At 67.2% G+C, this 111682-nt stretch carries 111 protein-coding genes, 3 tRNA genes and 1 riboswitch (2 of these 115 running past the window's edge); of the genes, 49 read left to right on the top strand and 65 right to left on the bottom strand.

Annotated features, from left to right (window positions below; genetic code table 11):
• From O5K39_RS07125 to ppk2, 9 genes are all read right to left on the bottom strand, one after another.
• Window positions 1-1571, bottom strand: partial view of a TonB-dependent receptor gene (locus tag O5K39_RS07125; protein ID WP_271146580.1) — the beginning only. The gene continues 1783 nt to the left of window position 1, outside the view; only the first 1571 of its 3354 coding nucleotides appear in the window; the start codon lies at window positions 1569-1571; the stop codon falls past the left edge of the window.
• Between the two features lie 187 nt (window positions 1572-1758).
• Window positions 1759-3081, bottom strand: coding sequence for a cell division protein FtsA (ftsA, locus tag O5K39_RS07120; RefSeq protein ID WP_271146579.1), 1323 nt, complete (start codon window positions 3079-3081; stop codon window positions 1759-1761).
• Window positions 3082-3106: 25 nt separating this feature from the next.
• On the bottom strand, window positions 3107-4012 hold the full coding sequence (locus tag O5K39_RS07115; RefSeq protein WP_271146578.1) for a cell division protein FtsQ/DivIB: 906 nt from the start codon (window positions 4010-4012) through the stop codon (window positions 3107-3109).
• Window positions 4000-4938 (bottom strand): D-alanine--D-alanine ligase, encoded by a 939-nt coding sequence (locus O5K39_RS07110; protein ID WP_271146577.1) that lies wholly within the window; start codon window positions 4936-4938, stop codon window positions 4000-4002. The genes O5K39_RS07115 and O5K39_RS07110 overlap by 13 nt, the downstream gene beginning before the upstream one ends.
• A gap of 130 nt (window positions 4939-5068) precedes the next feature.
• A complete protein-coding gene (locus O5K39_RS07105; RefSeq protein ID WP_271146576.1) occupies window positions 5069-6379 on the bottom strand; it encodes a cytochrome b/b6 domain-containing protein in 1311 nt (436 codons plus the stop codon).
• Between the two features lie 92 nt (window positions 6380-6471).
• A complete protein-coding gene (gene murB, locus O5K39_RS07100; RefSeq protein ID WP_271146575.1) occupies window positions 6472-7371 on the bottom strand; it encodes a UDP-N-acetylmuramate dehydrogenase in 900 nt (299 codons plus the stop codon).
• Entirely contained in the window at window positions 7368-7739 is a 372-nt protein-coding gene (locus O5K39_RS07095) for a glyoxalase superfamily protein (protein ID WP_271146574.1), read from the bottom strand. Before O5K39_RS07095 ends, murB begins: the two co-directional genes overlap by 4 nt.
• Complete coding sequence (murC, locus tag O5K39_RS07090; RefSeq protein WP_271146573.1) at window positions 7732-9159, bottom strand: UDP-N-acetylmuramate--L-alanine ligase; 1428 nt, start codon at window positions 9157-9159, stop codon at window positions 7732-7734. Before murC ends, O5K39_RS07095 begins: the two co-directional genes overlap by 8 nt.
• 73 nt (window positions 9160-9232) lie before the next feature.
• Window positions 9233-9982: a polyphosphate kinase 2 gene (ppk2, locus tag O5K39_RS07085; protein ID WP_271146572.1), complete on the bottom strand. Its 750-nt coding sequence runs from the start codon at window positions 9980-9982 to the stop codon at window positions 9233-9235.
• 97 nt (window positions 9983-10079) lie between these two features.
• On the opposite strand from ppk2, the gene O5K39_RS07080 reads away from it, so the two are divergent.
• The 3 genes from O5K39_RS07080 (at window position 10080) to O5K39_RS07070 (ending at window position 12486) form a co-directional block, all read left to right on the top strand.
• Complete coding sequence (locus O5K39_RS07080) at window positions 10080-11210, top strand: serine hydrolase domain-containing protein (protein WP_271146571.1); 1131 nt, start codon at window positions 10080-10082, stop codon at window positions 11208-11210.
• A gap of 47 nt (window positions 11211-11257) precedes the next feature.
• On the top strand, window positions 11258-12070 hold the full coding sequence (locus O5K39_RS07075; protein ID WP_271146570.1) for an extensin family protein: 813 nt from the start codon (window positions 11258-11260) through the stop codon (window positions 12068-12070).
• Between the two features lie 212 nt (window positions 12071-12282).
• Entirely contained in the window at window positions 12283-12486 is a 204-nt protein-coding gene (locus O5K39_RS07070) for a cold-shock protein (RefSeq protein ID WP_056099723.1), read from the top strand.
• A 63-nt stretch (window positions 12487-12549) separates the two neighbouring features.
• Here O5K39_RS07070 and O5K39_RS07065 read toward each other — a convergent pair whose 3' ends face one another.
• The 5 genes from O5K39_RS07065 to O5K39_RS07045 form a co-directional block, all read right to left on the bottom strand.
• Complete coding sequence (locus O5K39_RS07065; protein WP_271146569.1) at window positions 12550-13467, bottom strand: DMT family transporter; 918 nt, start codon at window positions 13465-13467, stop codon at window positions 12550-12552.
• 91 nt (window positions 13468-13558) lie between these two features.
• Window positions 13559-14431, bottom strand: a complete 873-nt coding sequence (gluQRS, locus tag O5K39_RS07060) for a tRNA glutamyl-Q(34) synthetase GluQRS (protein WP_271146568.1) — start codon at window positions 14429-14431, stop codon at window positions 13559-13561.
• Window positions 14432-14438: 7 nt separating this feature from the next.
• On the bottom strand, window positions 14439-15572 hold the full coding sequence (locus O5K39_RS07055; RefSeq protein WP_271146567.1) for a cupin domain-containing protein: 1134 nt from the start codon (window positions 15570-15572) through the stop codon (window positions 14439-14441).
• Window positions 15573-15595: 23 nt separating this feature from the next.
• Window positions 15596-15880, bottom strand: a complete 285-nt coding sequence (locus O5K39_RS07050) for a type II toxin-antitoxin system RelE/ParE family toxin (protein WP_271146566.1) — start codon at window positions 15878-15880, stop codon at window positions 15596-15598.
• Window positions 15877-16125: a type II toxin-antitoxin system ParD family antitoxin gene (locus O5K39_RS07045; RefSeq protein WP_271146565.1), complete on the bottom strand. Its 249-nt coding sequence runs from the start codon at window positions 16123-16125 to the stop codon at window positions 15877-15879. The genes O5K39_RS07050 and O5K39_RS07045 overlap by 4 nt, the downstream gene beginning before the upstream one ends.
• A 117-nt stretch (window positions 16126-16242) precedes the next feature.
• Here O5K39_RS07045 and O5K39_RS07040 point away from each other — a divergent pair, with 117 nt between their 5' ends.
• The 3 genes from O5K39_RS07040 to O5K39_RS07030 all read left to right on the top strand — a co-directional run bounded on the left by O5K39_RS07040 (window position 16243) and on the right by O5K39_RS07030 (window position 18304).
• On the top strand, window positions 16243-16911 hold the full coding sequence (locus tag O5K39_RS07040) for a DNA-3-methyladenine glycosylase 2 family protein (protein WP_271146564.1): 669 nt from the start codon (window positions 16243-16245) through the stop codon (window positions 16909-16911).
• A complete protein-coding gene (locus O5K39_RS07035) occupies window positions 16908-17567 on the top strand; it encodes a trimeric intracellular cation channel family protein (RefSeq protein WP_271146563.1) in 660 nt (219 codons plus the stop codon). The genes O5K39_RS07040 and O5K39_RS07035 overlap by 4 nt, the downstream gene beginning before the upstream one ends.
• Window positions 17568-17689: 122 nt before the next feature.
• Window positions 17690-18304, top strand: a complete 615-nt coding sequence (locus O5K39_RS07030; RefSeq protein ID WP_271146562.1) for an HNH endonuclease — start codon at window positions 17690-17692, stop codon at window positions 18302-18304.
• Between the two features lies 1 nt (window position 18305).
• Here O5K39_RS07030 and O5K39_RS07025 read toward each other — a convergent pair whose 3' ends face one another.
• Together O5K39_RS07025 and O5K39_RS07020 are read right to left on the bottom strand one after the other, a co-directional pair.
• A complete protein-coding gene (locus O5K39_RS07025; RefSeq protein WP_271146561.1) occupies window positions 18306-18626 on the bottom strand; it encodes a hypothetical protein in 321 nt (106 codons plus the stop codon).
• Between the two features lie 50 nt (window positions 18627-18676).
• A complete protein-coding gene (locus tag O5K39_RS07020) occupies window positions 18677-18847 on the bottom strand; it encodes a hypothetical protein (protein ID WP_271146560.1) in 171 nt (56 codons plus the stop codon).
• A gap of 187 nt (window positions 18848-19034) precedes the next feature.
• Between O5K39_RS07020 and O5K39_RS07015 the strand changes: the two genes are divergently transcribed.
• A complete protein-coding gene (locus tag O5K39_RS07015) occupies window positions 19035-19799 on the top strand; it encodes a transglutaminase family protein (protein WP_271146559.1) in 765 nt (254 codons plus the stop codon).
• A 3-nt stretch (window positions 19800-19802) separates the two neighbouring features.
• Here O5K39_RS07015 and O5K39_RS07010 read toward each other — a convergent pair whose 3' ends face one another.
• The 8 genes from O5K39_RS07010 to O5K39_RS06975 all read right to left on the bottom strand — a co-directional run bounded on the left by O5K39_RS07010 (window position 19803) and on the right by O5K39_RS06975 (window position 27709).
• Window positions 19803-20126, bottom strand: a complete 324-nt coding sequence (locus O5K39_RS07010) for a hypothetical protein (protein ID WP_271146558.1) — start codon at window positions 20124-20126, stop codon at window positions 19803-19805.
• 326 nt (window positions 20127-20452) lie between these two features.
• Entirely contained in the window at window positions 20453-21178 is a 726-nt protein-coding gene (locus O5K39_RS07005; RefSeq protein ID WP_271146557.1) for an energy transducer TonB, read from the bottom strand.
• Complete coding sequence (locus O5K39_RS07000; protein ID WP_271146556.1) at window positions 21175-22878, bottom strand: M1 family metallopeptidase; 1704 nt, start codon at window positions 22876-22878, stop codon at window positions 21175-21177. Before O5K39_RS07000 ends, O5K39_RS07005 begins: the two co-directional genes overlap by 4 nt.
• A gap of 5 nt (window positions 22879-22883) precedes the next feature.
• Window positions 22884-23435 (bottom strand): glutathione peroxidase, encoded by a 552-nt coding sequence (locus O5K39_RS06995; RefSeq protein WP_271146555.1) that lies wholly within the window; start codon window positions 23433-23435, stop codon window positions 22884-22886.
• Between the two features lie 506 nt (window positions 23436-23941).
• Complete coding sequence (locus O5K39_RS06990) at window positions 23942-25075, bottom strand: PHB depolymerase family esterase (RefSeq protein WP_271146554.1); 1134 nt, start codon at window positions 25073-25075, stop codon at window positions 23942-23944.
• A gap of 362 nt (window positions 25076-25437) precedes the next feature.
• Window positions 25438-25514 (bottom strand) — tRNA-Arg (locus O5K39_RS06985).
• 258 nt (window positions 25515-25772) lie between these two features.
• Complete coding sequence (carA, locus tag O5K39_RS06980; protein WP_271146553.1) at window positions 25773-26930, bottom strand: glutamine-hydrolyzing carbamoyl-phosphate synthase small subunit; 1158 nt, start codon at window positions 26928-26930, stop codon at window positions 25773-25775.
• 80 nt (window positions 26931-27010) lie between these two features.
• A complete protein-coding gene (locus O5K39_RS06975) occupies window positions 27011-27709 on the bottom strand; it encodes an SDR family NAD(P)-dependent oxidoreductase (RefSeq protein ID WP_271146552.1) in 699 nt (232 codons plus the stop codon).
• A gap of 77 nt (window positions 27710-27786) precedes the next feature.
• Between O5K39_RS06975 and O5K39_RS06970 the strand changes: the two genes are divergently transcribed.
• Window positions 27787-28509 carry an HAD family hydrolase gene (locus O5K39_RS06970; protein WP_271146551.1) on the top strand — a complete coding sequence of 241 codons (723 nt, stop codon included), beginning with the start codon at window positions 27787-27789 and terminating at the stop codon, window positions 28507-28509.
• Here the strand turns inward: O5K39_RS06970 and O5K39_RS06965 are convergent.
• Window positions 28475-29449 carry an aspartyl protease family protein gene (locus O5K39_RS06965; RefSeq protein WP_271146550.1) on the bottom strand — a complete coding sequence of 325 codons (975 nt, stop codon included), beginning with the start codon at window positions 29447-29449 and terminating at the stop codon, window positions 28475-28477. The genes O5K39_RS06970 and O5K39_RS06965 overlap by 35 nt on opposite strands.
• A gap of 127 nt (window positions 29450-29576) precedes the next feature.
• On the opposite strand from O5K39_RS06965, the gene thrC reads away from it, so the two are divergent.
• Entirely contained in the window at window positions 29577-30980 is a 1404-nt protein-coding gene (gene thrC, locus O5K39_RS06960) for a threonine synthase (RefSeq protein ID WP_271146549.1), read from the top strand.
• Here thrC and O5K39_RS06955 read toward each other — a convergent pair.
• From O5K39_RS06955 to O5K39_RS06940, 4 genes are all read right to left on the bottom strand, one after another.
• Window positions 30977-31564 (bottom strand): hypothetical protein, encoded by a 588-nt coding sequence (locus O5K39_RS06955; protein ID WP_271146548.1) that lies wholly within the window; start codon window positions 31562-31564, stop codon window positions 30977-30979. The genes thrC and O5K39_RS06955 overlap by 4 nt on opposite strands.
• A gap of 55 nt (window positions 31565-31619) precedes the next feature.
• A complete protein-coding gene (gene thrB / locus O5K39_RS06950; protein WP_271146547.1) occupies window positions 31620-32579 on the bottom strand; it encodes a homoserine kinase in 960 nt (319 codons plus the stop codon).
• Window positions 32580-32582: 3 nt separating this feature from the next.
• Window positions 32583-34346, bottom strand: a complete 1764-nt coding sequence (locus tag O5K39_RS06945; RefSeq protein WP_271146546.1) for a homoserine dehydrogenase — start codon at window positions 34344-34346, stop codon at window positions 32583-32585.
• A 110-nt stretch (window positions 34347-34456) separates the two neighbouring features.
• Complete coding sequence (locus O5K39_RS06940) at window positions 34457-34588, bottom strand: hypothetical protein (protein WP_271146545.1); 132 nt, start codon at window positions 34586-34588, stop codon at window positions 34457-34459.
• Window positions 34589-34780: 192 nt separating this feature from the next.
• A riboswitch (SAM riboswitch) is annotated at window positions 34781-34898 on the top strand.
• Window positions 34899-34974: 76 nt separating this feature from the next.
• Here O5K39_RS06940 and O5K39_RS06935 point away from each other — a divergent pair.
• Window positions 34975-36048, top strand: a complete 1074-nt coding sequence (locus tag O5K39_RS06935) for a homoserine O-succinyltransferase (protein WP_271146544.1) — start codon at window positions 34975-34977, stop codon at window positions 36046-36048.
• Window positions 36045-37235: a cystathionine gamma-synthase gene (metB, locus tag O5K39_RS06930; RefSeq protein WP_271146543.1), complete on the top strand. Its 1191-nt coding sequence runs from the start codon at window positions 36045-36047 to the stop codon at window positions 37233-37235. The genes O5K39_RS06935 and metB overlap by 4 nt, the downstream gene beginning before the upstream one ends.
• A 4-nt stretch (window positions 37236-37239) precedes the next feature.
• Here metB and O5K39_RS06925 read toward each other — a convergent pair whose 3' ends face one another.
• Window positions 37240-38349 (bottom strand): transcriptional regulator, encoded by a 1110-nt coding sequence (locus tag O5K39_RS06925; protein WP_271146542.1) that lies wholly within the window; start codon window positions 38347-38349, stop codon window positions 37240-37242.
• Window positions 38350-38437: 88 nt separating this feature from the next.
• Here O5K39_RS06925 and O5K39_RS06920 point away from each other — a divergent pair, with 88 nt between their 5' ends.
• Window positions 38438-39013 (top strand): hypothetical protein, encoded by a 576-nt coding sequence (locus O5K39_RS06920; protein WP_271146541.1) that lies wholly within the window; start codon window positions 38438-38440, stop codon window positions 39011-39013.
• Here O5K39_RS06920 and O5K39_RS06915 read toward each other — a convergent pair.
• Window positions 39010-39831 carry an ABC transporter permease gene (locus O5K39_RS06915; protein WP_271146540.1) on the bottom strand — a complete coding sequence of 274 codons (822 nt, stop codon included), beginning with the start codon at window positions 39829-39831 and terminating at the stop codon, window positions 39010-39012. The two genes, O5K39_RS06920 and O5K39_RS06915, sit on opposite strands and share 4 nt — an antisense overlap.
• Window positions 39832-39984: 153 nt before the next feature.
• Between O5K39_RS06915 and O5K39_RS06910 the strand changes: the two genes are divergently transcribed.
• Window positions 39985-40743: a DUF805 domain-containing protein gene (locus tag O5K39_RS06910; RefSeq protein WP_271146539.1), complete on the top strand. Its 759-nt coding sequence runs from the start codon at window positions 39985-39987 to the stop codon at window positions 40741-40743.
• Window positions 40744-40832: 89 nt separating this feature from the next.
• Window positions 40833-41618, top strand: coding sequence for a signal peptidase I (gene lepB / locus O5K39_RS06905; RefSeq protein ID WP_271146538.1), 786 nt, complete (start codon window positions 40833-40835; stop codon window positions 41616-41618).
• Here the strand turns inward: lepB and O5K39_RS06900 are convergent.
• From O5K39_RS06900 to O5K39_RS06875, 6 genes are all read right to left on the bottom strand, one after another.
• A complete protein-coding gene (locus O5K39_RS06900) occupies window positions 41615-41935 on the bottom strand; it encodes a hypothetical protein (protein ID WP_271146537.1) in 321 nt (106 codons plus the stop codon). The genes lepB and O5K39_RS06900 overlap by 4 nt on opposite strands.
• 84 nt (window positions 41936-42019) lie before the next feature.
• Window positions 42020-42808 (bottom strand): LPS export ABC transporter ATP-binding protein, encoded by a 789-nt coding sequence (gene lptB / locus O5K39_RS06895; RefSeq protein WP_271146536.1) that lies wholly within the window; start codon window positions 42806-42808, stop codon window positions 42020-42022.
• 24 nt (window positions 42809-42832) lie between these two features.
• Window positions 42833-43315, bottom strand: a complete 483-nt coding sequence (locus tag O5K39_RS06890) for an LptA/OstA family protein (RefSeq protein ID WP_271146535.1) — start codon at window positions 43313-43315, stop codon at window positions 42833-42835.
• 4 nt (window positions 43316-43319) lie between these two features.
• On the bottom strand, window positions 43320-44003 hold the full coding sequence (gene lptC, locus O5K39_RS06885; protein WP_271146534.1) for an LPS export ABC transporter periplasmic protein LptC: 684 nt from the start codon (window positions 44001-44003) through the stop codon (window positions 43320-43322).
• Window positions 44003-44617 (bottom strand): ribonuclease D, encoded by a 615-nt coding sequence (locus tag O5K39_RS06880; protein ID WP_271146533.1) that lies wholly within the window; start codon window positions 44615-44617, stop codon window positions 44003-44005. Before O5K39_RS06880 ends, lptC begins: the two co-directional genes overlap by 1 nt.
• Window positions 44618-44828: 211 nt before the next feature.
• Window positions 44829-44915: transfer RNA gene (locus O5K39_RS06875), tRNA-Leu, on the bottom strand.
• A 186-nt stretch (window positions 44916-45101) separates the two neighbouring features.
• On the opposite strand from O5K39_RS06875, the gene O5K39_RS06870 reads away from it, so the two are divergent.
• Window positions 45102-46091, top strand: coding sequence for a complex I NDUFA9 subunit family protein (locus O5K39_RS06870; protein WP_271146532.1), 990 nt, complete (start codon window positions 45102-45104; stop codon window positions 46089-46091).
• 55 nt (window positions 46092-46146) lie between these two features.
• Entirely contained in the window at window positions 46147-47844 is a 1698-nt protein-coding gene (locus O5K39_RS06865; RefSeq protein WP_271146531.1) for an SDR family oxidoreductase, read from the top strand.
• Here the strand turns inward: O5K39_RS06865 and O5K39_RS06860 are convergent.
• Window positions 47841-48197: a response regulator gene (locus tag O5K39_RS06860; protein ID WP_271146530.1), complete on the bottom strand. Its 357-nt coding sequence runs from the start codon at window positions 48195-48197 to the stop codon at window positions 47841-47843. The genes O5K39_RS06865 and O5K39_RS06860 overlap by 4 nt on opposite strands.
• 137 nt (window positions 48198-48334) lie before the next feature.
• On the opposite strand from O5K39_RS06860, the gene O5K39_RS06855 reads away from it, so the two are divergent.
• Window positions 48335-49207 (top strand): N-formylglutamate amidohydrolase, encoded by an 873-nt coding sequence (locus tag O5K39_RS06855; protein ID WP_271146529.1) that lies wholly within the window; start codon window positions 48335-48337, stop codon window positions 49205-49207.
• 383 nt (window positions 49208-49590) lie between these two features.
• Here the strand turns inward: O5K39_RS06855 and O5K39_RS06850 are convergent, their stop codons facing one another.
• Window positions 49591-50286 carry a DUF599 family protein gene (locus O5K39_RS06850; RefSeq protein WP_271146528.1) on the bottom strand — a complete coding sequence of 232 codons (696 nt, stop codon included), beginning with the start codon at window positions 50284-50286 and terminating at the stop codon, window positions 49591-49593.
• Window positions 50287-50449: 163 nt separating this feature from the next.
• On the opposite strand from O5K39_RS06850, the gene cobT reads away from it, so the two are divergent.
• Together cobT and O5K39_RS06840 are read left to right on the top strand one after the other, a co-directional pair.
• Window positions 50450-52354, top strand: coding sequence for a cobaltochelatase subunit CobT (cobT, locus tag O5K39_RS06845; protein WP_271146527.1), 1905 nt, complete (start codon window positions 50450-50452; stop codon window positions 52352-52354).
• Window positions 52351-53304, top strand: a complete 954-nt coding sequence (locus O5K39_RS06840) for an esterase-like activity of phytase family protein (protein ID WP_271146526.1) — start codon at window positions 52351-52353, stop codon at window positions 53302-53304. The genes cobT and O5K39_RS06840 overlap by 4 nt, the downstream gene beginning before the upstream one ends.
• Window positions 53305-53307: 3 nt before the next feature.
• On the opposite strand, the gene O5K39_RS06835 is transcribed toward O5K39_RS06840, so the two are convergent.
• The 5 genes from O5K39_RS06835 to O5K39_RS06815 all read right to left on the bottom strand — a co-directional run bounded on the left by O5K39_RS06835 (window position 53308) and on the right by O5K39_RS06815 (window position 55783).
• Complete coding sequence (locus O5K39_RS06835; protein ID WP_271146525.1) at window positions 53308-53616, bottom strand: hypothetical protein; 309 nt, start codon at window positions 53614-53616, stop codon at window positions 53308-53310.
• An 82-nt stretch (window positions 53617-53698) separates the two neighbouring features.
• Complete coding sequence (locus O5K39_RS06830; RefSeq protein WP_271146524.1) at window positions 53699-53956, bottom strand: hypothetical protein; 258 nt, start codon at window positions 53954-53956, stop codon at window positions 53699-53701.
• Window positions 53957-54050: 94 nt separating this feature from the next.
• Entirely contained in the window at window positions 54051-54569 is a 519-nt protein-coding gene (locus O5K39_RS06825) for a demethoxyubiquinone hydroxylase family protein (protein ID WP_271146523.1), read from the bottom strand.
• A gap of 46 nt (window positions 54570-54615) precedes the next feature.
• A complete protein-coding gene (locus O5K39_RS06820; protein WP_271146522.1) occupies window positions 54616-55149 on the bottom strand; it encodes a disulfide bond formation protein B in 534 nt (177 codons plus the stop codon).
• Between the two features lie 52 nt (window positions 55150-55201).
• Window positions 55202-55783 (bottom strand): YqaA family protein, encoded by a 582-nt coding sequence (locus tag O5K39_RS06815; RefSeq protein WP_271146521.1) that lies wholly within the window; start codon window positions 55781-55783, stop codon window positions 55202-55204.
• 163 nt (window positions 55784-55946) lie between these two features.
• Here O5K39_RS06815 and hppD point away from each other — a divergent pair, with 163 nt between their 5' ends.
• Together hppD and O5K39_RS06805 are read left to right on the top strand one after the other, a co-directional pair.
• A complete protein-coding gene (hppD, locus tag O5K39_RS06810) occupies window positions 55947-57032 on the top strand; it encodes a 4-hydroxyphenylpyruvate dioxygenase (protein ID WP_271146520.1) in 1086 nt (361 codons plus the stop codon).
• A gap of 2 nt (window positions 57033-57034) precedes the next feature.
• Window positions 57035-57229 (top strand): hypothetical protein, encoded by a 195-nt coding sequence (locus tag O5K39_RS06805; protein WP_271146519.1) that lies wholly within the window; start codon window positions 57035-57037, stop codon window positions 57227-57229.
• Between the two features lie 4 nt (window positions 57230-57233).
• Here the strand turns inward: O5K39_RS06805 and O5K39_RS06800 are convergent, their stop codons facing one another.
• The 3 genes from O5K39_RS06800 to O5K39_RS06790 all read right to left on the bottom strand — a co-directional run bounded on the left by O5K39_RS06800 (window position 57234) and on the right by O5K39_RS06790 (window position 58988).
• Window positions 57234-57545 (bottom strand): TonB family protein, encoded by a 312-nt coding sequence (locus O5K39_RS06800; protein ID WP_271146518.1) that lies wholly within the window; start codon window positions 57543-57545, stop codon window positions 57234-57236.
• Between the two features lie 123 nt (window positions 57546-57668).
• Entirely contained in the window at window positions 57669-58214 is a 546-nt protein-coding gene (locus O5K39_RS06795; protein ID WP_271146517.1) for a hypothetical protein, read from the bottom strand.
• A gap of 237 nt (window positions 58215-58451) precedes the next feature.
• Window positions 58452-58988 (bottom strand): hypothetical protein, encoded by a 537-nt coding sequence (locus tag O5K39_RS06790; protein ID WP_271146516.1) that lies wholly within the window; start codon window positions 58986-58988, stop codon window positions 58452-58454.
• Between the two features lie 187 nt (window positions 58989-59175).
• On the opposite strand from O5K39_RS06790, the gene O5K39_RS06785 reads away from it, so the two are divergent.
• The 4 genes from O5K39_RS06785 (at window position 59176) to O5K39_RS06770 (ending at window position 63488) form a co-directional block, all read left to right on the top strand.
• Entirely contained in the window at window positions 59176-60435 is a 1260-nt protein-coding gene (locus tag O5K39_RS06785; RefSeq protein ID WP_271146515.1) for an isoaspartyl peptidase/L-asparaginase, read from the top strand.
• The gene (locus O5K39_RS06780; protein ID WP_271146514.1) at window positions 60432-60707 is read left to right on the top strand and encodes a hypothetical protein; all 276 of its coding nucleotides are present in this window, start codon (window positions 60432-60434) and stop codon (window positions 60705-60707) included. The genes O5K39_RS06785 and O5K39_RS06780 overlap by 4 nt, the downstream gene beginning before the upstream one ends.
• Before the next feature lie 957 nt (window positions 60708-61664).
• A complete protein-coding gene (locus tag O5K39_RS06775) occupies window positions 61665-62420 on the top strand; it encodes a hypothetical protein (RefSeq protein WP_271146513.1) in 756 nt (251 codons plus the stop codon).
• A 60-nt stretch (window positions 62421-62480) separates the two neighbouring features.
• Window positions 62481-63488 (top strand): fumarylacetoacetate hydrolase family protein, encoded by a 1008-nt coding sequence (locus tag O5K39_RS06770; protein WP_271146512.1) that lies wholly within the window; start codon window positions 62481-62483, stop codon window positions 63486-63488.
• On the opposite strand, the gene O5K39_RS06765 is transcribed toward O5K39_RS06770, so the two are convergent.
• Window positions 63475-64518, bottom strand: coding sequence for an LLM class flavin-dependent oxidoreductase (locus O5K39_RS06765; protein WP_271146511.1), 1044 nt, complete (start codon window positions 64516-64518; stop codon window positions 63475-63477). The two genes, O5K39_RS06770 and O5K39_RS06765, sit on opposite strands and share 14 nt — an antisense overlap.
• A complete protein-coding gene (locus tag O5K39_RS06760) occupies window positions 64515-65480 on the bottom strand; it encodes an alpha-L-glutamate ligase (RefSeq protein WP_271146510.1) in 966 nt (321 codons plus the stop codon). Before O5K39_RS06760 ends, O5K39_RS06765 begins: the two co-directional genes overlap by 4 nt.
• Window positions 65481-65584: 104 nt before the next feature.
• Between O5K39_RS06760 and O5K39_RS06755 the strand changes: the two genes are divergently transcribed.
• Window positions 65585-65669 (top strand) — tRNA-Leu (locus tag O5K39_RS06755).
• A gap of 3 nt (window positions 65670-65672) precedes the next feature.
• Here the strand turns inward: O5K39_RS06755 and O5K39_RS06750 are convergent.
• The 4 genes from O5K39_RS06750 to leuA all read right to left on the bottom strand — a co-directional run bounded on the left by O5K39_RS06750 (window position 65673) and on the right by leuA (window position 71857).
• Window positions 65673-66788: a pectinesterase family protein gene (locus O5K39_RS06750; protein ID WP_271146509.1), complete on the bottom strand. Its 1116-nt coding sequence runs from the start codon at window positions 66786-66788 to the stop codon at window positions 65673-65675.
• A gap of 17 nt (window positions 66789-66805) precedes the next feature.
• Window positions 66806-68773: a M1 family metallopeptidase gene (locus O5K39_RS06745; protein ID WP_271146508.1), complete on the bottom strand. Its 1968-nt coding sequence runs from the start codon at window positions 68771-68773 to the stop codon at window positions 66806-66808.
• Window positions 68774-68826: 53 nt separating this feature from the next.
• A complete protein-coding gene (locus O5K39_RS06740) occupies window positions 68827-70101 on the bottom strand; it encodes a multidrug effflux MFS transporter (protein WP_271146507.1) in 1275 nt (424 codons plus the stop codon).
• Window positions 70102-70186: 85 nt separating this feature from the next.
• Window positions 70187-71857 carry a 2-isopropylmalate synthase gene (gene leuA / locus O5K39_RS06735; protein ID WP_271146506.1) on the bottom strand — a complete coding sequence of 557 codons (1671 nt, stop codon included), beginning with the start codon at window positions 71855-71857 and terminating at the stop codon, window positions 70187-70189.
• A 288-nt stretch (window positions 71858-72145) separates the two neighbouring features.
• Between leuA and O5K39_RS06730 the strand changes: the two genes are divergently transcribed.
• The 9 genes from O5K39_RS06730 (at window position 72146) to O5K39_RS06690 (ending at window position 82611) form a co-directional block, all read left to right on the top strand.
• Entirely contained in the window at window positions 72146-73801 is a 1656-nt protein-coding gene (locus O5K39_RS06730; protein ID WP_271146505.1) for an amidohydrolase, read from the top strand.
• A gap of 49 nt (window positions 73802-73850) precedes the next feature.
• Window positions 73851-74516 carry a hypothetical protein gene (locus O5K39_RS06725; protein ID WP_271146504.1) on the top strand — a complete coding sequence of 222 codons (666 nt, stop codon included), beginning with the start codon at window positions 73851-73853 and terminating at the stop codon, window positions 74514-74516.
• 9 nt (window positions 74517-74525) lie between these two features.
• Window positions 74526-75494: a cation diffusion facilitator family transporter gene (locus O5K39_RS06720; protein WP_271146503.1), complete on the top strand. Its 969-nt coding sequence runs from the start codon at window positions 74526-74528 to the stop codon at window positions 75492-75494.
• A 40-nt stretch (window positions 75495-75534) separates the two neighbouring features.
• The gene (locus O5K39_RS06715; protein WP_271146502.1) at window positions 75535-76626 is read left to right on the top strand and encodes a GTP-binding protein; all 1092 of its coding nucleotides are present in this window, start codon (window positions 75535-75537) and stop codon (window positions 76624-76626) included.
• Window positions 76623-77588, top strand: a complete 966-nt coding sequence (locus O5K39_RS06710; RefSeq protein ID WP_271146501.1) for a WD40 repeat domain-containing protein — start codon at window positions 76623-76625, stop codon at window positions 77586-77588. Before O5K39_RS06715 ends, O5K39_RS06710 begins: the two co-directional genes overlap by 4 nt.
• Before the next feature lie 44 nt (window positions 77589-77632).
• Window positions 77633-77758: a hypothetical protein gene (locus O5K39_RS06705; protein WP_271146500.1), complete on the top strand. Its 126-nt coding sequence runs from the start codon at window positions 77633-77635 to the stop codon at window positions 77756-77758.
• A gap of 42 nt (window positions 77759-77800) precedes the next feature.
• Entirely contained in the window at window positions 77801-78502 is a 702-nt protein-coding gene (mtgA, locus tag O5K39_RS06700) for a monofunctional biosynthetic peptidoglycan transglycosylase (protein ID WP_271146499.1), read from the top strand.
• A 66-nt stretch (window positions 78503-78568) separates the two neighbouring features.
• Window positions 78569-80551 (top strand): M2 family metallopeptidase, encoded by a 1983-nt coding sequence (locus O5K39_RS06695; protein WP_271146498.1) that lies wholly within the window; start codon window positions 78569-78571, stop codon window positions 80549-80551.
• Between the two features lie 131 nt (window positions 80552-80682).
• Window positions 80683-82611 (top strand): TadE/TadG family type IV pilus assembly protein, encoded by a 1929-nt coding sequence (locus O5K39_RS06690; RefSeq protein ID WP_271146497.1) that lies wholly within the window; start codon window positions 80683-80685, stop codon window positions 82609-82611.
• 157 nt (window positions 82612-82768) lie between these two features.
• On the opposite strand, the gene O5K39_RS06685 is transcribed toward O5K39_RS06690, so the two are convergent.
• A complete protein-coding gene (locus O5K39_RS06685; RefSeq protein ID WP_271147119.1) occupies window positions 82769-83680 on the bottom strand; it encodes a 2-oxoglutarate and iron-dependent oxygenase domain-containing protein in 912 nt (303 codons plus the stop codon).
• Between the two features lie 233 nt (window positions 83681-83913).
• On the opposite strand from O5K39_RS06685, the gene O5K39_RS06680 reads away from it, so the two are divergent.
• From O5K39_RS06680 to O5K39_RS06655, 6 genes are all read left to right on the top strand, one after another.
• The gene (locus O5K39_RS06680) at window positions 83914-84588 is read left to right on the top strand and encodes an OmpA family protein (RefSeq protein ID WP_271146496.1); all 675 of its coding nucleotides are present in this window, start codon (window positions 83914-83916) and stop codon (window positions 84586-84588) included.
• 118 nt (window positions 84589-84706) lie between these two features.
• Complete coding sequence (locus O5K39_RS06675; protein WP_271146495.1) at window positions 84707-84910, top strand: hypothetical protein; 204 nt, start codon at window positions 84707-84709, stop codon at window positions 84908-84910.
• 52 nt (window positions 84911-84962) lie between these two features.
• Window positions 84963-85589: a NeuD/PglB/VioB family sugar acetyltransferase gene (locus O5K39_RS06670; protein ID WP_271146494.1), complete on the top strand. Its 627-nt coding sequence runs from the start codon at window positions 84963-84965 to the stop codon at window positions 85587-85589.
• Window positions 85586-86713, top strand: coding sequence for a DegT/DnrJ/EryC1/StrS family aminotransferase (locus O5K39_RS06665; RefSeq protein ID WP_271146493.1), 1128 nt, complete (start codon window positions 85586-85588; stop codon window positions 86711-86713). Before O5K39_RS06670 ends, O5K39_RS06665 begins: the two co-directional genes overlap by 4 nt.
• A gap of 72 nt (window positions 86714-86785) precedes the next feature.
• Window positions 86786-87232: a hypothetical protein gene (locus O5K39_RS06660; RefSeq protein ID WP_271146492.1), complete on the top strand. Its 447-nt coding sequence runs from the start codon at window positions 86786-86788 to the stop codon at window positions 87230-87232.
• Window positions 87232-88413 carry a glycosyltransferase family 4 protein gene (locus O5K39_RS06655; protein ID WP_271146491.1) on the top strand — a complete coding sequence of 394 codons (1182 nt, stop codon included), beginning with the start codon at window positions 87232-87234 and terminating at the stop codon, window positions 88411-88413. The genes O5K39_RS06660 and O5K39_RS06655 overlap by 1 nt, the downstream gene beginning before the upstream one ends.
• Before the next feature lie 160 nt (window positions 88414-88573).
• Here the strand turns inward: O5K39_RS06655 and O5K39_RS06650 are convergent, their stop codons facing one another.
• A complete protein-coding gene (locus O5K39_RS06650) occupies window positions 88574-89749 on the bottom strand; it encodes an outer membrane beta-barrel protein (protein ID WP_348637128.1) in 1176 nt (391 codons plus the stop codon).
• Window positions 89750-89995: 246 nt separating this feature from the next.
• Here O5K39_RS06650 and O5K39_RS06645 point away from each other — a divergent pair, with 246 nt between their 5' ends.
• Both O5K39_RS06645 and neuC read left to right on the top strand, forming a co-directional pair.
• Window positions 89996-91078 carry an N-acetylneuraminate synthase family protein gene (locus tag O5K39_RS06645; RefSeq protein WP_271146490.1) on the top strand — a complete coding sequence of 361 codons (1083 nt, stop codon included), beginning with the start codon at window positions 89996-89998 and terminating at the stop codon, window positions 91076-91078.
• Window positions 91075-92238, top strand: coding sequence for a UDP-N-acetylglucosamine 2-epimerase (neuC, locus tag O5K39_RS06640; protein WP_271146489.1), 1164 nt, complete (start codon window positions 91075-91077; stop codon window positions 92236-92238). The genes O5K39_RS06645 and neuC overlap by 4 nt, the downstream gene beginning before the upstream one ends.
• A 296-nt stretch (window positions 92239-92534) precedes the next feature.
• Here neuC and O5K39_RS06635 read toward each other — a convergent pair whose 3' ends face one another.
• The gene (locus O5K39_RS06635; RefSeq protein WP_271146488.1) at window positions 92535-93224 is read right to left on the bottom strand and encodes an acylneuraminate cytidylyltransferase family protein; all 690 of its coding nucleotides are present in this window, start codon (window positions 93222-93224) and stop codon (window positions 92535-92537) included.
• A 62-nt stretch (window positions 93225-93286) separates the two neighbouring features.
• Here O5K39_RS06635 and O5K39_RS06630 point away from each other — a divergent pair, with 62 nt between their 5' ends.
• From O5K39_RS06630 to O5K39_RS06620, 3 genes are all read left to right on the top strand, one after another.
• Window positions 93287-94351: a GDP-mannose 4,6-dehydratase gene (locus O5K39_RS06630; RefSeq protein WP_271146487.1), complete on the top strand. Its 1065-nt coding sequence runs from the start codon at window positions 93287-93289 to the stop codon at window positions 94349-94351.
• On the top strand, window positions 94348-95415 hold the full coding sequence (locus O5K39_RS06625) for a nucleotidyltransferase family protein (RefSeq protein WP_271146486.1): 1068 nt from the start codon (window positions 94348-94350) through the stop codon (window positions 95413-95415). The genes O5K39_RS06630 and O5K39_RS06625 overlap by 4 nt, the downstream gene beginning before the upstream one ends.
• Before the next feature lie 103 nt (window positions 95416-95518).
• A complete protein-coding gene (locus O5K39_RS06620) occupies window positions 95519-97732 on the top strand; it encodes an AGE family epimerase/isomerase (protein WP_271146485.1) in 2214 nt (737 codons plus the stop codon).
• Here the strand turns inward: O5K39_RS06620 and O5K39_RS06615 are convergent.
• Window positions 97729-98844: a glycosyltransferase family 61 protein gene (locus O5K39_RS06615; protein WP_271146484.1), complete on the bottom strand. Its 1116-nt coding sequence runs from the start codon at window positions 98842-98844 to the stop codon at window positions 97729-97731. The genes O5K39_RS06620 and O5K39_RS06615 overlap by 4 nt on opposite strands.
• A gap of 117 nt (window positions 98845-98961) precedes the next feature.
• Here O5K39_RS06615 and rfbC point away from each other — a divergent pair, with 117 nt between their 5' ends.
• Window positions 98962-99516, top strand: coding sequence for a dTDP-4-dehydrorhamnose 3,5-epimerase (gene rfbC, locus O5K39_RS06610; protein ID WP_271146483.1), 555 nt, complete (start codon window positions 98962-98964; stop codon window positions 99514-99516).
• 62 nt (window positions 99517-99578) lie between these two features.
• Here rfbC and O5K39_RS06605 read toward each other — a convergent pair whose 3' ends face one another.
• The 6 genes from O5K39_RS06605 to O5K39_RS06580 form a co-directional block, all read right to left on the bottom strand.
• Complete coding sequence (locus O5K39_RS06605) at window positions 99579-101246, bottom strand: hypothetical protein (RefSeq protein WP_271146482.1); 1668 nt, start codon at window positions 101244-101246, stop codon at window positions 99579-99581.
• Window positions 101247-101393: 147 nt separating this feature from the next.
• Entirely contained in the window at window positions 101394-103112 is a 1719-nt protein-coding gene (locus O5K39_RS06600; protein WP_271146481.1) for a radical SAM protein, read from the bottom strand.
• 61 nt (window positions 103113-103173) lie between these two features.
• Window positions 103174-103893 (bottom strand): hypothetical protein, encoded by a 720-nt coding sequence (locus O5K39_RS06595; RefSeq protein WP_271146480.1) that lies wholly within the window; start codon window positions 103891-103893, stop codon window positions 103174-103176.
• A 131-nt stretch (window positions 103894-104024) separates the two neighbouring features.
• Window positions 104025-104696, bottom strand: coding sequence for an ABC transporter ATP-binding protein (locus tag O5K39_RS06590; protein ID WP_271146479.1), 672 nt, complete (start codon window positions 104694-104696; stop codon window positions 104025-104027).
• Entirely contained in the window at window positions 104696-105859 is a 1164-nt protein-coding gene (locus O5K39_RS06585; RefSeq protein ID WP_271146478.1) for a chain-length determining protein, read from the bottom strand. Before O5K39_RS06585 ends, O5K39_RS06590 begins: the two co-directional genes overlap by 1 nt.
• Window positions 105860-105903: 44 nt before the next feature.
• Window positions 105904-106683 (bottom strand): ABC transporter permease, encoded by a 780-nt coding sequence (locus tag O5K39_RS06580; protein WP_271146477.1) that lies wholly within the window; start codon window positions 106681-106683, stop codon window positions 105904-105906.
• A gap of 246 nt (window positions 106684-106929) precedes the next feature.
• Between O5K39_RS06580 and O5K39_RS06575 the strand changes: the two genes are divergently transcribed.
• Both O5K39_RS06575 and O5K39_RS06570 read left to right on the top strand, forming a co-directional pair.
• Window positions 106930-108786 carry a hypothetical protein gene (locus O5K39_RS06575; RefSeq protein WP_271146476.1) on the top strand — a complete coding sequence of 619 codons (1857 nt, stop codon included), beginning with the start codon at window positions 106930-106932 and terminating at the stop codon, window positions 108784-108786.
• A gap of 38 nt (window positions 108787-108824) precedes the next feature.
• Window positions 108825-110438 carry an alpha-L-fucosidase gene (locus O5K39_RS06570; protein WP_271146475.1) on the top strand — a complete coding sequence of 538 codons (1614 nt, stop codon included), beginning with the start codon at window positions 108825-108827 and terminating at the stop codon, window positions 110436-110438.
• 183 nt (window positions 110439-110621) lie between these two features.
• Here the strand turns inward: O5K39_RS06570 and O5K39_RS06565 are convergent, their stop codons facing one another.
• Window positions 110622-111176 carry an NUDIX hydrolase gene (locus O5K39_RS06565; protein ID WP_271146474.1) on the bottom strand — a complete coding sequence of 185 codons (555 nt, stop codon included), beginning with the start codon at window positions 111174-111176 and terminating at the stop codon, window positions 110622-110624.
• Between the two features lie 71 nt (window positions 111177-111247).
• Window positions 111248-111682, bottom strand: partial view of a glycosyltransferase gene (locus O5K39_RS06560; protein WP_271146473.1) — the final stretch only. 1023 nt of this gene lie beyond the right edge of the window; 435 of the gene's 1458 nt are visible here — the last part of the coding sequence; its start codon lies off the right edge, out of view; the stop codon is at window positions 111248-111250.

The following is a 111682-nucleotide window of genomic DNA, read 5'->3' as shown; positions in this document are numbered from 1 at the left end:
TTCTCGACCTTGCCGTAGGTGTAGGAGATGTCCCAGTCGAAGTTCTTGACGAACAGAACGCTGTCATAGGACCCGTTCATGGCGACGACGTAGCGTTGCAGGTCGCGCGTGTTGTCCTGGAAGCGCTGGGGCCCGAACAGGCGGTGGTCGGCCCACTGGCGGTTGGTGGTCGTCGCTTGCGCGGTACCGGCCGCCGTCACGGTCGGAGCGTTGTAGGTCACGACCTGGTTGGCCAGAATGGCGGCCTTGACGTTCGCCGGCAGGAAGGCGTTGTCCGAATAGCGCATCTGGAACGTGCCGGTGCCGAGCAGGGTGTTGACCCGGTTGGCGGCGGTCACGTCAGCCAGATAGACGTCGAAGAAGGTCGGCTGAGAGGCGTCGATCGTGCTCTCGGTGATGTACTTGGCTTCGGCGTACAGGTTGATGCTGTCGGTGACGGCGAAGGTGCCGCCGACCTGGTAGCGCTGCGATTCCGAAGACGGGATACGGTTCTCGGTCGCGAACAGGACGGGCGATTCGCCGTCGCCGCCGATGTTCAGCGGGCGGCTGGCACCGGTGTTGCCCAGGCGCTGGCCGAAGTTGGCCAGACGGGCGGTCGTGCCTTCATACCAGTAGGTCTTGGCCGGATCGACCGAATAGCAGGCCGCGGCGTTGTAGGCCGTGCAGGACGCGATCGGCACGTTCGGTTCATTCAGCGCGCTGGGCTGCTGGTTGTTGGCCAGGGTGGTCGAACCCCACCGCGGGCGATCCAGGCGGCGCATTTCGTTCGACATGATGATGATGTTGTCGAGCTTGCCGTCGTCGTTCGGGCCGTTGGCGGCCGCGGTCGGATCGGCGTCGATGCCGAAAAGGGTCGGCGAGCGGCGCAGCCAGTCGATGTCGGTCGACAGGACTTCATCGATCTTTTCGTATTCGGCGTGGGCGTACAGGTTCAGGCGGTCGTCGAAGAAGTTCTGGCCGATGACGGCCGAGACGCGCTTGGATTCCTGGCCGTCCTGGTTGATCCAGGCGTAGTTGGCGTCGACTTCGAGACCTTCGAAGTCCTTGCGCAGCACGAAGTTCAGCACGCCGGAAACGGCGTCAGCGCCGTAGACCGACGAGGCACCGCCGGTGACGATCTCGATGTTCTGGATCAGCAGGCGGGGAATGGTGTCGATGTCGACGGCCAGCGAGCCGGCCTGCGAACCCACGTGACGGCGACCGTCAACCAGGGTCAGGGTACGGCCGGTGCCCAGCGAGCGCAGGTTCGGCAGCGACAGACCACCGTCGTTCAGGCCCGAGCCCGTGGTGTCCGAAGGCACGACCGAGTTCGACAGGGCGGGGATGGTGGCCAGGTAGTCGATCACGGTCGACAGGCCGGTCTGCAGCAGTTGGTCCTGCGTGACCTGGATCAGCGGCGTCGGGGCCGTGGTCGGGTCGCGACGGATACGCGAACCGGTGACGACGACTTCTTCGACCTGGGTCTCGTCGTCCTGGGCGGCCGGGGCCGTCTGGGCGAAGGCCGGAGCCGAGGCGGCGATCATGCCCGCGATGATCGTCGTGCCGAAGAGATACTTGCGCTTCAAAAGCATTTTGGAGGCCCCAACGTTAAAAACAGAATCGTGGCCCCGGAGAGTTGGACCACGCGCTGCTGTCGGGATTAGAGGAAAATGGCGGGGTCGCAACCATTGCGACCGCTTTGCGGCCACACTTCGGTCTGGATGTTACAATCGGGTCACAGTCCGGACACGGTGCCGCGACGCTTATGCAACTGGGATATCAGAGGTTTTCGCGAAGCCAGCCTGCTGCCCGTGCGACAACGTTGCCACGATGCACCTTGGGGGCGTCGGCGGCCGAAATCTGGCGCGACATCAGCTTGCGGGCCGAGACCGCCTCGCGCGGACCATAGGCGGCGCGCAACAGCACGCCGGCCGAGGAACAGAAGGCCGGGCCCGATGCGGCGTCGGCCATGTGCGGCGCGCGCTGGGGCCGGCCCAGCCGCACCGGCCGGTCGAACACCCGCACGGCCAGTTCGCGCACCCCGTTGAGCTGGCTCGCGCCGCCGGTCAGGACCAGGCCCGCGCCCGGCTCCAGACCCACGCCCGCGTTCCGCAGCCGGTCGCGCAGCAGCTCCAGCGTCTCCTCGACGCGCGGAGCGATGACGGTCTTGAGCATGGCGCGGGGCACGATGACGGGGCCGGCGGACGGGTCCTCGCCACGGGGCGGGGCCTCCAGCATCTCGCGGTCCTCGTTGGCGCTGGCCATGGCCGAGCCGTGCAGGGTCTTGAGCCGTTCGGCCCCGGCCTTGGACGTCGAGAGGCCGCGCGCGATGTCGGCCGTGACATGGTCGCCACCGACGTTCAGCGACTCGATGTGCAGCAAACTGCGTCCGCCCCAGACGGCGGCCGAGGTCGAGCCTCCGCCCATGTCGATGCAGACACAGCCCAGGTCCATCTCGTCCTCTTCCAGCGCGGCGAGCGACGAGACGACGGGGGCGGCGGCCACACCCTGAAGGTCCAGGTGGGCCAGCTCCAGGCAATGGCTCAGCGAAGCAAACGCGCTCTCGGCCATGGACACGACCAGCAGATCGAGGCCCAGCGACGCGCCGCGCATGGCGCGCGGATCGTGGACGCCACGCGCGCCGTCCACCGACCAGCCGATCGGCAGGACGTGGATCGGGCGGCGATTGGGGTAGCGGATCTGGGCCAGGGCCATGGCGATGGCGCGGGCCAGGTCGCCGTCACCGACCGGATTGGCCCCCAGCGACACCCTGGCCTGGACCCGGTGGCTGGCCATCTGGCCGATGGCGGTTGAGACGATGACGCCCGACACGGGCGCGCCGGCCGAGCGTTCGGCGCGCTCGACGGCCTGGCCGATGGCCTGGGCCGCCTCGTCCATGTTGACGATGGCCCCGCCGCGCACGCCGCGCGACTGGACGTGACTGGCCCCCGCCACGCGGATGGTACGGTCGGCGTGACGCACGCCCTCGGGCTTCATGATGAAGCAGGCGACCTTGGACTGGCCCAGGTCGAGCGCGGCCACCACGGGCGCGCGGGCGGCCTTGGCGGCCTCGGTGGCGGGATCGCTTCTGCGTCCGGTCATCGGGAAAGCCTCACTTCAAACAGGGTCACGCGGGGGCCGCTCCAGCGCCGGGGCGCACGGCGATAGTGTCGGGGGTTCTGAGATCGACGCGGGCGAACCCGAGGTCGAGCAGCCGGTCGCGCTGATCCAGCGCATCCAGCCGGATCAGGGCCGAATCCTGATCGACGGCGGGCAGCTGGATCAGGCTGCCGTCCTTGAGTCGCAGGTCCCAGCGGCGCTCATCGACCCGCACCATGGCGTCGATCCGCCCGGCCAGGCGCGGACGCTGGGCCAGCAACGGCAAAAGGTCGGCGGCGGCGGTGTCGGCACCCTTGCCGACGACGAGAGGCAACTGGGGATAACGACCGGCGTCAGCGCCCGGGATGGCCTTGCCGTTGGCGTCGATGACGAAGGTCTTTCCGCCGGTCTGCCAGACGGCCAGACGGTCGTGTTCCGTGACTTCGACGATCAGGGTGTCGGGCAACAGACGCACCACCCTCGCCTCCTTGACCCAGCCCACCGACTGGACCCGGCCACGCAGGGCGTCGAGATCGAGACTGGTGATCGGCTGGCCGGCCTGAAGTTGCAGCGCCTGCTGGATCGCCGGTGTGGCTTCGGCCGAGGCTCCCGTGATGTGGACGCGACGCAGCGACAGGCCCATGCCAGCGGTCATGCTGTCCATGCCGTGGCTCAGGGACGCGCCGATCCGCTCGGCCCGTGCGCCCGTGGCCAGAACGGCCCCCAGAACGACGACACCGGCGAGAATGGAAATGACGACGGCGCGGGGTGACAGGTCGAGCTTGCCCACCGCCGCGAACTTGCCGCCGACGACCGGAGCGTTTCCGCCCCCGCGCGCGCCCTTGGCCTGACCGCCCCGCTTGGGGGAGGTCGCGCCGCGCTGGGGAGCCGATGCCGAACTCTGTCGCCGACCGCCGCGAACTACCGCGGGCATGAGGCGTCCTCCACGATCCACCGGACAAGGTCTTGATACGACATCCCGACATAGGCGGCCTGCTCTGGCACCAGAGAGGTCGGGGTCATGCCGGGCTGCGTGTTGACCTCCAGAAAGACCAATTCGTCCTTAACATCGTCATAACGGAAATCGCTTCGCGACACCCCGCGACAGCCCATGGCGGTGTGCGCCAGTTCCGCCTGACGCAGCGCCGCCTCGAACACGTGATCGGGCAGGACGGCCGGCAGCACATGGACAGAGCCACCGGGCGCGTATTTGGCCTCGTAGTCGTAGAAACCCTTGGTCGGGGTGATGTCGGTCACCGTCAGGGCGCGCGGCCCGGACGTATCCCCAACCACGGCGACGCACAGTTCCTTGCCGGGGATGAAGGGCTCGACCATGACCAGGTCGCCATAGGTCCAGCTGTCCTCGCCGACTTCCGTGACCGGGCCGTTGGCCCCCTCGCGCACCACATAGACCCCGACGGACGACCCCTCAGCATTGGGCTTGATCACATAGGGGGGTGGGATGACGTGGCCGCGCGCGACCTCGTGCCGGTCGAACAGCCCGCCGCCGGGCACGACGACCCCCGCGGCGCTCAGCACGGCCTTGCACTTGTCCTTGTCCATCGACAGGGCCGAGGCCAGGACGCCGGAGTGGGTGTAGGGGATGTCCAGCGTCTCGAGCACGCCCTGGACACACCCGTCTTCGCCCCAGTCGCCGTGCAGGGCGTTGAAGACAACGTCGGGTTTCAGATCGGCCAGCACCTGAGCCAGGTCGCGTCCCGCGTCGACGCGCGACACCCGGGCGACCTGCCCTTCCAGGGCATCGGCGCAGCCCTTGCCGGAGGTCAGCGAGACCTCGCGCTCCGAGGACAGGCCGCCCATCAGGACGGCGACGTGAAGCTCGGAAAGCGGACGGGACATCGTGTTCCGGGGACTGGAGGGAGCGGCCGATGCCCTTGATCCCCCCGCCATGGTTTACACCGCGTTTACTTTGACGCTCGAAGTCCGGGATATTCGCTCGCCCATGACGGCGGCAGCAGGGGGCGCAGGCTCATCGATCCGACCGCGCCGCGACGATCGTCACGTCCACGGCGACCTGGGCCGGGATGTCGTCCGTTCCCGCCCACTCGCCGGTCCCGACACCGAAGGCCGTGCGGTCCAGGGATGCGGTACCCGTCATCCGGGCCGTGTCGCCCTCGATGTTCAAGGTAAAGCGCACGACGGCCCCGCGCGTGACGCCCTTGAGCCGCAGCGACCCGCGCGCCTCGTAGCGGTCGCCGCCCAAGGCCCGGAACCGCTCGGCGGAGAAGACCGCCTCGGCATGGCTTGCCGTGTCGAACCACTGGGACCCGCCCAGCACCCCCTGGCTGTCGCTGTCCTCGGTGGCGAAACTGGCCATGGCGACCGTGACACGGACGCGCGAGGCGTCCAGCGCGTCCGGCGAGAACAGAATGTCGGCCGACCAGTCTGCGAACCGGCCCCGGATCGGCGATCCCGACTGGCTGGTCGAGAACGACAGCCGCGACTGCGCGCGGTTGACCGTCCAGCGGGACGGTACGGCGGGCGTCTCGACTGCATCGGCCTCGACCGGCGCAGACGGATCGGCGACGGCAGGGACAGTCACAGACGCGGCCTCGGCCTGGACCGTCGCGGCCGGTTCGGGCGCGGACGCGGGTACCGGCACCTTCGCCGTGATCCAGGGATAGAGGGCCGCCGCCGCCAGCGTCAACACGACCGCCACTGCGACCCCGACCAACCTTCGGCTGACCAGCCGAACCGCCGACGGCCCCGGCAGCATCCGGGACAGGCCCTGATCCCGATCGATCAGATGGTGCTTCAGAGCCCCCGCGACATGGAGCGCCAGAAGGCCGTACAGGGCCCAGCCCAGCAGCCTGTGAGCGCTCTCGGCGGCCTGCTCGACCGCCGCCTTGGTCGCGGGCTCCAGACCCGGGACGCCCGGCAGGTGCGGAAAGGGGATCAGGCCGAACAGGACGGTGCCGATCCCGGTTCGCGACGCCGACACGATCAGCCAGCCGCTCAACGGAATGGCCAGCAGCAGCAGATAGAAGCCCAGGTGGACCCACCCCGCCAGACGCCGCTCCCAGACATGGCCGCCGACCGACGCAGGCGGACGATGGCCGACCCGCCAGGCGATGCGCGCCAGGGTCAGGATCAGAATGCTGATCCCGATCGACTTGTGCAGTTGATAGACCGCAAAGGTCGTGGCCCCCGGCGGTCCGTCCATCCGCCAGCCCAGGCCGATCTCGAACACGATCAGAAGGGCGATCGCCCAGTGCAGTCCCATCGCCACGGCACCGTACCGGGCCGAGGGGGACGGGAGGTTGTCGTTCAACTGGCTCATGGCGTCCCGTCCGATCCGGCGGTGTCCGACAACCTAATCCGCCACAGTGATTGTTTCAATAAGGCAGTTTGATCGACCGCGAGGCCGCGCGATTAGCCTGCACGCCCGATCCGCTTGATCTCCCACTCCAGTTGCACGCCTGCCTTGGCCAGCACATCGGCGCGTACCGCCTCGCCCAGGCCCTCGATGTCGGCGGCGCTCGCGTCGTCGAAATTGATCATGAAGTTGGAGTGCAGCTCCGAGAATTTCGCGCCGCCATGAGGCTTGCCGCGCCAGCCCGCATCGTCGACCAGCTTCCAGGACGAGTGGCCGGGCGGGTTCTTGAAGGTCGAGCCGCCGGTCTTTTCGCGGATCGGCTGGGTGGTTTCGCGTCGGGCGGTGATCTCACTGATCCGGGCCGCGACCGCAGCCGGATCGTCGGGCGTGCCGCGATAGACGGCCTCGATCCAGAGGATGTCGGCGGGGGCCTGTGAGTGGCGGTAGGTATAGCCGAAGTCGGAGAGCGCATAATCGACCCGCTCCGCGGCCCGCGTCAGGCCCCAGGCCGAGACCAGGACGTCCTTGGTCTCCGCGCCATAGCAGCCGGCGTTCATCGTCAGGGCGCCGCCGATCGTGCCGGGAATGCCGGCATAGAACTCCAGACCTGCCAGCCCCGCCTTGGCCGAGGCCTTGGCGACCATGGCGTCGAGCGCGCCCGCCCCGGCAGTGATCCTGTCACCTTCGGTCGTTATGCCCGCGAAGGGACGGCCGGCCAGCCGGATCACGACCCCCTCTACCCCGCCGTCGCGGACGATGACGTTCGAGCCGACGCCCAGGACCGTCACAGGCACGGACGGATCCAGCGCCTTCAGGAAGTCAGCGAGGTCCTCCGGGTCAGCCGGAATGAACAGCGCCTCGGCCGTCCCCCCGACCCGGAACCAGGTGAAGGGCGCCAGCGGCTCGTCGCGCAGCAGCTTGCCGCGCACGGCAGGAAGAGTGTCACGCCAGGTCATGCCGGTTCCTCGGCGTCGTCGGAGGGGTAGGGAAAATACAATTCGTTGCCGTCGGGATCGGCGACGATCATCAGGGGGTAACCCCAGCGACCGTCCTTGACCTCGACGCCGCGTCGCTCGAACTCGGCACGGGTCGCGGTCACAAGATCGAGGTCGAGCGAGACGAAGATCAGGCCGCCGCCGACCTTGTCCGGCCATTGCGACGTCAGGATCAATTCGCAATCCTGACGGCTGACCTGAACGATCCGGCGATCGCCCTCCTCGTCGTAACGCCAGTCCTCACGAAACCCGAGCTGGCCACGGTAGAAGGCGAGCGACCGCTCGATGTCGGACACGAACAGGACCGGCCGGGAGTACCAGTCAGCCACCCAGCGCTTCCAGTTGCGCAGGCAGGGCATAGGCCCAGCTCGTGATATCGCCGGCGCCGAGCAGGACCACGACGTCGCCCGCCGTCGCCGCCTCGGCGATCACGCGGGGCAGGCTGGTGACGTTCTCGAGCGCCGACACATTGCGGTGGCCGTATCGGCGCACACCCTCGACCAGGGCCTGTTTGTCCACGCCCTCGATCGGGGCCTCGCCCGCCGGGTAGACGTCGGCGATGATGACCTGGTCGGCGTCGGAGAAGCTGGTCGAGAACTCTTCCATCAGATCGCGCAGGCGGGTGTAGCGGTGCGGCTGCATCACCGCGATGACCCGGCCTTCCGTCACCTGACGCGCGGCCTTCAGGACGGCAACGATCTCGACCGGGTGGTGGCCATAGTCGTCGACGATGCGGACGCCGTTCACGACGCCCGTGGTGGTGAAGCGCCGCTTGACGCCGCCGAAGCCCGCCAACCCCGCCTTGATCGCCTCGTCGGAGACGTCCAGCTCGCGCGCCACGGCGATGGCGGCCAGGGAGTTGGCCACATTGTGCCAGCCGGCCATGGGCAGGTGCAGACCGTCGATCCGCGTCAGTTCAAGCGCCGGATCGCCGGACTGGAAGACCACGTCGAAGCGGCATCCGTCGGCGCCCATCTCGACATTCTCGGCCCGGACCTGGGCCTGGGGGTTCATGCCGTAGGTGACCAGCCGTCGGTTATCGATCGAGGCCACCAGCCGCTGCACCTCGGGATGATCGAGACAGACGGCCGCGAAGCCGTAGAAAGGAATGTTCTCGACGAAGTCCACAAAGGCCTGACGCACCCTGTCGAAGTCGCCGTAGTGATCGAGGTGTTCGGGATCGATGTTGGTGACGATGGCGACCGTCGATTTCAGCCGCAGGAAGCTGCCGTCGCTCTCGTCCGCCTCGACCACGATCCAGTCGCCGTCGCCGACCTTGGCGTTGGTGCCGTAGGCGTTGATGATGCCGCCGTTGACCACCGTGGGGTCCAGCCCGGCCGCATCCAGCAGACAGGCCACCATCGACGTCGTCGTCGTCTTGCCGTGGGTGCCGCCCACCGCGATCGAGAACTGCAGCCGCATCAGTTCGGCCAGCATCTCGGCCCGGCGGACCAGGGGGATGCGGCGCTCGCGCGCGATCTTCAGCTCGGGGTTTTCCGCCTTCACCGCCGTCGAATAGACGACCGCAGAGACGCCCTCGCCGACATGGGCCGCGTCATGGCCGACGAAGATGCGCGCGCCCAGCTTTTCCAGCCGCTCGGTGTTGGCACTGGCCTTGGCGTCCGATCCCTGAACCGAATAGCCGATCTTGAGCATGATCTCGGCGATGCCGCTCATGCCGATGCCGCCGATACCGACGAAATGGACGGGACCGAGGTCGAACGGGACGGGGCGAAGGCGAGCGATCATTCAGGCCTCATAGCGATGGAAATCGCGGATTGCACCTGTCCGTTTCCGTCCGCCCACAGTGGCGATGACGATGTCAGGTCGCCAGCCGACCCTTGTCCTTGTCGGCAGTGAAGACGACGTCCTTGTCGGGCGTTTCGCAGTGGACACCGGGCGCGCCGATCCGGTGCAGGACATGGCGCAGGATGTTCAGCCGCGCGGTCTTCTTGTCGTCGGTCGCCACCACGATCCAGGGCGCATGGCCCGAATGGGTCTCGTCCAGCATCCGGTCGCGGGCTTGGGAATAGGCGTCCCAGCGGGTCTGGGCCTCCGCGTCCAGGGATGAGTTCTTGAACCGCTTGAGCGGCTCGGTCTTGCGGTCCTCGAGCCGCTGCGCCTGTTCGGCCTTGGAGATGTCGAGCCAGAATTTGATGATGATCACGCCGCTGTCGGCCAGCATCCGCTCGAAGCGCGGCGCGTCCTTCAGGAACTGGGTCGTCTGTTCGGGGGTGCAGAACCCCATCACCGGCTCGACCCCGCCACGATTGTACCAGGACCGGTTGAAGATCACGACCTCGCCGGCGCCGGGAATATGCGGCACGTAGCGCTGGAAATACCACTGGCCCAGTTCCCGCTCGGAGGGTTTGGGCAGGGCGACGACGCGGGTCTGGCGGGCCGACATATATTCGGTCATCCGCTTGATGGCCCCGTCCTTGCCGGCGCTGTCACGGCCCTCGAAGATGATCAGGATCTTCAGCCCCTGTTCGATGGCCCAGGCCTGGCTGTCGACCAGTTCGATCTGGAGCTGTTCCAGTGCGGCTTCGTAGGCGTCGGTCTTCTTGCTCATGGCGCGACTATCGGCCGGACCCGGCGGGGGAGCAAGGCGGGCGATCCTGACCGCGCTTTAATGTGACCCGGCCACAAAGCCCGTCTAGGTCTGGCGCATGATCCACACGCCATGTCCTCGACTGAGCCGCCGCCTGATGCTGTCCGGTATGGCAGGCGTCGCCGCCTCGGCCGCCCTGCCCGTCCAGGCGCGACAGGCCGCCCCGACGCGGGATGCCCTGCTCGACGCTGCCTTCGCCGCCTCTGCGCCGCCGGCCCTGATCGGCGGCGTGGTCACCCGCGAGGGACTGATCTGGTCCGGCGTCAGGGGCGTGCGCCGCGCAGGCGGGACCGAGGCCGCCACCATCGACGACCGTTGGCACCTGGGCTCCAACACCAAGGCCATGACCGCCGCCCTCTATGGCCGGCTGGTCGACAAGGGACAGGCGAAATGGGGGGCGACGGCGGCTGAGCTATTTCCCGACCTGACCCTCGATCCGGCCTGGGCCGCGACTCCGGTCGAGCGTTTCCTGAACCATACGGCGGGCCTGCGCGACATCGACATGCTGGGGTCGACCTGGCTGCTGACCGCACGCGCAGACACGACGAGCCTGACCAGCCAGCGTGCGCTCCTCGCCGAACGCGCGCTGTCGAAACCGCCCGGCGGCGTGGTCGGAAGCTTCGCCTATGCCAACGCCAACTACATCCTGGTCGGGGCCGCGATCGAGAGGATCACGGGCCTGCCCTGGGAAGAGGCCATGGCCGCCGAGGTTTTCGGGCCGCTGGGCCTGACCAGCGGCGGATCGGGTCCGCCCGTCGGCGACCAGCCCTGGGGCCATTCGGGACTGGGCGGACAGGCGACGCCGATGGACCCGACGAACCTGTTCTCGGACAATCCCCTGGCCATGGGTCCGGCCGGGACGGCGCATATGAGCCTGGCAGACTATGCGACCTTCGTCCGTGCCGTCCTGACCGGGGGCAGCGGCTGGCTGAAGCCCGAAACCATCACCCACCTGATCACGCCCCCGGTCGCCACGGGCCGCAGCTATGCCCTGGGATGGATCACGGTCGCGGGCCAGCCCTGGGCCCGGGGCACCGTCATCGCCCATGAGGGGACCAATACGATGTGGCATTCGATGGTCGTCGCCGATCCGGCAGGCGGCCGCGCCTTCATCGCCCTGTCCAACGACGAGGTCCGGGGCGGACCGGCCTGTCAGCAACTGGTCTCCAGCCTGATCCGGATGGGATAGCGGAAATCCCGCAAGACCTTTCTTCGGCTCGTGCGTTAAGCTGAGCAATGAAGAGAGACTTCGCCGACTTCTGGAACCTGTTGTGGGAGTTGGGGCTGGCGGCCTGCGCCATGTTCGCGCTCATAAACGCCTTCGTGCCGGACCAGGACCTGCCGTGGAAGCCGCTGGACCTGAACCGGCCTCTGGGTGCCGCGACCAGCGCCAAGGTCGCCGATTTCGAGGTCCCCTTCGCCGCCCCCGTCGAACAGGTCCAGGGCGCGACCGAGGCCTGTATGCAGACCCTGCGCGACGCCGGGGTTCAGGTCGAACGGGTCGAGGATCGATCCGACGGCGGCTTCTGCATCGCGCAAGGCCTGGTCCGGATCACCGGCGGCGACGTCACCCCCCTCGCCACGCGCGACCTGGTCATGCAGTGCCCGCTGGCCGTGCGCTATGTCATCTGGGACCGTCAGGTGATGCGTCCGGCGGCCCGATCGACCCTGGGATCGGAGGTCGCCCGCGTCGACGACATGGGGACCTATTCGTGTCGCCGCATCTATGGCTCCCAGTCCGCTTCCGACCGACCCAGCGAACATGCCCGCGCCAATGCGCTGGACATCGGCGGGGTTACGCTGAAGGACGGACGGCGCGTCTCGGTGCTGGAAGACTGGGGCGGACAGGGCCCGGCGGGCGTCCCCGGATCGGGCTTCCTGCGGCGTCTGCGCGACGGGGGTTGCCGCGTCTTCGCGACCGTCCTGACGCCCGACTACAACGCCGCCCACGCCAACCACCTGCATCTGGACGGTGCCCCGCGCTCGCTCTGCGCGCTCGGCCCCTCGCCGGAGACGCAGCGTGCGGCGCAAAAGGCCGCCCCGCCTTAACCGCGAGCCCGATCACTGTCGCGTGACAGGCGAATCGAATCCGGTTGACCGCTGTGGACAGGTGCGAGAGAACGGCTGTGCAGTCCGGATTTCGTGCGTGGGGTCCAAACCCATGTTCTGCTCCTTCGCCTGAACGAGCCGTCCAGATGGACTGTCGGGTCACTCCTCGTGAGGACCTGCCTGGAAAGCGCGTTTTATTGGAGAGCGCAGATATGGCGACCGGTACGGTCAAGTGGTTCAACCCCACGAAAGGCTTCGGCTTCATCCAGCCCGAAAGCGGCGGCGCAGATGTGTTCGTTCACATCACCGCCGTTCAGAAGGCTGGCCTGGCCGGCCTCGATGAGAACGCCAAGGTCGAATACGAGCTGGAATCCCAGCGCGGCAAGACCTCGGCCGTGAACCTCAAGGTTCTCTAAGCCGACGGGTCCATCCGGACCCAAGACTTCGGCCTCAAGTAGCCCGCAAGGGCGATAGGCCAATCAAGAAATGACGGGCGCAGGCTGCTTGCGGTCTGCGCCCGTTTTCGTGTCCGGTCCGGGTTTACGCGCGGACCATTGCGCCAGCAGGATCGCCCCCAGCACCAGGGCCCCGCCCAGGGCCTGAACCGGGGTCAGGGTCTCGCCGAAGATCCACCAGCTCAACAGGCCCGCCACGATCGGCTGGATCAGGATGATGACTGCCGCGATCGCGGGCGGCAGCTTGCCCAGGGACCAGGCCACGCCGCCCTGTCCCGCCACATGCATGACCCCCATGCCGACGCAGGCCGCCCAGCCCGCGATCGTCGCCGGGATCATGTCCTCGCCCAGCACCAAGGCCACAACGCCCAGCGGAAAAACCCCGACCAGCGTCGCCCACAGGGTGACCCGCATGGCCCCGGCCGTCGTCCGCGCCTGTTGCACCGCCAGGAAATAGCCCGCGTACCAGAGGGACACGATCAGGGAGAGGACGTCCCCCAGCACGGGGTCGGTACCCTGCCGGCCGTCCGCCCCCGCCGCCATCGCAAAGGCCCCGCCCATGGCCAGAGCCAGGGCGAGGATGAACAGCCTGGCCGGCGTCTGTCTGAACACGATCCAGCCGAACAGGGTCACCACCACCGGCGTCAGGTTGCACAGCACCGTCGCATTGGCGACCGAGGTCATCACGATCCCATAGTGCCAGAACGACAGGTCCAGCGCGAAGAAGACCCCCGCCAGAACCATCCATTTCGACGGCCGCCCGATCCCCTCCCCCTTCGGCAGACCACAGATGGCGAACAGCAGGGGCAGGGCGAATGCGAACCGCCAGAACGCCGCCGCCGCCGGCCCCGTCTCCGTCAACCGCACCAGGATCGGGGCCAGACCGAGAATGCAGGCGGAGATCAGCAGGACGGAAAAGGCGAACAGGCGCGACTGGGACATTCTCCTTCCCCTTTATGGGGAGGGACGGCGGAGCGCCAGCGACGCCAGGGTGGGGCCGTGTCGAACATCCCCACCCGGCTTCGGCTGCGCCTCAGCATCCCTCCCCATAAAGGGGAGGGAGAAACCCCAACTCCACCTTCAACGCTTCCGCCGTCATGTCGCTCGCCCGCAGCTCGGCCAGGGTCACCGACCGATCCCGTTTCGCATAGCGTTTGCCGTCCGGCCCCAGCAGCAGCCGGTGGTGGCGATACACCGGCGTCGGCAGCCCCAGCAGTGCCTGTAGAACCCGCTGGATCGATGTCGTGGCGATCAGATCCTCTCCCCGGATCACATGGGTCACCCCCTGGCGCGCATCGTCGATGACCGACGCGATCACATAGCCCGCGCCGATGTCCTTTCGCCCCATGACCATGTCGCCGAGCCGCTCCGGCGTCGCCCGATGCACGCCGGGATCGGCTGTTTCCTCGACCCAGGTCAGGTGCCCGAAGCCGCCCAGCCGTTCGCTCGCCGCCTTCAGCGACAACCGCCAGGCAAAGGCCTCGCCCCGCGCCAGCCGGTCCGCCTCTTCGGCAGCCGACAGCGCACCGCCTGTAAAGGCCGCCGCATCCGCCGGATCGTCCGCGTGCGCCGCGCCTCCCGCCAGGGCCAGGATCTCCTTGCGGGTGCGGAAACAGCGGTACAGCACCCCCATCCCGCGCAGTTGCTCCAGCGCCGCGTCATAGTCGGCGACGTGCTCCGACTGGCGCAGCACCGGCGCCTCCCAGTCGAGACCCAACCAGCTCAGATCCTCGACGATCGCCGCCTCGTAGTCGGGGCGACAGCGGGTGAAGTCGGTGTCCTCGATCCGCAGCACGAACCGCCCGCCCACATCCTTCGCCGCCGTCCAGGCCGTCAGGGCGGAAAAGGCATGCCCCCGGTGCAACAGCCCTGTCGGCGACGGCGCGAACCGGGTGACGAAGGTCACGGCGAACTCAGACCCGCGCCAGTGCGCCCGCCGCCAGCGCCCGCTCGACCGCCGCGCGGATGGCGTCGGGATCGACGAAGTCGAACTGGGCGCACAGGTCCTCGATCGCGAAATCCGGCTGGCCGAACGCCCAGTCCATGGCCACCGCGACCGGACCCGTGAACGCCGGCGAGGCCAGGCCTGTGCGACGATAGCCGGTCAGTGGTGCGCGGACGGGCAGTCCGTATTCGGCGGGCCTCTGCACCAGTTTCTGCTGGGCCATGGCGATCTCGTCGCGGAACTGTGGATGGGCCGCCAGATCGGCCAGCTTGCGGCCCAGCCTGGCCAGATGGGCCTGCAACGCCTTGCCGTCATCCAGCGAAGCCGACGGCAACCAGGCCCGGAAGGCCGGGTCCTGAAGGGCGGCCTTCTCCAGCAGCGAGAACAGGATGCGCCCATACAGCGGCGTCACCGAGAATGTCACATGCAGCGAGGCCCCCGGCTCGGCCAGGGCATCGTGATACCAGCCGCGCGGCAGGTACAGGACATCGCCCGGCCGCATCAGTACGTCCTGCATGGTCCGGCCCCGCGTCCGCTCGAACCAGCCGACCACCTGGTCATCACCAACCGGGAACTCGACCGGATCCTCGGCGCGGTTCTCGTACAGCCGCCAGGTCTTTTCGCCCTCGACCTGGACCGCGAACACCTCATGCAGGTCGAAATGGGTGGCGAAGGCACGCACGCCCCCGAACGAACAATAGACATTGGCCCCGACCAGTCCGGCAAACGCCTGGCCCAGCATCGCCGAGGTCTCGGCCAGGGCCGGCGTCAGGGTCTGGACGTCGTTGACGACCAGACTCGCGCCGGTGGACAGGAAGACATTGACCTTGGCCGGCGACGGTCTCAGCCGCTTGCCGCTCTGGGTGTCGGCCAGCTCGCAATAGAATTCGGGCGCGACCGGCCGGGTATTGAGCACCAGCTTCAGCGTCTCCGGCGTCCACAGCGCCGTCTGGCCCAGCAGTCCGTTGAACGTCGCCCAATCCAGCAGCGCCGCCTTCGGTCCCCCCTCGCCCGCCGGAATATGCAGGGGCTTGCGGCCCTGGTACTCGGCCCGGAACTGATCGGGGGTGATCGGGTGGAGAAGGTCTTCGAGACTGCGCATCGGGTGCGACGCTACCTACGCGGTCACGCCTCGTCCAGCAGGGAGACCCAGTCGCGGGCGGCGTGAATCACTCGCGCAACGGACACGACATCATCGACACGGTACAGCAGGACATAGTTCCCGACGGGTCGCTTTGGCAGGCCGCGATGCCCGATTTCGGGATAGCGGCGCGGGAAACGCGACAATGCGTTCGCCGCACCGATCAGCCGATCGACCATCCGTCCGGCGGCTCGCGGCTTGTCCTGCTCGATCCAGGTCGCGATCTCGACGATGTCGAGTTCGGCTCGACGCGAGATGACGACCTTCATTCCACTGCGACACCGAACCGGGCTTTCAGACGATCCCGCACCTCATCAATCGGCGACACGCGGCCCGCATCGATGTCAGCGATCCCCTCATCCAGCTTGGCGAGCAGGGCAGCCAGCGCTGCTTCCCGTTCCTGAACCAGACGCACCCCGGTACGCAGGACCTCACTCTTGGACCCGTACCGTCCGTCACGGACCAAGTCGGTCACCACCTGTTCCAGGGCACCCAGTTCAACGGTCATGGTCATGGCGTTCTCCAGCTTGACCAATAATAGTTATTACGACCCACGGTGACAACGTCCGCTTTCCGCCACCTGCCGGGCCGCCGCCATTTGCGATCCCGCCCTCCCGCTCTATCAAGACCCATGGCCCACACCCCGACCGCCGCAGAGATCGCCGCCGCGCGTCAGGCCCTGGCCCAGGCCGATCCTGCCCTGGCGCGCGCCCACGAACAGACGCCGGTCTTCGAGTGGCGACTGCGACCCGGCGGCTATGAGGGGCTGTTCCACATGATCGTGGATCAGCAGGTCTCAGTCGCCTCGGCCGCCGCCATCTGGGCCAGGGTCGTCGCGGGTCTGGGCGGGGTGGTGACCGCCGAAACGGCGCTCGCCCACGACATCGAACATTTGCGCACCTTCGGCCTGTCGATCCAGAAGGCCCGCTACGCCCACGAGATCGCCCGGGCCCAGGTCGAGGGGCGGGTCGACCTGGACCGGATGGACGGACTGAGCGACGCCGAGGCCACGGCCGCCCTGGTGTCCATAAAGGGCGTCGGCCGCTGGACGGCCGAGACCTATCTGATGTTCTGCGAGGGCCGAACCGACGTCTTTCCCGGCGGCGACATCGCGTTGCAGGAAGCCATGCGCTGGGCCGACGGCGCGGCCGATCGCCCGAACGAGAAACAGGCCTATGCCAGGGCCGAGGCCTGGCGTCCCCACCGCGGCGTCGCGGCCCATCTGCTGTGGGGCTGGTACGGCGGGGTCAAGCGCGGCGAGATCGCGCGCGAAGAGGTCATCATGGGTGCCGCCGCATGACACCGCTCGTGGATCCCGAAACCGCCCGCGCCCTGGCCGATCCGCAACAGGTCCTGGTCGCCCTGGACTTCGCCGGTGTCGCCGTCTTCGCCGCAACCGGGGCCCTGGCGGCGGCCCGGGAAAAGCATGACCTCGTCACCTTCGCCTTCTTCGCGGCCATCACCGGCGTGGGCGGCGGCACCTTGCGCGACCTTCTGATCGGCCAGCCGGTCTTCTGGGTCGAGGACTGGCGCTACATCGCCGTCTGTCTGCTGGCCGCCGTGACGATCTGGATGATCGGGCGGCGCGACTGGCGGTTCCGGGCCCTGCTGTGGCTCGATGCGGTCGGACTGGCGGCCTATGGCGTCATGGGCGCGGCCAAGGCGGAAGCCGTCGGTATGGCGCCCCTGATCTGCATCGTCATGGGGGCGCTGACGGCCTGTTTCGGCGGCATCGTGCGAGACCTGCTGGCCGGCCAGCCGTCGATCCTGTTGCGACGCGAGATCACCGTCTCGGCGGCCCTTCTGGCCGCGACCGCCTTCGTCGCCCTGCGCCTGCCCGAGATGCCGATCTGGCCCGCCGCCGTCGTCGCGGCCCTGCTGGGCTTCGCACTGCGCGCCGGTGCCCTCGTCTATGGCTGGAGCCTGCCGGCGTTTCCGGATCGGGCGCGTCGATAATGTCGCGAAACCTTGCTCTTTCCACCATGGCGGCCCCGACGAATCGCGCCTAGTCTGAAGGCCTGATCTGGAAGGAGACGCGTCTTCAGTCCTGTCGCTTCACACCGCACGGAGCGGACCTGATGCAGGTCCAGTCTCTCACACCGAACGCCTCGGTCGCCCGCCCCTTCGTGGCCCAACCTCATGTCGGTCAGTCGCCGGCGGGTTTCCCCGCCCTGGTGCTCAACGCCGACTTCCGGCCCCTGTCCTACTACCCGCTGTCGCTGTGGCCGTGGGAAGAGGCGGTCAAGGCGGTCTATCAGGACCGCGTTGACGTCGTCGCCCAGTACGACAAGGTCGTCCGCAGCCCCTCCATGGAGATGCAGCTGCCCAGCGTCATCGCGCTGAAATCCTACATCGACCAGGACCGCAGCCCGGCCTTCACCCGCTTCAACGTCTTCCTGCGCGACGGCTTCACCTGCCAGTATTGCGGCAATGCCGACCAGCTGACCTTCGACCACGTGGTCCCGCGCTCACAGGGCGGTCGCACGACCTGGGAGAACATCGTCGCCGCCTGTTCGCCGTGCAATCTGAAGAAGGGCGGCCGGACCCCGCGCCAGGCCCAGATGCCGATCCGCCGCGAGCCACACCGTCCCAACGCCTGGCAGCTTCAGGACGCGGGCCGGCGCTTTCCGCCGCACTACCTGCACCAGAGCTGGCTCGACTACCTGTACTGGGACATCGAGCTGGAGCCGTAGATTACAGCGGACCGTTCGATCCCAGTCCCTTGGGCGAGTTGGAACTGGCAGGAAGATCGGGAAGACCCTGCCAGTTCCTCAGCATTTCGCGCGTCTCGTCGCGGTCGGCCTGGGCCTGGCGCTCACTGCGACAAACGCGACGCGGAAACCGGCTGCCGGTCACCGGCACGTTGCGACACACCTGCTGGACCAGATCCGGATCGGCGGGTGAAGCCCCCTCAGTCGTCTGGGCCTGGCTGGGGCGTGCCTGTTGGGGCGGGGCGGCGGGCGTGAAGACCTGCACCTGAAGGGTCAGGGCGGCGGCGAGAGCGATGACGGACATGGGGAGCCTCCGATAGATTCAACCCACGATCCATCGACAGAATGCCGGTGTCAAATATCGGCTTTACGCAAAGCCTCTCGCCGTTCGGTCTCTGTCATGTCCGGGGCCCCGTCCGCGTCCTTGTCCGTGAACTGCGACATTCGGGCGTGCGGCGGACGCAGCGCCACGGCGACGATGGCCAACAACGCGAGGATTCCCAGGAAGATCAGCACGGTATTCATGACGGTTCTCCGGTCGGGGGGTCATCCATCCAATGATCGGCGACGCTGCGGAGTTCCGTCCCGATCTGGCGTCCGGCGACAAAACTGTTAAGGACGCCTCCCCGGTCGGGAACGCGCGTGCCGCCGCCGCGTTGGCGTCGGTCCCGCATTCAAACCCCTCGTCATCCGGATCGCCATGAAACTGCGCGTGCGCTCAGAGCTCGTCTATCGGTTCGATCCGCCGACCGACGCCATCTATCAGTTCCAGGTGGCGCACTGGCCGGGCCAGGACATCCTGGAAGAGACCCTGATCACCACGCCCCAGGTCACCTTCACCGAGGACAAGGACGCCGAGTTCGGCGCCCGGACCCTGCGTGCGCATCTGGAGGGCGAGGTCGCCCTGACCTATACCGCCGTGGTCGAGAACGGCGTGCTTCAGGGTCTGCCGCCGGTCGCCCTTCAGCATGACTGGAACGACCTGCCGGCCGAGGTCCTGGCCTATCGCCTGCCCAGCCGCTACTGCCCGTCGGACCAGTTCGGCCGGTTCGTGGAACGCCAGTTCGGCGACAGCACCGGCGGCGAGCGGGTGCTGGCGATCCTGGAATGGATCAAGGACAACATCGACTACGAGTTCGGCGTCTCGGATTCGGAGACGACGGCGGCCCGCACCTTCATCGACCGGGCGGGCGTTTGCCGCGACTTCACCCATCTGGGGATCACCCTGTGCCGGGCGTCGGGGATCCCGGCGCGGGCGGTCAGCGCCTATGCCCATCTGCTGGACCCGCCGGACTTCCACGCCATCTTCGAGGTGTGGCTGTCGAACGGCTGGTGGCTGGTCGATCCGACCGGTCTGGCCCCCATCGAGGGTCTGGTTCGCATCGCCTGCGGCCGCGACGCCGCCGACATCGCCTTCCTGAGCACCCAGGGTGTCTGCGAGATGGTCAGCCAGTCGGTGACGGTGGAACCGGCCTGAGGCTCAGTGTCGCTCGACCGGCATGGCGACCAGTCGCCACGGCGCGATACAGGTCCAGGACAGGCTGCCGGTCGTGCTCTGTTCACACTCGCAGGCCGAGACCTCGGCGGTGATGAAGATGCGCGCATCGACCGATCTCTGGGCATTGGTCGCCGCGACCCCGGCGTGAGACGACGACGCTGCGATGGCCCGGCGACAGGCCTCCAGTCGCGTCGAGCCATTCCCCTCGCCAACCCCGCTGACCTGGGCGAAGGCGGGGCCGGGCAGCCCCGTGACGGCGACGGCGAATGCGGCCAGGGCGAGCGCCGTCGTGCGTGTTCTGGTCATGGCGATCCTCCGAAGAAGACAGGCTGACCCGCCGTCGCCCTTTCCGCCACCGATCAAACCTGACAGGCCGGGCGCGCGTACCCTAAGGCCCCGGGTCCAAAGTCAGCCCCAGACTACGTCCGACGCAGTCAACCTTACGTCGGCCAGCTGGATCATCATGTCTGTGCCGCAGTCGCCCTTCAGATCGACCCAGACCAGACTGCCGGTGCCGGACTGGACGATCTCGAACCTGTCTGATGCCGAGCGTCGGATCGCCTTCCTGAGCGCCCAGGGCGTCCAAGAGATAGTCAGTCAGTCGGTAACGATGCAGCGCGCCTGAGGCTCGCTCAGCACTCGTACCGGGAACAGTACCTGTCTTTCAGATAGGCCCCGACATCGACGTCCCACATGAGGTAGTTTCCGAGGTCATAGACGTCTTGGCGCCCGCCGACCGCGACCGCGCCGCCCTCCAGGATTTCCGACATCTGTTCCTCGGTGAGAGCCAGAGCTACCATCCGGGTCACGGCTGCTTTCACTTGCCGATCGGATTGGACCATATCCCGCCGGGCCCAGTTCTGGACTTCCTCGTGCTTGGCGAGAGGGAGCCCGTCCACAGCAACCTCGATCATCGGGCCTGCGCCGTAGGCGTCCACCACACGCTCGGCGAGGCGAAGGGCTGACTCTGTGGGTGTGGGAACGTCGGGACGTTCTGGTCGGGGCTCGTCTTCGACATCGTCTTCCCACATCTGAAAGGGCACGCGCACCGAGAAGCGGGATTCATACGGCACGCCGCCGGCACTCGCCGGCCGGGTCAATCCGCGACTGACAATGGTGATGGCGGCGGTTTCAAATCCCAGGCCCGGCGGCGTCGCGCTGAGGACTTGGCAATCCCGTACGCGCCCGGAGACGGTCGACAGGCAGTTCACCGAAACCGACCCGCTGACACCAATCAGCGAGGCGAAACCTGGATAATCCTCTTCAGTCGGGGCCGGCGGCGTCACCCAACTCACCGGCGAATCTTGCTGCCGAGGCGGCGACATGAGGACGAGCGCGGCGAACAGAGCGACGCTCATTGGGAGGCCCCGGTCTCGGCCTGCCGCGCCTGATAGGCGTCGACGAAATCCAGCTGGCGCAGCACCCGGTTCTGCGGATCGATCAGGATGTGCGCACCCGGCCGGGCATTGAACACACCCGCCCCGCCGCGCATGGCGACCGTCTGCGACACCCCGTCCACCTCGACCTCGACCGGCATGGGAAACTCACCCGCCGTCCCGGTCCAGCGCAGGGTCACCCGGCCGCCGTCGCGCGTCATCTCCAGCTTCGGCAGGGTCGCCTGATACACATAGGTGGCGAAGAACCAGTCCAGGTCCCGCCGGCTCTCCTGTTCGGCGATGCGGATGAAGTCGGGCGTGGTGGCATAGCGGGGCTCGAAATTTCCCGGCCGGGGATCCGGCCGACCATAGACCAGCCGTGTCAGCGACCGGTTGAACGCCTCTTCCCCGATCAAGGCCCTCAGGGTGTGCGCGACCAGCGCCCCCTTGTAATAGAGGTCCAGCCCCGGCCCCGTCGCGTCCTCATAGACGGTCGCGGAATCCTGAACCCGGCCCGACACCAGCGGAAACCGGTTGCGCAGCGTCAGCCGCATCGTCGCCAGCTCCGCCTCCATATAGCGGTCGCCGTTCAGCCAGCGCGCATAGAGCGGCTGCATGTATGTGCCCAGCCCCTCGTGCAGCCACATGTCGTCCCAGGACCCATTGGTCATCTGGTTGCCGAACCATTCGTGGGCCAGTTCGTGCTGCAACAGCCAGTCGTAACCCTTGCCGTCCAGCTCGTACTTGTTGCCGTAGGCGTTGATGGTCTGATGCTCCATGCCCAGGTGCGGCGTCTCGACCACCCCCATCTTCTCGTCCCCGAACGGATAGGGCCCGACCGTCGCCTCATAGAAGTCGAGCATCTTCGGGAACTCTGCGAACAGGGCGGCGGCGCGTTCGGCCCTGTCGGTTCTCAGGTGCCAGAAATGCATCGGCACGGTGTTGCCGAACCGGCTCTCGTACGGCGCAGTCAGCTCGACATAGGGCCCGATGTTCAGGGCGATCGCATAGGTGTTGGGCCGGGTCGTCGTCCAGTTCCAGGTCGTCGTGCCGTCGTCATTGGCGGTCGAGCCCAGGAACCGGCCGTTCGAAGGGGCCGACAGACCGTTCGGCACGGTGATGTGCAGGTTGACCTTGGCCGGCTCGCCCTGCGGATGGTCGATACAGGGCCAGAACAGGTCGCACCCCTCGCCCTGCACCGCCGTGGCGATCCACGGCTGGCCGTCGGGCGTCCGCGACCAGACGAAGCCCCCGTCCCAGGGCGCATTGGTCGCCTGATGCGGCGATCCCGAATACTCGATCCGCACCGAGGTCCGGTCACCCGCCGCCTTGGTCTCGTACAGTGGAATGGTCAGACGGCCGTCGGCATTCTCCCAGCCGTCGTCGGCCTCGACCGGAACCCCGTCCACTGTGATCGCTTCGATGGTGAAGACGGTATCCAGTTCCAGAACCACCTGGCTGACCGGGGCGGTGAAGGACAGGGTCAGGGTCGCATCGCCCGCAATGGTCCGCGTCTGCGGCATCACCCGGATCGCCAGATCGGCCTCATCGACTACCGTGGCAACCTGTTCGGCCGTGCGCGGCGTGCCGGTGGTCAGGGTGAAGGGCGTCGATCGGACCTGGGCCTGGACCGGCACCACGACCAGCAGGGCCAGCACCCCTGCAACCAAAAGGAAACGCACGGCCTTCACGACGCCGGCTTGGCCAATTCACGCGTCACGGCCTCGACCAGACGAGGATCGTCCGGCGTCACATCGGGCGCGAACCGTTCGGCGACCTGCCCGTCTCGACCGATCAGGAATTTCTCGAAATTCCACACCACTTCGCCGGGCGCGGTGTCCACGCCGTATCCCTTGAGCTTCTCGCGCATCGGTCCGTCTCCGGTCGCGCCCGGCGCCGTTCCGGTCAGGGTCTGATACAGCGGATGCTTGTCGGCACCCGCCACGCTGATCTTGGCGAACATCGGAAAGGTGACGTCATATGTGATGGCGCAGAAGTCGGCGATCTCGGCCTCCGTCCCCGGCTCCTGACCCATGAAGTTGTTGGCCGGAAACCCCAGCACCTCCAAGCCCTCGCCGTGCCGTTCGCGATACAGCGCCTCGAGGCCGGCATATTGGGGGGTCAGGCCGCATTTCGAGGCGACGTTGACGACCAGCAGCACCTTGCCCGCATAGTCGCCGAGGCTGGCCGCTTCGCCGTCGATGCGCTTGACCGGGATTTCCATCAGGGCATCGGACATCGCAGCTTCCTTTCGCATCGCAGATCGCGCGACATGACCACACCCCGTCAACGCGGCGCAACCCGCCGGGCGAAGACCGATACCCTGAGGGATGAATTGCCGCCTGAACCGTCGCCTCCCCGGTGAATGCGGTTGGCGGGTTTCCTCACCGGGCGTCCAGTGTCGGCTTGGCTGAATCCGGGGGGACAAAATGCCGATCGAACTGCTCCAATCCGTTGTCGGACTCGCCCTGGTGGCGACTGTGTGGGGCGCGCAACGCCTGTTCGTTTCCGTGATCCGTCCGCGTGGCCGGATGCGATTCTAGGGATGCGGACTCCCGATATCCGTGCAATCTGAACACGGCTGAGGGGGCGACCTTGGTCAGGCGGTCCGGCGGGTTTCCAGTCACGAAGCCGGACCGCCTCCATACTTTGTTGGGGGCGCTAACGCTCGCGACGCGGTCGCTCGCTGCTTGAGCGCATCCCGACCTTGCACTGCCAACCGCTCGCGGCGGGATCGCTCGGAGCCTACCTCATCAGTCCGGCCGCTCTCAGAGCATTCTCAATCACGGATGTGACTGCGTTTGGGCGTTGCGGAGCGGTGCCGTCGGGGGCGGGTTGCGGCGATCGGCGATGCTTTCCTGCGGACCCATGCGCGGGCGCCACGTCTGAATCCGTGACCGACGCAGGCCGGGAGTTCGCTTCAGACTCCGCAATCCCCCACCCCATGGCGATCTCCAGACTGGACGATATCCCGACGTCGAGCAGGAAGGGGCCCGCCGTGCCGACGCCATCGGGGCCCTGGGTCTTCAGGGGCGTTCCGTGCGCCAGACCGGGGATGCGGTGGTTCTCGACCAGGGGCTCGCCGGACGGCGACATCCACACCTCGAAGACCCGCCCCTGCGGCGTTCGGGCCTTGTGTGGGGCGCCGGTCAGGCCATGGACGTCCGTCCACTGCTGAATCAGGGCGTCCGCCGACGCCGGTCGGACCGTCGCGTCGGCCGTCCCGTGCCAGATGGAAATCCGGGGCCACGGACCGGCATGGTCGGAGGCCGCCCTGACCTTCTCGCCCCATGCCGCACTGTCGCGCGCCCTGGGCTTCATCATCGCGCCGAATGCCTCCGACATGCTGGCGGCGGCTCCATGCGGCAGACCCGCCACGACCGCGCCGCCGGCGAAGAGTTCGGGATAGGTGGCCAGCAAGACCGCCGTCATCGCGCCGCCCGCCGACAGGCCGGTGACGAAGACCCGATCGGGGTCGATGGCGTGGTCGGCGATGGCCTTTCGCGTCATCGCCGCGATCGAGGCGGCCTCGCCGGCGTCGCGGGTGGTGTCGCCGGTCTGGAACCAGTTGAAACAGCGGTTTGGATTGTTGGCCGCCGTCTGTTCGGGGCTCAGCACCACGAACCCGAAACGATCCGCCAGGGTCAGCCACCCCGCCCCGTCTGCATAGGCCTCGCCCCTCTGGGTGCAGCCGTGCAGAACCACGACGAGCGGCGCGCCGGGCGCCAGACCAGCCGGGACGTGGATCAGCATCTTCAGCGCGCCCGGATTGGGCGCGAAATCACAGGCCAGCATCCGCGCGGGGCCACGGCCACCCGCCTGGACGGGATCAAGACGGCGACGGGCCAGGGTCGCGAGGGTTTGTCCGAGACCGGTCATGACGAAAGACTCTCCTGAAGTTCGAGAGGATCATATGATGTTGCGCCGCAACAATGTTTGTTCGCAACTGCACAAATTATCGTCATGTCTCCCAAGCCGGAGCGCGATCCGTGCGGGCTTCGACTGCAACACCTTCATTTTTAGAGGAATATTTTCCTTAGCATCCCTTGCGGCCGGCTTGAGTCGTCACCACCTCTTTCGTCAGGTCTTTGAAAGTTTCAGGCCATGAAGCGGAGGCGCATCTCGAACCTGGCGGCGCTTTCCGTCCCGACCACGCAAGCCACTGATTTGATTGAGCGGACCTGGCGGTGTGGCGGTTTGGCGGCCTGTTTTCGAGACCGCCACCGCCAGCAACAAAGGTGTGGCGATCCCGGAGGGACTCGAACCCCCGACCTCTGCTTTAGGAAAGCCTTGCTCTATCCGGCTGAGCTACGGGACCACGCGGTCGCCTGACTAGCGGGTCCGGCCGCCCGGCGAAAGGCGGTGCGGGACCGTCCCGGGCATTTTTCCGCACGCCCCCCGCCGACCGCCGGGACGATTGTGGTTAATCGACCTTAAGATACAATATCTTGTAGGGAACAAAGCCTGAATCGGGCCGTGTCGATGATTCGGTCCTGATTCGTTTCGCGCCTGTTCCGCAGCTCCGGTCGATGCCGTTAACGCGGTCCGGAGTGCCGAGCGTTAGCGCCCCTGGACGCTACGCGTCCATCAAGGCCGCGAACCGGTCGAACAGATACAGGCTGTCCGTCGGTCCGGGCGAGGCCTCGGGGTGGTGCTGGACGCTGAACACGGGCTTGTCCTTCAGCCGGATGCCGCAGTTGGTGCCGTCGAACAGCGACACGTGCGTCTCGACCACGGCGTCGGGCAGGCTGTCGCGATCGACGGCGAAACCGTGGTTCATCGACACGATCTCGACCTTTCCGGTGGTCAGGTCCTTGACCGGGTGGTTGGCCCCGTGATGCCCCTGATCCATCTTGATCGTCTGGGCACCCAGAGCCAGGGCCAGCATCTGGTGGCCCAGGCAGATACCGAAGATCGGCTTTCCGCTGTCGACCAGTTTGCGGATTTCCGGCACGGCGTATTCGCCCGTCGCCGCCGGATCGCCCGGCCCGTTGGACAGCACCACCCCGTCGGGGCTGCGCGCCAGGATCTCTTCCGCCGTCGTCGTCGCCGGCACCACGGTGATCTTCGCGCCCGTGGACGCCAACGCCCGCAGGATGTTGCGCTTCACCCCATAGTCGATGACGACCACCGACTTGCGGCCCACGGTTTTCGGATGCCCCTCGGGCCATTCCCACAGGCCTTCGTCCCACTGGAACGCCTGAAGCGTCGAGGCTGGTTTGGCCAGGTCCAGGCCCACCAGCCCGGTCCAGGCCTTCGCCTCGGCGACCAGAGCCTCCAGGTCGAACCGGCCGTCCGGATCATGAGCGATCACGGCATGGGGGGCTCCCTTGTCGCGGATGATCTTGGTCAGGGCCCGGGTGTCGACCCCGGCCAGCCCGACCACGCCGCGCCGCTTCATCCAGGCGTCGAAGGTCGAGTCCGCGCGCCAGTTGGCCGCATCGGTCGGCACGTCGCGGAAGATCGCACCCCGCGCCGAGGTATCGGACCCGCCGCCCATCTGCTCGATGTCGTCGGAGTTGGTCCCCACATTGCCGACGTGCGGAAAGGTGAAGGCCAGGATCTGGCTCATGTAGGACGGGTCGGTCAGGATTTCCTGATAGCCGGTCATGGCCGTGTTGAAGACGACCTCGCCGAGCGCCGTGCCGGTCGCGCCCACGCCGATGCCTTGCAGGATGGTGCCGTCGGCCAGGGCCAGCACGCCGGTGCAGCCGGGGAGAAGTTGAGTGGTCATGGCGCGTCCCTTAGCACCGAATCCCGGCGCGCAAACGGCGGCGTGACTACAGACCCCCGATCTTGGGGTCAACGCCCGCCCTACTCGGGCACCCGCGCCCCGTCCCAGGCGAAGACCCCGCCGCTGTCGGCGGGCATCAATCCGTCCAGGACCGACAGCAGCCGCTCCGCCGAATAGGTCGCGTCGAACAGCCTTCCCTCCGCCACCCCTTTCTGGAACGGGGCGCTGAGGTCGGTCGCCACCGTCCCGGGATGCAGGCCCGCCACCACGGCCTGCGGATGCGACCGCGCGATCTCGATCGACAGGTTTTTCAGGATCATGTTCAGCGCAGCCTTGGACGCGCGGTAGCTGTGCCAGCCGCCCAGCCGGTTGTCCCCGATCGACCCCACCCGCGCCGACAGGGCCGCGAACACCGCCCGCCGATCACGCGGCAACAGAGGCAGGAAATGCTTGGCCACCAGCGCCGGCCCGACGGTGTTCACCCGATAATCCCGCAACAGATGCGCAGGTGTCATCGCCCGATACGACCGCTCGGGCGCCTCGCCGTGATGCAGCACGCCGGTCGCAACAAACACCAGGGTCGGTGCCGGACCCTTCGCTACCTCGGCCGCCGCCGTCGCGATCGAGGCCTCGTCCTCCAGGTCGAATCCGGTCCCCGAGCGCGAAAGCCGGTGGACGACAGCGAACCGCCCGGACGCCCCGGCCGCATCTGCGACTGCCCGGCCGATCCCGCCCGAGGCCCCGATGATGATTGCCGATGGTGCCGCGTCTTCGCTCATCGGCGCACAGGGCTCCCGTCAGGCCAGCGCCGCAAGCGGTCTTGCGTCGGGTGCGTCTGCACGTCACAGCACCGATCATGACCAAGGCCCCGATCACCACCGTCGGTCTCGATGCCGATGATACCCTCTGGCACAACGAGACCATCTTTCGTCTGACCCACGCGCGGTTCATCGCCCTGCTGGGTGACCGCGCCGATGCCGAGGTCATGGAGGCCCGGCTGGCCGAGGTCGAGCGGCGGAACCTGCGGCTCTATGGCTACGGCGTGAAGGGCTTCACCCTGTCGATGATCGAGACGGCCATGGAGTTGTGCGACGGCGAGGCCCCGTCCCACGTGGTCCGCGAGATCATGGCCGCGGGCAGAGAGATGCTGGCCCATCCGGTCGAGACCCTGCCCGGCGTGGACGAGGCCCTGGCGCGGTTGTCCGAACGCTACCGCCTGGTCCTGATCACCAAGGGCGACCTGCTGGATCAGGAGCGCAAGCTAGCGGCGTCCGGCCTCGGCGACCTGTTCGCGGCGGTGGAGATCGTCTCGGAAAAGGATCGCGGCACCTATGACCGCATCTTCGCCCGCCACGGCACGGGCGCGGTCGAGGCCGTCATGGCCGGCAATTCGATGAAGTCTGACGTCCTGCCGGCGCTGGAGGCGGGGGCCTTTGCCGTCCACATCCCCTATCATGTCACCTGGGCCCACGAACTGGCCGACGCGCCGGAGGACCACCCTCGCTACGGTGCGCTCGACGCCATCGCGGACCTGCCCGACTGGATCAACGCGCGGGCTGAGCCGCTCGACGCCGCCTGACCGGACGCTCCACGGTCAGGTCCAGCGCCCGCGAGGCCAGCAGCCGCCCGCCGCCCATGTCCACGATCATCCGCTGGCCTGCGAACGCCTCCATCCCGATCAGGGCGGCGGGGTATCCGGGGGCCGCTACATCGGAATAGATCGCGGTCTGAACCCGCTCGTACAGCCGGTCGCCGAAAGTCACCGTCCGCGCCTCCACCAGGGTCGAGGCCACGGCCCCGCCCAGCACCAGGCTGGACCCGCGCGCCTGATCCCGCCCATCCAGCAGACCCGCGCCGTGGGCCGACTCGCGGCTCAGCGCCAGCAGGCCCGAGGCGCCCGTGTCGACGATCGCCTCGACCGTCGCCCCTTCGACCGTGATCGTGGTCCCCAGGGCCTTGCCCACCTTGCGCACCTCGATGGCGATGACATCGGCAGGCAGCGGCGTTTCCCGCGCCACGAACCGCATCCGCCGCCTTTCCACATCGATGTCCAGCAGGCCCTGCGACAGCAGGTCCTGACCCAGGATCAGCGGCGTCGACAGCCCGTCCGCCCGCGCCAGCGGCCCCAGATCGAGGATCGCCGCCCTCAGGTTCTCGACGCGTGTCGCCCCCAGTCCGACATCCAGCGTCACCCCCTTGCCGACCTGCGCCCCGCCCCCGACGCCGTAGGCCAGCAGCGGCATGTCGAAGGTCCGCGCCAAACCCAGATCGGCGAACAGGGCCCGGTCGATGACCGAGAACTGCGCCCCGGAATCGATCAGCGCCCGCACCGTCCGTCCCCCAACGGTGGCCTCCACCGTCGGCAGCAGGGTGCGCGGCGCATCGAAGGCCAGCCATTCGTCAGCCGGCCCGAACACGACGTCCGGCCTGCGCCAGATCACATGATCCTTCAGCCACCATCCGCCGCCCACCGCCGCGCCCATCAACCCGAGCCTGACCAGAAGCGTCCTGCGATTCATGGTCCACAGATGGTCCCTATTCGCCCCGCGCGCCACCGGCGAAAGCGTCGCGGGCCAGCGCGACTGCGAGCGGCAGCGGGCTTTTCTCGCGTGACGGCGCCGCTTCCACTGGGTACGGAACGCACCCATGACGCAGAGCCCCGACACCTATGTCTCCACGCGCGGAGACACGACCCCGACCGACTTCGCCGAGGCCCTGCTGCGCGGCATGGCGCCGGACGGCGGCCTCTATATGCCCACGGCCTGGCCGACGCTGAACCCGTCCGCCTGGGCTCCGGGCCAGACCTATGCGGCGATCGCGTCGGCGGCCATGGCCCCCTATGTCGGAAACGCCCTGCCAGACGGCGCACTCGACCGGGCGCTGGCCAAACTGGTCGCCGGGTTCGACCATCCTGACGTCACCCCCCTGGTCCAGCTCGAGGACGACCTGTGGCTGCTGGAGCTGTTCCATGGCCCGACCGCCGCCTTCAAGGACCTGGCCATGCAGCTGGCCGCCTCCCTGGCCGACGAGGCCCTGGCGGCGTCCGGCGAGCGGCTGACCCTGGTGACGGCGACCAGCGGCGATACGGGCGCCGCCGCCGTTAACGCCTTTGCCAACAAGGCCCGCATCGACCTGATCGTGCTGCATCCCCTGGACCGGGTCTCGCCCGTTCAGCGCCGCCAGATGACCACGGTTGATGCCGACAACGTCCTGAACCTGGCCGTCCACGGCGATTTCGACGACTGCCAGCGGCTGGTGAAGGGCCTGCTGTCCGAGGAATCCCTGCGCGAGCGCGGCCGGTTCTCCTCGGTCAACTCGATCAACTGGGCCCGTCTGGCAGGCCAGATCCCCTATTACGTCTCCGCCGTCGCCCAGATGGCGGCGCAGGGCGAGACACGGGCACCGACCTTCGTCGTCCCCACCGGCAATTTCGGCGACGCATTCGCCGGGATCGCCGCGCGCAAGATGGGTCTGCCGATCGCCGGCTTCGTCGCCGCCGTGAACCAGAACGACGCCCTCGCCCGCGCCATCAACGACGGCCTCTATGCCCGCAAGGCCGCCGTCGAGACCGCGTCGGTCTCCATGGACGTCCAGGCCCCGTCCAATTTCGAGCGGCTGGTCTATGAAGCCTCCGGCCGCGACGCGGGGACTACTCGCGCCGTGTTCGAAACCTTCGCCCGCGACGGTTCGGTCACCCTCTCGGCCGCCCTGCTGTCCGCCCTGCGCGCCGAGGTCTCGGCCGTCTCGGTCGATGAGGCGACCACCCGCACAGAGATCGCCCACGCCTACTCCGCCTACGGACGGGTCGTCTGCCCCCACACCGCCGTGGCCCTGCACGCGGCCCGCAGCCAGACTCGCGGCACCGGCCCCATCGTCGCCTTGTCCACCGCCCACGCGGCCAAGTTCGGCAAGGATGTCGCCCCCGTTCTCGGCTTCGACCCCGACCCGCCGCGCGTCATCCGCGAGTTGGGCGACCGCCCCGAACGCCTGACCATCATCGAGGGTACGCCCGAGGCCGCGCTGGCCGCCGTGCGGGGGTTCCGCGCCTAGCGTCCGGCCCGCTCGTACCACCATTTCCGGAAAGCCTGGACGGCAATCAGGACGAACAGGGCGACGCCCGCCACGATCCACAGCCGGCCCCAGCCGTGCAGGATGTCCCACGCGCGCGAGGCGTTCCACAGCATGAAGGGTACGGCCAACAGACCCATGGCCAGCACGCCGTAGTTGATGCGCGCAAGGGCCTGCCGCCTGCGCTCATCGCGCGACAGGCCGGGTGCCGTCGGCACCCTGTAGGCCAGTTGTCGCGCGGGGGCGTTCCAGAGCCACAGCACGATCAGGGCGAACGCCAGCAGCAGGACGCCGACCCCGAGCGGTGCCCAAGGCCGGACGTCGGTGCCCGCCCAGGCCGACCAGACCCCTGCCGTCAGACCGACGAAGACGGTTGTGCCGAAGACCGCCCATCCCGCCAGCCTCAACGACCGCGCGAAGCCAGAGACGAAGTCGGCGTGTTCCTCGGCGTTCAGCCGAACGGCAGGGCCGGTCCGGTTGCGACGATACAGGAAGCCCTGCCCATCCGGCTCGAACTGCGCCACGAACGCGGCCTTCAGCTTTGCGAAACTGCCTGTGTGGATCATGGCCGGAGCCTACGCCCCGGTCGGCGCAGGCGGAACCGACCGTATCTGACCGGACTCAGGCCGCCTCGGCCACCCGCCACCAGTCGACACGGCGGAAGAAGGCCTGCGGATCCTTGGGGGTCACCAGCTTGGTCGGGTCGTGGAAGATGCGGTCGTGCAGGCGGGTCAGGGTGAACCGCACCGCCGCCGCCTCGCCCAGCCCCGGCAGGGCCAGCGCCTCGGCCCGCGTCAGGGGCCGCACCGTCTCATATGCGCGCCGGAAGGCCTCCGCCGCGCCCGCGATCGGCCGGCCCTCGCCATCGAACGCCCAGGCGCTGAGCGCGATGGCCAGATCATAGGCCAGGGGGCCGGTGCAGCCGAAATAGAAGTCGATCACCCCGGACACCGCACCGTCCTCGAACAGCACATTGTCCGGAAAATAGTCGGCGTGGATCGCGCCGGTGGGCAGATCGTCCGTAAACGGATCGCCGATCCGCGCCAGCGCCGCCTCGACCCCGATCAGGATGGACAGGTCCTCGCCCCGGGGCCTTCCTTGCAGCCCCTTGGCGCACCGATCCGCCAGGGCGCGCCAGGCGGCCCGGCCCACCGGATTGACCCGCCGCCCCTCAAAGCTCGCTCCAGCCAGATGCAGCCGGGCCAGCATCGCCCCGGCCGCCGCCTGATCCTCCGACGACGGCGTCCTCAGCCAGGCGCCGGGCAGCCATTCGACGATCGCCGCCGGCCGGCCGTTCAGCACCCCGATCCATTCGCCGTCGCGATCCCTCAGCGGCCGCGCCGCCGGGAATCCCGCCTGTCCCAGATGGTCGGTGAACCCCAGGCAGAACGGCAGGGACGCGGCATCCGTCCGCCCCTCGAACAGGGTCAGCACGAACCGCCCGGCTGAGGTCTCGAGACGGAAATTGGTGTTCTCCACCCCTTCCGCGATGGCGTGCAGCGACCGGAATTCGCCGACGGCCGGATAGGCCGCCACGAAGGCCCGCGCCTGATCGTCCGAGACCGGAGTGAAGACCGCCATGGCCTAGTGGTATCCCAGTTCGGCGTGTTTGGCGCGGATGATGTCGGCGACGTCGGCCAGCACGCTCTCCGTCGTCGGCCAGCGCCCGGCCCCGCGACCCTTGCAGAGCCACACCCTGCCGTCCTCGCCATGGACCCGCAGCGCGTTGCGCTCGCCGCGCAGGTCCTCGAACATCGGATCGGGCAGGTCGTTCAGCAGCTTGACCGAGGCCTCCAGCTTGCCGTCCGACAGGCGACAGGCACCGATCTGGCGAACCGGCCCGCCCTCGGCGCGCGGCTTGAACGCGGCCGACAGCACGTCGCAGGTGATCGATCCGTCCGCCGGCGTCTCGCCGAACGCCTCGAAGGCCAGAAGCCGAACCTTTGCCGCCGCATCGCGTCCCTCCAGGTCCGAGGACGGATCTTCCTCTGCAAAGCCCGCCACCCGGGCGTCGGCCAGGGCATCGGAGAAATCGGCCCCCGCCCCGATGCGATCCAGCATGAAGTTGACCGTGCCGTTGAGCACCGCCTCGAAGCCCGCCACCGGCCCGGCCGCCCGCGCCGCCCGCAGTGTCTCGATCATCGGCACCCCGCCACCGACCGCGGCCGAATAGGCCAGGCGCGCGCCGTGTTTCTCGGCCAGGGCCTGCAAGCCCGCCGGGTCGCGGCTGATCGCCTGTTTGTTGGCGCTGGCCACGTCGATGCCGCGTTCCAGAGCGGCGCGGATCAGGGCATGCCCCGCCTCACCCTCGGACAGGGCTTCGACCAGCAGGTCGGGCTTGAGGTCCAGCAGCCCTTGCGCATCCGCGGTGAACAGATCGGCCGGAGCAGCCACGTCCCTAAGCTTCTTCGGATCGCGCACCAGCACGCCGACGACCTGATAACGGGTGTCGGGCAGCAGACGCGCCAGCAGCCCGCCCCCGACCACGCCGCAACCGGCGATCGCGACCCGCACCGGGGCATCGGGGATCGAGCGCCCGGGCGGTGCCGAATGCTCGCCCACCACCGTCGAATCGGCCCGGCCCAGCGCCGCCACCTCGATCTCCACGCCGCGTTCCTGTCCCAGGTCGATCGCGTCATGCTGGACCAGGGCCCCGCCGTGACGCCGCGCATCGTCCCACGACGCCCGGCGATAGCGCAGCGGCTTGCCCGAGGCGCTTGCCGGATCACGGTCGTACAGACCGTCGACATCCTTGACCAACCGCACCCGATCTAGACCCAGCTCGGCTGCCAGGAACACCGCCGTCAGGTCCGATCCACCCCGCCCCAGCAAGGCCACCCGCCCGTCGGGCCGCAGGGCACCGAAGCCCGGCACCACCACCACCTGATGCTCGGCCAGCGCCTTGTGCAGCGCTTCGCCGCGCAGGCCACAGGGGTGGGCGTGCTCCAGCTCGCCCTCAGCCACGATGCCCAGTTCCTTGACCGACAGCGACACCGCATCCAGCCCGATCCGGTCGCAGGCGATGGCCGTCAGAGCCGCCGCCTTCTCTTCGCCCAGGGCGACATAGCCGGGCAGAAGGTCGTTCTCGTGATCCAGCCCCAGTTCGCGGGCGTCGGCCAGAAGCCGGTCGGTATGGCCGCCGAAGGCCGAGACCACCGCCACGACCTTCCGGCCGGCCCGCACGTGGCCATAGACCTCCGACGCCACGGCCGGCGCATCCGCTTGGGTCCGCAGGATCGAGGATCCGAACTTCAGCACCACAACTTCGGCGGCGTCGGATTTCGGTTTGTCCACGAGGGCGAATACCGATTTGAGGGCGGGAGCGAGGACGGAAGATGAGCTGGACATCGGATTCTCTGGAATTCTGGAAAGGGTGCGAAATGTGAAATCGGGCAAGAAAAAACCCGCTCCGGGGGTCCGGGCGGGTTCGGGTTGGGCTGGTCGGGGTCCGACGCGCGCTAACCTGTTCCCGCCCGCGAGGGGCCGGTGATGGTCATACCGCCGGTGGTGGTGAGCGCAGTCATGCCCATCCGCACGCCCATTCCGGCGGCGGTGCTAATCGAGATGGCGATGCGGCCAAGTCGCGACAACGGGGCGTATCCTTGCGAAAATCCTGAGCCTCAGGGTGTCGAGGTCGGACGACCCCGTCAAGCCCGGATTGGAAGTTTTTTGCGCAAACTGGCAATTCGGCGAGTATAGGGCCGCAAGCCTGCCCACCCGTTTGGGCGTGTCGCGATCTTTTTCTCCTTGACGGAATGCGGCTTTTTCATCATCTGTGGTCGCACTCATCAAGACCGACCGAGGGATAGGCCCTTTGACGTCGGGGCAACCATCGGGTTCCACCCGAACGGTGCCAACTCCTGCGAGGGTCCGGGAAACCGGGCTCGCGAGAGATGGGTGGAGCGTCGAAGAGGCGACACTCCACGATCTGTCATCGCATCCGGAGCCTTGCTGGGCGGGACGATGCGGAACGACGATGCCTTTCGACACTCAGACGACGATTGAAAACCTGCGCAGGCCCGTCGGCCGCGACGGCGCCGTCCTGCCGGTGCCGTCCATGCCTGTGTTCGCCCGCCGCTCGCGCCAGGGCAACGCCGCCGACGTGACCATCGAGATCCCCGCCGATTTCCGCCTCCAGTCCGGCGAGAAACTCGGCCAGACCTTCCTGACCGGTCGCCTGCATGGCCGTGAAGGCGCGCCCGTCGTCGTGGTGGCCGGCGGCATTTCCTCGGGCCGGTTCGTTCACAGGACCGAGACCAACGGCCTGGGCTGGTGGTCCGACGCCGTGTCCATGGGCGGACCGATCGACCTGCGGCGATGTCAGGTCCTGGCCTTCGACTACGCCCCGACCGGCAAGACCGGCGAAGAGGCCCTGACCATCACCACCCACGATCAGGCCCGCCTGCTGGCCCTGCTGCTGGATCGACTGGGCATCGAGCGGGTCGCCGCCTTCGTCGGCTGTTCCTACGGCGGCATGATCGGCCTCAGCTTCGCCGAACTGTTCCCGCGCTGGATCGAGCAGTTGATCGTCGTCTCGGCCGCCCACCGCGCCCACCCCCAGGCCACGGCCTGGCGTGGCATCCAGCGCCGCATCCTGAAGTTGGCGGTCGACGCCGGCCGGCCCGAGGACGGCGTCGCCCTGGCCCGCGAACTGGCCATGACCACCTATCGCACCGCCGAGGAATTCGGCGACCGCTTCGCCAGCGACGCGCCCACGTTTGCCGGTCAATCCTATCCCGTGTGCGAATACCTGACCGCGCGGGGCAAGGCCTATCGCACCCACACCACGCCGTCGCGCTGGCTCAGCCTGTCGGACTCGATCGATCGCCATTCGGTCCTGCCGGAATCGATCACCACCCCCACCACCCTGGTCGGCTTCACCTCCGACCGGCTGGTGCCGATCGACGACATGCGCGAGCTCGCCGCCCGCCTGCCCACCCTCTGGCGTCTGGTGGAGGCTCCGTCCCTCTATGGCCACGACGCCTTTCTGAAGGAGGACGCCCTCGTCGGCGACATCCTCCGTACCGCTCTCAAGGACATCGACCAGTGACCCGCCCAACGCGTACGACGAAAGACATCCGCACCCTCTGTGCCCGCTCGGGCGTGGATCAGGACCCGGCCCACGGCGCGGTCATGCCGCCCCTGTATCTGTCGTCGAACTATTCCTTCGCCGGCTTCGACCAGAAGCGGAAATACGACTACTCTCGCTCGGGCAATCCCACGCGTGATGTACTCGCCGACACCCTGGCCGAGCTGGAGGGCGGTGCCGGCTGCGTGGTGACCTCGACCGGCATGGCGGCGGTCGATCTGCCGCTGAACCTGCTGTCGCCCGGCGACCTGCTGATCGCGCCCCACGACTGCTACGGCGGCACCCACCGCCTGTTGTGCGCCCATGCGAAGAAGGGCCATTTCGAGGTTCTGTGGGTCGATCAGGGTGATCCCGTCGCGCTCGCCGCCGCCTTCGCGCTGAACCCCAAACTGGTGCTGGTCGAGACCCCGTCCAACCCCCTGCTGCGCGTCGTCGACGTCGCCGACATCTGCGTTCGCGCCCATGCGGTCGGGGCCAAGGTCATCGCCGACAACACCTTCCTGTCGCCCGCCCTGCAACGCCCGATCGAACTGGGTGCCGACATCGTCGTCCACTCGACCACCAAATACATCAACGGTCACTCGGACGTCGTCGGTGGTGCCGTGATCTGCGCCGATCCGGCCGATCACACCGAACTGGCCTGGTGGGCCAACTGCAAGGGTGTCACCGGGGGGGCCTTCGACGCCTATCTGACCATGCGCGGCATCCGCACCCTGTTCACCCGCATCGAGCGGCAACAGGAGACGGCCGGCCACGTCGCCGCCCTGCTGGAGGCCCATCCTGCGGTCAAGGCGGTCCACTATCCCGGCCTGAAGTCCCACCCCAACCACGCCCTGGCCGCGCGCCAGCAACAGGGTCCGGGCGCCATGCTGTCGTTTGAACTGCACGGCGGCGTCGAGGCCGTCCGCACCCTGGTCGAGGATCTGGAGACCTTCACCCTGGCGGAATCACTGGGCGGGGTCGAAAGCCTGATCGCTCATCCGGCCACCATGACCCACGCCGCCATGACGCCCGAGGCCCGCGAGGTCGCCGGCATCACCGACGGCCTGCTGCGCCTGTCGGTCGGGCTCGAGCACCAGGACGACCTGATCGCCGACCTGGTTCGCGCCCTGGACGCCGTCTCGGTGGAGCGGGCCGAGGCGGCCTGATCGATTACCGTCCGCCGGTCCGCAGGGATCGGCGGACGACCATCAGGGCCGCGACCACGCAGGCCCCGAACAGCCCGCCTTCCAGCCCCGCCGTGACGGACTGACTGATCAGGCCGAACCCGCTTTCGCCGAACAGCCCACCGAGGTGATCCAGCGTCAGGCGCGACTGCGAAAACCGTTCGGCCAGCAGTTGAAGACTCCCGCCCATCAGCCGCCCGCCGAGCAGGACAATGGTCACCCCGGCCGCGGCCGCCAGCAGGCCCGCAACGGCGATCCTGACCGGCCGTAAAAACTTCGCCGCCGCGCCGTTCGCCAGGCTCGCGCCCAGTCCGACGGCTCCGCCCAGAAGGGCCCCTTCCGGCGCGCCCGTGATCCCTCCCGGCGACTGGCCGAACAACAGGGTGAAGGCGTCCAGCCCGACCAGCTTGACCACCGCCCCGACCACCAGACCGCCCACGGCCCCGCCGACCACGCCCCAGATCCCCCGGCGGCCCGGCGCGAACTCGGCGGCGGCGATGCCAAAGCCGACGCCCGCCCCGCCCATCAGCCCGACCGCCATGGTCAGGACCGCGACGACCAGCAGGGCCGAGGCCCCCCCACCCTCGGACCCGCCCGCCACGCCGGCGAACCCATAGACCAGCCCGCCCATCAGCCCGGCCGCGCCCCCGCCCAGCATCCCGCCGCGCCCGAGGCGAAAGACGGTATCCCAGACCCCGCGCGACGTCGGCTCCGTTGCGTCCGCCACGGCGGTACCCGCCGCTGCAATGGCCTGCACCGAGGCCGCAGCCGCGCCGTCCTCCCGCATTACCAGCGCGATAAAGCGATAGCCGTGTTTGGGAGCCGTCTCGATGAAGCGGGGGTTGGACACGTCGTCGCCCAGCACCCGACGCAGGGACCGAATGCACTGGGTCAGGGCCTCGTCGGTGACCGGCACGCCGCGCCAGACCTCATCCATGAACCGCGCCTTGGTCACCAGCCGCCCCGGCTCCGAAACCAGAAGCACCAGGGCGTCGAAATAGCGGCCGCTCAGCTCGACCATCTCCCCGTCGCGGGTCAGGCGGCGATCCTGGGGCTCCAGCACGAAGCGATCGAATCGATAGGTGCCGTCAGCCACTATTCAGAACGCCCTCAGGGTTTGCTCATGATTTTCACCAGCCGGACGGCGACGGTGCGGACCTTACCCATGCCACGGATCGACGACCATGACGAATGCCTCCACGCCCGGCGCGCGCCGACGCGATCTGATCCTCAGGGTCATCGGCTGGTCCACGATCGCGGTCCTTCTGCTGGCCCCGGCGATCGCCATGCAGATGGGCGCGGAGGGCGTGGTCTGGACCGCCGGCGACTTCGTCTTCGCCGGGATCATTCTGGGCGGGGCCGGCATCGTCTGCGAGCTGATCGCCTGGCGTTCGGGCGACATGTTCTATCGCTCCGGTGCCGTGCTGGGCCTGTTTGCCTGCGTCGCCCTGGTCTGGGTTAACGGCGCAGTGGGCATCATCGGCAGCGAGGACGAGGCGGCCAACCTGCTCTACCTCGGCGTCATGGGCATTGCCCTGATCGGCGCGGTGATGGCCCGGTTCGAGGCCAGGGGCATGGTCCTGGCCATGATCGCCGCCGCCCTGGCCCAGGTCGCCGTCGCAGTCACGGCCCTGATCGCCGGCTGGGGTTCGACCAGCGAAATCTATCCGCGCGACATCGTCGGAGCGACCGGCATCTTCGCTCTGATCTGGCTTCTGTCGGCCGCCCTGTTCCGACAGGCGGCTCGCAAGACCGCCTAGCTCTTCAGCCGCCAGCCCGAGCGGAACACCAGCCAGCAGGCGCAGGCCATGACCACCGTCAGCACCGCGCTCGCCGCCATCCCGATCCAGACCGACCCCTCCGCCTGGCCGATGAAGCCCGAACGGAAGCCGTCGATCAGATAGAAGAAGGGGTTGAAATGGCTGATGGTGGCGAAGGGCTCGGGCAGGTTCTCGACCAGGTAAAATGCGCCCGACAGGAAGGTCATCGGCATGACCACGAAATTCTGCACCGCCGCCAGCTGGTCGAACTTCTCGGCCCAGAGTCCTGCGAACACGCCGACCATCCCCATCAGCAGAGACGCCACCAGGGCGAAATAGACGATCAGCGCCACGTTGGTGACGCCCAGCTTCGCGAACGGCATGACGCAGATGGCGGTGACCAGCCCGACCGCGATCCCCCGCGTCGCCGCCCCCAGCGAAAACCCGATGGTCAGCTCCAGCGGGCTCAACGGCGGGGTCAGGAAATCGGTCGCCGTGCCCATGATCTTGGCCTGGATCAGGCTGGAGCTGGAGTTGGCGAAGGCGTTGTTCAGGATCGCCATCATGATCAGGCCGGGGGCCACGAACTCGGCGAAGGGCGTACCGTGCAACGGCGGCCGCGACCCCTTCAGCGCCACCACGAAGACCAGCATATACAGCAGGGTCGTCACCACCGGCGCCGCCACCGTCTGGGCCCCCACCTTCCAGAACCGGCGCACCTCGCGCAGATACAGGGTCTGCACCCCGATCCAGTTTATCCCGTCATAGCGACGCGGCGTGGGCAGGCCGGAGGGGCGAGTCGAGGCGAGATCGGTCATGCCAGCGCAAATGCGGCCGGACGGGCCCGGATGCAAGGGCCGAACACCGTCGCAACGCTCACGCAGGATGTGGACATTTACCACTCTCTTCAACCCGACGTTGACGGCGCGGAACCATGATGGCGACCTTACCCGAGCCGTACGAGCCCTCCGATGCTGCTTTTGCGCCCGCTGATCCGCTACGCCGACTTCAGAGGACGAGCCAGCCGGGGCGAGTACTGGCTGTTCATGCTCACTCAGGGCCTGATCTACATCGGCTGTGTCGTGTTGGCCGTCACCTCCCTGGCCAACGGTCCGCGTGGCGTCCTCGGCCTGGCCGGGTGGCTGGGTTTCGCCCTGCTGCTGGTGCTGGCCTTCGCCTTGCCCAACTATGCGGTGCTGGCCCGGCGACTGCATGACAGCGGTCGGTCGGCCTTCTGGATGGCGCTGCTGCTGCCGACCTTCGCCACCAACCTGGCCACCTTCCGCGCGATGGGGTCCCTGGCGACACAACCGCAGCTCGCCGGCCTGAACACTCAGGACGCCATGGCCCAGGCCCTGGCCGGACCCTTCGCCAGCGTCGGCGCCATCGCCATCGTCGCCTCGATCTGCAGCATGGCCCTGTTTGTCCTGACACTGATGCCGGGGACTCAAGGTCCGAACCGCTTCGGCCCTGACCCCCGCGATCCCGATGCGAAGGCCCCGGTGCGGTCGGCCGGCATCGACGACGACCGTCTGGAGGAGCTGTTCGCCCAGGCCAGGCGCGAGTCGCGCGCCGGCGAGGCCCCCTACAAACCCGTCTTCGACTTCGGACCCGGCCCGATCGCCGAGACCCCCGCCCCACCCGCACGCACCGTCGACTGGGGCCAGCCGACCCCGCCCGCCTGGGACCCCGGCGTCGCGCCGAGCCGCCCCTTCGGCCGCCGGACCTAGAGACGCGCAGGCGTTGTCCGGACAGGATTTGCGACTGTCCGGACACGGCCTTGATTGCACGATGCGGCCCTGCGGCGATCCTGTCGGCCATGACCGATCATCCTCACATCGCCGCCCCGTCCCCGCAGCCCCAGCGCCTGCCGCAAGACGTGTGGCGCGAGGCGTTCGAACTCGTCCGCACGATCGGACTGGCCCTGCTGGCCGCCGTCGCCATCCAGACCGTGCTGTTCCAGCCCTTCACCATTCCCTCGTCCTCGATGGAGCCGGGGCTGGTCACCGGCGACTACATCGTGGTGCGAAAGTTCGCCTATGGCTGGAGCCGCGCGTCCCTGCCCTTTCACCCGCCGGTGGGGTCGGGGCGGCTATTCGGTCGCTCGCCCGAACGCGGCGACGTCGTGATCTTCCGCCTGCCGCGCGACCCGCAACAGACCTGGGTCAAGCGCGTCATCGGACTGCCCGGCGACCGGATTCAGGTTCTCGGCGGGACCGTCCTCGTCAACGGCCGCGCCTTGCCTCAACGCGACGAGGGCCTGACCCAGGATCACGACTCGCCCGGGCGCACAGTCCTCCAGGTTCGCGAGACCCAGCCGGACGGCCGGACCTGGGTCACCTATGACGGCGGCTCGGCCCAGCCCGGCGACGACACCGGCGAATACGTCGTTCCCGACGGCCATTACTTCATGATGGGCGACAACCGCGACAATTCGCTCGACAGCCGCTGGCCCCGCGAACTCGGCGTCGGCCTGCTGCCCGCCGAGAACATCGTCGGCAAGGCGGAACTGGTCGTGGCCTCCTGGAAACCAGGCGCGGCCTTGTGGAAGCCCTGGACCTGGCTGAACCTTCAGCCGGGGCGGTTCTTTCAGCGGATCGGTTAGCGGTCGGCGTACTCAGCCGGGCTCAGCACGCCGTCATCGTTCCGGTCCAGCTGGGCGAAACTCGGGTGTGCGGCCGTCTGCGCCAGCGACGGTGCCGCGACCGCCCCGATGGCCAAACCGACCACCGCCGCCGCCACCGCCTGCCAGCCCCTCACCCGCGTCCGGCGAACGGGCGACAGCTCACGCTCGATGAACCCGCGCACCGCATCCGACGCCGTCCGGCCGTCGCGCTGGCATCGGGCCATGAAAGCGGTCTTGGTTTCGAAGGGCAGGCGGACCTCGAGGGTCTCTGACTTCTTGGGCGGGCGGGCGGTCATGGCGGCGTCCTGATGATCGGCCTCGCCATCAAGCCGCGTCCGTCGCCGGATCGCCAGTGAAAAATCGGACAGGCGAGGGCCGCCTCAGCCGTACAGGTCGCCCAGGTAAACCCGCCGCACCTCGGGATCGTGGACGATCTCGTCCGCCGTGCCCTCAAACAACACCGCTCCGCCCGACATGATCGAGGCGCGGTCGATGATATCGAGCGTTTCGCGGACATTGTGGTCGGTTATCAGGACGCCGATCCCCTCATTGGCCAGATAGCGGATCACCTGGCGGATGTCGGCGATGGCCAGGGGGTCGATGCCGGCGAAGGGCTCGTCCAGCAGCATGAAGGACGGCCGGCCTGCCAGCGACCGCGCGATCTCGACCCGGCGCCGCTCGCCGCCCGACAGGCCGGACGCCGGCGCGTGACGCAGGTGGTCGATATGCAGTTCTTCCAGCAACCGGGTCGTCTCGGTATCGATCCCCTTGCCGGTCTCGCGCAGTTCGACCACCGCCTTGACGTTCTGCTCGACCGTCATGCCGCGGAAGATCGAGGCCTCCTGCGCCAGATAGCCCAGGCCCATGCGGGCACGCTGGTACATCGGCTGGGCCGTGATGTCCTCGCCGTCCAGCCAGATCGAGCCCGAGTCCGCGGGGATCAGGCCGGTGATCATGTAGAAGCAGGTCGTCTTGCCCGCCCCGTTCGGCCCCAGCAGCCCCGCGACCTCGCCCCGCTGCACCGTCAGCGACACGTCGCGCACCACCTGCCGCGCGCCGAACGCTCGCGCGATGTTGCGCACCTGCAGACCGCGCGGCACCACGGCCGGCGCCGCGACGGGGGCGACCGGCTCGTTGACGTTGAGGGCGGAGAGTTCCTTACGGGCCAAGGGCGCTACCGGACCGAAACGGCCTCAGTTCCCCTGCGGATAGAAGACGCCCTGGATGCGGCTGTTCGTGCCGCCGGCCATGTTCGCAGCGCCGGTGTCGATATTGTAGGTCAGCCGCCCGCCGGTCAGGACGTTCTTGCCCTGGGTCAGGATCACGTCGCCGGTCACCACGATGGTGGCGTTCGAGATCGTGTAGACCGCCCGGTCACCCCGGATCGTCTCATTGGGCGTGACGTAATAGACATTGCCTGACGCGGTGACCGAGCTGATGTCGCCGCCCGCGGCGCTGGCACCCTCGATGGCGTCGGCCCGCAGGCGGTTGCCGCCCTGGGTTACTTCCGCCCGCCCCCGCAACGAGAACGAGGTATTGGTGCGCTCGCCCGCGTCGGCACCGATCATGATGGGCTGGTCGCTGGTCTGCGGGCGCACCTGGCCGACCGCCGCGCCGCCGATCAGGGCGACCGCCGCCAGCGTCAGCACGCCTGCGATACCGGAAAGCTTCATCATCGTCTTATCCACCGGAGCGCGTCGTGTTGAACACGCCGCGAATCTTGTTGTCGCCAGAGCCGGCGAAGGTGATCCGCTCGCCCTGATCATAGATGGCATAGGACGAAGCCGAAATCGATCCAAGGGGCCCCTGTCCCTGGATACCCTTCGATCCCGTGATGATCCCCGTCGCCGTATCCACCACCGCCTCGGGCGTCGTCAGGGTAAAGCCCGTGCCGCCGTCGGAAATCTTCACGTTCGGACCGATGGTCACGGTCCGCTTCGCCTCGTCATAGATGCCGGCGTCGGCCGTCATCTCGGTGACCTTGCGGCCGCCCAGGTTCAGCCTCAGCGCCGGGCCGTTCAGGCGGAAATGGCCGGTCGCCGGATCACGCACAGCCCCTTGCGCCCCGATCATGAAGGACCGCCCCGCCGCGTCCTGGCCATGGAACATGGGGTTGTCGAGCCGGACCTCACGGCTCTGGGCGGCCTTGCGCTCGACGCCGGACATCACCGTGCGGAACACCGTCCAGGTCAGCGCTCCACCGGCCAGGACCACGATCAGGATCGGCAGCAACCGCCGATACAGCTGCACCCGTTTCGACCGCACACGCCATTTCGCCGCCGCCTCGGCCAGGCGCTGTTCGTCGGCGAGGCGCCTCGCTTCGGCGGGATCGATCCCGGACTGTGGAGGCGGCGTGTCGGTCATTACAGGTGTGCGAAGATGTCCATTTCTTCCCAGCCTTCAAGGTCCAGACGCGACCGGGTCGGCAGGAAGTCGAAACAGGCGCGGGCCAGTTCGGTCCGCCCTTCGCGCGCCAGCATCATGTCCAGCTTGGCCTTCACCGCATGCAGATACAGGACGTCCGACGCCGCATAGTCCAGCTGCGCCTGGGTCAGGACGTCCGCGCCCCAGTCCGACGACTGCTGCGCCTTGGACAGGTCCACCCCGGCCAGTTCGCGCGTCACGTCCTTCAGCCCGTGCCGATCGGTATAGGTCCGCGCCAGCTTGGACGCGATCTTGGTGCAATAGACCGGCCCGGTCTCGACCCCGAGATAGAGCTGCATCATGGCGATATCGAACCGCCCGAAATGGAAGATCTTCAGCACCGCCCGGTCGGCCATCAGCGCCTTCAGGTTGGGACAGTCATAGGTCGGGCGACGCATTCGCACAACATGGGCATCTCCGTCCCCGGCCGACAGCTGGACCACGCACAGCGGGTCGCGATGGTAGCGCAACCCCATGGTCTCGGAATCGACGGCGACCTCGGGTCCGAGGTCCAGGCCGTCGGGCAGGTCGCCTTCGTGGAAATATACGGTCATGGGCTGCTTCTAAACCAGCGGGGGGCGGGACGCGAGGGCGGCGCGCGTGAGGTGATTGGTGGCTGGCGGTTTGTGGTTGCAGATCAACGAGGATCGATACCCACGACGCAACAGTGCTGGGCCCGGCGGCCACTAGTCACCAACCACCAATCACTCATCCAAGCGCCAGAATCAAAAAGGGACGCTGCGTCGCCGCAACGTCCCTTTGAAATGGTGCCCAGGAAAGGACTCGAACCTTCACGACCTTTCGATCACTGGCACCTGAAGCCAGCGCGTCTACCAATTCCGCCACCTGGGCCCCGACTGAAGCGCCCGCAAAGGCGTTTCGACCGGAAGGCGCGGACCCTTAAGGGACCGATCGCGGTCGGTCAACAGGGGTTTTCATCGACCCGTCACAACAAGCGTCGCGCGCTCCGCGCTTTGACGCGTTGCGAGCCGCCCGGCCGTCGTCTATCTGCGGTCTCGATCTTCCAAGGAGCGCTTCATGTCCCTGCCCGGCCCCGGTCTGGTCACCGTTTTCGGCGGTTCCGGCTTCATCGGATCGCAGGTGGTCCGCGCCCTGGCCAAGGCCGGCTGGCGCGTGCGCGTCGCGGTCCGGAAGCCCGCCCTCGCCGGCGACCTGCGGGTCCTTGGAGACGTGGGCCAGGTCCAGCCCGTCCGTTGCGACGTGACCAAGCCCGCCGAGGTCGCCGCCGCCCTGAAGGGCGCCTCCGCCGCCGTCAACCTGATCGGCATCCTGTACGAGAGCGGCAAGCGCACCTTCGACCTGATGCACGTCGAGGCGTCCCGGACGATCGCCGAGGGCTGCGCTGCCCACGGCATTGCCAGACTGGTCCAGGTCTCGACCCTCGGCGCCGACGTGAATGCGCGCTCCGACTACGCCCGCACCAAGGGCGAGGCCGAGGCGGCGGTACGCGCCGCGGTTCCGTCGGCCGTCATCGTGCGCCCTTCGATCGTGTTCGGGGCAGGCGACAATTTCTTCAACCAGTTCGCGGCGATGGCGACCATGGCCCCCGCCCTGCCCCTGATCGGCGGCGGCCAGACGAAGTTCCAGCCCGTCTATGTCGCCGACGTCGCCGAGGCCGTCGCCCGCGCCGTGGGTCGCGAGGACGCGGCCGGTCGCACGTTCGAACTGGGCGGCCCGGCGGTGTGGAGCTTCAAGGATATCCTGCAGTACGTGCTGCGCGAGACCGGCCGCGAGCGCCTGCTCGCCCCCCTGCCCTTCTTCGTCGCGAAGACCATCGGCGGCCTCGCCCAGATGACCACCCTGTTGGGTATCGCCCCGGCCCTGACCCGGGACCAGGTCGTCATGCTGGAGTCCGACAACGTCGTCACGCCGGGTGCCGAAGGGCTGGCCGCCCTGGGCATCGAGCCGACCGGCGTCGAGGCCATCGTTCCTTCTTACCTCTGGCGTTACCGTAAGGGTGGTCAGTTCGCCGAAGGTCCGAAGGGCGAGACGCTGGTCGCGATCTAACGCACGCCCGGCGCGGCCTTCTGCAGCGCGGAACGGTTGAAGGAGGACTTGCGTCGTGAAAGTCCTGATCATCGGTGGCTATGGCGTCTTCGGGGGCCGGCTGGCGCGTCTGCTGCGTGACGAGCGACGGATACGCCTGATTATCGCCGGCCGCTCGCTGAGCAAGGCGCAGGCCTTCTGCCTCGCCAGCCTGCCGGGGGCGTCATGCGAGGCGGCGGTCTTCGATCGCGACGGCGACCTGGACGCGCAGCTTCGCGCGATCGCTCCGGACATCGTGGTCGATGCCAGCGGCCCCTTCCAGGCCTATGGTCCGGACGGCCATCGCGTGGTTCGGGCGGCGATCGAACTCGGCATCAACTACCTCGATCTGGCCGACGGCGCCGATTTCGTGGACGAGGTCAGCCGCTTCGATATGGAAGCCAGGGCCGCCGGCGTGTTCGTGCTGTCCGGTGTCAGCAGCTTTCCCGTTCTCACCGCCGCGGTGGTTCGCGCCCTGTCCCGCGACATGGACGCCATCACTTCGATCGAAGGCGGCATCGCGCCGTCCCCCTATGCCGGCGTCGGCGAGAACGTGATCCGCGCCATCGCCGCCTATTCGGGCAAGGCCGTGAAGCTGCGACGGGCCGGCCGGGACACGACCGGCTTCGCCATGGCCGAAAGCCGTCGATACGTCATCCGCCCGCCCGGCGAGGTGCCCCTGCCGAGCCTGCGCTTCTCCCTGGTCGACGTGCCCGATCTGCGCATTCTTCCTAAACTCTGGCCGGGTCTTCAGGACGTCTGGATGGGAGCCGGCCCGGTGCCCGAGATCCTGCATCGCGCGCTGAACGGGCTGGCCCTGCTGGTACGATGGGGTGTCGTGCCCAGCCTGCGTCCGCTCAGCGGCCTGTTTCACAAGGCGATCAACATCCTGCGCTGGGGCGACCACCGGGGCGGCATGTATGTGTCGGCGGAGGGACTGCGGGGGACGTCGCCCGTGACCCAGTCCTGGCACATGATCGCCGAGGGCGACGACGGGCCGCTGATCCCGTCCATGGCGGCCGAGGCCCTCATTCGACGCGCCCTCGCCGGACATCCGCCGGCCCCGGGCGCACGCGCGGCGACGAACGAACTGGAACTCGCCGACTACGAGCGCCTGTTCGCGGGCCGGGCCATCGTCACGGGCCGTCGAGAGGACCGACCGGGCGAAGCGGCCGAGACCCCGGGGGCCCAGCCGCTATATCGCCATGTCCTGGGCGAGGCCTATGACCGACTGCCCGCCACAGTGCGGGCGCTGCATGACGCTCCGGTCTCTGTCGAGGGCATGGCCACGGTCGAACGGGGATCAAACCCGCTGGGCGGCTTGGTCGCCGATCTGTTCGGCTTCCCCAAGGCGGGTCGCGTTCCCGTGCGGGTGGATTTCGAGCGCACGTCGGACGGTGGCGAGATCTGGCGGCGCACCTTCGACGGACGCGCGTTCGAAAGCCGTCAATGCGAAGGGCGAGGGCGCTGGGAGGGTTTGATCCGGGAATCCTTCGGCCCGGTTACGGTCGGGCTGGCGCTTCTGGTGCGGGATGGTCGACTGGAACTCGTCGTCCGCCGATGGAGCGTCCTGGGCGTGGTGATGCCCCGACGCTGGGGTCCGCTCGGCCCCGCCTATGAAACCGACGAGGACGGTGTGTTCGCGTTCACGGTGACCATGGCGCACCCATGGCTCGGCGTTCTGGTGTCCTATCGCGGTCGGCTCGTCGCGGCGACCGGCACGCGAACCCTTTAGGCCGCGATCATCCGCTCCACCTCATTCACCAGATCGCGCAGGTGAACCGGCTTGGACAGGACCTTAGCTTGCGGCGAGGCCTGGGCGGCGGACAGGGCGACGGCGGCGAAGCCGGTGATGAACATGATGCGCAGGCCCGGCATGCGGGCGGCGGCGACGCGCGCGACCTCGATCCCGTCGGCGCCCGGCATGACGATGTCGGTCAGCAGCAGGTCATAGGGACCGTGTTCCAGGGCGTCGATGGCGTCGTCGCCGTTCTCGCAGTCAACGACCTGATGGCCGGCGCGTTCCAGCGCCCGCGTCAGGAACCCGCGCAGCGAGGCGTCGTCTTCGGCCAGCAGAATTCGCGCCATTTCGTGCTTGTCCCCACGGACCTGACAGGGTCCCGATCCGCCACGCTAGGCGCGGAACGGTAAACCGGCGATGAAAAACACCGTTTGAGCGAGAGCGGGGCTGTGGAGGATGCGGGAAAACCGGCTATGCGTCGGCCATGACGCCGCCCGAGCGCCCCACCCTCCATCCTGCGTTTGAGATCGTGCCCGCGACGTCGCCGGGGCCGCTGGTCTTCGCCTCGCCCCATTCCGGCGTGATCCGGCCCGACGACCTTTGCGCGCGGCCCGACCTGCCCGAAACCAGTCTGCGCAGTGCCGAGGATATCGGCGTCGACGCCCTGATCGCCTGTGGGCCCGCGCACGGGGTACCCCTGATCCTGGGCCGCATCACCCGCGCCTATGTCGATCTGAACCGCGACCCTGACGAACTCGACCCCGGCCTGATCGACGGGCTGGCGGGCACCGACGCGCTGTCGGCCAAGACGGCGGCGGGGTTCGGCGTCATTCCCCGGCGCTCCGGCGACGGCCTGGACCTCTATGAACGCCGCCTGACGATGGCCGAGGCGACCGCCCGGCTGGCAAACGTGCATCGTCCCTATCACACCGCCCTGGCCGACCTGATGAAGGCAGCGAGATCGCGCCACGGCACCGCCATCCTGATCGACTGGCATTCCATGCCCTCGCGCGCGACCGGTGGCGGCACCCGCAGCCGGCCCGGCCTAGACGTGGTGCTGGGCGACCGGCACGGCTCGTCCTGCACGGCGCGGCTGACGCGGCGTCTGAGGGCCCTGTTCGAGGGGCTGGGCTGGCGGGTCGGGCTGAACCAGCCCTATGCGGGGGGCTGGTCCACCCAGAGCTGGGGCCGGCCCACCGAGGGGTTTCACGCCGTCCAGATCGAGCTGAACCGCGCCCTCTATCTGGATGAGGACCGTCTGGAACCCAGCGCCGATTTCGATCGCTGCCGTCGCACCATCGAACGGGTGATCGCATCGCTCACTGCGGGCGACCTGGCTTGGGTCGACGGCGCATAACAAGAACGCCGCCCTCGACAAGGGCGGCGCGGAAGTTTGGGGGGATATTCTGCGCTAGCGCGCAGGCCCACCATCGCGACTTCAGCGCGCGCGCCGCGTTGACCTGGATCAAGGGGTCGTCGTCGCGGCAAAAAAAAAGCCGCGCCCAGAAGGCGCGGCATGAAAAGTTTATAGGGAGGAAACGCCCAGGAAGGGCAAGACGCCGCGAGGCGTCGAAGATCAATCTAGGTTGCGATGCACAATGCGTCAAGCGTCATGTAATCACCGTTCATCACGGCTTGTTACGGGGATTACGGCACTGGAAGGGCGTTTCCGGGGCATCGTGGACACGATTTATGCTTTGATCGCGGATGACCCGATGCTGCAACTGCGAAATGGCCGCTTCACAGCGAGGAGTTCGCGTCCAGCAGCCGCCGCGCAGTACGAATGGCCCGCGCCGCCGGCGATCCGGACTGGCGCCAAACCAGCAGGGTAAAGGCCGAGAGCACGCCCGCCGCCAGCCAGATCGGCCCGAACAGCCAGGCCGCCGCCGCCAGGGCGAAATAATAGCCCCGCACCCCTTGGCTGAAGGCCGCCAGCGCCGGGTTCAGCACCTGGGCCGTCGCCTCGCCGAAGGCCGCATGGGCCTCTTCGCCGTTGATCTCGGGCGCGGCGCCGATCAGGGCCAGGGTGTAGTTCATCTGGCGGATCGACCAGATGAAATCCAGCAGCCCCCGCGACAGACAGGCCAGCACCAGCGCCAGCTTGGCCTCCAGCAAGGGGATCGGCACAGCCTCGGCACCGACCGAGGCGAAGCTCTTCAGCGCGCTCTCGCCGCCGAACAATATGCCGCCCACGGCCGCGATCAGCAGCAGGTTGGACGAGGCGAAGAAGGATCCCGAATTGATCGAATGGCCCAGCAACTGGCTGTCCAGCAACCGGATCTCGCGCCGGGTCATCGCCGTCATCCAGGCGTGCCGGACGGTCAGCATGTCCTCGTTCAGCGCACCCGACCGCCGGGCGATCAACTTCAGCATCGGATCATAGCCGAGCCAGCACATGAAAAAGAGCGCCAGCGCGGACCAGTCGAAGGGGGTCATGTCGAAGTCCGAAGGGGAGGGATAAGGGACGAGGGATTAGGGATGAGGGATGACGTGAGCGCAAGATGCTCGGTCGCAGCCAGTCCCTCTGCGTCATCCGCTACGCCATTCCCTCGTCCCTGATCCCTAGTCCCTCGCCCCTCGACGCTGTAAGCGTCGCCCCATGTCCGCCCCCGAAACCCCGGCCGAAATCTTCAAGCGCGCGCTGGCCCATGCGGCCCGCGCCCTGGCCGAGCAATCCGAGCTTGAGGTCGCCTTCGGATCGGACGGGCCGAAACTGGCGAACGGCGTCCTGACCCTGCCCCATCCGTCGCGCGATCCGTCTGGACCCGAGAGCGCCGCCCTGCGGGGACAGGCCGACCGGCTGGCCCTGCGCCTCGCCAATCACGACGCGGCCGTTCACGCCCGCCTGCGGCCCCTCGACAGCCGCGCTGGCGAAGTGTTCGAGGCGGTCGAACAGGCCCGCGTCGAGGCGGTCGGATCGACGTCGCTCGCGGGGGTGCGCGCCAATATGAATGCGGCCCTGCTGACCCGGCTGGACCGGATGGGGGCCCTGCGCGCCGAGGCCGACCGCGTGCCGGTTGCCGAGACCCTGGCCCTGCTGGTCCGCGAACGGTTGACCGGCCAGCGTCCCCCCGACGGCGCCGGCGCCCTGCTCGACAAGGTCCGGCCCGAGCTGGAGGCCAAGGCCGGCGAGCAGATCGATCGTCTGGTCGCCATCGCCGACGACCAGGCCGCCTTCGGCCAGGCGATGAAGGACGTCCTGCGCGCCCTGGACCTCGATCCGGGCGACGGGCGCGGAGACGAGGCCAATGACGAACAGGGCGAGGACGAACCCGATCCCGCCGATCCCGATACCTCCGACGATCAGGAGGAGGAGGACGAAGGCGGCGGCGAGGGCGGCCAGTCGATGGAGGGTTCCTCCGACGATCAGACCGCCGAGGAGGAACGCGACAGTCGCCCCGACGGTGCCCCCGCCGAAATGGACGGCGATCAGACCGACGACGGGCCGGAGATGTCCGAAGGCGACCTGCCCAACCGGCAACAGACCGCCGACGACGGCAAGGCCATCGACGCCTACCGCGTCTTCACCCATCAGTTTGACGAGACCATCGACGCGTCGGACCTGTGCGACCCGAACGAGCTCGAACGGCTGCGGTCCCTGCTGGACCAGCAACTGACGGCCCTGTCCTCGATCGTGTCGCGCCTGGCCAACAAACTGCAGCGCCGCCTGATGGCCCAGCAGAACCGCACCTGGACCTTCGATCTCGAGGAGGGGATGCTGGACACCGCCCGCCTGACCCGGATCATCACCGACCCGACCGCCCCCCTGTCCTTCAAGGCCGAGAGCGAGAGCCCGTTCCGCGACACGGTCGTGACCCTGCTGCTCGACAACTCGGGCTCCATGCGTGGGCGGCCGATTATGGTCGCGGCCGTCTGCGCCGACATCCTGGCGCGGACGCTCGAACGTTGCGGCGTCAAGGTCGAGATCCTGGGCTTCACCACCCGCGCCTGGAAGGGCGGCCAGTCGCGCGAGGCCTGGATCACGGCGGGCAAGCCCGCCATGCCCGGCCGCCTGAACGACCTGCGCCACATCATCTACAAGTCCGCGGATGCGCCGTGGCGTCGGGCCAAGAAGAACCTCGGTCTGATGATGCGCGAGGGCTTGCTGAAAGAGAACATCGACGGCGAGGCCCTGACCTGGGCCCATGATCGTCTGGTGGCCCGCACCGAGGCACGGCGCATCCTGATGGTCATCTCCGACGGCTCGCCGGTCGACGATTCGACCCAGTCGGCCAATGCGGCCCTCTATCTGGACAAGCATCTGCGTCAGGTGATCGAGCGGATCGAGACCCAGTCGCCGGTCGAACTGCTCGCCATCGGCATCGGCCACGATGTCACCCGCTGGTACCGCCGCGCCGTCACCATCGTCGATGTCGAGCAACTGGCCGGGGTCATGGTCGAGAAGCTGGCCGAACTGTTCGAGGTCGAGCCCAAGGCCGTGACCCGCAAGGGCCGAGGGGCTGCCCGCGCGCCCGGTCAGACGCCGCAGCGCCGCGCCGCGTGACGACGGACAGTTTGAAGATGGGGTTCCGCAGCCTCGCCGCAGCCGGTCTGATCACCTTGGCCGCCTGTGCCGGGGTGGCCACCACCGTGCCGCGCGATCCGGGCGAGCACGGACATCCGATCCGGATGGAGGCCCGCCGCGTGCCGCTGGGCATCGGCGGGGCGGACCTCGCCCCCGGCGTGACCTGGGCCGGTGGCCTGTCCCTGCATGGCGTCAACCTTCACGGCCTGTCCGACCTCAAGCTGGACGGCGATCAGGCCTGGAGCGTCAGCGATTTCGGCAGCCTGGTCCGGTTCACCATCCGGCTCGACCGTGCGGGTCGTCTGGTCGGCGCGGGCGGGGCGACCACCCGTCGCCTGACCGGCCCGGACGGCACCCCGCTCCAGCCCAAGGCCGCCGCCGACGCGGAAGGCATCGTGCTTTTACCCTCCGGCGTCGCGATCAGCTTCGAGCGCGACCACCGCATCTGGTCCTACGGCCCGCGCGGGACCTCCCTGCCCGTTCCGCTGCGCCGCCCCGACGCCGCCTTCGGGGACAATGAGGGGATGGAAGGTCTGGCGGCCGCGCCCGGCGGCTGGCTGGCCATGGGTGAGGGCGGCGGGGCCTGGACCTGCGAGCCGACCGCCTGCACCGCCCTGCCCCACGCGCCCACCGCCTTCATCGACGGCTACAAGGTCACCGGTGCGGACGTCGATCCGAACGGCGGCTGGTTCGTGATCGAGCGCCTGTACACCCCGCCGCTGGACATGCGCGCCCGCGTCCGCCGCATGGCTCCGGACGGAACCCTGGGCCCCGTGCTGATCGCCCTGCGGCCTCCTGCCTCGGTCGACAATATGGAGGGGATCGCCGCCGTGCGGACCGCACGGGGAACGCGCCTCTATCTGCTCAGCGACGACAACGCCAACCCGCTGGAAAAGACCCTGCTGCTGGCCTTCGACATCGCCGACTGAGGATCAGCCCGCCGGCGGCGTCCGCGCGCCCTGCATCCGGCGCAGCATCTCGGCCGCCTCCCGCCGCTCGGCATCGGTCTGGACGGCGTTGCGGCAGCTGCGTACCGGGAAACGGGTCCCCGTTACCTGGATGTTCCGACATATCTGCCGCTGGCGGACCGGTTCCTCGGGCGGGGTCGCATCGACAGGAACCGGCGCGACCTGGACCGGCACCTCGGCGGGGACGGTCGTTTCGCGCGCGTCCGCCGATCCGGCGGGCGGGGTCTGCTGGCCGGACAGGCCGACGATGAGGGCAAGGGCGGTCAGAAGCACGCAACGACTCCGGCACAGACAGGATCAGGGGACAGGCATCCCCGCCACACCGCAGGCTGCAGGCGTGGCGGGGCTGAACGGATCAGTCCTCGGGATATATGGTCACCGTCCGGCAGCGCCGAACGGGGAACCGCGACCCGGAAACCTCGACATAGCGGCAGACCTGGCGCGTCGGCAGCGGAGCCTCCTCGACGAACTCGGGCTCGGCCACGGGATCTTCGACGACGACGGGTGCAGGCGCTGGGGCAGGCTGGGACACCGGGGCCGGGGCTGAGACCGGCTGCACGTCCGGCCCCTTGGCCTGAAGCGTCGCGACCAGGGCGATAAGGGCAAACATCATCGGAGATCACTCCAGCGAAGGTTGGAAAGACCTCATGATGCCTCAGACGTTCGCAACTGCAACAAAAATATTGCGGGCGCTCAGTGAACGATGGTTACACGCGTTCGCTGATCCGGATCGCCGCCCGGCACCCCGTGCGGATCACGGCGCTGAGCAGCCGGTATCCCGGTGCCTCGCGCGCGCCCTGTTCGACGGCATGGTCATGATGTTCGACCTCCTCGTCTCGAAAGGCGGTCAGTTCGGCGGCCAGCGCCGGGTCGCGACCTTCGACCTCGGCGATCTGGTCGGCATAGTGTTCGGCGATGACGCTTTCGACCGCCTCGGTGCAGGCGTGAGCCGCCTTTTCGCCCATCAGGGCCGTCCCGACGCCCAGAGCCTGGGCCGCCAGCCGCCAGGCCGGCAACAGCGCCGTCGGCCGCACCCGTTCGTCGTTCAACAGGGTCTCGAACCGCGCCAGATGCACCGCCTCCTGGCCCTGCATCCGCTCCATGTCGGTCGCCAGCTCGGTCCGACCGCCCGCGCGGAAAACCGCCGCCTGGGCGCGATAGATTTGCACCGCGCCATATTCCCCGGCGTGATCGACCCTCAGGATCTCGGCCGTCCGCGCGCGCATCGATCCTCGCCCGGGCCGGGGCAAAGGAATACGGCGGGCATCGGTCTCAGGGCTTGGGGGCACGCGCATCCTTGGGACGTTTGGCGGCCAGCAGGCTGAAGATGGCCAGGCCGGACGAAATCAGGAAATTCCAGCTTGCCATGCTCAACCCCAGGAAGCGCCACGTCACGGCGTCGCACATGACCACGCGCGGGGTCTCACCGCCGCCGAACGCCAGGGCGGTCAGCCCCTCCAGATCGACGTCCTTGGCCGCCATGCAGGTCGCCGGCAGGCTCCACCACTTCATCTCGCCGCCGGAATGGAAGCCGGCGGTGATCGCCCCCGTCGCGAACACGGCGAACAACAGGAAGGCCGCGATCCGGGGCGTCCCGCGCGACGCCCGGGTGATGACGGCCCACAGGGTGGCGATCAGCGAAATCGTCACAGCGCCCCAGAAGACCTCGCGCTGCTTGAGGCACAGGTTGCACGGCGACAGGCCCAGGAACCGCTCCGACGCATGAGCGGCCCCCAGCATGGCCAGCGAAATGGCCAGGGCAAAGGCGGTCCACCACCGCGTCAGAAGTCGATAGATCCCGATCATCACCGACAGTCCTACTGTACGCCGCCGCATCCGCCAATGCGCGGCGCGGGCCTCAATGCGGGATAAGCTTGACCGCTGCGAAGGCGGCAACCAGCACCGCGATCCCGATGACGGTGAACAGGGCCAGCCGCTTCTCGACCATCTCGAGCATGACGGGCCCCCAGGTCTTGAGCACGAAAGCCACCAGGAAGAACCGCGCGCCCCGCGTGATGACGCACAGGGCGATGAACAGCGGCAGGCTGAAGCTGAAGATGCCGGCGGCGATGGTGATCAGCTTGAACGGTATGGGGGTCAGCCCCTTGATCAGGATCACCCAGGCGCCGTGTTGCTGGAACAGGGCCTTGGACGCCTCGAAGGTGTCGGCCTTGCCCATGACGGTTAGCAGCCACATCCCGACCGGCTCGAGGAAGAACCCGATCGCATAGCCCAGCAGCCCCCCCAGGACCGACGCCGCCGTACAGACCGCCGCATACCGATAGGCCCGGTCCGGCCGCGACAGCACCATGGGAGCCAGCATCACGTCCGGCGGGATGGGGAAGAACGAGCTCTCGGCGAACGAGACGACGGCCAGCGCCTTTTCCGCATAGGGCTTGCGCGCCTGCTCGAAGACCCAGTCGTACAGTTTGCGCAGCATCGGCCATTCCCTGATCGAACCCTGCCCTACCTTCCCAGCCCTTAACGGTCCATTCGCCGCCGCGTCGCAGTCAGCCCAGCTTGGCGTCTCCCCTTCGAACCCTTAGGTTCCCCCCAACCGCAGGCGACCCGCCCGCACCCCCCCTTCGTGGAAAGCGCCCCCAATGACGCCAGACGCCACTATTGCCGCCGCCGAGAACCCCCTCGGCGTGGACGGTTTCGAATTCGTCGAGTTCACCGGCCCCGACCCGCAAGCCATGATCGCCCGGCTCGAAACCATGGGCTTCGTCCAGACCCATGTGAATCCGACGACCAATGTCGTTCGCCTGAAACAGGGCGACATCTCTTTCCTGGTCCACCGCACCCCGACCGGTCACGCCGGCGAGTTCGCGAAAGATCACGGTCCCTCGGCCAACGGCATGGCCTTCCGCGTCGCCGACGCCAAGGCCGCCTATGACAGCGCCGTCGCGCGCGGCGCCCATCCGGCCGACGGTCACGGCGGCGGCGCGCTCGGTGAGGGCGCCTATGTCCTGCGCGGCATCGGCGGCAGCTTGCTCTATCTGATCGACGCCTATGGCGAGACCGGGTCGCTGTACGACGGCTGGGACGAGATCGAGGGCTGGGAGGAGGACGAGCGCCGGAACAACGTCGGCCTGCACCTGCTCGACCACCTGACCCACAACGTCAGACGCGGCCAGATGCGCACCTGGTCCGGCTTCTACGGCGACGTCTTCGCCTTCGAGGAGCAGAAATATTTCGACATCAAGGGCAAGGCGACGGGCCTGTTCTCCCAGGCCATGATCGCGCCGGACCGCGCCATCCGCATCCCGCTGAACGAAAGCCAGGACGACACCTCCCAGATCGAGGAGTTCCTGAAACGCTACAACGGCGAGGGCATCCAGCACATCGCCCTGGCCACCGACGACATCTTCGAGACCGTCGAAAAGATGCGTGCGCGCGGCGTCGAGTTCCAGGACACCATCGAGACCTATTTCGAGTTGATCGACAAACGCCTGCCCAACCACGGCCATGACCTGGAGCGGATGCGCAAGAACCGCATCCTGATCGACGGGTCCGACGAAGAGGGCCTGCTGCTGCAGATCTTCACCACCGACACCTTCGGCCCGATCTTCTTCGAGATCATTCAGCGCAAGGGCAACGAAGGCTTTGGCAACGGCAATTTCCAGGCCCTGTTCGACTCAATTGAGCTCGATCAAATCCGTCGCGGCGTGATTGTGGTTGACGCCTGACCATGAAGCTCAAGCCGCCGTCCTGGCTGCCCTACCTCGGCCCGGTCCTCGCCGCCGTGGCCGGGGCCCTGGCCGGGCGGGTGTGGCTGGACGGAAGCTTCTGGACGGTGCTGATCGCCGGCATCGTCTGCGGCTTCCTGCCGATCGTCATCTACCGCGTCTGGAAATGGTCGCATCACCGGCGACCGCCGCAGTAGGCCTTTACGGCATGAACTGGATGGTGCGCGCGAACTGGACCTCGCGCGGGCCGGGAGCCACCTCGGCGTCCCGCATCAGGGCCAGCGCCGCCTCGCCGAAGCCCAGCCCCGGATGGGTCTCGCCCAGTACCCGGCATCCGGTCACACGGCCCGTGGCTCGCGCCGTGCATTCCAGCGTCACCGCCACGGCCGTCAGGGTCGGGCCGGTCTCGGCATCCTGCGTCCGCTCGACCGTGGCTTGCGGCGTCTTGAACGACACGTCCTTCTTGGGCGTGGGATCGATGAGCAGAGCGGCGGCGAGAACGAATGCGATCATGACGGAAACCCCTTCGATTTCTTAATGATCGACGCACAACTCCGTTCCCCGGCCCGGAAACTTCAAACGAAAACGGCGGCCCCCGTCCGGGAGCCGCCGCCTGATCGAAAACGGAGAAGCGGACTACTCCTCGTCTTCCTCGTCTTCGTCTTCCTCTTCCTCTTCCTCTTCCTCGTCTTCGTCCTCTTCCTCGTCGTCGTATTCCTCGTCCTCGTCCTCGTCGTCTTCTTCGTCTTCGTCTTCGTCTTCTTCTTCGTCTTCTTCGTCTTCCTCGTCCTCGTCCTCGTCTTCTTCCTCGTCCTCATCCTCGTCTTCTTCGTCCTCGTCTTCTTCCTCGTCCTCGTCGTCGTCCTCGATGGTCAGGTCATCGGCGGCGCACAGGTCGACGTTGAAGACCTCCTCGGTGTCGCCATCGTCATAGACGGCCTTGAGGTCGTACTCGCACTCGTCGAGCTCATCGATCGTCACATTGAGCGTGTCGCCCGGCTCGATGTTCGCCGGCAGGACGTCTTCGCCCCAGCTCGGGTCCGACGATCCGCTGAGGCGCAGATCGACCATCGTCGTATCGCCGTCATTCGTCAGCGAAAACGCGACGTCCTGAGCGATCGAACTGGTGCCGAACGCCAGCGCGATCACGGACACCGCCGCGAACAATCTTGTCTTCTTCATTGTGGGTTCCACCCTTGTTGACCGTATTGACGACCGCGATCCCCCTCGATGCGGACGGCGGGACCTGATCAAACGCGGGTCATCGAGTCAACGGCTAAGCTTGATGCAACCCCGGGGGCTGCATCGTCGCAGGACTTGTTTCGCCGTTTGAACTGGAAGCGGTCAGCGGCCGCGACAGACGGCATGGAGCACCGACCGCGCGCCCGCCACCACGCCCGTCCTTCCTCGGCCTGACCGTCAGATCGTGCCGCGCAGAACCATATCCAGACCCACCATAGCGGCGGCGATCACGCTCGACACGACATAGGCCAGGGCGTTCACCTTCCACGACAGCCTCAGCGTACGGCTGGCGATCACGGTCGGCACGAGCAGCACCAGGATCACCAGCGCCGGCAGGGTCCACGTCCCCCACCCCATCATGTCGCTGATCCTTGCCTCGTCGTTCAGGTTGAACAGGCTGACCCCCGCCGCCACCACCCGCATGAAGAGGGCGAAGTACAGCACCGCATAGGCTGTCAGGCTGTGCCGCCGCAGCACCACGACGAAGGCGGCCAGGGCGATCAGCACCGTCACCGCCGGTCCGGCCGCCGACATCAGGATATGATGGGTCTCGGTCATCGGCGCGCCGGGCACCACGCTGTTCACGCCATAGGACACCGGATAGCCGAGCGCCGCTCCGACCAGCCAGTGGGCCGCCTCATGCACCAGATAGGTCGCCACCGCGACGAGGGCTAAGACGCCGTAGAACGAAGGTTGGACCCGCCGATGGTTCACTGAAAAACTCCCTTGTAATCAACAGGGTCTGGCGTTCGCGCTTCCGGATGTCGAGTTACGGTTTGCTCACCTTTCACCGTCGGCACGGTCGCCGGCACGGACTGCGCACGACTTTTTTCGCCTTTCGACCCGTCGCTCTTTCCGGCCGTGTTAGACTGGGTCGCGCATCAACCTGGACGCCGTCGTCATGCCCCTCTCCCCCCAGTCCCGACTGGCGACCACTCCCGGATTTCAGACCTTTCAGACCCTGTTCCTGTCTCGCGTCGCCGCCCTGGCCCTCGCGGCAACCCTGACGATCGGCCCGACCCACGCCCTGGCCCAGACCCGGACTGTGCCCCAGCCGCCCGCATCGGAGGTCCCCCGCTGGTCCTTCGCCATCCACGGCGGGGCCGGCGTGATCGAGCGCGCCAGCCTCAGCCCCGAACAGGACGCCGCTTATCGCGCATCCCTGATCCGCGCGCTGGAGGCCGGCGGTGCGGTGCTGGAGCGCGGCGGCACGGCGCTCGACGCCATCCAGGCGGCGATCGAGCTCATGGAGGACGATCCCCTGTTCAACGCCGGACGGGGTGCGGTCTTCACCGCAGCGGGCAGGAACGAGCTCGACGCGGCCGTCATGAACGGTGCGGACCTGACCGCCGGTGCCGTCGCCGGCCTGACCACCACCCGCCACCCGATCGCGGCGGCGCGCGCGGTGATGGAACACAGCCCCCACGTCATGCTGATCGGCCCCGGCGCCGACAGTTTCGCGGCGTCGCAGAACCTGGAACAGGTCGACCCCGCCTTCTTCTTCTCCGAGCGGCGCTGGCAGGGTCTGGTCAAGGCCCTGACCGAGGCCGGCCAGCCCATTCCCGACCGCCCCGCCGGAGCCCCTCCTGCCCCTGTCGGCGGTATGGCCGACAACGACGCCTCGGCCCCGCCGCTCAATGAGCGCAAGTTCGGCACGGTCGGCGCAGTGGCGCTCGACACCCACGGCAACCTCGCGGCCGGCACCTCCACCGGCGGCACGACCGGCAAGCGCTGGGGCCGCGTCGGCGACGTCCCCGTCATCGGTGCCGGCACCTACGCCTCCAACGGCGACGGCTGCGCGGTCTCGGCGACGGGCGACGGCGAGTATTTCATCCGGGCGACGGTGGCGCGGGATATCTGTGCGCGGATTGCGCTGGCCCGAGACGAGCGGGCGCGAATTGAAGCGGCGGGAGACGGTTGCGAAGACGTCGCCGTTGGCGACATTTGCCTTGGTTGGCATTTTCCCCGGTCCGGCCAGATGGCCGCGCAGGCCGAAATCGATGATGCCGACGCGCTGGGCGGGAAAGGCGGCGTCATCGTTATGCAATCCGATGGGACGATCTCGTTCGCGATGAGCACGTCCGGAATGTACCGCGGCCTCGTCACATCCGATGAGCCTCGGCCAGAGGTCGCCATCTACGCCGACGAGACGCCGCAATGACCAAACCCCTCCCCACCCCCGACGAACTCGCCGACATGGCCGAGGAGGAACTGGCCGCGGCCTGTTCCCTGCTGTGGCCCGAGATCGTGCGGATCACCCCCTGGGGCGACAGTTTCGAGGGCTTCGCCCCGTCCGGCCGCACCGTCGAGGTCGAGCGCCGCTATTTGTGGGCCCATGAACCCGCAGGCGCCGTCGTCGTCGAAGTCGAGGTCCGCGACGCCTCCAACCGCACCGGCGCCGAAGCCCGTGCCGTCCTCGCCCCGCCGGCGTAACGGTCTCGGCCGATCAAGCGGGGCCTACCCTTCTTCCCCCGTACTTCACGGGGGAAAGCGGTCCGTCGTCGAGCGAAGCGAGACCAGGACCGATGGGGGAAGTCTTCTTTCTTCGCCCCCTTCACATGCCCCCCATCGTCGCTGCCTTCGCTGCGCTCAGGGACGCGACCGTCGTCGGCTCGCATGCGAGCCTTCCTCCACCCCCGCTGCGCGGGAGAAGAAGGAATCTCGGCTTGCCCGACGCCTCGAAGTTGCGAACTTCGAGCCTCCAATCCCTTGGCCCGCAACGGATTGCAGATTTCTGACCCTCCTCGAACGCGCCTAGGTACCGGCCGCGGCTATACTGCCCTTCGTCCCGTCGCGGGGAAGGGCGCAAGGCCTTGCGATCTTGTTGCGGCGGGGGTGTGTGGAGCGGGGCGGTCGAGGCCTCGTCTCCGGTCAGCCTTGGCGAGCTCCGAAGCCGGCGTCCCTCGGGAGGCTGGGCGCGGCACCCGGGGGATCGGGGGCGGTGTCGCCGGCCGTGCAAAGGGTCCGGCGCAGAGAGTCGGATCGTTCAGGGGATGACGTCGCAAGGGCGTCACCTTCCCGCCGGGGGCGCGGTAGCGGCAAGGGGTTAACACCCCCGCTGGTTCGAGCGATCGAGCCGTACAGCTCCTGCGAAAACCACGCACGCGGAGCGTTCGTCTTTCGCCGAAACGGTAATCACTACCCCTATTCCGGGCGAAGGCCCGGACGCTCCGCCGGCCTTTTCCACCTCCCGACGCTGCGCGGCGGGAGTCTGCCGAATCACGTCCTCTCCGGACGACGTGGCGAAGCCAAGGTCGATTCGGGAAGTGGCGGACGAACGCATCCTCGCGCCCCCGGCGTAAAAGCTTTCACCGAACCGCGTTAACCTTTTCATTGCCAAGCGCAGCCGTGGCGCCATGATGGCCCGGCCTGCGTGAGGGGATCGCCAGAGTGTCATTGCCCAGTCCGAGCGAGTTCCAGTCCGTCGACGGCTTCTATGAGCCCCAGGACGGCGGCGTCCTGTTCACCCTGTCGCCCCTGCTGCTGCTGGCCGTGGCCCTGCTGTTGGTCCTCGCCGGCCTGTTCGGCTGGTGGATCGGACGGCGCAAGAGCGACGGCGACGACCCCAGCCAGGCCATCTATGACGCGGTGAAGAAAGCCGTCACCGCTGCCGCCGGCGCACCGCGCGACTCGGTCATGATCACCGCCCGTCACCTGAACACCGTGCTCGAAGATCGGCTGGGGGCCGTCCTGCGCATCGGTCACGGTCTGGGTGGCCCGCACGAGGCCCTGACCCAGGCGCTCGACGGCCATGGCCCTGCCGACCACGAACCCGACAAGGACCACCCCGCCGACCCCCACACCGGCGTCAACAAGGTCACCATCAACGCCCGCAGCGTCGTCCTGAACACCCACGCCGCCCCCGCCGAAGGCGCTGCCCCCGATCCCCATGCGGACGCTCATCCGGCTCAGGGGCACGGCACGGGACACGGGGGCGGCCATGGCCACGCCCACACCAAACCCCTGGACGCCAAGGCCCAGCTGGCCGCCGTCCGCACCGCCGTCCACGACCTGTCCGACTACTGGAGCGACAAGCCCGCCCGCCTCAAGGATCTGCGCGAGGCCAGGAAACAGCTGACCACCGCCCCGCCGCCGTCGTCGTCGTCTGGCGAGCGGGTCTGGGAGCGGCCCCGGCCCGGCAAATGATCGTCGATCACCCGAACGGACCGGTTCCCCCGCCCCGAAAACGGGTCTAGCCTTCCGCCCATGAAACTCGCCTCGCTCAAGCACGGCCGTGACGGTCGCCTCGTCGTCGTCTCCAATGACCTGCACTGGTTCACCGACGCCTTCCTGATCGCGCCCAGTCTCCAGGCCGCGCTCGACGACTGGGAGCGGTGCGAGCCCCATCTGCGGGCCCTGGCCGAGAGCCTGGAGCACGGAGCCGTTCCGCGCGGCCGGTTCCACGAACACGACGCCGCCTCCCCCCTGCCCCGCGCCTATCAGTGGGCGGACGGTTCGGCCTATGTGAACCACGTGGAACTGGTGCGGAAAGCCCGCGGTGCCGAGATGCCCGACAGCTTCTGGACCGATCCCCTGATGTATCAGGGCGGCTCCGACGCCTTCCTCAGCCCCCGCGATCCCATCCCGCTCGCCGACGAAAGCTGGGGCTGCGACCTGGAGGCCGAGGTCGTCGTCGTCACCGGCGACGTGCCCCAAGGCGTCTCGGCGACCGAGGCGCTCGACCACATCCGTCTGGTCGGCCTGGTCAACGACGTCAGCTTGCGCAACCTGATCCCCGCCGAACTGGCCAAGGGCTTCGGCTTCGTCCAGTCCAAGCCCGCCTCCGCCCTGTCTCCCGTCTTCGTCACGCCCGACGCGCTCGGCGACCGCTGGAAGGACGGCAAGCTGCACGGCGAACTGACCGTCCAGCTGAACGGCCAGGACTTCGGCAAGGCCGACGCCGGCGTCGACATGACCTTCGACTTCGGCACCCTGATCGCCCACCTGGCCAAAACGCGCAGCCTGACCGCAGGCACCGTCATCGGCTCCGGCACCGTGTCGAACAAGGGCACCGACGGTGGCCCCGGCCGGCCGGTGTCCGCCGGCGGCCTCGGCTATTCCTGCATCGCCGAGGTCCGCACGGTCGAGACCATCCAGACCGGTGCGCCGAGCACCCCCTTCCTCAAACACGGCGACACCGTCCGCATCGAGATGCTGGACGACAAACACCACTCGATCTTCGGCGCCATCGAACAGACGGTCAGTTCGGCCTGATCACCTGCGCCGAAAACCGCTCCATCTCCTCGGCCTGAGGCGACATCTGAAGCAGGACCAGGTCGAGCCCCGCCGCCTCGAATTCGTCCATCCGCTCACGGACGGTCTCGGGCGTGCCGACGAAGCCGGGGCGAAGGCCTCGGTTCGACACCGAGTATTCGCGAATCTTCAGCTCCCGCTCCAGCTGGGTTCCCGACAGCCACTGGTCGAAGTTCGCGAACCCCGCCGGCGGCGACCCATTGGCCAGGCCAGGGATGGTCGTGATCCGTGCCAGTTCCGCCTCGGCCTCGGCCCGCGAGTCCCGAACGATCGAGTATCCCGCCATGCCGTATTGCATCGGCGGCAGGCCGAACGCCTCGCGCCGCCGCCTCATGTTGGCGATCTTGTCGGCGATCACGGCCGGTTCGTCGCCGTGCATGACATAGGCGTCGCAGTATCGGGCGATCAGCGTCTTGGCCGCCTCCGACTCGCCGCCGGCATAGATGACCGGACGCGGCCGCTCCGGCGTCGACACCGGCTTGGGCTCCACGATCGCGTCCTTCAACGTGTAGAAATCGCCCGCGAAATCCGTGGACGGATCGGTCCACAACCGGTCCAGCACCTGGAGCCACTCGGTCGTCCGGGCATAGCGGTCGTCGTGCTGATCGAACTGCAGGCCATAGCTCTCGGCCTCCTTGGCCCACCAGGACGAGACGACGTTCAGAGCCAGCCGACCGTTCGAGATCCGGTCGATGTTGGCCGCCTGTTTGGCGAACAGGGCCGGCTGGTGAAAGTTCGGCCGCACCGCCACCATCAGCTCGATCGTCGAGGTGATCGCCGCCAGCGCCGCCGCGCTCGACCAGGCGTCCAGCGCCGGCGCTTGAATCCCTTGGATGTCGTTCAGGTTCAGCTCGGCGATCAGGGTCAGGTCGTACCCCAGGTCCTCGGACCGGGTGACGATCCCCTTCAGATGCTCCCACGACGCCTGGGGCTCGTCGTTGGTGTTCCTCAGCCAGCCGCCGAAGACGGGAGCCCAGTATCCGTACTTCATGCCGCCGCCTTCCCGTTGACCGCGACCTTGGCCGCCTCTTCCGCCACGATGGCCATCAGCCAGTCGACCAGCACGTCATGAGGCTCGAACCCCAGAACCTCCAAGGGTTTGGCCACGAAGTTCGACAGGGCGTTGATGTCGTAGAACAACACCGACCCGTCGCGGTCGTCGATCAGATATTCGACCGACCCGATCTCCAGCCGCCCCTCCGCCGCGATCAACTCCGCCGCCGCGATGATCTCGTCCGGTGGCGTCACCCGCGTCATGGTCAAGGTCGGCGCGCCGGGCCGCACCAGACAGGCGTCGGCGGGGCACAGATCGAAGGCGTCGCCGGGGCTCTCGACATCCAGCGCATAGAGGAATCTGCCGCCGAGGGTCTCGACCCGCGTCACCTTGCCGTCCCGACGCGGGGCGTACTCCTGCACCAGAGAGATGCCGTTGACCCCGGCCGGACACCAGCCCTCGCCCGCCGCGACCGCAAGGTCCTCCGGCGTCTCATAGCGGACGATCCCGGTGCCCGCCCCGCCGATGTCGGCCTTGACCAGGACCGGAAACCGCAGACCCTCGGCGGCCTTGGGCAGGTCGGCCTGACGGTGCGCCGCCCGCGTCACCGGCCCCTTCAGCCCCAGCCGCGCGATCAGCGACAACTGCCGTGCCTTGGACGTATCGATCGGCAGGGCCGAAGCGTTGACCACCCGCGTCCCCTGCCCCCCCCAGTGCTCGAACAGGCTCTGGGCGTAGAAGATCGGATGTTCCGGGTCGCGCAGGAAGGACGACATCGCCACTCTGGAGAAGACCACTTTCGCCGGTGCCGGACTGGCCGCCGGATCGAAGGTGTGCTCCGCCAGCGGGACCTTCACATAGGAGACTCCGCGCCGGTCCAACGCCGCGAACAACGGCACGAACCATTCGGGATGCTCATAGACGATGGCGAGATCGGGCAGGCTGGACGCGTCGGACATAGGGGCCAGATGCGTTACACCCCAATGGAACGCAAGGGCTGCGCAAAAATTCCACGGCCTAAGTAGCGCAACACGCGCCAGCCCACTAAGAACACTTCACGCGGGCCCCGGTGGTGGAACTGGTAGACGCGCCGGACTCAAAATCCGGTTCCGAAAGGAGTGCCGGTTCGACCCCGGCCCGGGGCACCACTCTCAGAACAATGAGCCGACGACCGCCACGCGAGTGATCGCGGCGGCCTGCGCGCGAGTCAGCGCCGCCCCTCGCGGGAAGGCCCCTGCACCCGGCCCCAGCGAGCCGTGGGTCGCGAACCGCGCGTCCTCCGGCTGCAACATCGTGCGTGGATTGCCGTCACGGCCGGTGTGCCACATCTCGGTGAAGCCGTCCGGCGCGATGTGGTCGTCCATCCAGCAGTCGAGGAAGGTGGCGGCTCCGACCCGATCGGGATCGCCGTAGCGGCCGTCCGGAAACGTCTTCGTTGGTCGCCAGGGCCGACCGAGATAAACCGAATGCCGCGCCGTTCCGTGCTCCCGCGTCAGACGGCATCGGTGGAACACAAGGCCGAACGGCTGGTCCAGAGGCGTGCTGGGGGCGGTGACATAGCCATCCACTGGATCGACGGGCCGGGGTCGTGAGCGGATCTCGCAACCCTCGAACCAGATCCGGCCGGCCCCGAAGATGAAGTCATAACTGCCGCTGATCCGGCATCGGTCGAACAGGGCCGTCCCGGCGTCCGCGAACAGGGTGTCCTGATAGCCCAGGATGTCGCAGTCGCTGATCACGGCGCGGTCCGACCCTTCCGCCAGCATCAGGGCCACGGCCTGCGGTCCGGCCCCGTCGTGCGACCGCAGACCGCCGGGACGCGTCATCTCGGCCAAGCCGTCGAAGGCATTGGCGATCGTCAGCCGCTCGGCTCGAAATCCCGGTGCGCGAACCGTCAGGGTCGGCGTTCGCGTCGTGCCCCAGTTGCGCCCGTCGGGCGCCGTCAGACCCGATGCGGCCAGATGGCTGATGACGGTTCCTGCGCGGTCCTCCCCGACCAGATGGACGAAGGGCCTGTCGATCACGACCTGTTCGTTGATCACGCTGCGCCGGATCAGAATCCGGAACGGCGCGGTTCCGCTGACCGGCGCGGCGGCGACGGCGGCGGCGAGGGTCGCGTAGGTCGGTGCCCCCGAAACAGGCCGCACGCCCTCAGCCAGCACCTCGGCCTGATAGCCGGGCCCGACGTCGGCGACCGCCAGCCCAGGCGCTGCGGCCAGCGCCACCAGACCGGCCGACAGCCGACGACGGGTCAGGACCGGCGCCATCACCGCGAGGCCTCGCGTCAGGCCGCCGGCCGCCCCACCAGCGCATCGACCGATCCCGTGGTCACCGGGTGATACCCCGGCCGGGCCCGCGCATAGATCGACGTCGCCAAGGGGCGGCCCCAGTCGCCTTCGGCCCACAGGCTGGTGAACAGCGGCAGGACGAACTTTCGGCGGCCCATGGAGGTCAGGAACTGGGTCAGCTTGGGCACGGCGGCCTGGTAGCGGTGGGCGATGGCGATCTGGAGCCAGCCGAACAAGACTTCCGAATTGCCCTCGTTGGCCAGATTCAGAGTCTTCTCCAGGTCGGCCAGCTGCTGGTTTGTCAGCCAGTCCGCACCGTCGCGCAGGTTGGCCGGACGCCAGCCGAGGAAACGCTGCCGCTGCTGGGTGTTCCAGCCGCTCCAGGGGATGGCCGAGGCCGGGCCGCGATCGGCGAAGAAGGCCCTGGCCGCCGTGTCCACCGCCGTGAAGGCGTTCGAGGTCGGGGCCACGGCATTGTCGGGCAGGCCGGGCTGATAGACCCATTCGTCCAGCTTCAGCCGCGCATCCAGCGCCCCGTCCCCCTTCACCAGATGATCGCGGATGTCCTTGAGGAACAGGGCCGAGGTCATGGGGCGGAAGGCGTTGCGCTCGAAATAGCCCTTCAGCCAGGCGTCGAACCGCTCGCGCCCGACGATCCGTTCGATGGTCTCCAGGAAGGCCGCGCCCTTCTCATAGGCGATGTCGGTCATGCCCTCGTCGGGATCGCGCCCGGCCAGGTCGAGGTGAAGCCGGGTGTCCAGCTCGGGCAGGCTCTTCAGCTCGGCCTGGAGCGAATCCCAGCCCAGCACCCGCTCCTGCTGGGCGCGGTCGTTGCCATAGACCGCCTCCATGATCCGGTTCTGGAAATAGGTGGTGAAGCCCTCATTCAGCCAGAACTCGTTCCAGGTCGCATTGGTCACCAGATTGCCGGACCACGAATGCGCCAGTTCGTGCGCGACCAGACTGACCAGCGACTTGTCGCCCGCGATCACCGTCGGCGTCGCGAAGGTCAGGCGCGGGTTCTCCATCCCGCCGAACGGGAAGGACGGCGGCAGGATCAGCAGGTCGTAGCGACCCCAGGCATAGGGGCCGTAAAGCCCTTCCGCCGCCGTCACCATCTGGCCGACCTCGGCGAACTCGGCCTTGGCTGCAGCGAGACGGCTGGGCTCGGTCCAGACGCCGGTACGCCCGTCTTCCGACGCGAAGGCCAGGTCGCCGACCGCCAGCGCGATCAGATAGGGCGGCACCGGATTGGTCATGCGGAAGCGATAGGCATGCGTGCCGTCGGCCGCCTTCTCCCCGTCCGGCGTCAGCATCTCGGCGCTCATCACCGCCTTCAGCGCCTCGGGGACCGTGATCTTCGCGGAATAGGTCTGGCGGATGCCGGGGCTGTCCTGGGTCGGGACCCAGGTGCGGGTCAGGATGGCCTGGCCCTGGCTGAACAGGAAGGGCTGCTGGCCGCCCGCCGTCTGGGCCGGGGTCAGCCATTGCAGGGCCGCCGCGTCGGGCCGGGTAGCGTAATCGACGACGATCTTGATGACCTGTCCGGGCGTGAAGGTCGGCAGGGTGACGGTCAGGGGTTGGCCCAGGATCGGGTCGGCGGTGCCGAGCGCAAAGGCCAGCGGCTTGCCTTCGGCATCCTTGACCGATCGGATGTCCAGGTTGCGGGTGTCGAGGATGACCTGGGTCGCGCCTGGCTCGGCCGTGACGTCCAGGGTCGCCGTGCCCGACAGGGTCTTGGTGGCGAAGTCGGCGGTCAGATCCAGTGCGACATGCTTGACCCGCGCGACCTGAGGCTGGGCGTAGGAGTGAACATCCTTCGGATACACGACCGGGGCGGTCGCGGAGGCCGGCAGCGGCGGCATGTCGGACTTCACCTCCGGCTGCTGGCACGCGGCCAGGGAGACCGAAAGGGCGGCGGTCAGGGCGAGGGCAGAGACGAGGCCGGCGGCACGAGGCAACATGGAATGCTCCGATAAACTACGGCGCAGACCTCAGACCCGTTCGTCGTCAAAGATCAAGAGGCGGGCGACGGCCTCTCGCCGAGACCCGCAGCCGGCTTGGCATTGCGCGCCACGAACAATCGGCCGCGTTCGGCGAACAGGACGGCGCACAGGGCCAGCAGGCCGCAGGACGCAAACCCCAGCGTCATCGGAACGGTCGATCCGTTGAACGCCTGGCCGATGGCAAAGCCGGTCAGCGACCCGACGATGGTCGAGAAGAAGCCCTGGAGCGACGACGCCGTGCCGGCGATATGGCCCATCGGCTCCATCGCCATCGACCCGAAATTCCCGGCGATCAGGCCGAAGCAGAACATGGTCAGGGTCTGGAGCACGGCAAAGGTCCAGATCGTTTCATGCCCGGACAGGGCGACCAGGGCGTGGATCGCCGACATGGTGGTAAAGCCGATCAGGGCGGAATGGCCGATCAGACGCGACCCCAACCGCTCGACCAGCCGGGCGTTCAGGATGGCCGCCACGGCGATGCCGCCGGCGATGGCCGCGAAGATGGTGGTGAACAGGGCGGGTGCCTCGAACACATCAAAGAAGATCTGCTGCGCCGAGTTGATGAAGCCGAACAGGGCCCCCGTGATCGCGGTGATCGCCAGGGTGTAGCCCAGCGAGATGCGGTTGGTGATGACCTGGCCAAAGGCACCCGCCACCCGGCCGAACTGGATCGGCAGGCGATCCTCGGGCTTCAGGGTCTCTGGCAGGCGCAACGTCGCCCAGATGAGCAGGGCCACCCCGGCAAAGGCCAGGACGCCGAAGATGCCCTCCCACGGCGCGACCAGCAGGATCAGCTGGCCCAGCGACGGCGCGATGATCGGCACGCCGAGGAAGACCAGAAAGCTCAGCGACATGACCCGCGCCATGGTCCGTCCGCTGAACCGGTCGCGCACGATCGAAACCGCCAGCACCCGCGTCGCGGCCGACCCCATGCCCTGGCCGATCCGGGCCAGAATCAGGGTCTCGAACGTCGGGGCCAGCATGGCCACGACACTGAACAGCACATAGACGCCGACGCCCACCAGCAGGATGGGCTTTCGGCCGAACCGGTCGGAAAGCGGCCCATAGATCAGTTGCGCTCCGCCGAAGCCGAGCAGATAGGCGGTCACGACCCACTGCCGGCTGTTCGGATTCTCGACCCCCAAGGCCGCGCCGATGTCGGGCAGGGCCGGCAGCATGGCGTCGATAGCCAGCGCATTCAGCGCCATCATCAGGGCGATCAGGCAGACGAACTCGACGAACCCGGGCTTCTGAACAACGGGCGCTTCGATCGGGGCTGCGGTCATGGGGCGTCAATTGGACCCGACATCCGGCCTCTGCAACCTTGGCAGATCAGTTTTCTGCTGCATTGCAGCATCATGTGATCAACGATCAGTTGACGCGTGCCGTGATCGCTGCGGACAGCACCGCCTTGACCGAGGCCGTGGCCACGTCGGCATCGATCCCGACCCCGAACACGGTCCGCCCGTCGCCGGTGCGCGCCTCGACATAGGCCGCCGCCTTCACGTCAGAGCCCTGGCCGATGGCGTGCTCCTGATAGTCGGCGATGTCGAGATCCAGCCCTATCGCCTCCTTCAGGGCGTCCAGCACGCTGGACAACAAGCCGTTGCCGCGCCCCGACACATGACGTTCCTCGCCGTCCAGGGTGATCCGGCCGGAGAAGGTCCGCCCGCCGCCCGCCACCGCCGTCTCCTGATAGTCGATCAGGCGCAGGGGCCGATCGCCGGTCAGGTGATAGGCGCTCTGGAACGCCGCCCAGATGTCCGCCGCGTTCAGTTCGCGCCCCAGCGTGTCCGCCAGGGTCTGCACCGGCCGCGAGAAGTCGGCCTGCAGCCGCTTGGGCAGTTTCAGACCCTGATCCTGCTCCAGGATCCAGGCCACCCCGCCCTTCCCCGACTGGGAGTTGACCCGGATCACCGCCTCATAGGAACAGCCGATATCGGCCGGATCGATGGGCAGATAGGGTACGTCCCACATCTGGTCGTTGCGCGTCGCCTGCGCCGCGAACCCCTTCTTGATCGCGTCCTGATGACTGCCGGAAAAGGCTGTGAACACCAGCTCGCCCGCATAAGGATGCCGGGGATGGACCGGCAGCTGGTTGCAGTATTCGACCGTGCGCACGACCTCGCCGATGTCGGAAAAGTCCAGCTCCGGATCGACGCCCTGGGTGTAGAGATTGAGCGCCAGGGTCACCAGATCGACATTGCCGGTCCGCTCGCCATTGCCGAACAGACAGCCCTCGACCCGGTCGGCACCGGCCATGACCGACAGCTCGGCGGCTGCCACCCCCGTGCCCCGGTCGTTGTGCGGATGCACCGAGATGATGACGCTGTCGCGGCGCGAGACGTTGCGGCACATCCATTCGATCTGGTCGGCATAGACGTTGGGGCTGGCGCATTCGACCGTCGCCGGCAGGTTCAGGATCAGCGGCCGATCCGGCGTCGGCTGCAGCACGTCCATCACCGCCTCGCAGCACTCCAGCGAGAAATCCAGTTCGGCGGTCGAGAAGGTCTCGGGGCTGTATTCAAACCGCCAGTCCGTGTTCGGACGATCCGAAGCCTGATCCCTCAACCATTTGGCCGCCTGCACCGCGATGCCCTTGATGTCGGGCCGCTCCAGACCGAACACGATGCGCCGCCACGCCGGCGACACGGCGTTATAGACGTGGACCACGGCCTGCTTGGCACCGTCCAGGCTGTCGAAAGTGGTCTGGATCAGGTCGGCCCGCGCCTGGGTCAGGACCTGGGGCATGACGTCGTCGGGGATGGCTGCGCGATCGACCAGCCCGCGGATGAAATCGAACTCGGTCGCCCCGGCCGAGGGAAACCCGACCTCGATCTCCTTGATCCCGATCTTCACCAGCAGATCGAAGAAGCGCTGCTTCTTCTCGGCGTTCATCGGGTCGATCAGGGCCTGGTTGCCGTCACGCATGTCGGTCGACAGCCAGCGCGGCGCCTTGGTGATGGTCTTGGACGGCCAGGTTCGGTCGGGGATATCCACCTGCGGGAACGGGCGGTATTTTACGGATGGATCGCGCAGCATCGGCGCGGCTCCTTCATCTGGATGTTCGTGTGTGGAAAAGCGAAGTGGCTGAATGCCGCCGCCGGGTCGCCGTCAGCCCCGGAGGCCGTCCATAAGTCGCAGGTCCGCAAGTGCCGAAAGGCGTTGCGCAGGCGTCAGAACGGACGAAACGGAACGATCCATGCCCGCCACCTAGCGCGCTTTGGACCTCGGCGCATCAAAAATGCGCAACACGCTTCTTTCCTTCTCCCGCAAGGGGAGAAGGATCACGCTTGACCTCTTCTCGTCCACCGACCACCGATACCGGCCATGAAATCTCTCCTCATCCTCGCCGCCCTGCTCGCCGCCGGCCCGGCCGCCGCGCAGAACCTGATCATCCGGGGCGGCACGATCAACACCGGGGTCGCCAACGCCCCCAGCCCCGAGGTCGTCATCGTCCGTGGCGGCATCATCGACTATGTCGGCGAGGATCCCGGGGTGACCCGCGATGCGCTTCAGGAGATCGACCTGAAAGGTGCCACCCTGTTCCCCGGTTTCACCGACGGCCATGCTCATCTGGACGGCATCGGCTGGCGCGAACTGACCCTGAATCTCGAGGGCTCCGCTTCCCTCGCAGAGGCCATGGCGAAACTAACCGCATGGGCCCGGGCCCACCCGACCGGCCCCATCATCGGCCGCGGCTGGATCGAGACCCGCTGGCCTGAGAGTGCCAATGGCCCGCGCTTCCTGACCGCCGCCGACCTCGACGCCGCCGCTCCTGGCCGGGTCGTCCTGCTGGGCCGCGCCGACGGTCACGCCGTCACGGCTTCGTCTGCGGCGCTTGCCGCCGCCGGGATCGATGCGAGCACCCAGGCCCCCTCTGGCGGCGAGATCGCCCGGGATGCTTCTGGCAAGCCCACCGGCTTCCTGCTCGACGCCGCCATGGACCTCGTTGAGACCCTGCGGCCCCAGGCGGACCCCGAAGCCCTGCGCGACGCCTACCGCGCCGGGTTCCGGGTCGAGGCCGCCTATGGCTGGACCGGCGTCCATTTCATGAGCGCGCCCTGGAAGGACATCCCCCTGCTGGAGACGATGGCCGAAGCCGGCGAGGCCCCGATACGCGTCTACAACTCCGTCACCCCCGACGGGGCCCAGGCCCTGATCGCCTCCGGTCCCCGCAGCGTCGCCGACGGCCGCGTCATCACCCGCGCGATCAAATTCTACGTCGACGGTGCCCTCGGATCGCGCGGCGCGGCCCTGTTCGAGCCCTATTCCGACGATCCCCACACCTCGGGCCTGCTCCAGACCTCAGCGGCCGAGATCACCCCCCTGTACGAACAGGCTTTTCGCTCGGGGATCCAGGTCGCCACCCACGCCATCGGCGACCGGGGCAATTCGCTGGTGCTCGACTGGTATCTGGACGCCATGATGAATGTGAACGGCGAGACGCCCGCCATTCGCGATCACCGCTGGCGTATCGAGCACGCCCAGATCATGCGCCCCTCGGACGAGCGCCGCTTCGCCGCCCTGAACGTCATCGCCTCGATGCAGCCCAGCCACGCGATCGGCGACTTCCACTTCGCCCCGGCCCGGCTCGGCGACGCCCGACTGGACGGTGCCTATGCCTGGCGCAGCCTGCTGGACTGGAATGTCGTGGTGGTCGGCGGCTCGGACGCCCCGGTCGAACGCGGCGATCCCCTGATCGAGTTCTACGCCGCCGTGACCCGCCGAGACCTCGACGGCTTCCAGGGTCCCGACTGGCGACCGGCCGAGGCGGTGTCGCGCCAGCAGGCGCTGGCCATGTTCACCACCGCCCCCGCCTACGCCAGCTTCCGCGAAAAGGAACTGGGCACCATCGAGGTCGGCAAGCGCGCCGACTTCACCGCCTTCGACATCGACCTGATGACGGTCCCCGAAGCGGATATCCCCAAGGGCCACGCCGTCCTGACCATCGTGGACGGCAAGGTGGTGTACCGCCGACCGTGACCACAAAAACCACTCGACCGTTATAAAGTAACACGCTACAGGATCGGCGATGTCGTCGCCTGATCTTGAACTGGATGTGCTGCTGTCGCTGCTGGGCGGCGGTTTTGTGGCGGCGTTTCTGCACGCCGCGCTTCCGACCCACTGGCTGCCGTTCGTCCTGGTCGGCCGGGCACAGCGCTGGACCCTGACCCGGACCCTGGCCTCCGTCGGTGCCGCAGGGGTCGCCCACATCGCCTCCACCGCCGTCGTCGGCGGCCTGATCGTCGCGGCGGGCCTGGCCCTGGATCAGCTGGTCGCCGGCATACTGCCCAACCTGTCGGCCATTCTGTTGTTCGCCTTCGGGACCTTCTACCTGATCCGGGCGGTCGTGCGCCGCCCCGCGCCCCTCACCGCCGACGGCCCGACACTTGAGCTATCCGAACCCACCGTCTCCCACGCCGCAGCCTTCTGGGGACTGGTCGTCATGCTGGCGGTGTCGCCGGGCGAGGTGCTGCTGCCGATCTATATGTCCTCAGCGCAGGAGGGGATTTTCGCCCTGTCCCTGCTGACCCTGGCCTTTCTGGCGGGAACGCTGCTCGGCATGGGCCTGTTCACAACCCTGGCTCGCGCAGGGGCCTCGGTGCTGCGGCTTGAGCGATGGGTTCGCTACGAAGGTGCCATCCTGGGCCTCGCCCTGATCGGGATCGGCCTTCTCGTCGTGCTGCATCAGCACTAAGGGTCAGACATGGCCTCCCCCCATGACCACGCCCATCACGACCATGACCATGGACATCATGGTCACGACCACGGCCATTCCCACGCGGGCCACGGCCACCACGGCCACGCCCATGGGCCGGTCGATACCGGCGACTGGCGCTATGCCGTCGGGCTGATCGTCAACCTGGCCTTCGTGGCCTGTGAGTTCGGCGCGGGGATCTACAGCGGTTCGACCGCCTTGATGGCCGACGCGGGCCACAATCTGTCCGATGTGCTCGGTCTGGCCATGGCCGGGGGCGCCGCCGTCCTGGCCAGACGCGCGGCGGGCCAACAGCTCACCTACGGCTTCGGCAAGGCCACCGTCCTGGCCGCTCTGGCCAATGCCCTGCTGCTGATCTTCGCCTGTGGAGCCATCGCCTTTGAGGCTGTTCAGCGCCTGGCCGATCCCGCGCCTGTCCAGTCCGGCGTCGTCATGATCGTGGCCGGCATCGGCTTCGTCATCAACCTGGGCACGGCGCTACTGTTCATGCGGGATCAGCATTCGGACCTCAACGCGCGTGGGGCCTATCTGCACATGATGGCGGACGCCGCCGTCTCGATCGGCGTGGTGATCTCCGGGGCGATCATCCTTTTCAGCGGCTGGTCGATCCTCGATCCGCTGGTGTCGATCGTCATCGTCATCGTGATCCTGGTCGGGACCTGGGGACTGCTGAAGGATTCGGTCAACCTGGCCCTGGATGCCGCGCCGCGAGGGGTCGATGTCGCCGCCATCCGCGCCGCCTTCCTGGCCCTGCCCGGGGTGTCGGCGGTCCATGACCTGCACGTCTGGGGCTTGTCGACCACCGAGACCGCCCTGACCGCCCACCTGGTTCACGACCGGGCCGACACCGGCATCCTGCTGGCCGAGGCCCAAGCCATGGCCCGGAAGCGCTTCTCCATCGGCCACACCACGCTCCAGCTGGAAAACGAGCCGATGGCCGATTGCCCAGACTGCTGACCCCTTCCCAAATTGGGTCCAAGCCGCCATCTAGCGGCCCATGACCGACACCGTTGCCGCCAAGATCCCCGTCACCGTCCTCACCGGCTATCTCGGCGCAGGCAAGACCACCCTGCTGAACCGCATCCTGACCGAGGATCACGGCAAGCGTTACGCCGTCATCGTCAACGAGTTCGGCGAGATCGGCATCGACAACGACCTGGTCGTCGGGGCCGACGAGGACGTGTTCGAGATGAACAACGGCTGCGTCTGCTGCACGGTGCGCGGCGACCTGATCCGCGTCGTCGCCGGCCTGATGAAGCGCCAGCGCCCAGGTAAGCCCGCCTTCGACGCCATCATCGTCGAGACCACCGGCCTGGCCGATCCCGGCCCGGTCGCACAGACCTTCTTCGTCGACGAGGACGTCAAGGCCAAGACCCAGCTCGACAGCGTCACCGCCCTGGTCGACGCCAAACACGTCATGGCCCGGCTGGATGACTCGAAAGAGGCCCGCGAACAGGTCGCCTTCGCCGACCGGATCATCCTCAACAAGACCGACCTCGCCTCCGAGGCCGAACTGATCGCCGTCGAACAGCGCCTGCGCAAACTCAACCCCCTGGCCCCCATCACCCGCGCCGAACGTGCCAACGTGCCGCTGGACCAGGTCCTGGGTCTCGGCGGCTTCGACCTGGAGCGGATCCTCGACATCAACCCCGAGTTCGCCAACCCCGCCCACGGCGAGGTCGGCCACGTCCATGACGAACATTGCGGCCACGATCATCACGACCACGATCACGGGCATGACCATGGACACGATGGCGACCATCACCACGGGGCCAGGGGCCACGCCCACAACGACGACATCAAGGGCGTGTCCCTGTCGCTCGATCGCCCGCTGAACGGGGTCAAGTTCACCAACTGGCTCGACCGATTGCTGGGCGAGCAGGGTCAGAACATCCTGCGCGCCAAGGGGATCATCGATGTCCAGGGCGAGGACCGTCGCATGGTCTTCCAGGCCGTCCACATGATCCTGGAAGGCGACCTGCAGCGCGAATGGGGTGCCACCGAACGCCGCTGGTCCCGCGCCGTCTTCATCGGCCGCGACCTAGACGAAGCGGCACTGAAGGCCGGGTTCGAGGCCTGCGCGGCGTGAGCTTCACCTTCGACGCCCAGATCACCGCCGCCCTGTTCGACAACTCCGGTGCCATCTTCACGCTCGGCGACGGATCGGTGCGGTTCGAGGACGGCAGTTACAACGCTGTCCACGACGGTGCCATCCTGTGCGCTGCGGTCCACCCCTCGGGCGACGGCGTCGTCACGGGCGGCGACGACGGGCGGGTGATCTGGTCGCGAAAGACCGAGGCCGGCGTCCTGGCCACCTCGGTGAACGGCCAGTGGATCGATTCCATCGACGCCTCGCCTGAATCGAAGCTGATCGCCTTTTCCTCGGGCAAGACCCTGTCGGTCATCGATGCCACCGACGTCTACTTCCGCCGCGACTATGCGCATGAGCGCACCGTGTCCGGCGTGGCCTTCGACCCAAAGGGCCGGCGGATCGCCGCCTCGACCTACGGCGGTTGCGCCCTGTGGTACGCGCGGATCGAGAAGCAGAAGCCGACGATGCTGAAATGGGCCGGGTCCCACACCGGCGTGGCCTTCTCTCCGGATGGAAACTTCGTCGTCACCATGATGCAGGACGCCCAGCTGCACGGTTGGAGACTCAAGGATTCCAAGGACATGCGGATGGGCGGCTATCCGTCCAAGGTCCGCTCGGTCGCCTTCCTGTCGAACGGCCAGTTGATGGCCACCTCGGGGGCCCAGGGCGCCGTGCTCTGGCCCTTCATCGGCGCCAACGGACCCATGGGCCGGGAAGCCACCGAGATCGGCTATGACGAAGGCAGTCTGGTCACCCTCGTGGCGGCACGGCCGAAGCACGGCGTTCTCGCAGCGGGCCTGAGCGATGGCCGGGTCTGGTGGGCCGATCCGGCCGGCCAGGGGTTGAACTTCGTCAAGGCCGACAGGGGCGCACCGATCGCCGCCCTCGCCCTGTCCCCCGACGGCCGCCTCGTCGCATGGGCCGACGAGGACGGAAACGCCGGTGTCGTAGAGGCCTGATCGGGTCGAATCACCTCATCCTCGGCTCTGGCCGGGGAGGCGAGATGAACAGGAACGACAGCGGAGGCGGCACAATGGTCTGGGGCTGCCTGGCCGTGATCATCCTGATTGCCGTTCTCGGCGCAGGCCTGGCCGTCGTCTTTTTATGGGACGTCAACGCGGCATCCTGAGGCCGCTCTTGCCAGCCGCGCCGGGATGACGAACATGGACCCATGTTCGGGGTTCCAAAGCTCGGTCGGCGCAGCCGGCCCTTCCTCATCGCCTTTCTGGTGCTGTGCTTCCTGCCGATCGGCGGGGTCCTGGTCCACGCCCTGATCCCCCCGCCCGTCACCATCCTGATGGTGCAACAGGCCCTGGGCGGCAAAGGCCTCGACTATCGCTGGCGGGGCCTGAACGATATCTCGCCCAATCTGGTCTACTCGGCCATCGCCGCCGAGGACGCGCGGTTCTGTTCCCATCGCGGCTTCGACATCGAGGCGATCCAGAAGGCGCTGGCCCACAACGAGGATGGCGGAAGAGTCAGGGGCGGCTCGACCATCAGCCAGCAGACCGCCAAGAACGTCTTCCTCTGGCCCGGCCGCGACTGGATCCGCAAGGGGCTGGAGGCGGGCTATACCGTCCTGATCGAGACCATCTGGGGCAAGCGTCGCACTCTGGAGGTCTATCTGAACGTCGCCGAATGGGCGCCAGGGGTCTACGGCGCAGAGGCCGCCGCCCGTCACTGGTTCGGCAAGTCCGCGCGCGACCTGACACCGCAGCAGGCCGCCCGCTTGGCCGCAATCCTGCCCAGCCCCCGCCGCTACGACGCCGCCACGCCCGGTCCCTATGTTCGCAGGCGCGCCGCGCGAATCCAGGCGTCTGCCCGTGTGGTCAGGAATGAGGGGCTGGCCGCCTGCGTGATCCGGCCACGCTGATCTGCGGCGGCGCTTGACGCAAGCCACCGCTTCACCCTTGATCCTTCGCCTGTTCGGAGAATTCCCATGAAGCGTCATCTGCTGTCCGCCGTCGCCGCCTGCGCGCTTGGCCTGTCCCTGACCGGCTGCGTCGGAAACGGATACTTCGACACGCGCTCGACCGGTGTATCGCCGGACGCTCCAGCCGGGACCGCCTATGTCCCAACCGGCCAGACTCCTCCGGCACGCTTTCAGGCAGAACCCCTCACATCCGACTCGCTGAAGTCCGGCGCATCCGCCCCTTCAACCTCCGCCGTCACCGAACAGCCCGCCACGGCCGAAGGCGCCGCCGCCTTCGTGGCGGAGGCCGAGGCCAAGCTGGCGACGCTCAGCGAATATGCCCAGCGGGTGCAGTGGACCCGCGCCACCAACATCACCTTCGACACCATGTGGCTGGAGGCCAAGGTCAACGGCGAGATGACGGAGCTTCAGGTCCAGCTGGCCAACGCCGCCGCCCGCTTCAACGACGTCGAGACCGCTCCCGACGTGCGGCGCAAGCTGAACCTGATGCGCCAGGGCATTGTCCTGCCGGCCCCCAACCGCCCGGGCGCGGCCGCCGAACTGGCCGAGATCACCACGCGGCTGGACTCGACGTATTCCACCGGCAAGTTCGAGTTCGAGGGCAAGACCATCACCCTGGACGAGGCCAACATCCTGATCGCCGAGAGCCGCGATCCGGCCGAGACCAAGGCCCTGTACGAAGGCTGGCGCACCATTTCGCCAGTCATGCGCGAAGACTATGCGCGCCTCGTCGAGATCGCCAATGCAGGCTCGCAGGAGCTGGGCTTTGCCGACACCGGGGCCATGTGGCGGGCCGGTTACGACATGGCACCCGACGCCTTCGCCACCGAGACCGACCGGCTGTGGGGCCAGGTCCGGCCCTTCTACGAGAACCTGCACTGCTACGTGCGGGCCCGGCTGAACGCGAAATACGGCGATGCGGTCCAGCCCGCGACCGGCCCGATCCGGGCCGATCTGCTGGGCAATATGTGGTCGCAGCAGTGGGGCAATATCTATGACGTCGTGGCCCCGACCACCGGTGGCGCGTCCAGCTACGATCTGACCGAGCTGTTGACCTCAGCCCAGTACGACGCCACGAAAATGGTCAAGACGGGCGAGGGCTTCTACACCTCGCTGGGCATCGCACCCCTGCCCCAGACCTTCTGGGAACGCAGCCAGATCACCCGGCCACGCGACCGCGAAGTGGTCTGTCACGCTTCAGCCTGGGACATCGACAATCTCGAGGATGTGCGCATCAAGATGTGCACCCAGGTCAACGGCGACGACTTCTATACGGTCCACCATGAGCTGGGCCACAACGTCTATCAGCGGGCCTATTCGAGCCAACCCTTCTTGTTCAAGAACGGGGCAAACGACGGCTTCCACGAGGCCATCGGCGACTTCGTCGGTCTGTCTGCCCTGACCCCCACTTATCTGAACCAGATCGGCCTGTTGCAGACCGTGCCGGGCGAGGCCGAGGACATCCCCTTCCTGCTAAAGATGGCGCTCGACAAGATCGCCTTCCTGCCCTTCGGCCTGATGGTCGATCGCTGGCGCTGGGATGTGTTCGCTGGCCGGACGGCCCCGGACCAGTACAACGCCGCCTGGACCGCCGACATGCTGAAATACCAGGGTCTGGTCCCGCCCGGACCGCGTCCGGCCGACGCCTTCGATCCCGGCGCGAAATACCATGTGCCCGGCAACACGCCGTATACGCGGTACTTCCTGGCCCACATCTACCAGTTCCAGTTCCAGAGGGCGGCCTGCAAGCAGGTCGGCTGGACGGGGCCGCTGCACCGCTGTTCGATCTATGGCAACGAAGCCGTCGGCCAGCGTTTCAATGCGATGATGGAGATGGGCCAGTCGCGCCCGTGGCCCGAGGCCATGCAGGCCTTCACCGGCGAAACGGGCAACGACGCCTCAGCGATCCTCGACTATTTCGCCCCGCTGAACGCCTGGCTGACCGAGCAGAACCGCGGCAAGCCCTGCGGTTGGACTTCCCGGACCTGAACCGGCCGCAACTGGACCAGGGGCGGTGATCACGCTCGATTAACCGCGTTCCTTGGCGCTTGTCTTAACCGCGCCGAGCTAAACCGTATCGAATGCGGGGCTAGCGCCCTGCCTGATCGGTCGGGTGGACGATGACTGTCGGCAAGCGGATGAGTGGCATCTTGGCGGCGACGCGGTCGCTCGCCCGGCGTTTCGCCGCCTCGTCGCGCGGCAATGTGGCGATGATCTTCGCCCTGACCCTGCCGATCCTGGTCATGATCACCATGGGCGGCGTGGACATCAACCGCGCCGCTACGGTGAAGAGCAACCTTCAGGATGCGCTGGACGCCGCAGCCCTGGCCGCCGCGCGGTCGCCCGCCGTGAGTGACGCCGACCTGACCACCATCGGCACCAAGGCTCTACGCGCCAACCTGGCCAACTATCCCAACATCACCCTGGCCAGCGCGACGTTCACGCTGAACGCGGACCAGGTCGTGATCTCCAACGCCACGGTCAATGTGAAGACCCTGGTCGCCAACATTGTCCTGCCGCCCTACGGCCGTCTGCTGGACGACACCCTGCCGGTCGGGGCCCATTCCGAGGTCAACCGCTCGTCCAAGAACATCGAGGTCGGCCTGGTGCTCGACATCACCGGCTCGATGGCCGGCCAGCGGATCATCGACCTGCGCGCCGCCGCGACCCAGTTGGTCGATATCGTCGTCCAGAGTGTCCAGACCCCCTACTACACCCGCATGGCCATCATCCCTTACTCGATTGGGGTGAACATGGGGTCCTACGCCAACGGCGCGCGGGGCACGCCGACAGGCTCGAGGTCGATCACGGCCGCAGCCTGGACCACCGGATCATCGATCGGGATCAGCGGCATTACCCGCGCCAACCCCGGCATCGTCACCACGGCCTCGAACCACGGCCTGGTTACGGGCGACTACGTCTGGATCTCGGGCGTCGCCGGAATGGTGCAGGTCAACGACAAGGCCTATCGCGTTGTCCGCACCAGCAATACCAAGTTCTCGTTGCAATCCTGGAACGGGTCTTCCTGGGTCGCCGTCAACACCAGCTCGGGCCTCGGCTTTGTCGCCTATGCGACCAGCGCCTCGGACACTGTGCGCAAATGCCTTGTCTCGGACTGCACCGTCGTCATCACGGCAAACAACCACGGCATCCCGGCGACGACCACCGACACCGGTTCGACTATCCCAGGCACGGTCTACATCACCGGCGTCAACGGCATGACCCAGATTAACAATCTGCCGTTCGAGGTCGCCAACGTCACGACCAACACCTATTCGCTGGTCGGCGTGGTCGGCCCCTATGTGAGCGCCTATACCTCGGGCGGTGCCTCCTGGTGCGGCCAGGACGGGTGCCAGTACCGGGCCTTCCGTCGCGACTCCGATGACCTCCTCGTCGCGGTCCAGACCTCGACCTGCGTCAGCGAGCGGACAGGGACCAACGCCTACACCGATGTGTCGCCGGCGACTTCCAGGGTCGGCCGCAACTATGCCTCCACGGCAAACCCCTGCCCGACACCGACGATCCAGCCACTGACGTCCAGCATCTCTACCTTGAAGACAAAGATCAGCGGCCTGACAGAGACAGGGTCTACCGCAGGCCAGATCGGTCTGGCCTGGGGCTGGTACTCGGTCTCGCCCAATTTCAACACCCTGTGGTCGTCCAACCCGGCCGGTGCCTACGATCCCTCGGAGACGCTGAAGGCGGTCATCCTGATGACCGACGGCGACTTCAACAGCCCCTACTGCACCGGTGTGCTTGCAGCAGACTCAGGTTCAGGCTCGGGCTCGACCAACGACCACATCAACTGCAACGCCACCAACGGCAACCCCTTCGCCCAGGCGACCCAGCTGTGCGCCGCGATGAAGGCCCAGAACATCGTGGTCTATACGGTCGGCTTCCAGGTCACGCCGAACAGCAACGCGGCCAACATCCTGGCCAGCTGCGCCACCGGCCCCGACTACGCCTTCCTGCCGGCCAGCGGCTCGGACCTCTCTGACGACTTCGCCGCCATCGGCCGCGACATCACGAGGCTTCGCATTTCCAAATAGAGGCGAAGGGCCTCTACTTGGAGCGCTACGTTCGCGACGCGGTCGCTCTCTACTTGAGCGCATCTCGAGCATACTCATCGACGGGCGAGTACGTCGGCACCCCCTCGGCTCGCGCTCAAGCAGCGAGACGCCGCGCGGCGAGCGGTAGCGCCCAAATTTACAGCAGCCGGATTTCCTTGAGCCTCTCGGTCAGGAAGTCCTCGGCCATGATCGCCTTGCCGACATAGCGGTCGGGGTTCTCCGGCGTGATGGTCGAGGGCAGGGTCTCGATCAGGAAGTCCGGGTTGAAGTGGAGGAAGAAGGGCGTCGAATAGCGGGCGAAACCGCGCCGTTCGGGGGCCGGATTGACTACGCGGTGCGTCGTCGACGGCAGGACGTGGTTGGTCAACCGTTGCAGCATGTCGCCGATATTGACCACCAGTGCACCGGGCGGCGGGGCAATGTCGAGCCATTCGCCGTTCGCGTCCTTGAGCTGCAGCCCGGCCTCTTCGGCACCCAGCAACAGGGTGATGACGTTGATGTCCTCGTGCGCCCCGGCCCGGACGCCCGGCGCATCGGCCGGCACGGGCGGATAGTGCAGCATCCGCAGCACCGAATTGCCCAGTTCCACCTTGTCCTCGAAGAAGGCGTCGCCGAGCTTCAGATAGCGGGCGATGGCCCGCAGCAGCTTGCGGCCCAGGGCGTCCAGCGCCTCGAACATCCCGTACAGATGGTCGCGAAACCCCTCGACCTCGGTCGGCCACAGGTTCGCCCGCATGTATTTCGCATAGGCATGGCCGGACGGCAATTCGCGGCCGGTGTGCCAGAACTCCTTCAGATCGACGGTCTTGGCGTCCTTGGCCGCCTCGACGCCGAACGGGGTCAGGCCCCGGGCGCCGCCGGTTCCCGGCATGTGGTAGGCTCGCTTGACCTCCTCGGGCAGGGCGAAGAAGGCCTTGGCGTCGGCCAGAGCCGCCTCGATCACCGTCTCGTCCAGCCCATGATCGGCGACCACGGCAAAGCCATAGGTCCTGAAGGAGGCGCCCAGTTCGTCGCTGAATCCCTGGAAGTCAGTGTCATAGCGCGCCATCGACACCGGCCGTATCCCCTGCGGGCTCGTGGCGGCGGTCGTTTCGGCGGTCAGGGTCGTGGTCACAGGCGGGCCTTTGGTCGGGAATGCGGAGATTTGCATACGCCCTATCGCCGGAAATTGGCAGATCGGCGGCGCAGACTCCCTGCGGGCCTCAATCCAGCACCGGAACCTTCACCGTAAGGCCACGTTTGGTCGCCAAGGGATGGGCCAGACCACAAGGAGTGATCATCATGCGCACCAACTTCATCGTCGCGGGCGTCGGCGTCCTCGCCATGCTCGGGGCCACGGCCTGCACCACCACGGACCCCTACAGCTCTGCGCCACGCAGGAACAACACGGCGACGGGTGCCTTGGCCGGAGCCCTCGGCGGTGCCGTGCTCGGTTATCTGACCAACACCTCGAACGGCGAGGAAGGCCGCAAGAACGCCCTGATCGGCGCAGGCGTCGGCGCCCTGGGCGGTGCCGCCGTCGGCCAGTACATGGACCGCCAGCAGCGGGCACTGGAGGCCGAACTGTCCGGCACCGGCGTCGGGGTCGCGCGTCAGGGCGACAACCTGGTCCTGCGGATGCCGTCGGACGTGACCTTCGCCGTCAACCAGTCGAACATCGAGCCGCGCTTCGACGCCACCCTGGCGGACGTCGCCAATGTGCTGCGCCAGTATGATCAGTCGATGGTGGACATCATCGGCCACACCGATTCCAGCGGCGGCGACGCCATCAACCAGCCGCTGTCCGAGCGCCGCGCCGTCTCGGTCGCCGACGCCTTGATCCGCAACGGCGTCCAGCGCGAACGCCTTTACGTCGCCGGAAACAGCGCCCGCACGCCGGTGGCATCGAACGCCACGCCGGAAGGTCGCGCCCAGAACCGCCGCGTCGAGGTCCTGATCCGCCCCTTCACGGGCTGAGCGTCCAGCACTGCGACAGTCGTGAACGGTGTGCGGGCCATTCCGCACACCGTTCCGTGACTTGCGCCGTTCGCCGACCCGTGGTGACTAACCCGATCGATCGACTCGGGGGAGCGCGATGTATCCGGACGACGGCGAGGAACGTGTGGCATTGGCGGCCGGGTTGCGCCTGGCCGCGATCGCACTCGCCTCGGCCGTGGTCACTGCCACGGTCGTCATCGGGGCCGGCGGTGCATGGCTCGACCGCGTTCAGCCCGCGGCATCGTCCCATGTGGCGACCCAGATCGAACCGACGGCACAACTGATCCGCACCTCGGGCTGAGCCCGCCCTTGCGGTTCGGCGCGACGCAGGGCCAGATGCCCGCGTGATATCGATGCCCATCCCGTCCGAGAGCCGGCCCATTACCCTGATCGGCGCCGGCGGCCATGCCCGGGTCGCAGCCGCCTGTGCCCGACGCGCGCGTCTCGTCATCGGGACGGTGCTTGATACCGATCCCGACCGGATCGGCCAGGTCGTCGGCGGCGTCGAGGTGACGGCCGACGACCAGCGCGTCGACAGCCTCTTCCATCTGGCCATCGGCTCAAACCGGACGCGGCGCGACCTTGCCTTCGCCCGGCCCGGTGCCGATTGGGCCACCATCACCGACCCGGACGCCAGCCTGGCCGACGATGTCATCTGCGACGTCGGTATCCTGATCGGCATGGGTGCCCGGGTTCAGGCCGGAGCCCGGCTGGGCCGCCACGTCATCGTCAACACCGGGACCATCGTCGAGCATGACTGCGTGATCGGCGACTTCGCCCATATCGCCCCGGGAGCCGTCCTGACCGGAGCCGTGCAGGTCGGCGAGGGCGTTCTGGTTGGGGCGGGTGCCGTCGTCCTGCCGGGACTGACCGTCGGGGCCTGGGCCGTCGTCGGGGCCGGCGCAGTCGTCACCCGGTCGGTCGAGGCCGGCGCGACCGTCGTCGGCAATCCCGCCCGCCGGGTGGAGGCCCGCCGATGACATTGAGCCGCATCCCCCTGTCCGCGCCAGACCTGGGGCCTGCCGAGCGCGCCCTGCTGATCGAGACCTTCGACGCCGGCTGGGTCTCGTCGGTCGGACCGGTGGTCGAGCGGTTCGAGCGGACCTTTGCCGAGACCGTCGGCCTGGCCCACGCCACGGCTGTGTCGTCGGGCACGGCGGCACTTCACCTCGCCCTGGTCATGCTGGGGCTGAAGCCGGGGGACGCGGTCATCGCCCCGACCCTGACCTTCATCGGCGGCGTCTCGCCCATCGTCCAGACGGGGGCCACGCCGATCTTCGTCGATGTCGATCCGGTCAGTTGGAACCTGGCCCCAGCCCTGCTGGACCAGGCGTTCGAGGTCGCGGCGCACGATGGCCTGACGGTTCGCGCCATCGTCCCGGCCGACCTCTACGGCCAATGCTCCGACATCGACGCCATTCGCGCGGTCGCCGATCGACACGGCGTACCGGTCATCCTCGATGCGGCCGAGGCCGTGGGTGCCAGCCGGAACGGCCGAGCCGCAGGGCATGGCGCAAGCTGCGCCGCCTATTCGTTCAACGGCAACAAGATCGTGACCACGGGCGGGGGCGGTATGCTGGCCTCGGACGACGCCGCCCTGATCGCCCGCGCCCGCCATCTGGCCACCGCCGCCCGGTTGCCGGCGGTTCACTACGAACACGCCGAGGCCGGATTCAACTATCGGCTGGGCAGTCTGGCCGCCGCCGTAGGCCTGGCCCAGATGGGCTCGCTGGAGGCCAAGGTCGAACGACGGCGCGCCATCTTCGACCGCTATGTCGCCCGGCTCGGCTCCATCTCCGGCCTGTCGTTCGCACCGGAGGCTCCGGGCTGTCGGCACAGCCGGTGGCTGACCGTCATCCGGCTCGATCCCGCACGGGCCGGCAAGCCTGAGACCCTGCGGCTGGCGCTCGAGACGGCAAACATCGAAAGTCGGCCGATCTGGAAGCCCATGCATCTGCAACCCGCCTTTACCGGGGCGGCCATGATCGGCGGCGCGGTGGCCGAAGACCTGTTCGCCACAGGCCTGTGCCTGCCTTCCGGCAGCGCCTTGACGGACGACGACATCGACCGCGTCTGCGACGTCATTCTCGCCGTCATGAACTGAGGGGTCGATCGCGTTGACCCGTTTTGCGCGAGCCTCTAAGCCGGGGCCTCTTCGGGTCGGAGCGGCACAGGCGTGAGCAACACATCCCTCAGCAAGTCGGTCGCCCGCTACACCAAGTCGCTGCGCATCTCGCTGGGCCTCGCCAGTCCCGAGCTCCGGGCCCATGCGGACGGGCGAATCGAGCCGTCGCTGCTGACGCGCGGCACCACCGGGGCCCGGTTGCGCGCTGTGGAGACCGATCTGGCGCGCCTGACCCAGGGCTGGAACCAGCATATCCCGCAGCTGCTGTCGGTCACCGCCGACGCCCGGGTCCGCGCCCACGAAGCGGCCGATGCCTATGGCCGGCTGGACGAGATCACGGCCGGCCTGGCCGGGCTGAAGGCCGAGATCGCCGCGCTGGAGGCCCAAATCGAGGCGCTCCGCCCTGCGGACCCGGTCCCGCCTTCCCTCGCTGATGCCCAGCCCGTCACGCGCCGCAAGACGCCGACGACCCCGGCACGCCGCACCGACCGGACCTGATGTCGGAGCCACAGCCGACACGGGTGGTGATCGTGTGCCCGACCCTGCTGCGCAATGATGCGGTGGGCGAGGCGACGCTGAACATGGTCCGCGACCTGGCGGCCGATCCGCACAATCAGGTCACCCTGGTCTGCCGCAACAGCGACCCGCACGAGTTCGAGGTGACGCGGGTGCGGTCCCTGGCCGACCTGCTGCTGACCCCCGCCTTCCTGCAGGCGGACGTGGTGATCTATGTCTTCGCCATCTTCAACGAACTGTTCGACGCCATCCTGCTGGGCAACGGCAGGGCGCGCCAGATCGTGCGGTTCCACAACGTCACGCCCAAGGCCCTGGTCGGTGAGGCGGACCATCCGATCATCGACCGGTCCATGGCCCAGATCCAGAATTTCGCCGACGCCGACGAGCTCTGGGCCGACAGCCAGGAGAACCGCGACGAACTGCTGCGTCAGGGGCTCGATCCGGCGCGCATCCAGGTCATGGACCTGGCCGTCACCCCGCCGACGGTCGGGCGGCTGGCCGGCAAGGCCCGCAGGCCCATCAACATCGTCTATGTGGGCCGGTTCGTGCAGTCCAAGGGGGTCCACGAACTGCTCGAGGCCCTGGCCCTGCTGCGCGACCGGTCGCCGGTGCCGTTCAAGGCAAGGCTGCTGGGCAACACGCGGCACGCCTCGCCGGACTACATCGCCTACCTCGATCGGCTGATGACAGACCTGGACCTGCACGATCTCGTGGATCTGGGCGGGACGATATCGGACGCGGGTCTGGCCGAGGCCTATGGCCAGGCCCATGTGTTCGCCACCGCATCCCGGCACGAGGGCTTCTGCGTACCGGTGATCGAGGGGCTGGCGGCCGGTTGCGTGCCGGTCTCCTACGCGAACTCGAACCTGCACTATATCGGCGGCGGACTGGGTCGGCTGGCGCGGGACGAGACGCCTGCCGCGCTGGCAGAGGCTTTGGCGAGCGTGGTCGGGGACATCGACCGAGGTCTCTCACACGAGAATGCGTCGGCCGCGCTCGCCCTGGATCGCGGTCCATTGAGCATCGCCGCCTTCGATGACGCCGCCCGCGCCCACGTCGCGGCCTTCAGTCGGGGACGAGCCGCCGACCGGATGCGGGACCGGCTGACGGTCCTGACCACGGTGCCGGACGCGATCGCACCGGAAGCGCCCACTCTCGCCTGATTCGCAGCGCCGGGACTGCCGCTCGGTTCCCCGGACGGCGCTGTCCTGCCGACCCCCAAACGAAAACCGCCGGCCTCGCGATGCGGGGCCGGCGGTTTCTTGTCGTTTCGACTTCAGACCATCTCGGGACCCGGATTTCTCCGGATCCCTCGAAGCAATCTTAGAAGTTGATGCCGATCGTGGCGCGACGGTTCAGGGGCTCGCGCACGCCGTCGGCCGTGGCCTTGGCGAGTTGCGTTTCACCGACGCCGTTCAGCGAGATCACGCCACCGGCGACGCCTTGAGCGACCAGGGCGTCAGCCGTGGTGCGGGCGCGGCGGTTCGACAGGCCGATGTTGTAGGCGGCCGAGCCGGAGGTGTCGGCGTGGCCGACGACCAGGACGCGGGTCGGACGACCGGTCTTGGCGTAGTTGGCGGCGGCCGTGATGACCGAGCGGGCTTCAGCCGTCAGGTCCGAGCGATCCCAGTCGAAGTAGACCACGAACTCACGAGCGACCGGAGCGGCCGGAGCGGTCGGACGCGGCGGAGCCGGAGGCGCGACTGGAGTCGGGGCCGGCGGGGCCGGCGGAGCGACGTAGGGAGGCGCAACCGGGGCTTCGACTTCTTCCGGACCGAAGGCGTAACGCAGGCCCAGCGAAACGCTGTGCGCCGAGTCATAGTCACCTTCCAGCGTGCCTTGCGAGAAGGCCGCGACGGAGGAGGTCGTGAAGAACTCCATGTCGCCCGTCAGGTAGCGGTAGGTCAGGTCGATGTTGGCGCGGTCCGAAACGGCCCAGGCCAGACCGGCGATTGCCTGAGCGGCGAACTTGGTCGAGGAGTCATCGGCGGCGAAGCCGACGGTGCGCAGGTTGCGGTGACGGCCGATCACGTCGGTGTTGACGTGGTTCACACCGGCGCCGAGGCCGACGAAGGGACGGATGCCCCAGTATTCGAAGCCGAAGTCATAGATGACATTGGCCATCAGGGTCGTCGAGGTCGCGTCGCCTTCGGGCGAGTAGCAGGGGCCGGTGGCGGGCGTCAGGTTGCAGACGCCGTTGCGGCCGCGACGGGCACGGAAGGTGCCGATGTCGCCGGAGCGGTAGCCGCCCTCGACTTCAACGCGCCAGTTCGGGTTGAACCGGTAGCCCAGGCGGGCGAAGGCGGTCCAGCCGTCGTTGATTTCCATGCGGAAATTGTTGCCCGTCGTCGCCGACTCGAGGTTGATGCGGCGATCGATGTGCTGATAGCCGGCGTCAACCGCACCGTACCAGCCATCGGGTTCCGCCGAAGCGGCGCCGGTCGACAGGGCAAGAGCCGCCGCCGCGCTGGTCGCCAGGATCATCGTCTTCATACGCATGGGTGTGAGCCCTCCGCCAAAATTGATTCATGCGGCGGTCTCACCGCCTGATGGCTCTCTAACAGCGTTGCCATAGTCGGTCGAGGCGATAACGTCGTTACCCGTGCGTGAATCTGCGACCGTGGCGTTGAAGCTACACGAAAAAATCGTGTCGAGCGGTCCGATGACCCCTATCCGGGATTGCAGGTGACACGATCCGGTCCGTCCGGCTTTCGGAACGGGGCGAACCTGACTACAGATTCGGTCATGGCGCACCAGGCTGAACGCTGCGAGATCATCGCCGAGGCGGGGGTGAACCACGACGGCCGCGAGGACCGGGCCTTGGCTCTGGTCGAGGCCGCCGCACGTGCCGGGGCGGACACGGTAAAGTTCCAGACCTTCGACCCCAAGGAACTGACCACGGCCGCCGCGCCGACCGCCGCCTATCAGTCCGCGGCCGGCCAGGGCCCGACACAGGCGGAGATGCTGGCCCGGCTGGTGCTGTCGCCGGCCGGCCTGAGGCGGGTCGTCGATCACTGCGCGGCGCACCACATAGGGTTCCTGTCCACGCCGTTCGACATCGGCTCGGCGCGGATGCTGATCGACGACCTGGGGATGACGCGGATCAAGGTGGGGTCGGGCGAACTGACCAACCTGCCCTTCCTGCTGGACCTGGCCCGGCTGGACCGGCCCCTGCTGCTGTCTACCGGGATGGCGGAAATGAGCGAGGTCGAGGACGCCCTGGGCTGCGTGGCCTTCGCCCGGCTGGCGGGGTCCGGCGAGCGGCCGTCGATCGCGGCCTTCCGCGCCGCACTGGCCTCGGCCGAAGCGGCACTGATCCTGGCCGGGACGGTGGTCATGCAATGCGTGACCCAGTACCCCGCACCCCACGACCAGGCCAATCTGAGGGTGATCGACGCCTATGCCGGGCTGGGCGTCAGGCCGGGATACTCGGACCACACCCTGGGCATCGACATCGCCCTGGCGGCCGTGGCGCGCGGGGCCGTCGTGATCGAGAAGCACCTGACCCTGGACAGCACTGCCGAGGGTCCCGACCACAAGGCCTCACTGGAGCCGGACCAGATGGCCGCCCTAGTCGCCGGCGCGCGACGGGTGACCGAGGCGCTCGGCAGCACGGTCAAGGCACCGGTCGAGGCGGAACGGCCCAACATCGCCGTCGCCCGCCGCAGTCTGGTCGCGCGACGGGCCATCGCCGCCGGTGAGATCTTCTCGTCCGACAACCTCGCCGCCCGCCGGGCCGGGGCGGGTCTGGCCCCCGCGCGGCTCTGGGATCTGGAAGGTCGACCCTCGCCCCGAGCCTACGCCGCCGACGAGCTGATCGACCCATGACGGTCCGGGCGCGCATCGGCGTCTTCACCGCGACCCGCGCGGAGTATGGCCTGCTGCGGCCGGTGCTGTCGGCGATGGAGGCCTCGGCGTGGCTGGAGCCCGTGCTGATCGTCAGCGGAACCCATCTGTCGGAGAGGCACGGGCGAACCCTGTCGGAGATCGAGGCGGATGGACGAACGCCCGCCGCCCTGATCCCGGTTCCCCTGGTCGGAAACGCGCCCGCCGATGTCGCGGCGGACATGGCGGCGGTGCTGGCAGGACTGGGGGCCGCCCTGCCCGGTCTCAGGCTCGACGCCCTGATGGTGCTGGGCGACCGGACCGAGGTGCTGGCGGCGGCGGCAGCGGCGGTTCCGTTCGGCCTACCAATCCTGCATCTGGAAGGGGGCCACAGGACCACCGGCGCGGTCGACGACGCCATCCGCCACGCCGTGACCAAGCTGTCGGCCCTGCATTTCACGGCCGCCGAACCTTACCGCCAGAGGATATTGCAACTGGGCGAGGCACCCGACCGGGTATTCACCGTCGGCTCCACGGCGGTCGAGACGATCCGGGCCGCCCGCGCCGACCGGGCGACGGTGGCGCGTATGCTGGAGGCGGATCTGGAGCCCGGCTTCCTGCTGGTCACCTTCCACCCCGAGACCCTGGCAGCGATGAGCCCCGCCGATCAGATCGCGGCCTTCCTGGGTGGGCTGGCGTCGGTAAAGGACCGCAAGCTGGTCATCACCCGGCCCAACGCCGACGTGGGTTCAGACGCCGTGCGCGCGGCGCTCGACGCCTTCGCCGCCGAGCGACCGGACCAGGTGATGCTCTATGAGTCCCTCGGCGCGGCGCGCTATGCCGCCGCCCTGACCGCCTGCGACGCCGTGGTCGGCAACTCCTCCAGCGGGGTGATCGAGGCCCCGATCGCCTGTGTCCCCTCGGTTAATGTCGGGGGTCGCCAGGACGGCCGGATCAAGCCGCCCAGTGTGGTCGATTGTGCGAACACGCCACAGGCCGTCGCCGGGGCCCTGGCCCGCGCGCTCGACCCCACCTTCGCCGAGGGCGCCCGCCGCCAGCCGGTGCCGTTCGGAGACGGGGATGCGGCCGGACAGATCGTCGAGATTCTTGAGAGAACGACGTTCGATGAATTGGTGCGCAAGCCGTTTGTCGATCGGCCTTGAGCCCGGTCCGGACTCAAAATTAGAGTCCGAAGAGTCCGAAGAGTCCGAAGAGTCCGAAGAGTCCGGACTCCAAATTAGAGTCCGTTGAGTCCGGACTCCGACATCGGCGCGATCGAGATTGTCAAAGACCGGGTAGGATGGCCCAGTCTACCACAGCCGGGAGCAGCGCCAGACAGAAGGCACCGAGAATCGACCAATCCCTTGTGCGGCAAGGGATTGGTGGCTTGAAGTTGCGAAACATCAGCCGGAGTCAGACGGTATCCGCCCTAAAGTCGTCATTCCAGATCTGCGCTTCGCTACGCCTCAAATGACGAAGGAGAAGATGGCTCTCGATTTGTCATCAATGCCTCGGCCATCGTGAAATCGAACAGGGTGTCAACGTCCCAGCCCTGCTCGGCCGGCATGACCCAGGCCAGGGTGCCCTCCGTCTGGAACGAGCGGTCGATCCGCAGGCGCTCCGGCCGGCCGACGTAGACGGCGCCGTTGATGACCACCGGCTCGTCGGCCGAGGCCTCGGCCTTGTGATAGGTGCCGGCCTCGTCCACGCGACCATAGAAGCCCGGCGGCTTGGACATGGGTGAGACCCCGATCACGGCAGGCCCGCCCCGCGCCTCGCACATGGTCACGGCGCCGTCGATGTCGGCGGCGGTGCGCAGGGGCGAGGTCGGCTGGAGCAGGACGACATAGTCCCAGACACCACCCACCGTCTCCAGCGCATGGTCGACGGCGTCGATGACCGAGGCGGTCGAGCCGGCCAGATAGTCGGGGCGGTCGATCACCCCGATCTCCATGGCGCGCGCAAACCCGGCCACCGCCGGATCGTCGGTCGAGACCACCAGCCGGTCGATCGTCACTGCCTCCAGCCCGGCCCGCAGCGTCCATTCGACCATCGGCCGCCCGGCCATGGGGCGCACATTCTTGCCCGGCAGCCGCTCCGAGCCCGCGCGGGCCGGGACGATGGCGAGCACGCGTTTGCCGTCGATCATCGCCTGCCCTTCCCGGTTCGCCGTGATCAGAACAGGCCGCGCCTTACGTCTGGTTAACCGCGTTGGACGACATTGCGGGCCACGGCTTCGAGGCCGAGGGAGCCTTCATCGTGAGCGACGCCATCCAGGCCGACGACATCCTGTCCGGACTTGCCGGCAAACGCGTCCTGGTCACCGGTGCGGGCGGCTTCATCGGTAGCCGGCTGACCGAGCGGCTGGTCGAGTGCGGTGCGCAGGTGCGGGTGCTGGTCCGCTATACTTCGGACGGAGACGCCGGCTGGCTGGACCGGTCAGGGGTGCGCAAGGCCATCGACGTCCGGCGCGGCGATCTGGCCGACCGCGACAGTGTCACCGACGCGGTGCGGGACCGCGACATCGTGTTTCACCTCGGTGCCCTCATCGCCATCCCCTATTCGTACCTCGCGCCCGAAAGCTATGTGCGGACCAATATGTTTGGGACGCTGAATGTACTTCAGGCCGTGCGCGAACTGGACGTCGGGCGGATGGTCCATACCTCGACCAGCGAGGTCTATGGCTCGGCCCAGACCATTCCGATGACCGAGGCCCATCCCCTGGTCGGCCAGTCGCCCTATTCCGCCACCAAGATCGCCGCCGACAAACTGGCCGAGAGCTATCACCGGTCGTTCGGAACGCCGGTGGTGACCCTGCGCCCGTTCAACACCTTCGGCCCGCGCCAGAGTGCGCGCGCGGTCATCCCCGCCATCGCCGTGCAGATGCTGGCCGGGCGGCCGGTCAAGCTGGGCGACACCCGGCCGACGCGCGATTTCGTCTTCGTGGACGATACGGTGGATGCCTTCCTGCGCGCCGGGATCACGCCGGGCGTCGAGGGCGAGACGATCCACACCGGCGGCGGGCGCGAGGTCCGCATCGGCGACCTGCCCGAGATGATCGCGACGGCCGCCGGCGTTCCGGTCGAGGTCGTCGCCGACGAGACCCGGATGCGGCCGCCCGCCAGCGAGGTGGAACGGCTGATCGCCGACGCGTCCCTGGCCCGGGCCAAGCTCGGCTGGGCACCGCGCGTGTCGGTCGAAGAAGGCCTGGCCCGCACCGTCGATTTCATCCGCGCCAACCCGACCCTTTATCGCCCCGACGAGTACGCCGTATGAGCCGACCCGGCGACATTTCCGGCAACCTGCTCGGTCCCGACGACACCCTTCTGACCGCCATCGAGCGGATGGACGGGGTGCGGCGAAAGCTCCTGGTCGTGGTCGATGCGGACCGCCGACTGCTGGGAACCTTGACCGACGGCGACATCCGGCGCGGCCTGATGCGGCGGATCGAGATGGACGCGGCCGTCCGCGAAGTCATGAACCTGGATCCCGTCGCCCTGCGCACCGGCGGGTCCGAGGCCGAGGCGGTGCGGCGGCTGTCGGACCGCGGGGTGCAGTTGGCCCCGATGCTGGACGCCGAGGGGCGGGTCATCGGCCTGTATCCCGACGCGATCGGCATCTCGGCGACCCGCGACACTCTGGTGGTCATCATGGCCGGGGGACGCGGCGTGCGCCTGGCCCCCCTGACCCAGAACTGCCCCAAGCCGATGCTGAAGGTGGCGGGGCGGCCCCTGCTGGAGACCATCATCGAGCGGCTGCGCGACCAGGGCTTCTGGCGGTTCCGGCTGGCGGTCAACTACCTGGCCGAGATGATCGAGGAGCATTTCGGCGACGGCTCAGCCATGGGGATCGAGATCCGCTATCTGCGCGAGGATCACCCGCGCGGCACGGCGGGGGCCCTGGCCCTGCTCGACGAACCGCTGGACGGCCCGATGCTGGTCATGAACGGCGACCTGCTGACCCGGATGAGCTTTGCCGACCTGATCGATTTCCACATCGATCTGGGGGCCCGGGCCAGTCTGTGCGTGCGCGAACACGCCTTTCAGGCTCCCCACGGCGTCGCCGAGATCGACGGCTCGCGCCTGGTGTCCCTGCGCGAAAAGCCCACCTTCCGCTGGCAGGCCAACGCCGGCGTCTATTGCCTCGATCCGTCCGTCCTGGCCCGCGTCCCGGCCCAGGGCCCCTATGACATGCCCGAACTCCTGGCGGCTCTCGCCGCCGACGGCGATACGGTCGGTGCCTATCCCATCCACGAATACTGGCTGGACATCGGCCGCCCGCCCGATTTCGAGAATGCGCAGACGGATTTCGGGGCAGTTTTCGCGCCTCCGGCGACCTGACGGAGGTCGATGCCACGAACGCTTCGGGAACACGCTACGGAGCCCGTGAGCCGTCCAACAAATCTGCTTCGCAAACCTTTCAGCCTCCGCTAAGCAGCGGGCGATGAAAATTTATCCTGTGATCATGTGCGGTGGGTCGGGGACCCGTCTGTGGCCTGCTTCCAGGCCTTCCCGACCCAAACAATTCATCCCTCTGGCCGGCAATCGCTCGCTCTTTCAGGAAACCGTGTTGCGTGTCGCGGCGCTGGCCGACAACGGAGGCCGACTGATCGTGGTCGCCGGGGTCTCTCACCGCCCCTGGATCGTCGAGCAATTGGACGAGATCGGCGTGTCCGCCCACGTGCTGCTGGAGCCCGAAGCACGGGACTCAGCAGCCGCGATGGCCGCAGCGGCGGCCTGGACCGAACGTGAAGACCCGGGCGGCGTGAACGCCTTTGTGGCCTCCGATCATCACATCCCCGAGCACGACGCCTTTCGAGAGGCCGTACGCACCGCGGCCGTCGCGGCCGCCGAAGGCCGGGTCGTGACCTTGGGCGTCTCGCCCAGCGAGGCTTCATCAGCCTACGGATACATCAAACCGTCCGGACGCGGACTTTCCGACATCGATCGGTTCATCGAAAAGCCCGACGCATCGACGGCGGGTGAGTATATCTCCGCCGGCTATCTGTGGAACAGCGGCAATTTCGTGGTCGCGGCCCGCACCCTGCTGTCAGAACTCCGGACCCATGCACCGGCGGTCGAGGCGGCGGTGCAGGCGGCCCTGCCGCCCCGCGGTCTGGCTGACGTGGAAGTCCTGACCGAGGCCTTCACCGCGGCACCGAAGATCTCGATCGACTACGCCTTGATGGAAAAGACCCGGCTCGCTTCGGTGCTCGAAGTGCATTTCGGATGGTCCGACCTGGGGGCATGGGACGCGATTGCCGCGAGTGGCGAGGGCGACACGGGCCTCCACATCTTCGAGGACTCCGAAGGCTGCCTCGCCCGGTCCGCTGACGGCATCATGGTCGCCGCACTCGGCGTACGGAACCTGGCGATCATCGCAGAGAAGGACGCGGTCCTCGTGTGCGACCTGTCGCGCGCCCAGGACGTCAAGCGTATCGTCGATCGCCTCAGGGTCGCTTCTCCCCAGCATCTGGATTTCGTAAGGCCGATTCCCGAAATCCTGGCCACCGGCGGGCGACGGTTTGCCGACTGGATGCGCCTGCGCGCCCTTCCGATCTGGTCCTCCCTGGGCCAGGACGAGCGCGGCGTGTTCGCGGAGGTCATCGGCATGGACGGCCGGCCCGTGCAGACCTCGCGCCGGGCGCGGGTCCAGGCGCGCCAGATCTACGTCTTCGCCCAGGCCGGCCAGATGGGCTGGCGAGGCCCGTGGAAACGCTGTGTCGACCAGGGCGTCGATCGCCTGATCGCCGACTACCTGCGCGACGACGGCCTTTGCCGGACCCTGCTGGCGGCGGACGGGACGCCGCTCGACGAAACGGCCATGGTCTATGATCAGGCCTTCGTGATGTTCGCCCTGGCGATGGCCAAGGGTGCCGGATGCGCCGAGCCGACAATCGAGGCACGGGCGGTCAAGATCCGTGAGGCCCTGCGCGCCCGCTCGCTGCCCAACGGCGCCCTGATCGAGGGGGGAGACGACGCCTGGCAGTCCAACTGTCACATGCACCTGCTCGAAGCCTGCCTGGCCTGGGAAGAAACCGGAGGCGACGCCGGCTGGACTGAACTGGCCGATCAGGTGGCGCACCTTGCCCGGTCGACCTTCATCGACGCCGAAGGCGGATATCTGCGTGAGTTCTTCGGCTCTGACTGGGCACCTGCCCAAGGCGAGGCCGGGCGACTGGTCGAGCCGGGGCATCAATTCGAATGGGCCTGGCTGATGGCGCGTCACGCGCGCGCTCGAAATGACGAGAGCGCCCTTGACGTGGCTCGCAAACTCTATGCCCACGGCATCGCCGGCGTGAGTGAACGAATGGCGGTCGCCGTCGATGCCATGAATGATGACGGTACGATCCGCAGCCGTCGAGCGCGCCTCTGGCCTCAGACCGAATGGTTGAAGGCCGCCCTGATCCTGGCCGAACTCAGCCATGACGGCGCGCGCCAAGCCTATCTTGAAGATGCGGCCGCCGCACAGCGAGCGCTCTGGTTATATCTCACCGAGGACGGCCTGTGGCGGGACAAGCGCCTCCAGGATTTGACTTTCGTGGACGAACCCGCTCCGGCCAGCTCGTTCTACCACATCATGGCTGCCCTGCGGCAACTGTCGGACACCGACCGGTCGAGCGAGTTGGACATCCTGCCCAACCCCGCCCTCGGCTAGACGGCTGCGACGACCGGCTGACAGCCGAGCGCGATCAACCGGTCGCGCAGTCCGTCCGGGTCTATGATCACGTCGCGATTGTGCAGGGTGGGGAAGTGGGAATAGTCGGCGTCGGGGTCGATCGCCTCTTCTGCAATCATGCAGTGATAGTCTACGCCCACGATCCCGCTGAGGATGTCGAGCGAAGCCGACAGCCCGTGGTACAGGTTGCGTTCGTTCTCGATCACCAGGGCAATGGCTCCCGGCTCGCAAAAGATCAGGTTTGCCAGGTCGGATCCGTGGACGCCGAGCACGAACTGGGCCTGTGAGAACATGGCGATCTGGTCCCGCGCCGACAACTGTCCCAACTCGACGACCTCGAACCCGAACGCCTCGAGCACAGGCTGGATGGCCGCCCAGTTGGCGACCCGCCGTTTGGGCGTCGTGAACGATTGCCTTGATGCAAATATTCGACGACGGCCGGGCTCGATATCGGCGGCCAGGTTCGCCTTCAGCGTCGCCGCGATCCCGCGTACGACCTCGGGATAGAGATAGCGCTGATCGGGGAAGGTCACGACGATCGCGTCCTGAACCAGGTAGTCGTTATCGTGGGTAACCCAGGTGATCCGATCTTCCGGAATGCCGACCGCCAGAGCGGTCTCCCGGAACTGGTTGCGCGCCTCCGTGCAAACCATGAACCGGACCGCAGGATCCTCGAACAGATCCGGTCTCAACTGACGGACGATGTAGAAACGGGCACACCAGCTGACAAGCCAATGGTACCACACGCTGTCGATCGGTCCCCCGATGATGACGTGGGGCCCCTCGATCGGGATCGGGGTCGAGCTGAGCGTAAAGTCATCGTCTGTAAGCTTGGGGCGCGCGCGCGGGAACCAGTAGCCGACATTGTCGTAACTCTGGTTGACCATCAGCCGGCGGGATTCGAGATCCACCACCAGGTAGCAGCTGGACACCAGCTGGTCTGGCGTTCGACAAACGAACAGATCAATCGCCTCGGACGTCGCTTCCTTGTCCAGCCGGATACGCTCCGTCGGCTGTCGAACCAGATCGGGCCGATCCTCGAAGACGTGCAGATCGGCATCTAGAGTGCCGCTTATTTCCAGCGTATTCATGGGGCCCGATGTGACGGCCTTACCGGGTATTGTCGACCCAATTGTGTAGGGGGCGGCAGGCTCCGGAACGGTCCGGCCCGGACCTGGCCCGCCTTCATAAACTGAGAATTTCTCGTCATGACCTCGGGTTACCTGCTCGAAAAGATCGCCGAATTTGCCGACCTCGCCTGGGTTCACACACCGGTCTTCAACGATCCGAGAGGATGGCTGAGTGAGCGCTACAGCCGTGCGGCGTTCGAGGACCTGGGACTGCCGGACCTCGTTCAGGACAACAGTTCCTTCACCCGATCAAGGGGCACGGTCCGGGGACTGCATTTCCAGACCCCGCCCCATGCCCAGGCCAAATTGTTCAGGGTGATCCGTGGACGGGTGCTCAACATCGCGCTCGACCTGCGTGAGCCCCATTTCGGCTCCGTCGCGACCCACGAGATGGACGAGGACTCACCCTGGATCTTCGTTCCTGAAGGCGCGGCGCACGGCTTCCAGTCCCTGACCGCAGACGTCGAGATCATCTACAAATGCAGTCGGCCGTTCTCGCCGGGCCACCTGGGACAGATCGCCCATGACGATGCCGCCCTGTCATTACGGCTTCCGCTCGACGTACCGCCCGAAACCCGTTCCGACAGAGACTCGCTGAACAGGCCACTGGCGGATTGGCGCGGCGTGTTCTGAGCGATCGGACACGGCGCTGACCGAAACTCCCGCCCCTCCGGTGGCCGGGCCACCCTGCGTGATCAGGCGTCCGCAGACGCCGCGCTCGATCCCCCGTGCGCCCCCAGGCTTTCATGGGACCAACGCTCGACCAATTGGTCCAACGCAGGGGAACTCAGGCGGACCGCGGCTTCGTCAGGCCCATCCTGCCACCCGCGAGCCAGGGTCTGCGTCAGTTCGTCCGCCTCAACCGTCGTCGCATGAACGCCCGAAGCCGCGCGTTCCCAGAAAGCCGCGTTCGGAGGCGAGATATCGAAGGGTCCCAGGAACCCTGAACTTGTCGGCGACAGGATCCGGTTCCAGGCCATGTACATTCGGGCCGTGCTTTTAAGCGTCTTTCGTCGGGACCTTGCGACGGCACGTTCGATACGGTCGAAGTAATCCTTCACATCCCTGGCGACCTGGGCCAGGCCCAGATCGCTGTAGGTTCCATGTCCTGCGAGCAGCATGGGCAGCCCCTCGGCGACCATTTCCAGGCCCGGAGTTCCGCGGACGGTGAGGCCCAGGACGCACTTCTGCGCCAATTCGGCATGGGGAATCTGGGTCCTGGCGAACGCGATATTGGGACAGTTCGCATACTCGGCTTCGAGCCGGTTGATGCTGAAGGCCAGATCGAAATTCCCGTCATATGGGTGAACCTTGATCAGCAGATTGTAGCCGCCATGCGTGGCGGCATGGTCGAGCGTGGCCTCGACCCATTCCAGATAGTCGACGAACACGCTTTCATCCGAACTGGGCTGATCGGTGAACGTCTGGGTGAACAGGCAGACGCAGGGCAGGCCGTCCTCGAACGGCCAGGACGGTTGTGCCGCCTGGGTCGCACCGACCCAACGCCAGTTCTTCGACAGTTCGTAGGCGCGCCCGTGGCGTACCGCCGCGAACCGGGCTGCCGACCTGGATTTCCCGACGTGCTTCTGAAACCGCCCAAACACATGCGCATCGGCGCGTCGCATCTGGCCGTGGAGCGTCAAGCCCGGCTCGTTGCGGCGCAGCAGATAGATCGGGAGTCGGACATCGACATGGAAGTGTACCCCGACGCCACCTGCGGCGATGGCGCGTTCGATCGCAAGGCCCCAGGGCGCATAGTCGGCGTGCCCCGTAACGAAGGCGGCAGGAGGTTGATCCAGAAACTGACGACAAAGCCAGTCGTCCAGCCGGGCGAAGTCGTCGATCGCCGAGTCCAGCCAGGGTCCGCCGATGAGTTCCGGCATCAGCTGGGACCTCAGCACGGTCCCATGCAGAAAACGCCCCAGATGCACAGCGCCGTCGCACATGGCCGTCAAGGCCCGGATCGACTCCGCCGGGACGACCTCGCCTTCAAGGCGGCTTCCGATGATCTTTCTGAGCGCCTCGGCACCCTTCTCCGAGGCCGGTGTGGAGGGCAGGGATTGTGGAACCCTGATGATCTTTCGGACACCGAACGAGCGGATCAATTTGAGATCAACGTCCTTGGGACGCAGATAGGCGGACCGCCGGACCACGCCGGGATTGCCGACAATGCCCACCAGAGGCAAACCGAGCAGGTGCGCCACCGCCCTGCCGATCACCAGCGATCGCATCTGATAATGCACGTTGTCATGCATGAGATCGACGTAGATCACCCGCCCGCCAGACCGGGCTTTCGCCAGTGAAACCTCGGTCAGGACGGCGTTCAGCCGGAGAAAGGACGACTTTTCCGCACTGTCCGTCATGGCCGGAATCAACCTGCTCTCGGTAATGGGCGGCATGCCGGTTCAGTACGGGATGAGAGCGCGCCCGCCAAGCCGGCCTGTAATGTATAAGGGGTTTGGATGCGCTCGTGATGTGCGTCGTTCGGACGGCGACGCGCCGGCCTTTCCTCACACCAACAGGCAGTCCTCGACGGCATAGACGACCACGCCCCGGAACAGAAAGCCATCGTCGGCCAGGCCGCCGAGGGCGGTTATCGGAAACTCGACCGACGATTCATCGCTATCGATCGTAAACTCAAGCGCAACCCCTTCGATGCGGTCTCGACCACCCCGACGTTCTTCTGCGGCCAGTACTAGCTGACCGAACTGCGTCGTGACGCGGAATTGCAGGCACATGACCGAACCGGCGATCAGTTCGCCGAGAAACCGCACGACGTAGCGACCGCGCTTCAAGGACAGATACGGCCCAAATACCGCCGGCGTCTGGTCCGGGTCTTGGTCGTGGCGAATGACCAGACCGTCAGACACGCGCTCGGACCGGTCCGTCTGGAACCGGGTCGAGCCTAGCTGGTGGATCTGGGGCCGAGACAACTCGCCCTGGTTGGGGAGGAGAGCCGCGGCGTCGTCGACCACAGCACCGTAGATCGACGGCAGATCCGTCCAGCGATAGTTCCGCAGCGCCTCGAACGCCTGTCGGCGCGGCGTTCCGGCCAGGATGTCGGCGAGCGGGGTCGTTCGGAGATTGCCCAGGACCTGGCGCTTCAAAAAATCATCACAGGTGACCAGGACCGATCCATCCCAGTCGATGATGATCAGGTCGAGCAAATCCCATGTCCAGAAGCCCGGGGCGGGAGCCAAGGCAAGTCGCCGGGCGGCGGTCAGATCGGTGACGCGGGTCTGGAGCTGGGAGAATCTAAAGTCCGCGCCAAACCCGGACCAGCGCCGGACCAGGGCGGGCAGCTCGTGCAGATTATTTCTGTGGACGGGGGTGGTGATGGAAACCTTGTGCGGAGCTGCCCGCACCATGGCATCGACACGGGGCAGAACCTCGGCCGCCTTTAGCGGAACCATCAGCTTGTCGTATGTGGCGGCCGTGACGGCCTCGACATGGATAGCGAGGGTCCGGATGTCCTTGACAATGGACATCATCCGATCGACGTCGGCGCTGCCCGCGTTCGTCGCCACATTGACGGGAATGTCGGGGAACCGTTCACGCAGTCGCCGAATCCGCGTCTCGAGCCGGGGATCATCGAACGGCTCGCCAAACAGACCGAACATCAAGCCATCCGCAAGATCGATCGTCGCCAACCCATCAAGCAGTCTTTCGAAAACCTCATCCGACATCACTCCCTGCTCGAGGTGTGCGGTCATCTTCTTGTTGGTCGGACAGTGGGGGCAGTTGGCGCTGCAGATGTTCGTCGATCCCACGAAGATACTTTTCAGAACCCGCGTATTGAGACGCGCGATGTCGTCGAAGAAATCCTCACGTTTGGGGGGGACCGCATCGGACCGGTTGATCACGAGGTGGCGCAACATGACCCGCCCCAAGGCCCCTGTGACCCGACCGGTGATGGCGACGCAGGTCGCCAGCGACGACCGCGTCCCGAACACCAGGCTGTCAAGACGCTGCAGACTGATCTCGGATTCGCTTGCAGTGAGTGAAAGGCCGCCGATCCGGTCCCCACTCAGAAGGTCCACGACCTCTATATCCAGCGACACGATCTGAGGAAGGGCCGACGGATCCGTCTGTAGCTGCACCAGGAAGCCGTGATGTCCAGCCGGCAGCTGAACGATCCGGCGAAACATCACACCGCTGTCAGCGGTACCGCCGTCCGGCTCGACGAGGTCAAACCGGCTGTGGCTCTGATAGATCTGGGCACGCAGCATGCGATCACTCCGGAGATTCCGGCCCGGCACAAGGGCACACGGGAGCACGTCAGAGCCGTGATCAGGCTTCAATCATCTCCACCTTGCAATCGTGCATTTCGAATCGTCCCTGAAACAGCGGTTGTTTAACGATGGCGATCACCTGGGCCGGGCCCGCGACCGTCCACCGACGCTCCAACTCCACCTTGTAGCGCCCCGACTCATTGATCACGGCGTTGCACGTAACCTTGTTGTCGCCATGGGCCCAGTCGAAACTCAGGGTTGCAACACCCCCTTCCGGATCGACCGAGATTTCGAACGTCACCCGCCACAGACCCGGCGTGAGGTAGATATGGGGGCCGTTGACGATGATCCTGGCCCGGCCCGTCAGATCCAGCTCCTGCGGGCCACCATCCAGGCTGTCAGCGGTATTGTACCAGAACGATTCGGCGGGCCAGATCGCAGCAGCGCCGGGTCGGGGCGGCAGGTGATTGTAGATCGACAAGGCACAAGGCTTGACGAAGGGGACCATCAGCGTCGCCTCTCCCCGCTGAGCGTCCCCCAGATGCGGCAGGCTGAGGCTCGCGGACGAAGCGCTGACGAAGGTTCCTCCCTGGGCGATGATCATGGACGCTTTCGAAAGACGCGCCGAGGCCGCCGCTACGGCCTCCTTGGCCTCGAAATCGGAAATCTTGCCCGGGGGCGGCGCCGGGATGCCGGCCATGATGACCACGGATTGGTCGGCCGGTATGACCAGCCCCCAATCGGGGTCATCCGAAAGCACCAGACAGCGGTGCGTCATCTTGGCCCAGTCCGAGACGGGGCCCGTCAGGATGTCCCAGCCACCAGCCTCCCCTGCGGCCGTCAGCGGTCCCCGCCAGGCCTTGTCGGAGATTTCGTCAACGAACAGGGCGAACAGTCGAATGGGCTCGCTCATGCGGCGCGGAGCCAGGAATAGACGTCGATCGCCTCGTGTACGTCATCGAAGATCTTGGCCTTGCCGCTCTCGATGATAAGAGCGCGATCGCAGTGCTCGCCGATGATGTGGGTGTTGTGCGATGCCATCATGAAGGCCCGGTCCGCACGCGCCTGGAATAGTTCCTCGTTACATTTGCGCTGAAAGCGGGCGTCCCCGACGGCGACAAGCTCATCGATCAGGTAGCAATCGAACTCGATCGCCAGGGACAAGCCAAACGCCAGGCGGGCCCGCATGCCCGAGGAGTAGATCTTGACCGGCTCCCTCAGGGCGCGTCCTAGTTCCGCGAAGTCATCGACCCGTTCCAGGATATCCTGATATTTCCGGCCATAGATTCTCGCAATGAATCGAATGTTGTCCAGGCCGGACAGACTGCCCTGAAATCCACCCGTGAAGCCAATCGGCCAGGACGAGGACATTCGCCACCGGATATGCCCCTCGTTCGGCGGCAGGATACCGCCGAGCATCTTGATCAGTGTCGATTTTCCCTGACCGTTCCGCCCCAGAATAGCCAGCCGACTGGTTCGACCAACGTCAAAACTCAGATTGGAGAAAACTGGAGTCTTGGCACCATGATAGGTTTTGGACAGATTCTGGACGCTGAGCCCGATGTCAACGACGGGGAGCATCAGTCCTGCCTGTGCTCGCGCGCACCGGCCCAGATGAACCAGCCGAGGCTGTAGGCCAACAGGGTCGAAATCAGCACCGTCAGGATGGCAACCAGCCGATGGGGTTCAGACGCCTCATCGGGCGTGCTCGGCGCGACGATGCGGTCGAGATAGAGCTTCTGACGCCGGGCTTCGGCTTCAGCATTCGTCAAGGCGGCCGTCGCAGCCGTCAACTCCCTGTCGGCAAACTCGCGATTGAGGGACAGGTCCTCGTAGGCGCTGAGCTTGGGAGCCAGCGAGCCCGAATCCCCGGCGATCTTGGCCCGCTCACGGGCGATCTGGCCCTCATAGGCCGCGATACGGCTGTTGATGATGGGCAATTGCGGGCTGGACGGGGCCTCGCCCATCACCTGGGCACGTTCGGCTCTGAGCTGGGCCACGGTCGACAGCAGGCCGCCGATGAGGCGCGTACTTTCGGTCGCGGTGGTTTCCGGATCGATGAACTGCTCGCGGTTGCGGAACCCGGTCAGTTGCTGCTGGGCCTCGGACAGCCGTTGCCGGGCGCGGTCGCGCGCCTCCGTCGCTTCCTTGATGGCATCGCCGGCCGACCGTTCATTCATCCGGTTGATCAAGCTCTCGCTGCCGACAAGCAGGGTCTCGGTCATGGCCCGGGCTTCACGCGGGCTGAACGCCTCGACCCTCAGGGTGGTTATGCCCGTCGACGAATCGTAGCCGATGTCGATAAAACGCTGAAACCCCTTAAAGTAGCCCTCGTTGGTCCGCTTCTCCCAGGGACGCGGAAAACGCGAGAACGGGTCAGCTCCGGCCGGTGCCAGGACCTTGGGAAGGTCGAACTGCCGGGACACGTCATTGAAGGCGTCTCGGGAGGTCACATACTTGTGGACGGCAAAAGCATCGGACTGGGTCGTTCCGAGACCGACGCCTTCAAGCGCGAACCCCAGGGACGAAGGCTGTGACGCATTCGCGGCCCGAACGATAAACATCGTTTCGGACACGTATCTCGGCGAAGCAATGATCAGATAATAGATCACCGCCAGCACCGTCGGCACGACGACGACGATGATGAAGGCCAGGGGCACGCGCTTCCACCAGGGCGTCGGCTTCTTGTCGTAGGTCAACGCCTTGGGGATGGGGCCCAGATAGGTCAGGTTCGGATCGGTCATATGAGTTCCATGGGCGCAGCCCGGCTTAGCACGCACAATCGACGTCAGTCGATTAGAACACGGTCCTTGGCGTCAGAGAGGAGAACGATCCCGGAGAACAGCAGCACTGCCCCCCAGGCAAAAGCATACCAGGGGTGGTAGTAGACGTGTACGAACTCACCGAAAACCGCGCCGCGGACCATCTCGACCCCGTGCGGCATGGGAATCAGGAGATAGCCCTCCCTGTACTTGTCGGGAATCAGGGACGCCATGGTGAAACAGCCGGATGCCGGGATCATCGCATAGGTCGCGACGGGGACGATCCGCTCCATGATTTCGAACCGGACGGAAAGCGCTGCGAAAAGGTAGGACAGGCCGAATGCCACCCAGGCGTTCAGGAACCAGCCCCCATAGAACAGCATCCAGTTCCACGGCAGCTCGCATTCTCCGAGGATGATCAGCGCGGCGTAGACGATCACGAAGGCGAGACTGCCCCCCATGAACTCGGACAGGTTCCGAGCGAACATGACGTGGTTGACGCTGACCTGTCGGTGGTGAAACAGACCGACGTTAGCCTGGACCGCGCCGATGCTGCCCGTCACCATGTGCCGCAGGATCAGCAGACACATATAGCCTGTCATGACAAAGGGTCCGACGCGTACGCCGTGTTCGTACTCGGGCTTGATGAAGCCCCACATGATCAACACGCCGACGCAGAACATCAGCGGCTCGCCGATCACCCACAGGAACCCTATCCCCTCACGCCCGAAACGGGTTGTGACCTCGCGCATGACTAGTGCGCTGATCAGCGTGGTGTGCTTCTTCACTGCCGCGGCAAACGCCATGCAACGCTGATCCTGTCTTGCCTGCCTCCCCTTACCCGTTCCACCTGCAAGATGGAAAGGCAGAACCATCCGGTCAGACCTGTATTTCCCCTTTCCGCCGCACCGGTCCGGGAGGCTCCTGCGCCCGCGATCGGGATATGGCTCGCCGACCCCGAAAAGACCTTGCGCTGATCTGACGCTGACGGCTAAGGGTCGAGCGGTCAGGCTGGCGTCCGACACGCGTTACGAGTGCCGAGAGGGGACTGGATGTTGGACGACACCGCAGCGGTGTTTGGCGAGGCTCTGGTCGAGACGCCTACCGACGAGGTCATGACGGCCCCCCTGCGGCACCGCATTGAAAGCGAACACACCGGATGCGTCCGAATCCTGTTCGATCTGCGGACACGTCATTTCACAACCGGCATCAAACTCAACGAGCTTTTCTCGCACCGGCTGGAACTCAACTGGCTGGTCTACTCGGCGCGTAGCGGAAAGCTGCTGACACAGATCGTACAGGACGATGCGTCGTACCAGCATCCAGATCTCTATCTGAACCTGCCGGAGGATTCAGAAATCATCCTGGTGCCGAGCGCGCCCTATATGTCGAACGATGTCGTCCCGGTGGCGTCCCGTGTCTTCAAGACCGACTTCGAAGGCCACACCTACCGATATGAAGTCAACGTTGGCTCCAGCACCGATGGCGGCCTCATCGCGGATCGTTGGTCCTACCGGGAAGGTCGGCTGACCTTCATGAGCTTCTTCCACAACAAGGCCTTCCGTTGGGGGCTGGACGGAGCGGAACTCATCCTTCCGGTGGTGCCGGGTGCGGACCATCGAGTACGGATGAATGCCCAGCTGCGCACGGCCCTTGCGATCGAGGTCGAGGGCGAACTGGTTCAGGAACTACCACGTTCGCACGACGGCGTTCGGTGGCACGACGAGGATATCGGTTTTACGATCCCGGCCCGTCTGACTGGTCGTTCAGAGGTCATGATAAAGTTTGTCTTCGTCGGCGACCACTGGAAGTATCTCGAGTTCAACCTTCGCCAGGAAGCTCTGGGCCTGGCCCGACTGGTTGTGGATGTGTTCGGCCGAGTCGATGCGGGTCTGCCGAAACGTCTGGCGGACCGGATGTGGGGCGGCCTGCCCGCCGGGCAGATGCTGACGCAGTCCTTTTTCGGCGAAGCGAAGGACCGCGACCGTCTGGTTCAAACGCAGGTGCTGGTGTCGCCCACAGAGTTTGAACTCACCGAGAAATATTTTGCACCAAACCAGCATTTCTGGAGCACCCTGCTGGGTCTGGCGCACGGCCTGCTGTCCCAAGGCTCCAGCGTGATGGTGATGTCACTCTCAGCCGACGTACCGCCCAGCCCCAAAACCGTCATTGGGCCGTTGAGATTCAATGACGGCTCTTCTGCCCTTGCGTTGCAGGCCTTGTCGCACGCACCTGCGGGCGCAGAGAACTGCGGCATCGTCCTCAGCCTGACGACGGCGTCGCTTGAGCTCTGTGGCCTCAGCATCAACAGTCAGTCTCTGGGGGATTTCGCCTACCGCGAACTCTACAACTACCCGTTTGAACCCCCGCGTCTCAGCAATTTCTGGGAGATGATCGTCGTTACGCCGGACTATTGGCGCGAGGTCGACCTGGCGATCTACGAGAATGTTCTCATCGGTCGGACGGCGTCCACGCCGGCCCTCATCCTCGCCAGTGCGAGCGCTGAGGACTGGCTGGACAACGGTGGGGTCGATGCCAGATTCGTGCTGGACCGGTTCTGCAAAGCCATCGCAGGACCGGCCGTTCTCGCCGCCGGAGAGAGACCCTGTTCCGTCAGTTTCGTCGACGGTGAGGCCGAAGTTCTGGTGCTGGATGACCGCCACGCCCTGCGATCCCAAGGCGGGGGCATCGGCCGGGGCTGGCCCGCGTTCAGCGGTCCGACGCAGACCATGCCGGCACGGACCGATCGCCTGAGCCCCACGGGAGCGAAAACCGGGACAGGTTGCGCGTTCGATGCCAATCTCGTTCGACTGTCACAACAGCTGCAGTCGAGCGAATCCAAGATCGTGCGGGCAGGCGGCGGCGGAACCACGATACGAGTTCCGATCAACCATGGGGTCAGACACTGAACATTAGCATTCTGATCGACAACCATCTCCATTCGGGGTTGGACGATTACGCCCTGCATGATCTGGACGTCGCCGAACTTGCACAGTTCCTCGACGACGTCCGGCCGACCCGACTGACAGTCTTTGCCTTGGGCCATGACGGCCTGGCGCAATTCCCGTCTGCGATATCGACAGTAGCCCCGGGTCTTAAACACGATCTGCCCGAGATCTGGCGCGGACTGGCTCGAGATCGAAAGGTCGATTTCGCGCTTTACGTCAGCACGCTGCGCAATGACGTCCTGACCAAGGAACGGCCGGATTGGGAGCGTATTCGGCCCGACGGCATTCCGACTGGCCGGATCGAGCCATCCTCGCCCTATGTGCAGGAATGGCTGAAGCCATTCCTGGCCGAGCTCGTCGAGCGATATGATCCGGACGGCTTCTTCTTTGACGGCGACTACTGGGCGGTCGGCGAAGCCGCCGGCCAGTTCAGGAGCGATGCGGCCATGCGGCTGCTCGGTATCGCCGGCGCGATCGAGAACGCACCGATCGCTGACCAGAGACGAGCGACCGTTGCCAGCTACTCGGAATACATCCTGGCCTTGGCGACCTTTCTCGACCATCAGGTGAAAGACCTGAAGTGTTCGGTGAACCTAGCCTTCACCTTCCGCCATCCGATCGCACCGCCCAAGGGGCTTTCGCTGATCACATCCGACCTTCCACCCTTCTTCGGTCCGCTGGATGCCTGGATCGAAACAGCGGTGGTTCTCGACGAGGGTCAGGAGCGCGAGGTGGTCATGCCCTTGTTCGTCGAGCCCGAGGGCGGAGGCCGGAAGTATCCGAAGGCACCCGATCAACTCGTCCACGAGGTCGCGCCGCTGTTGGCTGCGGACGAGTCGGTCCACGTCTATTTCCCGATGGCGCTGACCGGCCGGATCGATACCTCCTACACCGCATCTCTCAACGAGATGCGAGCCGAGATCGAGCGCCTGCAACTGGCAGCCACGATGACGGCGCCGTCGTTTGAGCCGGACGTCCTGTGCCTTGCGGACAGCGAGGCGCTCCAACAGAGTCAGGATTTCGCGCGCCTGCGAGGAGCCATGCTCAGCGCAAGTGTGGCCGGACTGAACGTAGGAACGGCGGCGACGGCACGATGCGATGCCCGCCTGGCCCAGATCCGGACCCTGATCGTACCCGACGGACGCCCGCTGTCCTCGGCGGGGCAGCGCGTGATCGAAAGGGCCCTCGATCTCGGAGTGTCGGTCATCGGCCATGACGATCCGGACTTCGCGGCACGGATGATCCGGGCCAATTGGGACGTCGATCAGGATCTCGTCGACCGACTGCTCGGGGCCTACGAAAAGTCCGCCATTGTCACCCCCTGGTCAGGAATGAAGATCGAGCGTCACTGGTCGGTTTTCGTTCGGGGGCTCCTTGCCCCGGATGGCGCCTGGCGCCTTTTCTTCTGGAACAGCGTCGAGAAGGGGGAGCAATTGGGACGCCATGTCCTCAACAAGGGATCGGGGTATGCTGGCGGCGTTCGCGTACGGTTGCCCGAATCTTTGCGGACCCACCGGGTCTGGGGCTATGCGGATCAGTCACTCGCCACGCCCCAGACCATCGAGTTCGAGCTCACCGGGCCATTCGCGGTGATCGAAGGTGGTCGTGCCTAGAGCATGATCAATTTCGGCAGGGCCGTTTGGCGCTTCTGACCCACGTGTTGCTCAAGACCTCGATCGCACCGGAACGCGATTGGTGGAGCGTGATCGGCCGGCGCTCCAAGTCTATCCGGCGTCAGGTGCGGCGGGGTCGCGAGTTATTTGCCCGGTTTCCGCAGACCTTGAACCGGCCTCGTCTCACTGGTTCAGGGATCCGGTGCCCCGGGATGGCAGGCCGTCTTGGATCGGGCCTGAGAAAAGCTCGGGCCGACGCAGCCTCAGCGCCTGAAGCAGGAATGCCGTCTTGAGATCGGGCAGACCTCCCGAAAGGAGACGGGACCAGAGCGCATCCAGGCCTAGCTCGACGACGGTGATTTCTTCGCCCTCTTCGGACAGGCCGCCGCCCGGAGCGACTCGGTCCCCGCGGCTGTACTCCGCTATGAACAAGGCACTGAGCTCGGACGAGACTGCGGGCATGGTCCAGGCTTCCATGATCCGCTCAAGCGTTCCCAGTCGAACGCCACACTCTTCGAACGCTTCTGCTCTGGCGACCTCTTGGCTCTCGCGCTCATCGGCGCGCCCGGCCGGGACCTCAAGCAGGTCGTCGACACCGGCCAGGATCACGGGGGCACGCGCCATCGTCACGAGCAAGGCGCAGCGCCGCTCCGGATCATAAGGCAGTACGGCTGTCGAGCGACCATGGTCTTCGACGTGCCGGGTGACGCTCAGCCCGCTTCGCAGCGTGAACGTCACCCGTTTCAGCTCGGTCCAGTCAGAATAGACCGTTTCGATCGCTGTGACAGGCGCAAGCGATCGAGGGCTGTTCACTCGAAGATGATCGAGGTTATCGCGACACTCAACGCCCGTGGATCGGCCCCGCCCGTCAGGGCCTGCCCAGCGAACAACCTGATCTCATTGAATTTCCTCAGCCCCTCGTCGGGCAGGGGGAAGGTCGTGGACTGGGTCGCGTCCCCCACGTCGATCGAACCGCAGAGCGAGCCGTTCAGGACGACGGCCAGCTTTTGTCCGACGATGGACTGGGGGGCGTGACAGGTCACCGTCATGCAGGTGCTGGTGCTCAGTTCGGCGGAGTTGGCGAACCGGATTACGCCGACCGTTCCGTCCATCCACACAAAGCCGGCTTCATCGTGCGACCAGCCGCTGACGAGATATGGTCTTGTCTCCGACGTCCCGAACCCCATCACGGTCTTGGACAACCGGGGAACGAGGCCGGCCTCGTCGTCGTCCGGGAAGGTCGC

This window comes from Brevundimonas sp. NIBR10 (assembly GCF_027912515.1).
GTDB lineage: Bacteria > Pseudomonadota > Alphaproteobacteria > Caulobacterales > Caulobacteraceae > Brevundimonas.
The sequence above is the reverse complement of the archived record's forward strand: the minus strand, read 5'-3'. Positions and strand labels throughout refer to the sequence as shown.

Excerpts from the sequence above, each read along its gene's own strand:
- ftsA (WP_271146579.1), bottom strand. The coding sequence starts at position 3,081 with ATGACCGGACGCAGAAGCGATCCCGCCACCGAGGCCGCCAAGGCCGCC.
- O5K39_RS07115 (WP_271146578.1), bottom strand. The coding sequence starts at position 4,012 with ATGCCCGCGGTAGTTCGCGGCGGTCGGCGACAGAGTTCGGCATCGGCT.
- O5K39_RS07110 (WP_271146577.1), bottom strand. The coding sequence starts at position 4,938 with ATGTCCCGTCCGCTTTCCGAGCTTCACGTCGCCGTCCTGATGGGCGGC.
- O5K39_RS07105 (WP_271146576.1), bottom strand. The coding sequence starts at position 6,379 with ATGAGCCAGTTGAACGACAACCTCCCGTCCCCCTCGGCCCGGTACGGT.
- murB (WP_271146575.1), bottom strand. The coding sequence starts at position 7,371 with ATGACCTGGCGTGACACTCTTCCTGCCGTGCGCGGCAAGCTGCTGCGC.
- murC (WP_271146573.1), bottom strand. The coding sequence starts at position 9,159 with ATGATCGCTCGCCTTCGCCCCGTCCCGTTCGACCTCGGTCCCGTCCAT.
- ppk2 (WP_271146572.1), bottom strand. The coding sequence starts at position 9,982 with ATGAGCAAGAAGACCGACGCCTACGAAGCCGCACTGGAACAGCTCCAG.
- O5K39_RS07080 (WP_271146571.1), top strand. The coding sequence starts at position 10,080 with ATGATCCACACGCCATGTCCTCGACTGAGCCGCCGCCTGATGCTGTCC.
- O5K39_RS07075 (WP_271146570.1), top strand. The coding sequence starts at position 11,258 with ATGAAGAGAGACTTCGCCGACTTCTGGAACCTGTTGTGGGAGTTGGGG.
- O5K39_RS07070 (WP_056099723.1), top strand. The coding sequence starts at position 12,283 with ATGGCGACCGGTACGGTCAAGTGGTTCAACCCCACGAAAGGCTTCGGC.
- O5K39_RS07065 (WP_271146569.1), bottom strand. The coding sequence starts at position 13,467 with ATGTCCCAGTCGCGCCTGTTCGCCTTTTCCGTCCTGCTGATCTCCGCC.
- O5K39_RS07055 (WP_271146567.1), bottom strand. The coding sequence starts at position 15,572 with ATGCGCAGTCTCGAAGACCTTCTCCACCCGATCACCCCCGATCAGTTC.
- O5K39_RS07050 (WP_271146566.1), bottom strand. The coding sequence starts at position 15,880 with ATGAAGGTCGTCATCTCGCGTCGAGCCGAACTCGACATCGTCGAGATC.
- O5K39_RS07045 (WP_271146565.1), bottom strand. The coding sequence starts at position 16,125 with ATGACCATGACCGTTGAACTGGGTGCCCTGGAACAGGTGGTGACCGAC.
- O5K39_RS07040 (WP_271146564.1), top strand. The coding sequence starts at position 16,243 with ATGGCCCACACCCCGACCGCCGCAGAGATCGCCGCCGCGCGTCAGGCC.
- O5K39_RS07035 (WP_271146563.1), top strand. The coding sequence starts at position 16,908 with ATGACACCGCTCGTGGATCCCGAAACCGCCCGCGCCCTGGCCGATCCG.
- O5K39_RS07030 (WP_271146562.1), top strand. The coding sequence starts at position 17,690 with ATGCAGGTCCAGTCTCTCACACCGAACGCCTCGGTCGCCCGCCCCTTC.
- O5K39_RS07025 (WP_271146561.1), bottom strand. The coding sequence starts at position 18,626 with ATGTCCGTCATCGCTCTCGCCGCCGCCCTGACCCTTCAGGTGCAGGTC.
- O5K39_RS07020 (WP_271146560.1), bottom strand. The coding sequence starts at position 18,847 with ATGAATACCGTGCTGATCTTCCTGGGAATCCTCGCGTTGTTGGCCATC.
- O5K39_RS07010 (WP_271146558.1), bottom strand. The coding sequence starts at position 20,126 with ATGACCAGAACACGCACGACGGCGCTCGCCCTGGCCGCATTCGCCGTC.
- O5K39_RS07005 (WP_271146557.1), bottom strand. The coding sequence starts at position 21,178 with ATGAGCGTCGCTCTGTTCGCCGCGCTCGTCCTCATGTCGCCGCCTCGG.
- O5K39_RS06995 (WP_271146555.1), bottom strand. The coding sequence starts at position 23,435 with ATGTCCGATGCCCTGATGGAAATCCCGGTCAAGCGCATCGACGGCGAA.
- O5K39_RS06990 (WP_271146554.1), bottom strand. The coding sequence starts at position 25,075 with ATGACCGGTCTCGGACAAACCCTCGCGACCCTGGCCCGTCGCCGTCTT.
- carA (WP_271146553.1), bottom strand. The coding sequence starts at position 26,930 with ATGACCACTCAACTTCTCCCCGGCTGCACCGGCGTGCTGGCCCTGGCC.
- O5K39_RS06975 (WP_271146552.1), bottom strand. The coding sequence starts at position 27,709 with ATGAGCGAAGACGCGGCACCATCGGCAATCATCATCGGGGCCTCGGGC.
- O5K39_RS06970 (WP_271146551.1), top strand. The coding sequence starts at position 27,787 with ATGACCAAGGCCCCGATCACCACCGTCGGTCTCGATGCCGATGATACC.
- O5K39_RS06965 (WP_271146550.1), bottom strand. The coding sequence starts at position 29,449 with ATGAATCGCAGGACGCTTCTGGTCAGGCTCGGGTTGATGGGCGCGGCG.
- thrC (WP_271146549.1), top strand. The coding sequence starts at position 29,577 with ATGACGCAGAGCCCCGACACCTATGTCTCCACGCGCGGAGACACGACC.
- O5K39_RS06955 (WP_271146548.1), bottom strand. The coding sequence starts at position 31,564 with ATGATCCACACAGGCAGTTTCGCAAAGCTGAAGGCCGCGTTCGTGGCG.
- thrB (WP_271146547.1), bottom strand. The coding sequence starts at position 32,579 with ATGGCGGTCTTCACTCCGGTCTCGGACGATCAGGCGCGGGCCTTCGTG.
- O5K39_RS06945 (WP_271146546.1), bottom strand. The coding sequence starts at position 34,346 with ATGTCCAGCTCATCTTCCGTCCTCGCTCCCGCCCTCAAATCGGTATTC.
- O5K39_RS06935 (WP_271146544.1), top strand. The coding sequence starts at position 34,975 with ATGCCTTTCGACACTCAGACGACGATTGAAAACCTGCGCAGGCCCGTC.
- O5K39_RS06920 (WP_271146541.1), top strand. The coding sequence starts at position 38,438 with ATGACGAATGCCTCCACGCCCGGCGCGCGCCGACGCGATCTGATCCTC.
- O5K39_RS06915 (WP_271146540.1), bottom strand. The coding sequence starts at position 39,831 with ATGACCGATCTCGCCTCGACTCGCCCCTCCGGCCTGCCCACGCCGCGT.
- O5K39_RS06910 (WP_271146539.1), top strand. The coding sequence starts at position 39,985 with ATGCTGCTTTTGCGCCCGCTGATCCGCTACGCCGACTTCAGAGGACGA.
- lepB (WP_271146538.1), top strand. The coding sequence starts at position 40,833 with ATGACCGATCATCCTCACATCGCCGCCCCGTCCCCGCAGCCCCAGCGC.
- O5K39_RS06900 (WP_271146537.1), bottom strand. The coding sequence starts at position 41,935 with ATGACCGCCCGCCCGCCCAAGAAGTCAGAGACCCTCGAGGTCCGCCTG.
- O5K39_RS06890 (WP_271146535.1), bottom strand. The coding sequence starts at position 43,315 with ATGATGAAGCTTTCCGGTATCGCAGGCGTGCTGACGCTGGCGGCGGTC.
- lptC (WP_271146534.1), bottom strand. The coding sequence starts at position 44,003 with ATGACCGACACGCCGCCTCCACAGTCCGGGATCGATCCCGCCGAAGCG.
- O5K39_RS06880 (WP_271146533.1), bottom strand. The coding sequence starts at position 44,617 with ATGACCGTATATTTCCACGAAGGCGACCTGCCCGACGGCCTGGACCTC.
- O5K39_RS06870 (WP_271146532.1), top strand. The coding sequence starts at position 45,102 with ATGTCCCTGCCCGGCCCCGGTCTGGTCACCGTTTTCGGCGGTTCCGGC.
- O5K39_RS06860 (WP_271146530.1), bottom strand. The coding sequence starts at position 48,197 with ATGGCGCGAATTCTGCTGGCCGAAGACGACGCCTCGCTGCGCGGGTTC.
- O5K39_RS06855 (WP_271146529.1), top strand. The coding sequence starts at position 48,335 with ATGACGCCGCCCGAGCGCCCCACCCTCCATCCTGCGTTTGAGATCGTG.
- O5K39_RS06850 (WP_271146528.1), bottom strand. The coding sequence starts at position 50,286 with ATGACCCCCTTCGACTGGTCCGCGCTGGCGCTCTTTTTCATGTGCTGG.
- cobT (WP_271146527.1), top strand. The coding sequence starts at position 50,450 with ATGTCCGCCCCCGAAACCCCGGCCGAAATCTTCAAGCGCGCGCTGGCC.
- O5K39_RS06830 (WP_271146524.1), bottom strand. The coding sequence starts at position 53,956 with ATGATGTTTGCCCTTATCGCCCTGGTCGCGACGCTTCAGGCCAAGGGG.
- O5K39_RS06825 (WP_271146523.1), bottom strand. The coding sequence starts at position 54,569 with ATGCGCGCGCGGACGGCCGAGATCCTGAGGGTCGATCACGCCGGGGAA.
- O5K39_RS06820 (WP_271146522.1), bottom strand. The coding sequence starts at position 55,149 with ATGATCGGGATCTATCGACTTCTGACGCGGTGGTGGACCGCCTTTGCC.
- O5K39_RS06815 (WP_271146521.1), bottom strand. The coding sequence starts at position 55,783 with ATGCTGCGCAAACTGTACGACTGGGTCTTCGAGCAGGCGCGCAAGCCC.
- hppD (WP_271146520.1), top strand. The coding sequence starts at position 55,947 with ATGACGCCAGACGCCACTATTGCCGCCGCCGAGAACCCCCTCGGCGTG.
- O5K39_RS06805 (WP_271146519.1), top strand. The coding sequence starts at position 57,035 with ATGAAGCTCAAGCCGCCGTCCTGGCTGCCCTACCTCGGCCCGGTCCTC.
- O5K39_RS06800 (WP_271146518.1), bottom strand. The coding sequence starts at position 57,545 with ATGATCGCATTCGTTCTCGCCGCCGCTCTGCTCATCGATCCCACGCCC.
- O5K39_RS06795 (WP_271146517.1), bottom strand. The coding sequence starts at position 58,214 with ATGAAGAAGACAAGATTGTTCGCGGCGGTGTCCGTGATCGCGCTGGCG.
- O5K39_RS06785 (WP_271146515.1), top strand. The coding sequence starts at position 59,176 with ATGCCCCTCTCCCCCCAGTCCCGACTGGCGACCACTCCCGGATTTCAG.
- O5K39_RS06780 (WP_271146514.1), top strand. The coding sequence starts at position 60,432 with ATGACCAAACCCCTCCCCACCCCCGACGAACTCGCCGACATGGCCGAG.
- O5K39_RS06770 (WP_271146512.1), top strand. The coding sequence starts at position 62,481 with ATGAAACTCGCCTCGCTCAAGCACGGCCGTGACGGTCGCCTCGTCGTC.
- O5K39_RS06765 (WP_271146511.1), bottom strand. The coding sequence starts at position 64,518 with ATGAAGTACGGATACTGGGCTCCCGTCTTCGGCGGCTGGCTGAGGAAC.
- O5K39_RS06760 (WP_271146510.1), bottom strand. The coding sequence starts at position 65,480 with ATGTCCGACGCGTCCAGCCTGCCCGATCTCGCCATCGTCTATGAGCAT.
- O5K39_RS06750 (WP_271146509.1), bottom strand. The coding sequence starts at position 66,788 with ATGGCGCCGGTCCTGACCCGTCGTCGGCTGTCGGCCGGTCTGGTGGCG.
- O5K39_RS06745 (WP_271146508.1), bottom strand. The coding sequence starts at position 68,773 with ATGTTGCCTCGTGCCGCCGGCCTCGTCTCTGCCCTCGCCCTGACCGCC.
- O5K39_RS06740 (WP_271146507.1), bottom strand. The coding sequence starts at position 70,101 with ATGACCGCAGCCCCGATCGAAGCGCCCGTTGTTCAGAAGCCCGGGTTC.
- leuA (WP_271146506.1), bottom strand. The coding sequence starts at position 71,857 with ATGCTGCGCGATCCATCCGTAAAATACCGCCCGTTCCCGCAGGTGGAT.
- O5K39_RS06730 (WP_271146505.1), top strand. The coding sequence starts at position 72,146 with ATGAAATCTCTCCTCATCCTCGCCGCCCTGCTCGCCGCCGGCCCGGCC.
- O5K39_RS06725 (WP_271146504.1), top strand. The coding sequence starts at position 73,851 with ATGTCGTCGCCTGATCTTGAACTGGATGTGCTGCTGTCGCTGCTGGGC.
- O5K39_RS06720 (WP_271146503.1), top strand. The coding sequence starts at position 74,526 with ATGGCCTCCCCCCATGACCACGCCCATCACGACCATGACCATGGACAT.
- O5K39_RS06715 (WP_271146502.1), top strand. The coding sequence starts at position 75,535 with ATGACCGACACCGTTGCCGCCAAGATCCCCGTCACCGTCCTCACCGGC.
- O5K39_RS06705 (WP_271146500.1), top strand. The coding sequence starts at position 77,633 with ATGAACAGGAACGACAGCGGAGGCGGCACAATGGTCTGGGGCTGCCTG.
- mtgA (WP_271146499.1), top strand. The coding sequence starts at position 77,801 with ATGTTCGGGGTTCCAAAGCTCGGTCGGCGCAGCCGGCCCTTCCTCATC.
- O5K39_RS06695 (WP_271146498.1), top strand. The coding sequence starts at position 78,569 with ATGAAGCGTCATCTGCTGTCCGCCGTCGCCGCCTGCGCGCTTGGCCTG.
- O5K39_RS06690 (WP_271146497.1), top strand. The coding sequence starts at position 80,683 with ATGACTGTCGGCAAGCGGATGAGTGGCATCTTGGCGGCGACGCGGTCG.
- O5K39_RS06685 (WP_271147119.1), bottom strand. The coding sequence starts at position 83,680 with ATGGCGCGCTATGACACTGACTTCCAGGGATTCAGCGACGAACTGGGC.
- O5K39_RS06680 (WP_271146496.1), top strand. The coding sequence starts at position 83,914 with ATGCGCACCAACTTCATCGTCGCGGGCGTCGGCGTCCTCGCCATGCTC.
- O5K39_RS06675 (WP_271146495.1), top strand. The coding sequence starts at position 84,707 with ATGTATCCGGACGACGGCGAGGAACGTGTGGCATTGGCGGCCGGGTTG.
- O5K39_RS06670 (WP_271146494.1), top strand. The coding sequence starts at position 84,963 with ATGCCCATCCCGTCCGAGAGCCGGCCCATTACCCTGATCGGCGCCGGC.
- O5K39_RS06665 (WP_271146493.1), top strand. The coding sequence starts at position 85,586 with ATGACATTGAGCCGCATCCCCCTGTCCGCGCCAGACCTGGGGCCTGCC.
- O5K39_RS06655 (WP_271146491.1), top strand. The coding sequence starts at position 87,232 with ATGTCGGAGCCACAGCCGACACGGGTGGTGATCGTGTGCCCGACCCTG.
- O5K39_RS06650 (WP_348637128.1), bottom strand. The coding sequence starts at position 89,749 with ATGCGTATGAAGACGATGATCCTGGCGACCAGCGCGGCGGCGGCTCTT.
- O5K39_RS06645 (WP_271146490.1), top strand. The coding sequence starts at position 89,996 with ATGGCGCACCAGGCTGAACGCTGCGAGATCATCGCCGAGGCGGGGGTG.
- neuC (WP_271146489.1), top strand. The coding sequence starts at position 91,075 with ATGACGGTCCGGGCGCGCATCGGCGTCTTCACCGCGACCCGCGCGGAG.
- O5K39_RS06635 (WP_271146488.1), bottom strand. The coding sequence starts at position 93,224 with ATGATCGACGGCAAACGCGTGCTCGCCATCGTCCCGGCCCGCGCGGGC.
- O5K39_RS06625 (WP_271146486.1), top strand. The coding sequence starts at position 94,348 with ATGAGCCGACCCGGCGACATTTCCGGCAACCTGCTCGGTCCCGACGAC.
- O5K39_RS06620 (WP_271146485.1), top strand. The coding sequence starts at position 95,519 with ATGAAAATTTATCCTGTGATCATGTGCGGTGGGTCGGGGACCCGTCTG.
- O5K39_RS06615 (WP_271146484.1), bottom strand. The coding sequence starts at position 98,844 with ATGAATACGCTGGAAATAAGCGGCACTCTAGATGCCGATCTGCACGTC.
- rfbC (WP_271146483.1), top strand. The coding sequence starts at position 98,962 with ATGACCTCGGGTTACCTGCTCGAAAAGATCGCCGAATTTGCCGACCTC.
- O5K39_RS06605 (WP_271146482.1), bottom strand. The coding sequence starts at position 101,246 with ATGACGGACAGTGCGGAAAAGTCGTCCTTTCTCCGGCTGAACGCCGTC.
- O5K39_RS06600 (WP_271146481.1), bottom strand. The coding sequence starts at position 103,112 with ATGCTGCGTGCCCAGATCTATCAGAGCCACAGCCGGTTTGACCTCGTC.
- O5K39_RS06595 (WP_271146480.1), bottom strand. The coding sequence starts at position 103,893 with ATGACGCACCGCTGTCTGGTGCTTTCGGATGACCCCGATTGGGGGCTG.
- O5K39_RS06590 (WP_271146479.1), bottom strand. The coding sequence starts at position 104,696 with ATGCTCCCCGTCGTTGACATCGGGCTCAGCGTCCAGAATCTGTCCAAA.
- O5K39_RS06585 (WP_271146478.1), bottom strand. The coding sequence starts at position 105,859 with ATGACCGATCCGAACCTGACCTATCTGGGCCCCATCCCCAAGGCGTTG.
- O5K39_RS06580 (WP_271146477.1), bottom strand. The coding sequence starts at position 106,683 with ATGGCGTTTGCCGCGGCAGTGAAGAAGCACACCACGCTGATCAGCGCA.
- O5K39_RS06575 (WP_271146476.1), top strand. The coding sequence starts at position 106,930 with ATGTTGGACGACACCGCAGCGGTGTTTGGCGAGGCTCTGGTCGAGACG.